We start from the raw sequence: 97,566 nt of genomic DNA on the forward strand, positions 1-97,566 counted from the left end.
CGACCCGTACGACGCGATGGTGCTGCTCAAGGACCACACCAGGTTCCGGGTCCCGACGCCCGGCGAGGCGGTGCACATCGCCCGGAGCCTCGGCCTGCAGCGCCTCCGTCCGCCGGCCCCGCCGCCCCAGGAGCACCTGCCGCGCTGGCGTCGTGCCGTGGAGGGGCTGCGGCACTCGATGTCGCGTGACGCCGGCGTGATCTCGCACCACTACGACGTGTCGAACCGGTTCTACGAGCTGGTGCTCGGACCGTCGATGGCCTACACCTGCGCGCTCTACGAGACGCCCGGGGCGAGCCTCGAGGAGGCACAGGCCGCGAAGTTCGACCTCATCTGCCGCAAGCTCGACCTCCGGCCGGGCCAGCGGCTCCTCGACGTCGGCTGCGGCTGGGGCACGATGGTCCGCCACGCCGCGCGCGAGTACGGCGTCAAGGCGCTCGGCGTGACGCTGTCGCTCGAGCAGGCCCAGTGGGCCAAGGAGGCCATCGACCGGGAGGGCCTCGGCGACCTCGCCGAGGTCCGCCACCTCGACTACCGCGACGTGGTCGAGAACGGCTTCGACGCCGTCAGCTCGATCGGGCTCACCGAGCACATCGGCGTGCGGAACTACCCGACGTACTTCGCCCAGCTGCGCGACCGGCTCAAGCCCGGCGGCCGGCTGCTCAACCACTGCATCACCCGTCCGCACAACCGCCGCCAGGAGACCGGCGCCTTCATCGACCGCTACGTCTTCCCCGACGGGGAGCTGATCGGCTCCGGCACGATCATCACCGCCGCCCAGGACGCCGGGCTGGAGGTCCAGCACAGCGAGAACATCCGGATGCACTACGCCGCCACGCTGCGCGACTGGAACCGCAACCTGGTCGAGAACTGGGACGAGTGCGTGGCGGAGGTCGGCGAAGGCACGGCGCGGGTGTGGGGGCTCTACATCGCCGGCTCGCGCATCGGCTTCGAGCGCGGCGAGGTCGAGCTGCACCACGTGCTCGCGACGCGCAACCACCCGGGTGGGCGGTCCGACTTCCCGATGCGACCCGACTGGTGAGTGGTGGATAGCGTGACCCCGTGAGCACCCGGGCAGCCCAGTTCCAGGCGCGCGTCGCGCGACGTGAGCCGCTGTCCGACCACCTCGTCCGCCTGGTGCTCGACGGGGTCGAGGGTTTCGAGAGCACCGGCGTGCCCGACGAGTGGGTCGGCCTCATCGTCCCGGGGCAGTTCCAGAGCCGCTACTACACGGTCCGGTCGCACCGACCGGGTGAGCTGACCCTCGACGTCGTGGTGCACGACGTCGGGCTGGTGACCGAGTGGGCCATGCGCGACTGCGTCGGTGACACGGTCACGATCACCGAGCCGAAGGCGTCCTTCGACCCCCCGCTCGGCGCGGGCTGGCTGCTGCTCGTGGGCGACCTGACGGCGATGCCCGCGATCGCCCGGATCGCGGAGACCCGCCCCGAGCTGGCGACGTACGTCCTGGCGGAGGTGCCCGACGACCTGACCGGCTACCTCCCCGACAGCGCGCGTGTCACCTGGCTCGAGCCGCCGGCGCCGGGGCAGAGCGCGCTCGCCAGCGTCGTGGAGGGCATCGAGTGGCCGGCCGGCGAGGGCTACTTCTGGATGGCGGGGGAGTCCGCCCAGATGCGCGCCATCCGCAAGCACCTGATGCGCGAGGTGAGGCTCCCCACCAGCCACTACGACGTGATGGGCTACTGGCGCGCCACCGCCGGCCGGCAGCCGCGCGCGGTCGACCCCGGGCCGGTCTGGCGCGCGGGCAAGGCGGCAGGGAAGAGTGACGAGCAGATCTGGGCGGAGTACGACGCGGCGCAGGAGGCGAGCGATGGCTGACGAGGACGACGTCGACCTCACCGACGAGCTGGACGACGAGCTCGACGACGATGACCTGGACGACGACTTCGACCTGTCCGGCGTCGCGCCGGCGGGCGCGTTCCACCAGGCGCCGGAGGGCTACCGCAGCGGCTTCGCGTCCTTCGTGGGCCGGCCCAACGCCGGCAAGTCCACGCTCACCAACGCGTTGGTCGGCCAGAAGATCGTCATCACCTCCTCCAAGCCGCAGACCACCCGCAACGTGGTGCGCGGGATCGTGCACCGCGACGACGCCCAGCTCATCCTGGTCGACACCCCGGGCCTGCACCGTCCGCGAACCCTGCTCGGTGAGCGGCTCAACGACCTGGTGCGGACCACGTGGGCCGAGGTCGACGTGGTGGCGGTGTGCTTCCCGGCCAACGAGAAGATCGGGCCCGGTGACCGGTTCCTCGTCGCCGAGCTCGCCAAGGTGCGGCGCACCACCAGGATCGCCGTGGCGACGAAGACCGACCTCGTGACGCCCGAGCAGCTGGCCCACCACCTGATGGACATCGCCGCGCTCGGCGAGGAGACCTCCACCGAGTGGGCCGAGATCGTCCCGGTGTCGGCGCGGTCGGGCGACCAGGTCGACCTGCTCGCCGACCTGCTGGTGGGGCTGATGCCCGAGGGGCCGCCGCTCTACCCCGACGGCGACCTCACCGACGCCCCCGAGGAGGCGCTGGCCGCCGACCTCATCCGCGAGGCCGCGCTGGAGGGCGTGCGTGACGAGCTGCCGCACTCGATCGCGGTCGTGGTCGAGGAGATGGGCCTGCGCGAGGGTCGGCCCGACGACAAGCCGCTGCTCGACATCGTCGCCAACCTCTACGTCGAGCGCGACTCCCAGAAGGGGATCATGATCGGCCACAAGGGCTCGCGGCTGCGTGCCGTCGGCACGGCGGCCCGCAAGCAGATCGAGGCGCTGCTCGGCACCCCGGTGTACCTCGACCTCCAGGTCAAGATCGCCAAGGACTGGCAGCGCGACCCGCGCCAGCTGCGCAAGCTCGGGTTCTGAGCGCCGGCGAGCGTCAGGCGGGGACCCAGCAGATGCCGTAGCGCCGCCCGGCGTCCCACTGCGCGCGGGTGGGGATCTCCTGGGACCAGGTGAAGTCGAGTGGGTCGCCGGCGCGCGAGCGCGCCGCGTCGCGGCACGGCGCCTCCATCCGGTCCGCGATGGCGTCGCGGCGGGGCAGCCGGCGACCCGGGATGTCGACCGTTGCGACCGCGACCCACGAGTGCCGGCTGCCGCAGGTGACCCGCTGGAAGCCAGGGGTCCCCGGGGCGGCGGTGGCGCACATCGCGATGGCCGGTGCATCGCCCCAGCCGCGGGTGCGCCGTGGGAGCCGCAGCAGCCGCTTCTCCGCGGCCACCACGACCACGTCGCACCTGAACCAGTCCGCGCCCGCCTCGGCGCGCTGCGGGCTGGGGGTGAACCACACCGCCTGCGCCATGCTCAGCCGCAGCTCGCGCGGGGTCCGGCCGAGGTGGCGGGGGAGCCGCGACGTGCAGGCTGCGCCGGCCTGGCGCTGGGCGGCCCGGGAGTCCACCCGCCTCACCTTCCCGGCCTTGGTGGCCAGCTCGAGCCGGCCCACGAGGAACGTCTCGGCGGTGTGCGCCGTGCGGCAGCCGACGGGCGCCGTGCGGCCCACGACCGAGACGGCCTGCCCGAAGGTGAGCGCGTGGCACTCGCCGACCTTCGGGCGCGGGCCCGGGTCGGGGGCCTCGGTCTCGGTGGTGGGCGCTGGGGACGACGGGCCGGGCCCGGGGTCCGAGCCGGGGTCGGACGTGGTCGCCGTGCACCCCGCGAGCGCGAGGGCGAGCCCGAGGGCGGCGACGTACGAGCGCAGCACCCTCATCCCTCCATCAGCAGGGCCGCGAGCGTCCCGCCCAGCTCGTACGCCGACTCCTGCTCCGGGGTGCCCACGTCGCCGAGGACCTCGAGCACCGGCGCGGCCTGGCGCCAGGGCAGCGCGCCGACGATCGACTGCACGGAGCGCACCGCGCCGGTCGTGTCGTAGCGCCCGTGGACGTAGAGCCCGAACGGCCGCTTGCCGCCGTCGGCGGCGGCCGCGGCGGACCCGTCGTCGGTGAGCGCGCCGCCCGCCTGCAGGAAGATCGTGTCGAAGAAGTGCTTGAGGGCGCCGCTCATGTAGCCGAAGTTCGCCGGGGTGCCGAGCAGGAAGCCGTCGGCGGCGAGCACGTCGTCGGCGTCGGCCTCGAGCGCGGTCCGCACGACGACGTCGACGCCCTCGATCGCGTCGTCCGACGCCCCGGCGACCACGGCGTCCGTCAGCGACCGGACCGACGGCGTCGGCGAGTGGTGGACGACCAGCAGGCGGGGCATGACGAGAGCCTACGAGGCGAGTAGCGTCGGCGGGCGTGAGCTTCGACGTCGCCGGTGATGCCTACGACCGGTTCATGGGCCGCTACTCCGGGCCGCTGGCGGTGCGCTTCGCCGACTGGCTCGAGGTCTCGCAGGGCCAGCGCACGGTGGACGTCGGGTGCGGTCCGGGCGCCCTCACCGGTGTGCTGGTCGACCGCCTCGGCGTGGACCGGGTCGCGGCCGTCGACCCCTCGCAGCCGTTCGTCGACGCGTGCCGTGAGCGCCACCCGGGTGTCGACGTGCGCCTCGGAGCGGCGGAGGACCTGCCGTGGGAGGACGACGCCTTCGACACCGCGGCGGCCTGCCTGGTCGTCCACTTCATGGCCGACCCCGTGCGCGGGCTGTCGGAGATGCGGCGGGTCGTGCGCTCGGACGGATGGGTCGGTGCGACCGTGTGGGACCTCGCCGGCAACCGGGCGCCCATGCGACCCCTGTGGGACGCGGTCGCCGAGCTCGACCCCGGCCACCCCGGCGAGCGCGAGTTCCAGGGCGGGTCGCGCGACAGCCTGGTCGGCCTCCTCGAGCGCGCCGGGTTGCGCGACGTCGAGGCCGCCGAGCTCCCCGTGACCGTGACCCACCCGTCGTTCGAGGAGTGGTGGGAGCCCTACCTCCACGGCGTCGGGCCGGCGGGCGATGCCGTGGCCGCCCTCGGCCCCGACGGCCGCGAGCGGCTCGAGGAGGAGCTGCGGCGCATCCTCGGACCTGGCCCGTTCGACCTCACTGCGGTGGCGTACGCCGCCCGCGGGCGCGCCTGAGCGTCCGTTTCCCGGACATCGGGCTGCAGGGAGCGGGAGCACGGCGTACCGTGGTTCCGTCATGATGCGCAGCCTCCTCCTTCGCTGCCGCAGCGAGGCCTAGACACCGGCCCCCTCGTTGCGGAGTGTGGCGCGCGCCGGTCGCCCAGCACCGACCGAACCCGAGGGACACCATGACCAACCTGAGCAACACCGCCAACCAGCAGGGCGCGAGCCCGATGCCGTTCGCCCGCTACACCCCGTTCGTTCCCGTCGACGTGCCCGACCGCACCTGGCCGACGAAGAAGGTCGAGAAGGCGCCGCGCTGGCTCTCGACCGACCTGCGTGACGGCAACCAGGCACTGATCGACCCGATGACGCCGGCGCGCAAGCTCACCATGTTCGAGCTGCTGGTGAAGATGGGCTACAAGGAGATCGAGGTCGGCTTCCCGAGCGCCAGCCAGACCGACTTCGACTTCGTCCGCAAGCTCGTCGAGGAGGACCGGATCCCGGACGACGTCCAGATCTCGGTGCTCACGCAGGCGCGCGAGGACCTGATCGAGCGCACCGTCGACTCGCTGGTCGGTGCGCCCCGCGCGACGATCCACCTCTACAACGCCACCGCGCCGCTCTTCCAGCGCGTGGTCTTCAACGTCACCCCCGACGAGTGCCGCAACATCGCGGTCCGCGGCACGGAGATGGTGATGAAGTACGCCGAGGAGCGGCTGGGCGCGATCGTGGGCAGCCAGGACTTCGGCTACCAGTACAGCCCCGAGATCTTCACCCAGTCCGACACCGACTTCGCGCTCAGCGTGTGCGAGGCCGTCTCCGACGTGTGGCAGCCCGAGGCCGGCCGCGAGATCATCCTGAACCTGCCGGCGACGGTCGAGATGTCGACGCCCAACACCTACGCCGACCAGATCGAGTACTTCGGCCGCGGGCTCACCCGGCGCGAGCACTCCGCGATCAGCCTGCACCCGCACAACGACCGCGGCACCGCCGTGGCCGCGACCGAGCTGGGGCTGATGGCCGGCGCCGACCGCGTGGAGGGCTGTCTCTTCGGCCACGGCGAGCGCACCGGCAACGTCGACCTCGTCACCCTGGCGATGAACCTGTTCAGCCAGGGCATCGACCCGCAGGTCGACCTCAGCGACATCGACGAGGTCCGCCGCACGGTCGAGTACTGCACCAACCTGCCGGTCCACCCGCGCCACCCCTACGCCGGCGACCTCGTCTACACCGCCTTCTCCGGATCCCACCAGGACGCCATCAAGAAGGGCCTGGAGGACCTCGACAAGCGGGCCGCCGCGCAGGGCGTCGACGTGCACGACCTGCCGTGGGAGGCGCCGTACCTCCCCATCGACCCCAAGGACGTCGGGCGCACCTACGAGGCCGTGATCCGGGTCAACAGCCAGTCCGGCAAGGGCGGCGTGGCCTACGTCCTCAAGTCCGAGCACAAGCTCGACCTGCCCCGGCGCGCCCAGATCGAGTTCAGCAGGGTCGTGCAGCAGCACACCGACACCGAGGGCGGCGAGATCACGCCCGAGGAGATCTGGGCCGTGTTCCGCGCCGAGTACCTCGACCGGGAGACCCCGCTCAAGCTCAACTCGGTCCACACCTCGAGCGCCGCGGGGGAGAAGGACCAGCTCACCGTCGGGGTCTACGTCGACGGCGAGCGCCATGAGCTGACCGGTGAGGGCAACGGCCCCATCGCCGCGTTCGTCGACGCGATCGCCGCGGTCGGGTACGACGTCCGCGTCCTCGACTACGCCGAGCACGCCCTGTCGGCCGGTGGCGACGCGATCGCCGCGGCCTACGTCGAGTGCGCGGTCGGGGAGAAGGTGCTGTGGGGCGTGGGGCTCGACGCCAACATCGTCACCGCCTCGCTCAAGGCCGTGATCAGCGCCGTGAACCGCGCCTGAGCGGTAGGTTCCGTCCATGCTGGTGAGCGAGCGGATCGGGCAGTTCTTCGTCGAGTCCGACGGCGGGCGCGACCGGCTGGAGTACACCGAGTACGGCTCGAGCGACCAGTGGGTGGTGCTGCTCCACGGCCTGCTGATGCCGCGCCGCATGCAGCAGCCGCTGGCGCGCGCGATGGCGGCCCAGGGGCTCCACGTCGTGACGCTCGACCTCCTCGGCCACGGGCGCTCCGACCAGCCCGCCGACCCGCTGGTGTACTCGATGACCGCCTTCGGTGAGCAGGTCGTGGCCCTGCTGGACCACCTCGGTGCCGAGCAGGCGGTCATCGGTGGCACGTCGCTGGGCGCCAACGTCTCGCTCGAGGTCGCGGTCATCGCGCCGGAACGGGTCAAGGGACTGATCCTCGAGATGCCCGTGCTCAACAACGCGCTGGTGGCCGGGATCCTGGCGTTCGTCCCCATCATGCTCGCGGCCCGCTACCTCCCGGTCACGGCGAACTCGTTGCAGCGGCTCGCCCGCTCGGTGCCGCGCGGGATCGTGCCGTTCTGGGCCGGCATCGGCCTCGACACCGTCGACCACCGGGCCGACTCGATCGCGTCGGTGCTGCACGGGGTGATCTTCGGCCGGCTGGCCCCCTCGTCGCGGCTGCGCCGCCGGATCCAGGCCCCGGCGCTCGTCGTCGGCCACCCGGTCGACCCGATCCACCCGTTCGTCGACGCCGACATGCTGGCCGCCGAGCTGCCCCACGTCCGCATCGAACGGGCGACGTCGATCCTGGAGTGGCGCTTCCGGCCGGAGCGGCTCACGGCCGCCGCGACCGACTTCGCCCAGGACTGCTGGCACGACCAGCCGGCACGCCGCGCCGCGCGCGCCCGGAAACGCTGACGCCCGCACCCGCCGGAGGCGGGGTGCGTGGGGGAGAATGGCGAGGTGCCCCTCTACCGCGACGAGGCGGTCGTGCTGCGGACCCACAAGCTGGGCGAGGCCGACCGCATCATCACCCTGCTGACGCGTCAGCACGGGCGCGTGCGCGCGGTGGCCAAGGGCGTGCGTCGTACGACGTCGCGCTGGGGCTCGCGGCTCGAGCCGTTCACCCACGTCGACCTGCAGCTCGCCGAGGGTCGCAGCCTCGACGTGATCACCCAGGCCGAGACCCTCGACCCCTTCCACGCCCGGCTCGGGCTCGACTACGACCGCTACACCGCCGGCACGGTGATGCTCGAGACCGCCGAGCGGCTGGTGACCGAGGACAAGGAGCCGGCCGTCCAGCAGTTCCTGCTCCTCGTCGGCGGGCTGCGCGCGATGGCGGGCGGTGAGCACCCCGCCAAGCAGGTCCTCGACTCCTACCTCCTGCGCTCCCTCTCGGTCGCTGGCTACGCGCCGTCGTTCGACCACTGCGTGCAGTGCGGCGTCGAGGGGCCGCACCGGTTCTTCAACCCGTCGGCCGGTGGCGTGATGTGCGCCTCCGACAAGCTCCCCGGCTCGGCGACCCCGGCGCCGGAGACCGTGCGCGTGCTGGGCGCGCTGCTCGTCGGCGACTGGCCGGTCGTGCACGCCGCCGACCCGCGCCACCTGCGCGAGGCGAGCGGGCTGGTCTCCGCCTACCTCGCCTGGCACCTCGAGCGCGGCCTCCGCTCCATGGCGTACGTCGAGCGCTGACGCGCCCCCACCTCGCCCTAGGCTGTGACCGTGAAGCGACCCGTCAAGCCGCCGACACCGCACCCGAGCGGCGCGACGCCTCCTCCGGTGCCGAAGGACCTCGTGCCCGAGCACGTCGCGATCGTCATGGACGGCAACGGCCGCTGGGCCAAGCAGCGTGGGCTGCCCCGCACCAAGGGTCACGAGCAGGGCGAGCACACCCTCTTCGACGTCGTCGAGGGGGGCATCGAGATCGGCGTGAAGGCCATCTCGGCGTACGCCTTCTCCACCGAGAACTGGACGCGCTCGCCCGACGAGGTGCGCTTCCTGATGGGCTTCAACCGCGACGTGATCCGGCGCCGCCGCGACGAGATGCACGAGCTCGGGGTCCGCGTGCGGTGGGCGGGGCGGGCCCCCCGGCTCTGGAAGTCGGTCATCAAGGAGCTCCAGGTCGCCGAGGAGATGACCCGCGACAACGACGTCCTCACCCTCACCATGTGCGTCAACTACGGCGGTCGGGCCGAGCTCGCCGACGCCGCGCGGTCCATCGGCCGTGAGGTCGCTGCCGGCCGGCTCGACCCTGCCCGGATCGACGAGCGCACCTTCGCGCGCCACCTCTACGTCCCCGAGCTCCCCGACGCCGACCTGGTCTGGCGGACGTCGGGCGAGCAGCGGCTCTCCAACTTCATGCTGTGGCAGGCGGCCTACAGTGAGATGGTCTTCACCGACGTGCTCTGGCCCGATGTCGACCGTCGGCACCTGTGGGCTGCGATCGAGACCTACGCCAGCCGCGACCGCCGCTACGGGGGAGCGCTCCCCAACCAGGCCTAGGCATCACGCCTGGCGGCAGGACGGGCAGGTGCCGAAGATCTCGAGGGTGTGGCTGATGTCGGCGTAGCCGTGCTCCTGCGCGATCGAGCTGGTCCAGCGCTCGACCGCCGGCCCCTCGACCTCGACGGTGGCGCCGCAGCTGCGGCACACGAGGTGGTGGTGGTGCGTGTCGGAGCAGCTGCGCCAGATCGCCTCGCCGTCCTCGTTGCGCAGCATGTCCACCTCGCCGGCGTCGGCGAGTGCGGCGAGCGTGCGGTAGACCGTCGCCAACCCGACAGAGTCGCCCTGCTGCGTGATCAGGTCGTGGATCTCCTGGGCGCTGCGGAAGTCGTCGAAGCCCGCCAGTGCGGCCGCGACCGCACGCCGCTGGCGGGTGGGCCGGACCGCGGGGCGCTGGGCGTCGGCGTGGTCAGTGCTCGTCATAGTGCTCTCCGTGTACGGCGTGGCGGTGGCCGTCGTGGACGTAGTCGACGTGGTCGCCGTGCGGGACCGCCGGGTGCCCACAGGACTCCCCGTGCTCGTGCGGGTGCTTGTCGGTGGAGCGGTGCGGGGTCGCGGTGACCTCGGGGAAGGGTGTCATCAACCGGGTGCGGCGCCGCAGCCACACGCCGAGCGGCCAGGTGGCGGTGAACATCGCCAGCGCCAGCAGCACGATCGTGGGTCCCGGCGCCACGTTGACCCGGAACGACAGCGCCGCGCTGAGCACGAGGCCGCCCACGGCAGCCACGGCGCCGACCACCATCGCGCCGAGGAGGGTCGTCCGGAAGGAGCGGGCGACCTGCTGCGACGTGGCGACCGGGACGACCATCAGCGCCGACACGAGCAGCAGCCCGACGGTGCGCATCGCCACGGTGATGCTGACGGCCGCGAGGACGGCGATGAGCAGGTTGTACGCGCGCACCCGCAACCCCGCGACGCGGGCGAAGTCGGGGTCGCTCGCGACCGCGAACAGCTGCGGGGACAGGCCGAGGGCAGCGACCAGCACGACGACGCTGAGCGCGATGGTCGACCACACGTCCGCGAGCGAGATCGCGTTGAGTGAGCCGAAGAGGAACGCCTGCAGCGTGGCGGCGCCCTCGCCGGCGACGCCGGTGATCAGCAGGCCGCCGGCCAGCCCGCCGTAGAACAGCAGGGCGAGGGCGACGTCGCCGTTGGTGTGGCCGCGCTCGCGGATCAGCTCCATCAGCACCGCGCCGAGCACGGCGACGAGGACCGCGGTCCACGTGGGGGAGGTGCCGGTCAGCAGGCCGAGGGCCACGCCTGTCACGGCCACGTGGCCGATGCCGTCGCCGAGCAGGGCGAGCCGGCGCTGCACGAGGAACGTGCCGATGGCCGGCGCGGCGAGGCCGGTGAGGAGTGCCGCGATCAGGGCGCGCTGCATGAACTCGTACGAGAAGAGCTCGAGGAAGCTGCTCATCTGGTCCTCCGCTCGAAGTCCAGGGGAGAAGCGACGTGGGGGACGTGGTCGTGGCCGCCCGGCCCGTCGTGCGCGTGGTCGTGGGCGTGGTGGGTGTGCGAGGCGACCTCCTGCGTGAGCGGCGGGCCGTCGTAGGCCACCCGGCCGTCGCGCATCACCACCGACCGGTCGATCAGCGGCATCATCGGACCGATCTCGTGGGCCACCAGCAGGATGGTCGCCCCACGTGCTTTGAGGCGGGCCAGCGCGTCGGCCAGCGCCTGCTGGTTCGGCAGGTCGACGCCGGCGGTCGGCTCGTCGAGCACCAGCAGGTCGGGCTCACCGGCCAGGGCCCGGGCGATGAGGACCCGCTGCTGCTGGCCGCCGGAGAGCTGGGAGATGCCGTACGACGCCCGGTCGGCGAGGCCGACCACGTCGAGCGCGGACTGCACGGCGGCCCGGTCGGCCGTGCGCGAGGGACGCAGGAGCGGGCGTCGGCCGATCCGTCCGGACGCCACGACCTCGCGCACGGTCGCGGGGACACCGCCCGAGGCGGAGGAGCGCTGCGGCACGAACCCGAGCCGCGCCCAGTCCCGGAACTCCTCGATGGGCGTGCCGAAGAGCCGCACGCTCCCGCGCGCGTGGGGGATCAGCCCGGTGACGGCGCGCACGAGCGTGGACTTGCCGGAGCCGTTGGGGCCGAGCAGGGTCACCACGTCGCCGCTGCGCACGGTCAGGTCGACGTCGCGCAGGATCGGCCGGCCGCCGATCGAGACGGAGACGCGGTCGAGGACGACGGGGTGCGCCGGGTCGGTGGGTGTCACGAGCACCCGTTGGCCTGCTGCAGTGCGGTGAGGTTCTCGCGCATGAGGGAAAGGTAGTCCTCTCCGGACGTGTCGTCCGACAGCCCCTCGATGGGGTCGAGCACCGCGCTGGTGACGCCCATGTCGTCGGCGAGCGTCTGCGCCATCTTCGGGCTCACCAGCCGCTCGGAGAACACCGTCGTCACGCCGTCCTCGGTGATGAGCTCCTGGAGGTGTGCCAGGTCGGCCGCGGTCGGCTCCGCGTCGGGCGACAGGCCCGCGATGGGCTCGAAGTCGAGGCCGTAGCGCGAGAGGTAGCCGAACGCCTGGTGGCTCACGACGGTGGCGGTCCGCTCGCACGAGGCAAGACCGGTCGTGTAGTCCTCGTCGACAGCCTCGAGGTCGGTGCGCAGGTCGGCGGCGTTCTCCGCGTAGGTGGCGGCGCCGTCGGGGTCGACCTCGCCGAGCTGCTCGGCCACGGCGTCGGCGAAGTCCGCCACCAGCAGCGGGTCCAGCCAGAAGTGCGGGTCGAGGTCGCCGTGGTCGTGCTCCTCGCCGTCCTCTGCCTCCGCGTCCTCGGCCTCCGCGCCCTCCTCGCCCTCGTGCTCGTGGTCGTGCCCGTCGGCGGTGGCCGGCAGCAGGTCGACGACCGCGGCCGCGTCGACGACCGCGGCGTCCGTCCCCTCGGCGGCGGCGTCGACCGCGGGCTGGAAGCCCTCCTCGAGCACGACGAGGTCGGCCTGCTCGAGCGCGGCGGTCTGGGCGATGCTGAGGTCGAGGTCGTGCGGCTCCTGGCCCGGCTGGGTCAGGTTCTCCACCGTCCACGCGTCGCCCGCCACCCGCTCCGTCACCCAGGCCAGCGGGTAGAACGACGCGACCGCCCGGCGACCATTTCCGGACGAGTCGTCACCCAGGGCCGCGCACCCGGCAAGGAGGACGGAGGCGGCCACGAGGCCGGCAGTGACGGGCACGGAGCGGATGACGGACGACATGAGAACGATTCTCACGGCAATTGAGAACGATTGTCAAACCACCGCCCTCTACCACCGCCTAGGCTGGCCCCGTGCTCGTCGTCACCCGCCTCCGCGCGCCCTCGCCCGACCCGGCCGACGGGAGCGAGCTGCGCGCCGGGCTCCTGCACGCGCTCGGGATCCTCGCGGACAAGCCCGGGTACGTCGGCGGGGAGGTGGGCCGCAACGTCGACGACCCGTCGCTGTGGGTGCTCACCACCCGCTGGGAGAACGTCGGGTCCTACCGGCGCGCGCTCGGGTCGTACGAGGGCAAGATGCACATCCAGCCGCTGATGGTCCACGCCCTCGACGAGCCCAGCGCGTACGAGGTCGTCGAGGAGGGGACCGACCTCAACGAGGCGCAGCCCCGGTCGCTAGGCTGAGCGCTCGCCCCGCTTGAAGAAAGCACCGCCGAGCCGGCAGCCAGCCGGCCCGACCCGAAGGAAAACTCCACCGTGGCCAAGCCCGCTCCGACCGCCCTGGACAACGTCGTCTCCCTCGCCAAGCGCCGGGGCTTCGTCTACCCCTGCGGTGAGATCTACGGCGGCACCAAGTCCGCGTGGGACTACGGCCCGCTCGGCGTGGAGCTCAAGGAGAACATCAAGCGCCAGTGGTGGAAGTTCATGGTCACCCGCCGCGACGACGTGGTCGGCCTGGACTCCTCGGTCATCCTGCCGACCCGCACGTGGGAGGCCAGCGGCCACCTGAGCACCTTCAGCGACCCGCTCGTCGAGTGCCAGTCGTGCCACAAGCGCTTCCGCGAGGACCACCTCCAGGAGGACTACGCCGCCAAGAAGGGCATCGACGACCCCGACTCCGTCGACATCAACGAGTCGGTCGCCTGCCCCAACTGCGGCACCCGCAACGCCTGGACCGAGCCGCGCAACTTCAACATGATGCTCAAGACCTACCTCGGCGTGATCGAGGACGAGTCGGGCCTGCACTACCTCCGCCCGGAGACCGCCCAGGGCATCTTCCTCAACTTCGCCAACGTGGTGACCTCGAGCCGCCAGAAGCCGCCGTTCGGCATCGCCCAGATGGGCAAGAGCTTCCGCAACGAGATCACGCCCGGCAACTTCATCTTCCGCACCCGCGAGTTCGAGCAGATGGAGATGGAGTTCTTCGTCAAGCCCGGCGAGGACGAGGAGTGGTTCCGCTACTGGATCGAGGAGCGCACCCGCTGGTACGTCGACCTCGGCATCAACCCCGACAACCTGCGCCACTACGAGCACCCGCAGGAGAAGCTGTCCCACTACTCCAAGGGCACGACCGACATCGAGTACCGCTTCGGGTTCTCGGGCCGTGACTTCGAAGAGCTCGAGGGCATCGCCAACCGCACGGACTTCGACCTCAAGCAGCACAGCGAGTTCTCCGGCAAGGACCTCTCCTACTACGACCAGGCCGCCGACGAGCGCTACATCCCGTACGTCATCGAGCCGGCCGCGGGCCTCACCCGCTCGCTGATGGCGTTCCTCATCGACGCCTACACCGAGGACGAGGCGCCCAACACCAAGGGCGGCGTCGACAAGCGCGTCGTGCTCAAGCTCGACCCGCGCCTCGCGCCGGTCAAGGTGGCCGTGCTCCCGTTGAGCCGCAACGCCGACCTCTCGCCCAAGGCCAAGGCCCTCGCCGCCGAGCTGCGCGAGAACTGGAACGTCGAGTTCGACGACTCCGGCGCGATCGGCCGCCGCTACCGCCGCCAGGACGAGATCGGTACGCCGTTCTGCGTGACCGTCGACTTCGAGACGCTCGACGACGACGCGGTCACCGTCCGCGAGCGCGACACCATGTCCCAGGAGCGCGTCAGCCTCGACGGCATCAGCAGGTACTTCGCGGGCAAGCTGCTCGGCTGCTGAGTCGGGCGCTCGCTCCGCTCGCGCGTGCCCCCTGGTGGTTGAGGTGCGAGCGAAGCGAGCCTCGAAACCACTCGACCGTGGCACCGACGCGAGTGAAGCGGTGATGATGTCGTCATGCGCACCCTGCTCCTGACGACGGCCCTGGCGCTGTCGCTGTCGGGCTGCGCCGGCTCGGACCAGGATCTGGAGACCGAGCCGACCGGCGCGGTCACCACGGCGGTCGACGTCGGCACCGCGCCCGGCACCGAGCTGGCGTACGGCGAGTCGGCGACGCTGGTGTGGAAGCCCACCGCCGACGTGTCAGGCGAGCTCGAGCTGAGCGTCGACGCCGTCGCCGAGCAGCGCGCGTCGGTCCTCGACGGCTGGACCCGTGACGAGGCGCTGGTGGCAGCGCGGCCGTACTTCGTGTCGGTGTCGCTGACGAACACGGGGGAGTCAGACCTGGCCGGTCAGGTCGTCCCGCTGTACCTGCGCGACGACCGCGACCGGCTCGGCGCCCCGTGGACGCTCGGCGGCGACTTCGAGGCGTGCCAGAGCGGTCCGCTGACGACGCCGTTCGCCCCGGGTGACAGCACGACGATGTGCCTGGTCTACCTCGCGCCCGACGGCGCCCGCGTCGAGGACGTCGTCTTCGAGCCGACCGAGGGCTACGACCCCATCAGCTGGACCGGCGAGGTCGGCAGACCGAAGGCGGACTCCGACCGGTCACGGAAGAGCCGGGAGCCACGCGGCTGACGGGCGGCTGATTTGGGCGGTGCCGACGACCCGCTCGACAATGGGGCCATGACCGCCGTGCCCGACTCCCTCACGCTGGGGCCGCTGCGCGTCGACACCCCGGTGGTGCTCGCGCCGATGGCCGGCATCACCAACGCGGCCTACCGCCGCCTGTGCGCCGAGCAGGGCGCCGGGCTCTACGTCTGCGAGATGATCACCAGCCGCGGGCTGGTCGAGGGTGACGAGACCACCCGGAAGATGCTCGTCTTCGACGACCTCGAGTCGGTGCGCTCGGTCCAGCTCTACGGCACCGACCCGGTCTACATCGGCAAGGCCGTGGAGATCCTCTGCGCCGACTTCGGCGTCGCGCACGTGGACCTCAACTTCGGCTGCCCGGTGCCGAAGGTGACGCGCAAGGGCGGCGGGGGAGCGCTGCCCTGGAAGCGCGGCCTGCTCGGGGAGATCCTCGAGCACGCTGTCGCCGCCGCGGCGCCGTACGACGTCCCGGTGACGATGAAGACCCGCAAGGGCCTCGACGACGACCACCTCACCTACCTCGACGCCGGTCGCATCGCCCAGGAGAGCGGCGTCGCCGCGATCGCCCTGCACGGCCGCACGGTCCAGCAGGCCTACTCCGGCGAGGCCGACTGGGACGCCATCGCCGCGCTCGTCGACCACGTGGACATCCCGGTCCTGGGCAACGGTGACATCTGGGAGGCCGCCGACGCGCTGCGGATGGTCGAGCACACCGGCGCCGCGGGCGTGGTCGTCGGCCGCGGCTGCCTGGGCCGTCCCTGGCTGTTCCGCGACCTCGCCGCCGCCTTCCACGGCGAGGACGTCGCGACGCTGCCGACCCTGGGCGAGGTCAAGGCGATGATGCGCCGCCACGCCGAGCTGCTCTCCGAGCACATGGGGGAGGAGCGCGGCTGCAAGGAGTTCCGCAAGCACATCACCTGGTACCTCAAGGGCTTCCCGGCCGGCGGGGAGCTGCGCCACCAGCTCGCCCTCGTCGACTCGCTCGCCTCGCTCGACGTGCTGCTCGACGGCCTCGACGACGACGCCCCCTTCCCCGAGCGCGAGCTCGGCACGCCCCGCGGGCGGCAGGGTGCCCCGCGCAAGAAGGTGGTGCTCCCCGACGGGTGGCTCGACGACACCGACGGCCGCGGCGCCCACCTGCGCGAGGACGCCGACGAGACCACTGGCGGCTGAGCCGACCCGGCAGGCCGCGCCTGCCGTCGTACGCGGGCATTCGTGCCGGGTGAGCCGAAACACGCCGATTTTTACTTGGGGAGATTGGGACACCGCGGAAATCCTGTGCTTCACTCGATGATCGCGTCGACGTGGGCACGAGTCTTCCCCGTGATCTCCCCCTGATCTCCCTCGTGGTTCGGCGCCGTCCCCCGTCAGCAAGTGCAAAGGATCAGCGCTGTGGCTCAGCATCGCCACAAGCGGGAAACCCCTGCTATCCGTTCCCCCCGTTCGACCCGAGTCCCCCGTTCCGTCCTGGTGTCCGCGCCGCTCGCCGTCGTGGCGACGCTGTCCGCGGTGACCATGGGCGTGCTGTCGGCCTCGCCGGAGTCCTCCGGCAGCGACCTGCTCGCCGCGTCGAGCAGCAGCACCGACACCAGCCAGTCCCTCGCCAACGCGACGGCCCTGTCCCGGCGCGGCGAGACCACCGTGTCGCGGTCCCAGATCCGCACCGCGGCGAAGGCCGAGTCGGCCGCCCGCCAGGACATCGAGGTCGACCAGCAGGCGCGTCGCCTCGCCAAGCGCCTCGACGACACCATGTGGACCACCGAGGCCCTCAACCTGTGGGACGGCCCCAGCGAGAAGTCCGAGAAGCTGGGCGTCATCGACGCCCTGCGCCAGGTCGCCGTCACCGGCCGCGAGCAGGCAGGCCGCACGCAGGTCGTCATCGACGGCCAGTCGCGCTGGGTCACCAGCGACTACCTCGCCCAGGCCAAGCCGAAGCCGGAGCCCGAGGGCCCGAGCCTCGGCGGCAGCTGCGGCAACGGCTCGTCGATCGACGCCGGTCGCGCGTCGCTCTACGACATCCACGACGTGGTGTGCGCCAACTGGCCTGAGATCACCAGCTACGGCACGTGGCGTGGCGACGGCGAGCACGGCCAGGGCCGGGCGATCGACATCATGACCAGCGGCGAGACCGGCTGGGCCGTGGCGAACTTCCTGCGCGCCAACTACTCCGCGCTGGGCATCGAGTACATCATCTACGCCCAGAACATCTGGTCCGTGGAGCGCGCGGGCGAGGGCTGGCGCGGCATGTCCGACCGTGGGTCGGCCACCGCCAACCACTACGACCACGTGCACGTGACGGTCTACTGACCCTGCTGCCGACGCACGGCGTCCTCGGCGCTCGCTAGGCTGACCGGCCGATGAGCATCGAGGACCTGTACGACGACCCGGCGCGCGAGCGCGTGGTCGCCGAGCCGCCCAAGCGCGTGGACGCCCCGGCCCGGCTGGCGTTCGAGCGCGACCGGGCGCGCGTGGTCCACGCTGCGGCCTCGCGCCGCCTGGCCGCCAAGACCCAGGTGGTCGGCCCGCAGACCGACGACTTCGTCCGCAACCGGCTCACGCACAGCCTCGAGGTCGCCCAGGTCGCGCGCGACCTGGCCCGTGCCCTCGGCACGCACCCCGACATCGCCGAGACCGCGGCGCTGGCCCACGACATGGGCCACCCGCCGTTCGGGCACAACGGCGAGCGCGTGCTGGCCGAGCTGAGCACCGACTGCGGCGGCTTCGAGGGCAACGCCCAGACCCTGCGCCTGCTCACCAGGCTGGAGTCGAAGACCTTCGACGCCGACGGCCGCTCGGCCGGCCTCAACCTGACGCGGGCCACCCTCGACGCGTGCACGAAGTACCCCTGGCCGCGCTCGGCGGCGACGGGCCCGCACGGCGTCCACGCCGACGGCACGCCCCGGGTGGTGGTGAAGTTCGGCGTCTACGACGACGACCGCCCGGTCTTCGACTGGATGCGCGCCGGCATCGACGGGCCGCGCCGCTGCCTCGAGGCGCAGGTGATGGACCTCGCCGACGACGTGGCGTACTCCGTCCACGACGTCGAGGACGGCATCGTCGCCGGCCGGCTCGACCTCACCCGGCTCGACCGCGACGGCCTGTGGCAGACCGTGCGCTCCTGGTACCTGCCGGGTGCCGACGACGCAGCACTCGACGAGGCCCTGGCCGGGCTGCGGGCGGTGGGCAGCTGGCCCCAGGCTCCCTACGACGGTTCACGCCGCAGCCTGGCCGCCATCAAGAACCTCACGAGCGACCTGATCGGACGCTTCTGCGGCAGCGTCCAGGAGGCGACCTTCGCCGCGACCGGGGGAGACCCGCTCGTGCGCCACCGCGCCGACCTCGTGGTGCCCGCCCGGACCGAGGTCGAGATCGGCGTGCTCAAGGGCATCGCCGCCCACTACGTCATGCAGGCCGACGACCGCGTCTCGCTGATGGAGCGGCAGCGCGAGCTGGTGGCCGAGCTCGTCGAGGGCCTCTGGTCGCGCGGCGCCGACGGTCTCGACCCGGTGTTCGTGGAGGACTGGGCGGCCGCCGCCGACGACGCCGGGCGGCGCCGGGTCGTGATCGACCAGGTCGCCTCACTCACCGACGCCAGCGCGGTCGCCCGGCACGCGGACCTCCGTCACCGGGCGGTCGGTTAGCCGACGACCTCGTACGTCGACGGGCGGAGCCCGGACCTACGGCAGGTCGCCCTGCGGGTACGGGTTGTCCTGCAGCGCCACGTTGTCGGGATTGAGGTTGGCCTCGAGGTCGGAACGGTGGTTGCCGCTGCCCGACGGGGTCACCTTGTCGGCGGCCGTGCTGGCGGCGGACGCCACCTTGTCCTTCACGACCGGCGCCTTCTCCTTGGCCAGGTCGGCGGCCTGGTGGGCCTTCTCCTGGACGCGCGGGTCCTCCTTGACCCGCGTGGCGGTCCTCTTGATCTGCTCGTAGCGCTCCCGACCGGCGCGGGCGCCGAGCACGTAGCCCGCGGCGGCGGCGATCAGCAGGGTCAGCTTCTTCATGGGTCGATCCTTCCGGTGGGTCAGTGGTTGCGGCGCAGTCGCCAGACGAGCAGGACGATCGCCATGGCGGCGAGGGAGCCGGCGGCGGCGAGCACCTCGGGGCGGGGTGCGCCGGTGTCGGTCGTCGCCGAGTCCTTGAGGGCGGCGACCTTCTGCTGGGCCTGGGACTTCACGTCGAGCTTGGCGGCGAGGTCGTCGACGGTCGCGGCGAGCTGCTCGCGCTGGCGCGCGACGTCGGCCTCGAGCTCCTCGGGGGTCCTGGTCTCACCCGTCTGGTCAGGCATGGTGGTCTCCCTTCACCGTGGCGATGTCCTCCTTGATGCCCTGGATCGCCCGCTCCGGGGCCGGTGGGGCGGCCTCCGCGACCTTGTTCTTCCCCATCAGCGCGACCACACCGGCGGCGACGAGGAGGACCACCGCGACGATCAGTGCGGCGAGCCACGCGTCGACGACAGTCGCGAGGCCCAGGATCGCGGTCGTGACGAGGGCGGCGAGGGCGAAGAAGGCGAGCAGGCCGGCGACGCTGAACATGCCGAGGCCGACCCCCGCGCGCTTGCCCTTCTGGGCCACCTCGGCCTGGGCGAGGCGGATCTCCGAGCGGATGAGCTCGGGGATCTGCTGGGAGAGCTGGTGGACGAGTGCTCCGAGAGTCTGACCCTCTGGCGCTCCGTGCTGAGCAGTCATGTCCCGACCCTCGCAGACACCTCGGCCGTGCACCAGCGCCGTTCGCCCGAAGGGGTGCACGGGGCCGCTGCGCGCCGATGTGGAGACGGCGCAGCGGCGGTGGGTGCCCGCCCGTAGACTCCCCGGCGTGGCAGGCCGGATTCGCGACGACGACATCGCCGAGGTGCGCGAGAAGGCGCGGATCGACGACGTCGTCTCGGGCTACGTCACCCTCAAGCGCGCCGGCGGCGGGTCGCTCAAGGGGCTGTGCCCGTTCCACGACGAGAAGACGCCGTCGTTCAACGTCAACCCCGCCCGCCAGTTCTTCCACTGCTTCGGGTGCGGAGAGGGCGGCGACGTCATCTCCTTCCTGATGAAGGTCGACGGCCTCACCTTCACCGAGGCCGTCGAGCGGCTCGCCGAGAAGGTCGGCGTGCAGCTCCGCCGCGAGGACGGCGACGACGAGCCGGTCCGTCCGCGCGGCCCGGCCCGTGCCCGGCTCATCGAGGCGCACAAGGTCGCCCAGGAGTTCTACGCCGAGCAGCTCGCCACCGCCGACGCCGTGGTCGCGCGCCAGTTCCTGCACCAGCGCGGCTTCGACCAGGCCGCCGCGGAGATGTTCGGCGTCGGCTTCGCCCCGCGCGACGGCGAGGCGCTGGTCCGCCACCTGCGCGGTCGCCGGTTCACCGACGAGGAAGGGGTCGCCGCCGGCCTCGTCGCGCTCGGCCGCTCCCACTACGACCGCTTCCGAGGGCGCCTGATGTGGCCGATCCGCGAGGCCAACGGCGACACCATCGGGTTCGGCGCCCGGCGGATCTTCGACGACGACCGGATCGAGGCGAAGTACCTCAACACCTCCGAGACCGCGATCTACAAGAAGAGCCAGGTCCTCTACGGCATCGACCTCGCCCGCACGGCCATGAAGGACAGCCAGCAGGCCGTCGTCGTCGAGGGCTACACCGACGTGATGGCCTGCCACCTCGCCGGCGTACGCACTGCGGTCGCGTCGTGCGGCACCGCCTTCGGCACCGATCACGCGCGGGTGCTGCGCCGCTTCCTCGGCGACCACAACGAGACCAGTGGCGAGGTCATCTTCACGTTCGACGGCGACTCCGCGGGCCAGAAGGCGGCGATGAAGGTCCTCGAGAGCGACCAGGTCTTCGCCTCGCAGACCTACGTCGCGGTCGCGCCCGAGGGCATGGACCCGTGCGACCTCCGGCTGAAGGAGGGCGACGAAGCGGTGCGCGAGCTGGTCGCCAAGCGCCAGCCCCTCTACCGCTTCGCCCTCGACAACATCCTCGGCCGCTACGACCTCGACCGCGCCGACGGCCGGGTCGACGCGCTGCGCGACGCCGCGGGCCTGGTGGCCAGCATCCGCGACAAGACCAAGGTGGACGCGTTCTCGCGCGAGCTGGCCCACATGGTCGGCATGGACGTCGACGAGGTGCGCGCCGAGGTGCGCCGCGTGGCGAGCCGTCCCGCCAGGTCCGACGAGCGCCGTACGCCGCGAGCGTCCGAGGCGCCGGCGCCCCAGGAGCCGGCACGTCCGGCCCTGCCGGGCCTGTCCGACCCCCGCTTCCTCATCGAGCGCGAGCTGCTCAAGATCGTCATCCAGCACCCCGCGGGCGTCGGGCGCACCACCACCCACGTCACGACGGGCGACTTCACGCACCCGACGTTCCAGGGCGTGTGGGAGGCGGTCACCTCGGCCGGTGGGCCGTCCGACGGCGCCTCCGATCCCGGCTGGGCCAGCAAGGTGCGTGCCGCCGCGACCGAGCCGGCGGTGGTCGCGGCCATCACCGAGCTCGCCGTCGAGCCGGTGCGCGGCACGACCGACCCGAACCCGACCTTCGCCGTCGCCTACGTCTACCGCCTCCAGGAGCTCACCACGTCCCGCCGCATCGCCGACGTCAAGGCCCGCCTCCAGCGCACCAACCCGGTCGACAACGCCCTCGACTACAACCGCATGTTCGGCGAGCTCGTCGTGCTGGAGCAGCACCGACGCAAGCTGCGCGAGGGCGCGGTCGGCCAGCCCGGAGGCACCGCATGAGCCCGTCCCTCCGCCGGGGCCGCACGCCCGCTCCCGCCGTCCCCGTCGCGCCGGGGGAGAAGGTGCTGGCGGCCACCACGGCCACCGACGGCGTCGTCCTCGCCGGCACCCGTGACGCCTTCTACGTCGTCGCGGCCGGCGAGACCCGCCGCGTCCCCTGGGAGCAGGTGGAGGCGGCCGACTGGGACCGTGACACCGACACCTTCCGGCTCTCCGAGGTCGGCAGCTGGGGCGAGCAGCGCCCGGTCCACGTCGCCACCCTGCAGGAGCCCGGGCGGCTCCTCGAGCTGGTCCGCGAGCGGGTCACCGCCAGCGTCGTCCTGCAGCGCCACGTCGCGGTGACGGGGCGGCGCGGGCTGCGCGTCATCGCCCGCCGCGCCCCTGCCGGCACCGGCACGATCCAGTGGGTCTACGAGTACGACGAGGGCATCGACCCCGAGGACCCGGCCGTGCGCGCCGTCGCGCGCAGCGCGCTGGAGACGATGCGGCGCGACGTCGGACTGCCCTGACCGGGCCCTGATTTCACCCGCGGTGTCCGGGCTTGCTAAGGTTTCGCCTCGCTGCACAAGCGATCCCCTGTAGCTCAACTGGCAGAGCATTCGGCTGTTAACCGGAGGGTTGTTGGTTCGAGTCCAACCGGGGGAGCAACGAGAAGGGCCCGAGGCGAACGCCTCGGGCCCTTCGTCGTGCTGGTGCTACGTCACTTGATGCGGACGGCCTTCGAGGTCGCCGCGGGGACCGGCGGGCCACCGCTGCCGACGATGACCTCACCGGCGCCGGCGAACACCGCGCGGACGCGGTCGCCCTTGCGGGCCTTGAACTTCGCCTTCGCGACGCCGGCCGCGTCGGTCGTGCCCTTGGCGACCTTCTTCCACTTCTTGCCGACCTTCTTCTGGAAGGTGACCTTGCCGCCCTCGGCGACGGGACCGGTGGTCGAGCCGACGGTGACCGACACCTTGGCCGTTGCCTTCACCTTGGCGCCCTTGCGCTTCGCCTTCAGGCCCACCTTCGACTTCGCCTGGCCGACGACCTCGATGGTGCCCTCGACCTGCTTGGCGCCGAAGACGGTCGGGGAGGTGCCGACCTTGTAGTCGGTGGTCGTGGCGACGGTGTAGGTGCCGTACTGCTCGTAGACCGAGCACAGCTGCAGCGCGCCGGAGTTCGCGGCCGGGGCGCCGTTGAAGGTGCCGAACGACTCGCGGTGGGCGTTGGTGCCGTCGGGAGCGATGAGCTCGATGACGATCGACCAGCTCGTCGTGCCGGCGGGCAGCTCGACGGAGTAGGTGTAGGCGTGGTCGATGCAGGTGTTGTCCGGCAGGACCGCGGTCGGCGCGAACGTCAGCGTCGCGTCACCCGGGGCGGCCTGGGCCGGCGTCGCGACCGTGGCGGTGGACAGGGCCAGGGCTGCGACGGCGACGGCGCCGCCGAGGCGCTTGAGGATCTTCATGAAGTGGTTGCTCCTTGGTCGTGTCCGGACGGTTCCGGACCTGGGTTGGACACAGGCCCGTACGTCACCGCACGCACCCCCGTTGTGCGCGGGAAAGGTAGCAACCGCCCCACGCAGTGGGTCTCCTACCCCGCCGCACGCGGGTCAACCCTTGGCGGCCTGCCCCGGACGTGCCGGCAGTCCCTCCTCCGCACCCGATAACCTGACCATGTCGAGGGACAAGATCGACAATGTGACCGAGGCCGGGCAGCGGGAGGAACGTGATGGAGCGCAGGCACCTGGAGTTCTTCCTCGCCATCGCCGATGCGGGCAGCCTCACCCGCGCTGCCCAGGTCCTGCACGTCGCGCAGCCGTCGCTGTCGTACTCGATGCGCACCCTGGAGTCCGAGCTCGGTGCCGCCCTCTTCGAGCGGCACGGGCGGGGAGTGCGGCTCACCGCTGCTGGTGAGGCGCTCGTCGGGCCTGCGCGGCGCGCCGTGCGGTCCTTCGGGCTGGCGGCGAGCGCGGTGCGCGGCGTCACCGACGGCGGCTTCGGTCTGCTCCGCATCGTCTCGAGCACGACGTGGGCGGTCCACCCGCTGGTGGGGCTGATCGGTCAGTTCCGGAGGATGCGACCGCACGTCCGGTTCGAGGTCACCGACCCGGCCGCCCGCACGGTCGTCCTGGACCAGGTCCGCACCGGGCAGGTGGACTTCGGCCTCGTCGACGGGCCTCCTCCGGCCGGCGCCCTCGCCAGCCTCGAGCTGGCCGAGCAGCAGCTGCTCGCGGTCCTGCCGCCCGGCAGCGGTCAGGGCCTCACGGCCACGGTCGAGGAGCTGCTGCGGCACGGCCTGATCGGCACTCCTCGCGGCACGGCGCTGCGGGGGCTGCTCGACCAGCACCTCGAGGCAGCCGGGCAGGCGACGGACGTGATGGTCGAGACCGCGCACGCCGCCTCCGTCGTGCCGCTGGTCGTCTCGGGTGCTGGCGCCGCCGTGCTGCCCGAGGGGATGACCGCCGACGCCGCGACGAAGGGGGCCCGGGTCGCGCGGCTGGAGCCGGAGGGGCGCGCCTCGGTGTCCCTCGTGTGGCAGGGCGCTGGTCTCGACGGCGTCGCCGGCGACTTCCTGGAGCTGGTGCGCGAGCACCGCGCCGACCCGGCGTACTGATCCGGACCCATAGAGACCGTCTATTCCTGCTCCTCACATGCGGTCTACGACGCAGCGCGCTTCCGCTTGGCCGTCCGTGTCGTCTAAGTCTATCGTTTCACTCATATATTGAGTCAGCCTTCCGGACCAGGAGCCCCCATGACCCACCGCACCACCATCCGCGGCGCCCGCCTCGCCGTCGTCCTCACCCTCGGCCTCAGCGCGGTGCTGACCGGGTGCGCGTCCGACAGCGAGTCCGACGACGGGTTCGCCAGCAGCAGCTCCGGCGGCGGCACCGACTCGGTCGTCTTCGCCGAGCAGCCATGGGTCGACCTGCAGGTCGAGAACGAGATCGCCGTGCAGATCCTCGAGGAGCTCGGCTACGACGCCTCCATCAAGAAGAACCTCTCCGTCGAGAACGCCGCCTCGGCGCTCGGCACCGGCGACATCGACGCCTACCTCGGCAACTGGTGGCCATCACAGGAGCCGACCTTCGGGGAGCTCATCGACGGCGGCGACGTCGACGTGGTCTCCACCATGGTGACCGGCACCGAGTACGCCCCCGCCGTCCCCGGTGACGTCGCCAAGGAGCTCGGCGTGACGTCCCTCGCCGACCTCGACGAGCACGCCGACGCGTTCGGTCGCAAGATCTACGGCATCGAGGCCGGCTCCCCGGGCAACGAGACCATCCAGGCCGCCATCGACGCCGACGCCTACGGTCTCGGCGACTGGGAGCTCGTCGCGAGCGGTACGCCGGCGATGCTGGCGCAGGTCGAGAAGTCCACGAAGGCCGGGGACCCCATCGTCTTCCTCGCGTGGAGCCCGCACTGGATGACGGTCCAGTTCGACACCGTCTTCCTCGAGGACCCCGACGAGGTCTGGGGCGGCGCCGGCGAGATCCGCACGGTCACCCGGGCCGGCTTCGCCGACGACAACCCCGAGATCAACGAGTTCCTGGGCAACCTGACCTTCACCACCGACCAGGCGGGCGAGTTCTACTACGCCCACGACAAGGACGGCCAGGACCTCGCCGACATCGCCTCGGAGTGGATCGACGCCAACCCGGACGTCGTGGCGTCCTTCCTCGACGGCGTGGACGACGCGGACGGCGAGCCGGCGGCCGAGGCGTTCGCGTCATGACGTCCGCCCAGCACCGGGCCGACGCGCCCGTGACCGAGCAGCCGGCTATCGAGGGCCGGTCCCTGTCCAAGGTCTACGGCCTCGGCGACCGTCAGGCGGCCAGGGCCCTGTCCGCTGCAGATCCCGCGGCGGCGGTCGCCGCCGCGGGCGGCTACCTCGGCGCCAGCGACGTCAGCTTCTCCATCGCCCGCGGCGAGATGTTCGTGGTGATGGGCCTCTCCGGCTCGGGCAAGTCGACCGTCCTGCGGATGATCAACCGCCTCAACGAGCCGACGGCCGGCGAGCTGCTCATCGACGGCGAGGACATCACCCAGGTCAGCGACAGCCGCCTGCGCGAGATCCGCAACAACGACATCGGCATGGTGTTCCAGCACTTCTCGCTCTTCCCGCACCGCACCGTGCGCGACAACGCGGCGTACGGCCTCAAGGTCCGCGGGGTCGGCAAGGCCGAACGCCGCGAGCGGGCAGATGCCGCGCTCGCTCGCGTCGGCCTGGGCGACCGCGGGGACAAGCTTCCCCACGAGCTGTCGGGAGGCATGCGGCAGCGCGTGGGCCTGGCCCGCGCCCTGGCCGTCGACCCGCCGATCCTGCTGATGGACGAGCCCTTCTCCGCGCTCGACCCGCTCATCCGCCGCGACATGCAGGACCTGCTGCTCCAGCTGCAGTCCGAGGACCGTCGCACCACCGTGTTCGTCACGCACGACCTCAACGAGGCGATGCGCATCGGTGACCAGGTGATGGTGATGCGCGAGGGGCAGGTCGTCCAGTGCGCCCCGGGCGCCGAGATCGTCGCCCACCCGGCCGACGACTACGTCAGCGAGTTCGTCGCTGACGTCGACCGTGCCCGGGTGCTGACCGCGTACGACCTGCTCCGTCCTGCCCGCCTGGTCTTCTCGGTGGCCGACCGTCCCGACGAGGCGCTGCGCCGGCTCGGCGACAACGAGGCCCAGGGTGCCTACGTCACCGCGACCGACGAGCGGCTGCTCGGAGTCGTCACCGACGCGGCGCTGCTCGCCGCCGTCAACCGCGGCGACCGCGACCTCGCTGGTGCGGTCTCCCAGGACTTCCACCGGGTGGAGCCGACCGCCCTGATCGGCGACTTCATGCACCGCGCCGGCCGCCAGGTGGTCCCGGTCACCGTGGTCGACGACCGCGGGCGCCTCAGTGGTGTCGTGCCCCGGGCGACCATCCTCTCCGCGCTGTCCACGGCGTCGCCGCAGGAGCGCGAGCGGGACGAGCGGGAGCTGGAGGTGGCCAGTGCCTGACCTGCGCATCGGTGAACGCGGTGAGAGCGTCATCGACTTCATGACCGAGCACCTCGGTGGGTTCTTCGACCTGCTCAAGCAGGTCCTCAACTTCGGCCTGCGCACGGTGTACGACGCGCTGACGGCCCTCACGCCCGTCGCGATGGTCGTCGTCCTGGTGGTCGTCGCGCTCCTGGCGACCCGACGGCTGCTGCTGTCCGTGGGCCTGGGGCTGGGACTGCTGCTGATCCAGTCCATGGACCTGTGGGCCGAGACGATGCAGACGATGGCGTCGGTGGTGGTGGCGACCGTCGTCGCCCTGCTCATCGGCATCCCGCTCGGCATCTGGTCGGCCTTCGACCCGGTGGTGCGCGGCATCCTGCGACCGGTGCTCGACCTGATGCAGACCCTGCCCGTCTTCGTCTACCTGCTGCCGACGATCCTCTTCTTCGGCGTGGGCGACGCCCCCGGGCTGGTCGCGACCATCGTGTTCTCGGTGCCGCCCGCCGTGCGACTGACACAGCTCGGCATCAACCAGGTGGACGCCGAGACCGTCGAGGCGTCGGTGGCCTTCGGCGCCTCGCGCCGCGAGGTGCTGCGCGAGGTGCAGCTCCCGCTCGCGATGCCGTCGATCATGACCGGCGTCAACCAGGTGATCATGCTCGCGCTCTCGATGGTCGTCGTCGCCGGCCTCGTCGGCGGCGCCGGACTCGGAGGGGTCGTGGTCAACGCCGTCCAGGGCCTCCAGATCGCCGCCTCCATCGAGGGCGGCCTGGCCGTCGTCGTGATCGCCATCTACCTCGACCGGGTCACGGCGGCACTCGGCGGCCAGGGCCGCGCCGAGCCCGCCTGGTGGCCCCGCCGCAGTCCGTCCGCGCTGACCCCGGCGCCTGCCGAGGCCGCAGCAGCGGCCTGACCCCCTTCACGGAAAGGAACACCCACCATGACCTCGACCCTCGACCGACACACCGTCACCGTCCACCAGCTCGGCGGCCGCATCGGCGCCCGCATCGACGGCGTCCGCCTGGGAGGAGACCTGCCAGATGGCACGGTCGCCACCATCCGCGAGGCGCTGCTGCGCCACAAGGTCGTCTTCTTCCGCGGGCAGGACCACCTCGACGAGGCGGGCCACCAGGCGTTCGCCGAGACGTTCGGTCCGCTGACGAGCGCGCACCCGACGGTCAACACGGGCAGCGGCCGCGTCTTCAAGGTCACCGCCGACAAGGGCATGGCCGCCAACGCCTGGCACACCGATGTCACCTTCGTGGACCGGGTGCCGGCGATCAGCGTGCTGCGCGCCGTGCACCTGCCGCCCTACGGCGGCAACACGGTGTGGGCCAACACCGTGGCGGCGTACGACGCCCTCCCGGCGCCGCTGAAGGCGCTGGTCGACGACCTGTGGGCGGTGCACACCAACAGCTACGACTACGCGCAGCGCGACGAGGAGTCCGAGCAGCCCGACGCGCACTACACGCGAGCCGACTTCGCCTCCCAGCTGTTCGAGACCGAGCACCCGGTCGTGCGCGTGCACCCGGAGACGGGGGAGCGGTCGCTGGTGCTCGGGCACTTCGTGAAGTCGTTCAGCGGGTTCAACAGCGCCGAGTCGATCGCGCTCTTCACCCTCCTGCAGAACCGCATCACCCGGCTGGAGAACACCATCCGGTGGACCTGGCAGCCCGGCGACCTGGCCGTGTGGGACAACCGGGCGACGCAGCACTACGCGGTAGCCGACTTCGGCGCCGAGTACCGGGAGATGGCACGCATCACCGTCGCCGGCGACGTCCCGGTGAGCATCGACGGGCGGCAGAGCCGGGTGATCCGCGGCGACGCCGAGGCCTACTCCCGCCTCGACGAGCTGATCAGCTGAGGTCCGGGGACGGCGCCGGCGCGCACGGGGTGCGCCGGCGCCCTCACCCCCAGCCGAGGGGGAACACCTCGAACGTCGCCGCGTGCGTGACGCCGAGTCCCTGGCCGCCGGCCCGCAGGATCCCGTCGAGGAACTCCTCGGGGTCCCAGCCCTCCCAGCCCAGGCCGTCGATGTAGGCCTTGTGCTCCTTGAGCGAGGCCACGCCGGCGTCGAAGGTGTCGGTCACGTCGACCGCGTGGGTCGACTGGGGCGACCCGGCCGCCCAGACGGCGCGCACGCCGCCCCACGGCTCGAGGCCGTCGGCGAGCTGCTCGGGGAAGATCCACCGGTTGCCCGCGTCGCGCACGGCGTCGAGCAGGGCCTTGCCGACCGCGATGTGGTCGGCCTGGTTGAGGTTCGTGCCACCGAAGGTCTCGCGGAAGTTGATGGTCACCGCGACGTCGGGGCGGTGGCGCCGCACGACCTCGGCGATCACCGACCGGAGCGCGACGCCGTACTCCAGCACGCCGTCGGGAAGGCGGAGGAACTCGACCTCGTCGACGCCCACCACGGCGGCCGACGCGACCTCCTCGGCCTCGCGCGCGGGGCGGCACTCGTCGGGGTGCATCCCGTCGATGCCGGCCTCGCCGCTGGTCACCATGCAGTAGACGACCCGCTTGCCCTGTCCGGTCCAGCGCGCCACCGCGGCAGCGGCGCCGTACTCGATGTCGTCGGGGTGGGCCACCACGAACAGCGCGGTCTGCCAGTCCTCGGGTAGGGGCTCGAAGCTCGGAGGGTTCGCCATGGGCCGAGCATGGCACCGCGACCGCCCGGGTGTCTGCCCCGGACGAGGCCGGGTCAGACCATCAGGCCGACGGACTGCGGCGCGAAGCCCGGGAAGACCTGGGCCACGCTCACCCCGAAGCGCTTGGTGACCACCTCGGTGAGCACGCTGCGGTAGTCGGTGGTCACCAGCAGGTCGCCGTCGAGGGTGTTCTGCAGCCCCGGCCACGAGCCGTAGTACTTCCCGCCGCGCACCCCGGCGCCCGCCACGAACATGACGTTGCCGAAGCCGTGGTCGGTGCCGTAGTTGTCGTTCTCCTTCACCCGGCGGCCGAACTCGCTGAGGGTCACGAGGGTGACGCGGTCGGCGGCCGGACCGAGGTCGGCGAAGAAGGCGGCGATCGAGCTGGCGAGGTCGCCGGCGTTGCGCTTCATGTCACCCCACTCGAGCGTGCCGAGGTCGGTGTGCATGTCCCAGTCGCCCTGGTCGACGGTGATCACCTCGGCGCCCACTCCCGCGCGGACGATGCGCGAGACGTCGGAGAGCGCCTTGCCCAACGTGCTGGAGGGGTACGCCGTCGTCGGCGTGCCGGCCGGCAGGTCGCGCGCGGCGCCGAAGGTCTGCGCGCCGGCGATGGCGTCGCGGACCGCCTGGCCCATCAGGCCGTTGCCCTTCCAGGCGTGCGTGAGCGCGGCGAGGCGTCGGCCGTCCTCGTCGGTCCCGGCCACCTTGGCGCTGTCCACCTTGCCGACCACGAAGGCCGGCTCGGTGCCGAACAGGGAGGTGGGGACCTGGTTGCCCATCGCGGTGCCCTGCAGCGGCGAGGCGCCGGGCAGCTGGCCGAGCAGGCGGTTGAGCCAGCCGTTGCGCTCCGTCGAGCCCGGCGCGGCGTCCTCGATGGCCTCCATGGCCGCGAAGTGCGATCGGTTCGGCGTTGCCATCCCCGTGGCGTGCACGGCGGCCAGCGTGCCGGCGTTCCACATCGGGAGCAGCGGCGCGAGCGCGGGGTGCAGGCCGAACATCGCGTCGGGCGCGAGCAGCGACGCGTGCGGGATGCCGATGCGCGGGCGGGCGGCGTAGTAGGCCGGGTCGGCGTGCGGGACGACGAGGGAGAGGCCGTCGGCGGCGCCGCGCAACGACAGCAGCACCAGGACGGAGCCGGCGGGGTTGGCCAGGCGTGATGCGGTCCGGTTGGTGACGGCGTACGCACGGGGCCCAGTGCTGCTGAGGCCGGGGCCGAGGGCGACGGCGCCACCGGCGAGCAGGGCGCCGCCGAGCAGCGAGCGTCGGCTCAGGGCGGAACGGGCCTCGTCGTAGTCGGGGCAGCCGCAGGAGCGCACGGCGGGGGAGGCCGGGGTCGGGGAGGTCTGGGGAGTCGTCATGTCAGCACGCCAGGTGGTCGGGGGAGTCGAGGACGGCGGCGAGCAGCCGGGGGAAGCCCCACTGCACGAGCTCGTGCTCGCGGTCGATGCGTTCCTTGGGCTTGCAGCCCGTGGCCAGGCACGCGGTGGTCACCAGGCCCTTGCTGGCCGGGCGGTGGAGCAGCTCGCGGCTCACGTCGTCGACGAGGTCGGCGAAGCGCACCGGCTTCTTCGCCGGCACCCACTTCTCCGGCTTTTTGTAGTGCAGCCCCACCGTCGGCCACCAGCCGCCGGCCATCGACCAGTGCATGCTCATCGAGCCGAGGGCCCGCGCGGGGGAGGCCCAGATCTCGTCCCGGACGGGGGTGCCGTCCGGCCGGGGCCACGCGTGCGGCGAGAGGCCCAGGCCCTGCGCCTGCCAGAGAATGGCGTTGGCGCCGGAGTCGTCGGACCCGGGCCGGTCGATGCCGACGCCGAGCGCGCGGTAGGTCGCCACGACGTCCTCGCTGGGGTCGCGCAGCTTGCGACCGGACGAGGCGCGGAACTCCTTGCTCGCCACGAGTGCCCGGAGCACCGGCACGATCTCGGTGTCGTTCTTCAGGTAGACCTTGGCCAGGCGGTTCACCAGCGCCCGTGGCGGGTCGTCGCGCACGAACTTGGTGGCCAGCCGCTCGGCGACGTGCTGGGCCGTCAGCGGGTGGTGGGCGAGGTAGCGGAGGTAGTCCTTGGTGACCTTGCGGCCGTCGGCCTTGGCGTTCTTGTCGCTGAACCCCTTGACCTTCACCCGGCCGCGGTAGTGGTCCTCCTTGACGTACGACGCCGCCCAGGACTCCCAGAGGTCCACGTGCCAGCCGGTGAGGATCCGCGCCGACGCCTTGACGTCGTCCTCGCTGTAGTTGCCGGCGCCCAAGGTGTGCAGCTCGAGGAGCTCGCGGCCGAGGTTCTCGTTCGGTGCGGTCTTGGTCGAGGTGGCGGCCGACAGGAAGATCAGCATGGCCGGGTGTGTCGTCGTGGCCACGAGCATCTCGTCGAAGCGGCCGAGCGCGTGCTTCCGGATGGTGTCGCCGTAGTCGACGCGCCAGGTGAACTGGGCGTCGCCGCTCACGGGGACGTGCAGCATCGCCTCCCAGAACTCGGTCATCTTCTCGAGCACCGGGCGACGCGTGCGGATCCGTCGTACGAGCAGCCAGCGGCCGTAGTCGGCCATCACCTCCCAGCCGCCGCGCACCTCCTGGACCTGGCGCTGCCAGAGGTCGGCGGGCTTGCGGTCGAGGTCGGGCCACCAACGGCGCACCGCGTCGGCCGACGCGTCCGGGAACGACCCGGGCCGCGTGATCTGCCGTTCGAACCACTCCTGCGCACCACCTGCGCGCACCACGTCGCGCGCGAGCGCCGCGTCGACGCCGTAGCCAAAGCGCGTGACGAGATGGCGCTGCGACGGGGTCAGCAGCTGCGACTTCTTCTTCCTGGCCACCGAGGTCCTCCCGTACCCGAGCCACTTCCGAGACGGATCACTGTCCCACGCCGGGAGCCGGACGCGAAGTCGAACTCGTATTTCACTTGCCCGGCGCCACCTCGTGCGGTCCCATCGCCCGGTGGAGATCCGAGAGCTGGACACGACCGACCCCGCCGCCCTCCGGGCCTGGTACGACGTCCGGGAGCGGTCGGTCCGCGCCGACCGGCCGTACGCCCTGCTGGCGACGTACGCCGCCTTCGAGGTGGTCGCCACCGCGTCCAGCACCTACTGGTCGCGCACCTGGTTCGAGGCGGTTGACGCAGGACAGGTCGTCGGGGTCGCCGAGCTCGAGCTGCCGCTGGAGGAGAACCTCGACCTCGGCTGGTGCGAGGTCTCGGTGCTCACCGGGCACCGACGCCGCGGCACGGGCCGGGCGCTGTGGGACGCCGTCGTCGCGCGGGCCCGCCAGCACGGCCGGAGCCGGCTCGGGGGCGAGGTGAGCCTCGACCTGGCCGTGCCGGGGGCCGGCCTCGCGTTCGCCACCGCCGTGGGTGCCGTCGAGAAGCACCGCGAGGACCACCTCCTCGCCGACCTGCCGCTCCCACCGGCGCAGCTGGACCCGGCCTACGACCTCGTCGCGTGGCGGGGCCGCTGCCCCGACGAGCACCGCGCCGCCTACCTCGCGATGCGCAACCAGATGAACGCCGACGTCCCGACCGGCGACCTCGACCTGGACGTGGAGGTGCTCGACGACGCCCGCCTCGCCGCCTCGGAGGAACGCCTGATGAGGGCGTACGACGTCCGCGTGGCGGCTGCGCGCCGTCGCTCGGACGGCGTGTTCGGCGGCTACTCGCTGCTCTTCGTGCCGCACGGCACCGACCACGGCTGGCAGGACGACACGCTGGTCATGCCCGAGCACCGCGGCCACCGCCTCGGCGCCGCCCTGAAGTCGGCCAACTACGCCGACCTCCCGGCCCACGTCACACAGGTGCACACCTGGACCGCTCCCGACAACACCGCGATGCACCGCACCAACACCACCCTCGGCTTCCGCGTCGTGGAGCGCATGTACGAGATGGAGGCGCCGATCGCCTAGGGTGCGGCCCGAGGGGCGGTAGCTCAGTCGGTCAGAGCAGAGGACTCATAATCCTTGGGTCGTGGGTTCGAGCCCCACCCGCCCTACGAGTCCCGGACCCGTGCCCGTCAGCCCTCGCCGGCGATGAGGTACTGCTCGCCCTGCTGCGCCAGCTGCAGCGTCACCTGCTCGGTCCTGGTGTCACCCGAGGTGGTGACGTAGTCGATCGTGTACGACGCCGTCATGGCGTCCTTGTCCACCCTGATCCTCGACGGGCTCGCGGACTCGATCGTGCTCCAGAACCCGGAGTAGTCGCCGTATCCGCCGCTGGCGGCCTGGAACTCGGGGGTGAGCATGGCGAAGGCCGCCTCGGGGTCGGACGTGACCGTCGCGAAGTAGTCCTCGACGAACTGCTTCATCTGGCCCGGGGAGCCGCCGCCAGCCGCAGGAGGCGACTCGGTCTCCGGCTCCTCGGTGGGTTCCTCGGTGGGCGACGGCTCCGACGACGGCTCCTCGGACGGTGAGGGCTCCGCGGACGTCGACGGCTGGGAGCTCCGGGTGCTGCCGGCGTCGGTCGGGTCCTCGTCGTCACGTGGCCAGAGCAGCCACGCGGCCAGGCCGGCGACCACGACGAGCGCCAGCGCAGCGGCGAGCCAGCCGGCCGGACGCCCACGCGACGGTTCGTGGGTGGCCGTGGACGAAGTCGGCGCGGAGGCGGCCGGCGCGACGGGCGCGGCCGTGGTGCGCGTGGGCTGGTCGTCCTCGACGTCCCGCGCCGGGGGCATCGCTGCGCCGAGCGGGACCGTGGCGTCGGGGGCCCTCTCCTGCCGTGCGGTGGGGGCGTCGGGCCCCGAGCCGCCGCGGGCGGCCTGGCGCAGCTCGTCGCGCACCCGCTCCACCGGCCACCGCCCCTCGGGGTCCTTGACCAGCGTCACGGACAGGAGCCCCGCGAGCGGGTGGTCGTCGGGCAGGCGCGGGGGGTCGTCGTGCACGATCCGGTAGAGCCCGCCCATGACGTTGTCGCCCACGTCGTACGGCGGCCGCCCGGTGAGCGCGAACCAGAGGGTCCCGCCGAGCGACCAGACGTCGCTGGCGGCGGTCGCGGGGGACCCCGACGCCACCTCGGGCGCGAGGTAGGCGGGTGAGCCGGTGATGAAGCCGGTCTGGGTCAGCGCGGCGTCCGTGCCCGACCGGGCGATCCCGAAGTCGCCCAGCTTCGCGTGGTTGTCGTCGCCGACCATGATGTTGCCCGGCTTCACGTCGCGGTGCACGATGCCCGCCCGGCCGGCCTGCACGAGGGCGTCGGCCGCCTGCGCGACGATGCCCGCCGCCCGCGTCGGCGGGAGCGGGCCGTCCTCGGCCACCACCTGGGTGAGCGTGCGGCCGCGGACCAGCTCCATCACGAGCCAGTAGCAGTCGTCGTCCTTGACGAGGTCGAAGATCGACACCACGTGCGGGTGGTTGATGCCCGCCGCGAGCCGCGCCTCCCGCTCGGCACGCGCGATGTCCTGCCCGGTCGTGCCGGGCAGCAGCCCGATGCGCTTGATGGCGACGGACCTGTCGAGCAGCTCGTCGTGGGCGAGGTGGACCGACCCGGCCCCGCCTCGTCCGATCTCCCGCTCGAGCGTGTACCTGCCTGCGATCACCTGTGACCCTTTCCGTACGCCGAGTGCGTGCGCTCCGAGCCACGCTAGCCACCCGGCCCCGAGCGCTTCACACCCGTTCGGACCTGCGTGTCGCGGCCGCCCGGTCAGCCCTCGCCCGCGATGAGGTAGGTGTCGTCGAAGCGCTGCAGCTGGAGCCGCACGTCCTGGGTGTCCCGGGCGCCCGAGGTGAAGACGTAGTCGACGGTGTAGCCGACCGTCAGGTCCGACGGGTCGCTCTGCACGTCGGCGAGGCGCGCGGACCGCACCTTCCCCCACCAGCCGATGTAGCCCTCGTAGCCACCACTGACCTCCTGGAACTCCGGCGTGAGCTGGTCGAAGGCCTTGCGTGGGTTGCGGGTCACGGTGGACAGGTAGGACGCGATGAAGGCGTCCATCTGCTCGCGGGTGTCCTCCGCGGACAGCGGCGGAGCCGTGCTGGTGCTCGTGGTCTGCGAGGTGGTGGGCGAGCGGGGCGTGTCGTCCTCGACCGCCTCGGGGGTCTCGCGTCCGGCCCACACGTAGGCCGCGACGACCGCGGCGACCGCGAGCACGGCGGCGAGCGCGACCCAGGCGTACGGCGCCCGGCTCCGCCGTGGCTGCTCGTCGTCCGGCGAGGTGGGCTCGGCCCGCACGGTCGGCAGCTCGCCGGTCCGTTCGCCGTTCACGCGGGGGGCGGCCGCCGGCACAATGGCGCGCTGGCCGCGGGCGAGGCGCGCGAGCTGGTCGCGCACCTTGGCCATCGGCCAGCGGTTCTCCGGCTCGCGCGTCATCATCACCGACAGCAGCCCGGCCATCGGGTGGTCCTCGGGCAGCCGGGGCGGGTCCTCGTGCACGATCTTGTAGAGCGCGCCGATCAGGTTGTCGCCGACGTCGTACGGCGGGCGGCCGGTGACGGCGTGGTAGAGCGTGGCGCCGAGCGACCACACGTCGCTGGCCGGGGTCGCCGAGGACCCGGAGGCCACCTCGGGCGCGAGGTAGGCGGGGGAGCCGGTCACCAGGCCGGTCTGGGTCAGCGACGCGTCGTCGGCCGACTTGGCGATGCCGAAGTCGCTGAGCTTGGCGACCCCGCCCGAGACGAGGATGTTGCTCGGCTTCACGTCGCGGTGCACGATCCCCGCCTGGTGGGCGTCGGCCAGCGCGTCCGCGGTCTGGGCGAGGTAGGTCGCCGCCTCGGTGACGTCGAGCGGGCCTCCGGCGCGGACGATCTCGCCGATCGTGCGGCCGTCGACGTACTCCATCACCAGCCAGTGCACGTCCTCCTCCTCGACCAGGTCGAAGACGGAGACCACGTGCGGGTGGTTGAGCGCCGCGGCCAGCCTGGCCTCGCGGCCGGCCCGCTCGAGCGCGACGTGCTCGCCGGGGAGGATGCCGATGCGCTTGACCGCCACCGTGCGTCCGAGCACCTCGTCGTGCGCGAGGTGGACGGTCCCGGACCCGCCGCGACCGATCTCCCGCTCGATCGTGTACCTGCCTGCGATCACGTGCCGTGCCTCCTCGCGCCTCGCCCTAGGCTAGTGCCCGTCCACCAACCGACCTCACCCGAAGGAACCCACGTGACGACCCCGAATGTCCTCGACGAGCTGGAGTGGCGCGGCCTGGTCGCCCACTCCACCGACCGCGACGCGCTCCGCGCGGCGCTGGGCGAGGGGAGCGTCAGGTTCTATGTGGGCTTCGACCCGACCGCGCCGAGCCTGCACATGGGCAACCTGGTCCAGATCCTCACCGCGAAGCGCCTCCAGGACGCCGGGCACACGCCGTACGCCCTCGTCGGCGGCGCCACCGGCATGATCGGCGACCCGCGCGAGAGCGGAGAGCGCACGCTCAACTCCCTCGACATCGTCAAGGACTGGGTCGAGCGGGTGCGCGGGCAGATCGAGCCCTTCCTGTCCTTCGAGGGTCCCAACGCGGCCACGATGGTCAACAACTACGACTGGACGGCCTCGCTCTCCACGATCGACTTCCTGCGCGACATCGGCAAGCACTTCCCGGTCAACCGGATGCTCGCCCGCGACGTGGTGAAGTCGCGCCTCGAGGCGGGCATCAGCTACACCGAGTTCTCCTACGTCCTGCTCCAGTCGATGGACTACCTCGAGCTGCACCGCCAGCACGGCGTCACGCTCCAGTTCGGCGGTTCCGACCAGTGGGGCAACCTCACCGGAGGCGTCGAGCTGATCCGTCGCGCCGACGGCGGCAAGGCACACGCCTTCGCCACCCCGCTCATCACCAAGGCCGACGGCACCAAGTACGGCAAGACCGAGGGCGGCGCGCTCTGGCTCGACCCCGCCATGCTCTCGCCGTACGCCTTCCACCAGTTCTGGCTCAACGCCGAGGACGAGAAGGTGGGCGAGCTCCTCAAGGTGTTCACCTTCCTCCCGCGCGAGGAGATCGAGGACCTCGAGCAGCAGACGGCCGACAAGCCGTTCCTCCGGGCGGGGCAGAAGCGTCTCGCCGACGAGGTGACCGCCCTGGTCCACGGCGAGCACGAGGTCGAGCAGGCCAAGGCGGCGGCCGCCGCCCTGTTCGGCGGGGGAGACCTCGCCGCGATCGCACCCGAGACCCTCGGCGCCGCCCTGCGGGAGACGGGGGGTACGACGATCGCCGCCGGCGAGCTGCCGGGGATCCTCGACCTGCTCGTCGCGTCCGGCCTGGCCGCGAGCAAGGGCGAGGCACGCCGCACGGTCGCCGAGGGCGGCGCGTACCTCAACAACGTGCGCGTCGAGGACCCCGAGCTGCGGCCGACCGGAGCCGACCTCGTCGCCGGCTCGTGGCTCGTGCTGAGGCGCGGGAAGAAGAAGTTCGCCGGTGTCGAGGTGGCCTGAGACAGAGCGTCGCGGTAGGGCGTGGCGGGCCGGGGACAGCCCGTCCGACACGCCCCACCCGTCACAACAGGCCTCTGACCTGCGCAAACGTCACTGTGCTCGCGGTCACAGCGTTTCGATTTGCACGTTGTCCTGAGTACGCATACTGTTCTCTTTGTCGCCAGGGAGCGGCGGGGAGCAAGACCGGTCAGGTCGGGCTCCCGGCCCCGGGCAGGACAACCCGAAGCGGTCATCGGTCACGGTGACACCACCGGGTCAGAGCGAAACAGCCCGCGATTTGCGCGGACAGAAAGTCGCTCGCTAGGTTTGACCAGTTGCCTCACGCAACCGAGATCCTCACCGGGTCGCGATGTGAGTGCGTCTGATTCTTGAGAACTCAACAGTGTGTTTGATTAGTCGACGAATTAGTTTGTTATGCCCCGTTGACATCATGTTTGCTTCTGCCCCGTGGCCTTTTTGGCTGGTGGGTGGGGGTGTGGTGTCGCGGTTTCTTTGACAATGATTCTGGCGGGACTCTCTTTTGGGGGTCTCATCGCTAGTTTTGTTCAGTCAGGGGATGTGGCTCTTATTGATAGTCGCCTGGCTTTCTGCTGCCCGTGAGGGTTGGTGGGGGTTGGGTTGATGGTTTTCGATGGAGAGTTTGATCCTGGCTCAGGACGAACGCTGGCGGCGTGCTTAACACATGCAAGTCGAACGGAAAGGCCACTTCGGTGGATCAGTGGCGAACGGGTGAGTAACACGTGAGCAACCTGCCCCTGACTCTGGGATAAGCGCTGGAAACGGCGTCTAATACCGGATATGAGCTGCGATCGCATGGTCAGCAGTTGGAAAGATTTTTCGGTCTGGGATGGGCTCACGGCCTATCAGCTTGTTGGTGAGGTAATGGCTCACCAAGGCGTCGACGGGTAGCCGGCCTGAGAGGGTGACCGGCCACACTGGGACTGAGACACGGCCCAGACTCCTACGGGAGGCAGCAGTGGGGAATATTGCACAATGGGCGAAAGCCTGATGCAGCAACGCCGCGTGAGGGATGACGGCCTTCGGGTTGTAAACCTCTTTTAGCAGGGAAGAAGCGAAAGTGACGGTACCTGCAGAAAAAGCGCCGGCTAACTACGTGCCAGCAGCCGCGGTAATACGTAGGGCGCAAGCGTTATCCGGAATTATTGGGCGTAAAGAGCTCGTAGGCGGTTTGTCGCGTCTGCTGTGAAATCCCGAGGCTCAACCTCGGGTCTGCAGTGGGTACGGGCAGACTAGAGTGCGGTAGGGGAGATTGGAATTCCTGGTGTAGCGGTGGAATGCGCAGATATCAGGAGGAACACCGATGGCGAAGGCAGATCTCTGGGCCGTTACTGACGCTGAGGAGCGAAAGGGTGGGGAGCAAACAGGCTTAGATACCCTGGTAGTCCACCCCGTAAACGTTGGGAACTAGTTGTGGGGTCCATTCCACGGATTCCGTGACGCAGCTAACGCATTAAGTTCCCCGCCTGGGGAGTACGGCCGCAAGGCTAAAACTCAAAGGAATTGACGGGGACCCGCACAAGCGGCGGAGCATGCGGATTAATTCGATGCAACGCGAAGAACCTTACCAAGGCTTGACATATACGAGAACGGGCCAGAAATGGTCAACTCTTTGGACACTCGTAAACAGGTGGTGCATGGTTGTCGTCAGCTCGTGTCGTGAGATGTTGGGTTAAGTCCCGCAACGAGCGCAACCCTCGTTCTATGTTGCCAGCACGTAATGGTGGGAACTCATGGGATACTGCCGGGGTCAACTCGGAGGAAGGTGGGGATGACGTCAAATCATCATGCCCCTTATGTCTTGGGCTTCACGCATGCTACAATGGCCGGTACAAAGGGCTGCAATACCGCGAGGTGGAGCGAATCCCAAAAAGCCGGTCCCAGTTCGGATTGAGGTCTGCAACTCGACCTCATGAAGTCGGAGTCGCTAGTAATCGCAGATCAGCAACGCTGCGGTGAATACGTTCCCGGGTCTTGTACACACCGCCCGTCAAGTCATGAAAGTCGGTAACACCTGAAGCCGGTGGCCCAACCCTTGTGGAGGGAGCCGTCGAAGGTGGGATCGGTAATTAGGACTAAGTCGTAACAAGGTAGCCGTACCGGAAGGTGCGGCTGGATCACCTCCTTTCTAAGGAGCACACACCCCGATGGTCACCGAATGTGTGGCCACGTATGGTGGTGTCTCACTAGTGGAACGTCGACTGTCAGCTGGTTCGGGAGCTTCTCCCGGGCTGGTTGGTCATCTGCCTGGTATTGGCTGGGGGATGGTTGAGCACACTGTTGGGTCCTGAAGGATCAGCCGGCCAGAGCAATCTGGTGACCAGAGTGATCTGGTGGCCAGAGGGTTCTGGTGGTTGGGCTTCTGGATGTCTCCCTTCGTCTGAGATCCTGGGTGCTGCCGCGTTCGTGTGATGAGCGTGGTGGCGGGGGTTGAGGGGGTTGGTGGGGTTGTTGTTTGAGATCTGCATAGTGGACGCGAGCATCTTTGTAGCTAGTTCAATCTAGTTGCGTTGCCGGCTCACCTCGTGATTGTGGGGTGGGTTGGTGTGTGTTGTTTTGACGTTGTTGAGACAAGCTATGAAGGGCACATGGTGGATGCCTTGGCATCAAGAGCCGATGAAGGACGTTGGAGCCTGCGATAAGCCCTGGGGAGTTGGCAACCAAGCTGTGATCCGGGGGTGTCCGAATGGGGAAACCCAGCACGAGTCATGTCGTGTTACCTGCACCTGAATATATAGGGCGGGTAGAGGGAACGTGGGGAAGTGAAACATCTCAGTACCCACAGGAAGAGAAAGCAACCGCGATTCCGTTAGTAGTGGCGAGCGAAACCGGAACAGGCTAAACCTAGCGTGTGTGATAGCCGGCAGGCGTTGCACGTTGGGGGTTGTGGGACCGCTCACTCTCATCTGCCGGTGAGGGACAGAGTAAGAAACCAGTGTGGAAGTCGAAGTCGGTTGGAAAGCCGTACCGTAGAGGGTGATAGGCCCGTAGACGTAAGACGCTGGCTCTGGAGCGTGTTCCCAAGTAGCACGGGGCCCGAGAAATCCCGTGTGAATCTGTCAGGACCACCTGATAAGCCTAAATACTCCCAGATGACCGATAGCGGACAAGTACCGTGAGGGAAAGGTGAAAAGTACCCCGGGAGGGGAGTGAAATAGTACCTGAAACCGTTTGCTTACAAACCGTTGGAGCACCCCTGGTAGGTGTGACAGCGTGCCTTTTGAAGAATGAGCCTGCGAGTTAGCGATATGTGGCGAGGTTAACCCGTGTGGGGTAGCCGTAGCGAAAGCGAGTCTGAATAGGGCGATTCAGTCGCATGTCCTAGACCCGAAGCGAAGTGATCTATCCATGGCCAGGCTGAAGCGACGGTAAGACGTCGTGGAGGGCCGAACCCACTTAGGTTGAAAACTGAGGGGATGAGCTGTGGATAGGGGTGAAAGGCCAATCAAACTTCGTGATAGCTGGTTCTCTCCGAAATGCATTTAGGTGCAGCGTTGCGTGTTTCTTGCCGGAGGTAGAGCTACTGGATGGCCGATGGGCCCTACAAGGTTACTGACGTCAGCCAAACTCCGAATGCCGGTAAGTGAGAGCGCAGCAGTGAGACTGTGGGGGATAAGCTTCATAGTCGAGAGGGAAACAACCCAGACCACCAACTAAGGTCCCAAAGCGCGTGCTAAGTGGGAAAGGATGTGGAGTTGCTGTGACAACCAGGAGGTTGGCTTAGAAGCAGCCACCCTTGAAAGAGTGCGTAATAGCTCACTGGTCAAGTGATTCCGCGCCGACAATGTAACGGGGCTCAAGCACGCCACCGAAGTTGTGGCATTGACATTATTGGTAGGCCTTCGTGGTCCAGCCGTGTTGATGGGTAGGAGAGCGTCGTGTGGCCAGCGAAGCGGCGGTGTGAACCAGCCGTGGAGGCTACACGAGTGAGAATGCAGGCATGAGTAGCGAAAGACGTGTGAGAAACACGTCCTCCGAAAGACCAAGGGTTCCAGGGTCAAGCTAATCTTCCCTGGGTAAGTCGGGACCTAAGGCGAGGCCGACAGGCGTAGTCGATGGACAACGGGTTGATATTCCCGTACCGGCGAAGTTGCGCCCATGACGAACCTGGTGATGCTAACCACCCGAAGCATCTCGGACCGGACCCTTCGGGGCGAGGCCGTGGTGTGGAGCGTGGGACCCGAGCTGGTAGTAGTCAAGCGATGGGGTGACGCAGGAAGGTAGCCCAACCCGGGCGATGGTTGTCCCGGGGCAAGTGCGTAGGCCGAGAGATAGGCAAATCCGTCTCTCATTCAGGCTGAGACACGATGCGGATAAAAAGTGGGTGATCCTATGCTGCCAAGAAAAGCATCGACGCGAGGTTCTAGCTGCCCGTACCCCAAACCGACTCAGGTGGTCAGGTAGAGAATACCAAGGAGATCGAGAGAATCGTGGTTAAGGAACTCGGCAAAATGCCCCCGTAACTTCGGGAGAAGGGGGGCCATCCACTTATACGGACTTGCTCCGGAAAGGGTGTGGTGGCCGCAGAGACTAGTGGGTAGCGACTGTTTACTAAAAACACAGGTCCGTGCCAAGTCGCAAGACGATGTATACGGACTGACGCCTGCCCGGTGCTGGAAGGTTAAGAGGACCGGTTAGCCGCAAGGCGAAGCTGAGAATTTAAGCCCCAGTAAACGGCGGTGGTAACTATAACCATCCTAAGGTAGCGAAATTCCTTGTCGGGTAAGTTCCGACCTGCACGAATGGCGTAACGACTTCCCAACTGTCTCAACCGCGAACTCGGCGAAATTGCATTACGAGTAAAGATGCTCGTTACGCGCAGCAGGACGGAAAGACCCCGTGACCTTTACTACAGCTTGGTATTGGTGTTCGGTGTGGCTTGTGTAGGATAGGTGGGAGACTGTGAAGCGGTGACGCCAGTTACCGTGGAGTCGTTGTTGAAATACCACTCTGGTCACTCTGGATATCTAACTTCGAACCGTAATCCGGTTCAGGGACAGTGCCTGGTGGGTAGTTTAACTGGGGCGGTTGCCTCCCAAAAAGTAACGGAGGCGCCCAAAGGTTCCCTCAACCTGGTTGGCAATCAGGTGGCGAGTGTAAGTGCACAAGGGAGCTTGACTGTGAGACTGACAGGTCGAGCAGGGACGAAAGTCGGGACTAGTGATCCGGCAGTGGCTTGTGGAAGCGCTGTCGCTCAACGGATAAAAGGTACCTCGGGGATAACAGGCTGATCTTGCCCAAGAGTCCATATCGACGGCATGGTTTGGCACCTCGATGTCGGCTCGTCGCATCCTGGGGCTGGAGTAGGTCCCAAGGGTTGGGCTGTTCGCCCATTAAAGCGGTACGCGAGCTGGGTTTAGAACGTCGTGAGACAGTTCGGTCCCTATCCGCTGCGCGCGTAGGAAATTTGAGAGGATCTGACCCTAGTACGAGAGGACCGGGTTGGACGAACCTCTGGTGTGCCAGTTGTTCTGCCAAGAGCACCGCTGGTTAGCTACGTTCGGGATGGATAACCGCTGAAAGCATCTAAGCGGGAAGCCGGCCTCAAGATGAGGTTTCCCACCACACAAGTGGGTAAGGCCCCCCACAGAACATGGGGTTGATAGGCCGGAGGTGTACAGCAGTAATGCCCAGCCGACCGGTACTAATAGGCCGAGGGCTTGTCCCAACCACGTACAAGACCACACACACGTGTGCAGCGCACCCACGAACCACGCAACAAGCTTGTTCGCGTCCACTACGCAGTTCCCAACCAACAAACCCAACCCCAACAACAACTGGGGGGTTTGAGACGGTTGAAAGAGTTACGGCGGCCATAGCGAAACGGGAAACACCCGGTCCCATACCGAACCCGGAAGTTAAGCCTTTCAGCGCCGATGGTACTGCAACCGAGAGGTTGTGGGAGAGTAGGACGCCGCCGGACATACATTGTGGAAGTGGGGTCACCTTCGGGTGGCCCCACTTCTGCATTTCCGCCCCTTTCGCGCTCGGGGCGACCGGGCCACGTCGTGTCCACAGACGACGGCTGGGAGCGGCTCTCCACATGAATGCCCGCTCTCGGGCCGGCGGTGTCCGTCCGGGCCGCGAGGCTGGTGCGCCAGGAGGTGCACTGTGGAGAAGACACAGATCAAGGAAGACGCCGTCGACGAGGTCGCGGCGAACGACGTACGACTCGTGGGTCGGGTGACCGGTCAGCCGGTCGCGGTCGAGCTGCCGAGCGGAGACGTCCTGGTGACGTTCCGGATCTCGGTGCCGCGCGCCGGGCGCGCGGGTGTGTCCGGACGTGCGCAGGGCGTGGACTCGGTGCCTTGCACGGCGTGGGGTCCCCGGATCAGGCGCAGCGTGCTCCGGTGGCGTGCGGGCGACCTCGTGGAGGTCGGGGGCGCCGTGCGGTGCCGCTTCTTCCAGGCGGGTGGCGCGACACGGTCGCGGGTGGAGGTCGAGGCGTCGAGCGCCAGGATCATCCGCCGGTCACCGGCCGCATGAGCACCCCGAGGCTCGGCTTGGGCTGGAACGACGTGGCCTTCTCGGGCAGCAGCCCCCCGGACTCGATCAGGGTCTGCACCTGCTCGAAGTCGGGGCTGGGGAGCAGGACCGCGGGCGCGCTCGGTGAGGCGGCCGCGAGTGCGTCGTCGACGTTGTGGTGGTGCTGGATCTTCCGCACGGGTGCTGCCAGCCTCGGCAAGGCACGTTCGTGGAGCCAGGCGACCGCAGCCTGCCGGTCGAGGTCGCGGGGCGCGGCGGTGTGCCAGGCGTCGCCGTCGGTGAGCACCAGGTGCGTGCTGTCCAGAGCGCTGAGCGCGTGCTGACGGCTGCTCGGCGTGATCTCGGCGCCCGCGGCCGCGACCGCGGCGACGAGGTCGGCCAGCGTCGTACCTGCCAGCGTCCGGTGGATGGCACCGAGGAAGAGTGGGGTGTCGTCCTGGTCCACGACCATCGCCAGGCCGGCGTCCCACGCGGTCCCGGGATTCTCCTCCTGCAACCGCAGGTAGGCGGCGTAGCGGTGGTGGCCGTCCGCGAGCAGGCACCTCGTCCGGGACAGCGACGCCGCGATGGTGTCGAGCTGCGCGGGGTCCCGGACGGCCCAGATGCGCTGGCGTTGCCCGGTGCGGTCGAGGTAGCGCCAGCTCGGTTCGCTGCGGGCGACCTCGGCGACCAGCACGCGCAGGGCCGGGTCGCCGTGGTGGACGAGCAGGATCGGGGCCGGGTTGAGGTCCATCTGGAGCATCCGGTCGGCCAGCTCGCCCGCCTGCTCGGGGTGGATGGCCTCGTGCGGCCACACGGCGCGGTCGGCCGGGGCGTCCGCGCGTCGGGACATGTCGAGTGCTCCGACGAGGCCGCGCACGGTGAGGCCTCCGGCGGTGTACTCGTGGAGGTAGATCGCGGGCTCGGGGTCGGAGATGGCACGGCCCTGGTCGATCCAGGTGGTGAGGCGTGCGGCGACGTCGCGGTAGGGTCGCGCCAGCGCTCGAGCCGATGCCGGGTCCCCGACGCGCTCGGGAGCCAGCATGACCGCCCGGAACGGGTGGAGCGTGAGGGGCTTCGCGACGTACGGGGGCACGACGGTGAAGTCCATCGGAGCATCGTAGGGGGGCGCTGGTCACCGTCAGGAGAGGGGTGGAGCATGCTCGAGGAGTCGACGACCCCGCTCCTGGAGGCCCACGACCTGGTCATGTTCGACCTCGACGGCGTGGTCTACGTCAGCGGGCATGCGATCGACGGCGTGGCCGATCGGATCGAGAGGGTCCGGGCGTCCGGCGCCCACGTCGCGTTCGTGACCAACAACGCCTCCCGCACCCCCGACCAGGTGGCGCAGAAGCTGGTGGGTGTCGGGGTGGCCGCCGAGGCGACCGACGTGGTCACCTCGGCGCAGGCGGCAGCACGGTTGCTGGCGGAGCAGCACGGGGCAGGAGCGCGGATCCTCCTGCTCGGCGGTGAAGGGCTCGAGGTGGCGCTGACGGCGGCCGGCCTCGAGCCCGTGCGCGACCCCGAGGGTGCGGTCGCGGTGGCGAGCGGGTACGGACCCGACGTGCGGTGGCGCGAGATCATGCGGGTGGCCACGTTGGTGCGTGACGGCCTGCCCTACGTCGCCAGCAACGCCGACCTGACGATCCCCACCTCCTACGGCCTGGCTCCCGGCCACGGGGTGCTCGTCCGCACCATCACCGGCTTCGCCGGCGTGGCGGCGACGGTGGCAGGCAAGCCGGAGAAGCCGCTGATGGAGGAGACCGTGCGACGGGTGGGTGGCGACCGGCCGATCATGGTCGGCGACCGGCTCGACACCGACATCGAGGGAGCACACGCGATCGGCGTACCGTCCCTGCTGGTGCTGACGGGTGTCACGTGGCTCGAGCAGCTCGTGGCGGCGACGCCGGAACTGCGCCCGACGTACCTCTCCCCGACGCTAGAGGGGCTCTTCGAGCCGCATCCCGTGCCGAGCCAGGAGGGTGACGCGGTGCGGCTCGGCGGCTGGACCGCGACGGTCGAGGACGGGCGACTGGTGGTCGCGGGCGAGGGCAGCGACGCCGACTGGTGGCGCGTCGCGGCGGTCGCCGGGTGGCGCCACCTCGACGCATCCGGCACCCCGGTCGACGTCCTCGACACGACCCCGCCCGGGCCGGTCCGGCAGCTCGGTGCCGAGTAGGCTCGCGGCCATGGAGAAGGCTCCCGACGCCACGACCACCGAGCCCGACGAGGCGCCCGGTGCTCCGTCCGACGAGCGTGCCTCCGGGTCCCGCCCGCCGGTCGACTACGAGCCGACGGGCATCGAGGCCGTCGACCGGGTCCTGGCCGAGGTCGCCGGCATCGCCGACCGTCCGGTGGGGGAGCACGTCGAGGTGTTCGAGCGCGCTCACGAGCAGCTGCGTCGGGCGCTCGACGCCCGGCCCGACGCCCGGCCCGGCCCGGGCGCCGACGACGGACAGGGCGCCTGACGCACCGTGCCACCACGACGACTCCGACTCGACCAGGAGCTGGTCCGTCGCGGCCTGGCCCGTTCGCGCGAGCACGCGAGCGAGCTGGTGGCCGCCGGACGGGTGACGGTCTCGGGTGCGCCGGCCACCAAGCCGGCGACGGGCGTGACCACGGACGTCGCGATCGTGGTCCGGGAGGATCCCACCTCGGTCGACTACGTCTCCCGCGGGGGCCACAAGCTCGCGGGCGCCCTCGCGGCGTTTGCCGAGCACGGCTTGGACGTCGCGGGCAAGCGTTGCCTGGACGCGGGGGCCTCGACCGGCGGCTTCACCGACGTGCTGCTGCGGGCCGGAGCGCGTGAGGTGGTCGCCGTCGACGTCGGCTACGGACAGCTGGCCTGGTCGCTGCAGAGCGACGAGCGGGTGGTCGTCCACGACCGCACCAACATCCGGGAGCTCACCCCGGAGATCGTGGGGGAGCCCGTCGACCTCGTCGTCGGCGACCTGTCCTTCATCTCGCTGGCGCTCGTGCTGGACCCGCTGCTGTCGGTGACCCGTGAGGACGGCGCGCTGGCCCTGATGGTCAAGCCGCAGTTCGAGGTCGGCAAGGAGCGCGTCGGCAAGGGCGGCGTGGTGCGCGACCTCGCCCTGCGGGCCGAGGCCGTCACCACCATCGCCGACCTGGCCGCCGAGCGCGGGTGGGGTGCCGTGGCGGTGACCGTGAGCCCGCTGCCCGGACCGTCGGGCAACGTCGAGTTCTTCCTGCTGCTGCGCCACGGCGAGGCTCGGGTGGACGCCGCGGACATCCGCGCAGAGGTCGATCGCGCGGCCTCGCTGGGGGTGGCGGGTGAGAGGGTGGACCCGTGACTGTCGACAGCCCGGTGCGCCGCGTGCTCGTGCTCGCCCACACCGGACGTGCCGAGGTGCGCGAGGTCGCGCGGGAGTGCGTCCAGGCGCTGACCCAGCACGGGATCGCCGTACGCCTCCTGGCTGACGAGGCCGCCGACCTCGGACTGGGTGCGGACCCGCTCGGCGAGGGTCTCGTGGAGACCACCCTGGCCGAGGACGTGCCCGGTGAGGGCTGCGAGCTGGTCCTGGTGATCGGCGGGGACGGCTCGATCCTGCGCGCCGCCGAGCTCACCCACGCGACCAGCACGCCCCTGCTCGGCGTGAACCTCGGCCACGTCGGGTTCCTGGCCGAGGCCGAGCAGGAGGACGTCGAGTCCACGATCAGTTCGATCGTCCGCCGTGCCTACACCGCCGAGGATCGGCTGACCCTCGACGTGCGCGTGGTCAACGGCAAGGACGTCGTCTTCTCCACCTTCGCGCTCAACGAGGCCAGCGTCGAGAAGGCGGCCCGCGAGCGGATGCTCGAGGTCGTCGTCGAGGTGGACAACCGGCCGCTGTCGCGGTGGGGCTGCGACGGTGTCGTGTGCGCCACCCCTACCGGGTCGACGGCCTACAACTTCAGCGCCGGAGGACCCGTCGTGTGGCCCGAGGTGGAGGCCTTGCTGATGGTGCCCCTGAGCGCGCACGCGCTGTTCGCCCGGCCGATGGTCGTGGCGCCGACCTCGGTGCTCGCCATCGAGGTGCTGGCCAACACCGAGGGGTCCGGGGTCCTGTGGTGCGACGGACGGCGCTCGGTCGACCTGCCGCCGGGCGCCCGGATCGAGGTGCGTCGGGGTGAGCGGCCGGTGCGGCTCGTCCGGCTCCACGAGGCTCCGTTCACCGACCGCCTGGTGGCGAAGTTCGACCTGCCGGTCGAGGGGTGGCGTGGCGCCGCCGAGCGCCGGCGCCGGGAGAACGGTGACGCCGATGCTTGAGGAGCTGCGGATCAGCTCGCTCGGCGTGATCGACTCCTCCACGCTCGAGCTCGGACCCGGGCTGACGGTCATCACCGGTGAGACCGGTGCCGGCAAGACGATGGTGGTGACCGCCCTCGGCCTGCTGCTCGGCGGACGCGCCGACTCCGGAGCCGTGCGATCCGGGGCGAAGCAGGCCCGGGTCGAGGGCGTCGTCGCCGCCCGTCCGCTCCGCGACTTCCGCGCGGCCGTGGAGGACGTCGGCGGCGAGGTCGAGGACGACCAGGTGGTGCTGGCCCGCAACGTCGCGGCGCAGGGACGCTCGCGTGCGTGGGTGGGCGGCGCCGCGGTGCCGGTCACGACCCTCGCGGAGCTCGCCGAGCCACTCGTCGCCGTGCACGGCCAGTCCGACCAGCACCGGCTGCTGAGGGCCGGCGCCCAACGTGCCTCGCTCGACCGGTTCGGCGGGGCCGCGCTGTCAGAGACGGCGGCGGCGTACGCCACCGCGTGGGCGGAGCTCGCCCAGACCGAGCGCACCCTCGCCGAGGTGGTCGGCTCGGCGCGCGAGCGCGCCCGCGAGGCCGACCAGCTGCGCTTCGGGCTGGCCGAGGTCGAGGCCGTCGACCCCCGGCCCGGTGAGGACGCGGAGCTGGCGTCGGAGGAGAGCAGGCTGGGGTTCGCCGACACCCTGCGCACGGCCGCCGAGCAGGCGCGCGAGGCGCTCTCCAGCGACGAGGGCGCGGTGGACGCGCTCGCCACCACCGGGGCGGCCCGTCAGGCGCTCGAGGGCGTCCGCGAGCACGACACCACCGCCGGCGAGCTCGCCGACCGTCTCGCCGAGCTCAACCACCTCCTGGTCGACCTGGCCGGGGACGTCGCGTCCTACGCCGCGTCGCTGGAGACCGACCCGACCCGGCTGGCAGCGGTGTCGGAGCGCCGGGCGGCGCTGACGGCACTCACCCGGAAGTACGGCGAGACGATCGACGAGGTGCTCGCCTGGGCGGAGGAAGGCGCGAAGCGGCTGCTCGACCTCGAGGACACCGACGGGCAGATCACCGAGCTCGAGGCCCGCCGCGACCGCATCCGCGGCGAGCTGGCCGGGCTGGCCGCGCGGCTGAGCGACCAGCGGACGGAGGCGGCGGGCCGCCTCGGCGAGGCGGTGAGCGACGAGCTCACCTCGCTGGCCATGCCCCACGCGACCGTCAGCATCTCCGTCACCCAGCAGGAGGTGCCGGCGCCTGCGACGCCGTCCGGCCCGGTCCTGCTGGTCGGCGACCGCTGGCTCCGGGCGACCTCGCAGGGCGTCGACGACGTCGAGTTCCTGCTCGCCGCAAACACCGGCGCCGACGCACGCCCGCTCCACAAGGGCGCGTCCGGCGGTGAGCTCTCCCGGGTGATGCTCGCCCTCGAGGTCTCCCTCGCCGAGACCGGCTCCGTGCCGACCTTCGTCTTCGACGAGGTGGACGCCGGGGTCGGCGGGCGCGCCGCGATCGAGGTGGGCCGCCGCCTGGCCGCACTCGCCCGCACCTCCCAGGTCCTGGTCGTGACGCACCTGCCGCAGGTGGCGGCGTACGCGGACCGCCACGTCGTGGTGCACAAGTCCAGCGACGGGTCCGTCACGACGTCCGGCCTGGTCACCCTCGACGAGGACAGCCGCGAGCAGGAGCTGTCGCGGATGCTGGCCGGCGTCGAGGACTCCGAGAGTGCCCGCGCCCACGCTCGCGAGCTGCTCGACGCCGCCGCGCCCGAGCGGGCGTGCCTCCCCGAAGGGCAGGGACGCGGCTGAGACCATGGCGCGGTCATGAAGTTCGCAGTCCGCTCCCGTCCAGCCCCCGCCCTCCCGGGCGTCCACGGGCCAGCCCGCGTCCACCGGCGCACGGCCAGCGTCCTCGGCCGACTCCAGGCCGGTGACGTCGCCGTCATCGACCACACCGACATGGACCGCGAGACCGCGCAGTCGTTCGTGGACGCCGGTGTCGTGGCCGTGGTCAACGCCGGGCCGATGATCTCCGGCCGCTACCCCAACCTCGGTCCCGAGCGGCTCGTCGAGGCGGGCGTGCTCGTCGTCGACGGCGCCGGCCCCGAGGTGTTCGACCGGGTCAAGGACGGCGCCCCCCTCCGCATCGACGGGGGAGCGGTCCACGTCGGCGACGACCTGGTCGCCACGGGTCGCGAGCTCACCGAGGAGCTGGTCCGCAAGGAGATGGGGGAGGCGCGCAGCGGCCTCGCCGCCCAGCTGGAGAGCTTCACCCACAACACCACGGAGTTCCTGCGTCGCGAGCAGGACCTGCTGCTGCACGGGCACGGTGTCCCGAGGACCGCCACCGAGATGGCCGGGCGACCGGTGGTGGTCGCCGTCCGCTCGCACGGGTGGGAGGACGAGCTGCGCGGGATCAAGCCCTTCGTGCGCGAGCAGCGACCTGTGCTCATCGGCGTCGACCGTGGTGCCGACGCCCTCGTCAGCGCCGGGCACCGGCCCGACGTCGTGGTCGTCACCGGCGGCAGCGACGACCTCCCCAGCGCCGCGGTGCTCCGCAAGGCGCGTGACGTCGTGGTCCTCGTGGAGCGCGGCGCGCCCCGCAGCGTCACCGAGCCGTTCGAGCGGATCGGCGTGCGCGCCCTCCGCTTCGAGACGACCGCCACGACCGAGGACGCCGCACTGTTGTTGGCCTCCGCGCGTGAGGCGGCCCTGATCGTCGGCGTCGGCATGCACGCCACGCTCAGCGAGTTCCTCGACCGCCGTCGGGCCGGGCTCGCCAGCACCTTCCTGACCCGGCTCAAGCTCGGCCCGGACCTCGTGGACGCCGCCGCGCTGCCCCGGCTGTACGACGGTGCCGTCCGGCCACGCCACCTGCTCGGCGCCGTCGTCGCCGGCGTGCTCGCGGTCGGCGCGGCCGTCAGCGTCACCCCGGTGGGCCAGCAGTGGGTCGACGACGCGTCGCCGGCCGTCTCCCGCACCACCTCAGACCTGCTCGACAACGTACGAGGAATTCTCCCGTGATCACCCTGCGTCACCACGTGCTCACCATCGTCGCCGTCTTCCTGGCCCTCGCGGCCGGGATCGTCCTCGGCGGCGGACCGCTCTCCGACGTCGGCCCGACGGTCGCGACCGCCGGGAAGGACAAGGAGGCCGCGCCTGCCGCGGAGAGTGCGCAGGCGAGCTACAACGAGTCGTTCCTGTCCGCCGTCGGTCCCTCGATGCTGGGCGGCCGCCTCGCCGACCGGTCGGTGGCCGTGGTGACCGTGCCGGGCGCCGACGAGCGCGTCGTGACGGCCCTGGCCGAGGGCATCTCCGCAGCCGGCGGCTCGGTGAGCGCCCGCTACTCCCTGACCGAGGACCTCGTCGACCCGTCGCAGAAGTCGCTGGTCGACACCCTCGGCAGCCAGCTGCTCACCCAGCAGGCGAAGGACGCGGTCGACGCCGAGGCGTCGACGTACGACCGCATGGGGCAGCTGATCGGGCTCGCCGTGGCCAGCAAGGTCCCCGAAGGGGAGGACGTCAACGGCAAGGCCCGCGCGATCCTGGACGCGGTGACCGGCGCCGGCCTCGTGGCCGAGCCCGGCAAGGTCGCGACGCGAGCACCCCTCGTGCTGCTGGTGCTCGGCACCGACGCCGACGACGAGGGGGCTGACGCGGTGCTGGCCGGCCTCGCAGGAGGACTCGGGCGTCAGGCCACGGGAGTCGTGGTCGCCGGCACGACCGACGACGGCGGGTCGGGCCAGCTCGGCCGGCTCCGGGGTGACCCCGCTGCCGCCTCCGTCGCGAGCGTCGACGGCATCGACACGACCGCCGGCCGGGTGGCGACGGTCGTCACCCTGCAGCGTGCACTCGGCACGCAGGGTGGGTCCTTCGGTGCGTCGGGTTCGGACGGACCCCTTCCTCTCGGGTAGGATCGAAGCCCGTGAAGAGCCGCACGCCGACCAAGCACGTATTCGTGACCGGAGGCGTCGCCTCCTCCCTCGGCAAGGGGCTCACCGCCTCCAGCCTGGGCAACCTGCTCAAGGCGCGCGGACTGCGCGTCACGATGCAGAAGCTCGACCCGTACCTCAACGTGGACCCGGGGACGATGAACCCGTTCCAGCACGGTGAGGTCTTCGTGACCAACGACGGCGCCGAGACCGACCTCGACATCGGCCACTACGAGCGCTTCCTCGACACCGACCTGAACCAGATCGCCAACGTCACCACCGGGCAGGTCTACTCGACGGTGATCGCCAAGGAGCGCCGCGGCGACTACCTCGGCGACACCGTCCAGGTCATCCCGCACATCACCAACGAGATCAAGGACCGCATCCTCGCGATGGGCGGCCCGGACTTCGACGTGGTGATCACCGAGATCGGTGGCACCGTCGGCGACATCGAGTCACTGCCGTTCCTCGAGGCGGCGCGCCAGACGCGCCACGAGATCGGCCGCGACAACTGCTTCTTCATCCACGTCTCGCTGGTGCCCTACATCGGCCCGTCCGGCGAGCTGAAGACCAAGCCGACCCAGCACTCCGTGGCCGCGCTGCGCTCGATCGGCATCCAGCCGGACGCGATCGTGTGCCGCGCCGACCGCGAGCTCCCCGAGGGCATCAAGCGCAAGATCGCGCTGATGTGCGACGTCGACGACGACGCGGTCGTGACCGCCGCGGACGCGCCGTCGATCTACGACATCCCCAAGGTGCTGCACCGCGAGGGCCTCGACGCCTACGTCGTACGCCGCCTCGACCTGCCGTTCCGCGACGTGGACTGGACCAACTGGGACGACCTGCTGCGCCGCGTGCACCACCCGTCGGAGGAGGTCACCGTCGCGCTCGTCGGGAAGTACATCGACCTGCCCGACGCCTACCTCTCGGTCAGCGAGGCGCTGCGTGCCGGCGGCTTCGCGCACGAGGCCAAGGTCAACATCCGCTGGGTCGCCTCCGACGAGTGCGAGACCGACGCGGGGGCTGCCAAGCACCTCGCCGACGTCGACGCGGTGCTCGTGCCGGGCGGCTTCGGCGTGCGCGGCATCGAGGGCAAGCTCGGTGCCCTGCGTTACGCCCGAACCCACGGCATCCCCACCCTCGGGCTGTGCCTGGGCCTGCAGTGCATGGTGATCGAGTACGCCCGCAACGTCGCCGGCCTGGAGAAGGCCGGCTCGACGGAGTTCGACCCCGACACGGTGGAGCCGGTGATCTCGACCATCGAGGAGCAGAAGAAGTACGTCGAGGGCGCCGGCGACCTCGGCGGCACGATGCGGCTCGGCCTGCAGCACGCCGAGCTGGCCGAGGGCAGCGTGGTGCGCGCGGCGTACGGCACCGGCACCATCGAGGAGCGCCACCGCCACCGCTACGAGTTCAACGACGCCTACCGCGAGACCCTCGCGAAGGCCGGACTGGTGTTCTCGGGCATCAACCCCGACCTAGGCCTGGTGGAGTTCGTCGAGCTGCCGGCCGACGTGCACCCGTACTACGTCGCGACCCAGGCGCACCCCGAGCTGCGCTCGCGCCCGACCCGGCCGCACCCGCTGTTCGCGGGGCTCATCGGTGCCGCCATCGATCGCCAGCGCTCGGAGCGCTTCCCGATCGACGAGTCGGGCCTGCGCCGCAAGGACGAGGCCGAGGCCTGAGCCTCGGACGGGCACTTCCAGCGCGAGGAAGTGCCCGGTCAGCGCCGGCCAGCGCGAGGAAGTGCCCGGTCAGCGCCGGCCAGCGCGAGGAAGTGCCCGGTCAGCCGATCAGAGGCGGCGGGCCTGCAGGATCCGGCCGAGCACGAACGAGTTGGACCGCAGCTGGTTGCGGGCGTAGGCCATCAGGCTCTCGTCGTCCGCAGCCCGCTCGGCGGCCGCGAGAAAGGCCTCGTCGCCCGCGCCGAGGGGGTACATCGCGCGGATCGTCAGCCCCTGGTTGAGCAGCCCGCCCTTGAGCGTGTGCAGCTCGTCGAGGTAGCGGTGGGTGAACGGCGCCAGCAGCTCGGCCTGCCCGGGGCGCCAGAACGTCGAGCCGAGCACGAGCGTCTCCCGGCTGGCCGGCACGGCATAGTCGACGAAGAACGCCCGCCAGACCTCCTCCTTGGCCTCCACGGTCGGGTGCGCGGCGAGCACGGCGAGGCGACGCATGCCGGCGTCGGGATCCGGGTCGGCCTCGAGCAGGGCCTTGACCCGCGCCTCGTCGTAGTCGCCGAGCTCGGAGCGGCGTACGGCGATGCGCCAGGCGAGGTCGAGGTCGGTCGCCTGCCCGGCGGCCTCCTCGAGCACCGACCAGTGCTCGTCGGTCGACGCGGACGCGGCGAGGGTGCGGAGCGCGGCCTGCCGGGCGTCGGGGACCGCCACGAGGCCGACGGCGGCGTCGGCGAGGGCACGCAGCAGCGCGGGGGACTCCGCGGCGGGGGCCCACCGGTCGGCGACCTGCAGCGCCTGGCCCAGGAACGGCTCGATGAGTGCCGGGCTGGTTTCCGTGGTGAGCGCCCGGGTCAGGGCCGCGGACACGTCGCGAGGGGCGACGTCGCCGAGCAGCAGCAGCTGGCCGGCGGTCGCGGCGACGAGGGCGCGGTCGAGCGGGTCGGTGAGCTGCTGGACGCGCTGGAGCATGTGCTCCAGGGAGGTGGCGTCGGGCTTGATCGCTGCGAAGGTGTAGTCGCCGGCGTTGACCAGGCGGAGGTCCCCGGCGGGGAGCTCGACCGACGTCCGCTGCCCGCCGACCTCGTGGGAGGACCGGCCGACGAGCGTGAGGTCGTCACCGGTGGTGTCGAAGACCGCGATGTCGAGGCGGTGCGGGCGGGGCTCCTGGTCGTCGGTGGTCTCCACGACGAGCTCGTCGCCGACCAGCGAGATCACGTCGGTGCCCGCCTCGTCGAGCCAGGCCTTGGTCCAGGCCGACAGGTCGCGGCCCGAGGCGCGCGCGTAGCAGTCCATCAGGTCGTCGAGGCGCGTGTTGGAGAAGGCGTAGCGGCTGAAGTAGTCGCGCAGTCCCGCGACGAACGCGTCCTCGCCGATGTAGGCCACCAGCTGGTGCAGCACGCTCTGGCCCTTGACGTAGGTGATGGCGTCGAAGTTCGACATCGCCGCCGACACGTCGGGGACGTCGCTGCGGATCGGGTGCCGCGCCGGGCTCATGTCCATCTCGTAGGCGGTGCGCTTCGAGGCGGCGAGGAAGGTCGCCCACTGGTCGCTGAACTCCGTGGCCCCGGCCATGCCCCAGTTGGCGGCCCAGGACGCGAAGGCCTCGTTGAGCCAGAGGTCGTCCCACCACTGCATGGTGACCAGGTCGCCGAACCACATGTGGGCCATCTCGTGGAGGATGAACTCGGCCCGGACGCCGCGCTGGGCGTGGGTCGGAGGCGTGCGGAACAGCTGCCCGTCGCCGTAGGTCACGCAGCCCCAGTTCTCCATAGCGCCGCCGAGGTTGGGGACGAAGACCTGGTCGTAGCGCTCCTGCGGGAACGGGAAGTCGAACTGCTCGCCGAAGAAGGCCAGTCCCTGGCGGGTGAGGGTGACGAGCTCGTCGAGGTCGCGCTCCAGCACGGGGACCAGCGACTGGCGGCAGTAGAAGCCCAGGTCGTAGCCGTCGTGCTGCTGCCGGACCTCGTGGAAGGGCCCTGCGTTGACCACGACGACGTACGTCGACAGGCGGGGCGTGTCGGGGAAGGTCCAGACCCGGGCGTCGTCGGTCTCGGCGTCGACCACCGACTCGGGGGCGCCGTTGGAGGTGACCAGCCAGGACGCCGGGGCGGTGACGGTAAAGCGGTGCGGTGCCTTGAGGTCGGGCTGGTCGAAGCACGCCCAGACCCTCCGTGCCTCGTCGGGCTCGAGGCTGGTCCAGACGTAGACGAGCTTGTCGGTGGGGTCGACGGTGCGGAGGATGCCCTCGCCGCTGCCGGTGTTGGTGGTGCTCGCCTCGACGACGAGGACGTTGACCTCGGCGAGCGGAGGGAGCGGGAGGCGGCCGTCGGCGGCCGTCGAGACGTCGACCTCCACGCCGTTCAGCGTCGCGCGCGCGACGTCCATCGCGACGTCCACGAAGGTCGTCGCGCCGGGCTCGGAGCAGGTGAAGGTGATCGTGCTGACCGACGACCACACCTCGCCCTCGAGCAGCCCGGTCATGTCGACCGCGATGTCGTAGCGCTGCACCTCGAGCAGGGCGGAACGGGTGGCTGCTTCGTGCCTGGTGAGGGTCGACAACGTCATACGGCTGACCGTACTCACCCTGTCCATCCGCGCTAGCGTGCGGGGCATGTCGCACCCGACCGCACCCGACGCCGGAGAACGTCCCGCCGAGCCGCTGGCCGACCGGCCGATGTCCTGGCCCGTCGTGGAGACCCGTGACCTGCACCGCGACGACTGGGTGGTGGCGCTGCGTGAGGACACCATCAGCCGCCCCGGTCACGACGAGCGCTTCAGCCGGATCAGCCTCGAGCACCCGGGTGCGGTCGTCGTGCTGGCCGTGGACGCCGAGGAGCGGGTGATGTGCCTGCGGCAGTACCGCCACACCAGCGGCCACGAGTTCGTCGAGCTGCCCGCCGGGCTGCGCGACGCGGGCGACGAGCCCGCGGTGGAGACCGCGAAGCGAGAGCTGCGCGAGGAGGTGGAGCTCGACGCCGCCGACTGGCGGCTGCTGCTGAGCACCTACTCCAGTGCCGGCATCACCGACGAGGTGCACGAGATCTTCCTGGCCCGCGACCTCACGCACGCCCCGCGCGGCGACTTCGAGATGCGCCACGAGGAGGCCGAGATGGAGCGCTTCTGGGTGCCCTACGCCGACCTGCTCGAGGCGGTGCTCGACGGCCGGGTCCGCCAGGGGCCGCTCGTGCAGGCGGTGCTGGCGTACGCCGTGCTGAGGAGCCGGGGCACCCTGGACGCCGGATGACCCGGCCCGGGAGTAGTGTCATCCCGCTGTGAGGCGGGCCACACCGTGGTGGCCGCCCCGATCCCTGAGGAGCAAGGCATGAAGGTCGGCGTACCCAAGGAAGTCAAGAACCGCGAGTACCGCGTGGCCCTGACCCCCATCGGTGTGCACGAGCTGGTCCAGCACGGCCACGAGGTCGTCGTGCAGAAGAGCGCCGGCGAGGGGTCGCTGATCCCCGACGCCGAGTACGCCGCTGCCGGCGCGACGCTCCTCGACACCGCCGACGACGTGTGGGGCATCGCCGACATGATCCTCAAGGTCAAGGAGCCGGTCGCGGAGGAGTACGAGCGGATGCGTGAGGGCCAGACGCTCTTCACCTACCTCCACCTCGCCGCCGACAAGCCCCTCACCGAGGAGCTCCTGCAGCGCAAGGTGACCGCCATCGCCTACGAGACGGTCCAGCTGCCCTCCGGCGGCCTGCCGCTGCTGTACCCGATGTCCGAGGTGGCCGGCTGCCTCGCGCCCCAGGTCGGCGCGTACTCGCTGATGAAGGCCAACGGTGGCCGCGGCGTGCTGATGGGCGGCGTCGGCGGCGTGGCCAACGCCAAGGTCGTCATCATCGGTGCCGGCGTCTCCGGGCAGAACGCTGCGAACATCGCCCTCGGCATGGGCGCCGACGTGACCCTGCTCGACACCGACCTCGACAAGCTGCGGATGTCGTTCTGGCGCTACAACAACCGCGTCCACGGCCTCGCCTCCTCCAAGCTCGCCATCGAGCAGCAGGTGATGGAGGCCGACATGGTGATCGGCGCCGTGCTGATCCCGGGCGCGGCCGCGCCCAAGCTGGTGAGCAACGAGCTGGTCTCGCGGATGAAGCCGGGCTCGGTGCTGGTGGACATCGCCATCGACCAGGGCGGCTGCTTCGAGGATTCGCACGCCACCACCCACGACGACCCGACCTACGAGGTGCACGACTCGGTCTTCTACTGCGTGGCCAACATGCCCGGCGCGGTGCCGAACACCTCGACGTACGCGCTGACCAACGCGACGCTGCCCTACGCGGTCGCGCTGGCCGACAAGGGTTGGGAGCAGGCGCTGCGCGACGACCGCAGCCTCGCGCTCGGCCTCAACACGCACGCGGGCCAGCTGACCAACGACCCCGTCGGCGCCGCCGTCGGCATCGAGTCGGTGGGCCTCGATACCGTTCTTGCGTGACGCTGCGCCGCGCCCTCCGCACCTACCTCGACCACCTCGCGGTCGAGCGCGGGCTCGCCGCCAACACGCTGAGCTCCTACACGCGTGACCTGGCCCGCTACGAGGAGTTCCTCGCGCGCCAGGGCACCGAGGACGTGGACGCGGTCACCGAGGCGATGGTGGCCGCGTTCCTCGTCGACCTGCGCGAGGGCAGCGAGGGGCATCCGCCGTTGAGCGCCACCTCGGCGGCGCGCACGGTCGTCGCAGTCCGGGGCTTCCACAAGTTCGCGGTCGCAGACGGGCTGGCGACGGCCGACCCGGCGGCCGCGGTCAAGCCGCCCACGCCGGCCAAGCGGCTGCCGAAGGCGCTGCCGCTCTCCGACGTCGAGGCGATCCTGGACGCGGCCGGGGCGCCCGACACCGTGCTGGCCCTGCGCGACCGGGCCCTGCTGGAGTTGCTCTACGGCACCGGCGCGCGCATCTCCGAGGCGGTCGGCCTCGACGTGGACGACCTCGACCCGGTCGACGGCACGGTCCTGCTGCGCGGCAAGGGGGGCAAGGAGCGGCTCGTCCCCGTCGGCACCTATGCGCGTGACGCGGTCGGCGCCTACCTCACCCGCGCCCGTCCCGAGCTCGTCGGCGCCGGCCGCGGCGGTCCGGCGTTGTTCCTCAACTCGCGCGGCGGGCGGCTGTCGCGGCAGAGCGCCTGGGCGGTGCTGGTGAAGGCAGCGGAGCGGGCCGGGGTGTCGGCCTCGGTGTCCCCGCACACGCTGCGGCACTCCTTCGCCACCCACCTGCTCGACGGTGGTGCTGACGTCCGGGTGGTGCAGGAGCTGCTCGGCCACGCCTCGGTCACGACCACGCAGGTCTACACGCTCGTCACCGTCGACAACCTGCGCGAGGTCTTCGCCACCGCGCACCCGCGGGCCCTCGAATGATCCGGTTGCGGCTGCTCGACGGGGTGTCGTGGGAGGGCACCCCGCTGCCGGGCGAGCGGGTCGGCGCGCTGCTGGCCGTGCTCGCCGACGAGCCGGCGGGGGTCCCCGACGCGCGGCTCGTCGAGGAGATCTGGCCCGACGCCGCGCCCGTGCACCCGGCCAAGGCGCTCCAGGTGCTGGTCTCGCGCACCCGGTCCGCCACGCTCGCCCGGGCCATCGACCGGCTCGACGGCGGCTACCGGCTCGGCCTCGGTGACGAGGAGGTCGACGCGCGAGCCCAGTCGGCGTCGCTGGCCGCGGCCCGCGCGGCGCTGGCCAGCGGCGACGCGGCGGAGGCGTTCCGGCTCGCCTCCGACGCGGCTGCGGTGGCCGTGGAGGCCACGGCGGGGTCCGAGCCGGTGGCGGCCCTGCGCCGGGCGGCGGCAGCACGTCGTACGGCCGCGCGGGAGGTCGCCGCCCTCGCCGCGGCCCGGCTCGGTCGCCACGCCGAGGCGCGCGACGAGCTGCTCGCCGCCCACCAGCGCTGGCCCGACGACACCGACGTGCTCGTCGCCCTGCTGCGGGCGGAGGCGGCCACCGCCGGACCGGCCGTGGCGCTCACCCGCTTCGAGGCCTACCGCGCCGACCTCGCCGACCGCCTCGGCGTCGACCCCGACCCGGCGCTGCAGCGCCTGCACGGCGAGCTGCTCGCGGCCGACGACCCGGTGCGCAGCGGCCTGAGGTACGACGCCGCCGGGCTGCTCGGTCGCGAGCAGGACCTCGCCCGGCTGCGAGCGGCGCTGGCGGCGTCACGACTGGTCACGGTGCTGGGCCCGGGCGGCATCGGCAAGACGAGCATCGCCCAGGTGCTCGCACGCGAGTCAGCGCTTCCGCACGTGCACGTGGTCGAGCTGGTCGGCGTCGGCGCCGGTGACGACGTCGTCGTGGCGGTCGGTGCCGCGCTCGGCGTGCGCGGCTCGGTGACGTCCCGGTCGGGCCTGACCGTGGCCCGGCAGGCCGACGTGCGGGGACGGCTGGCCCAGGAGCTCGACGCCGGCCCCACGCTCCTCGTCCTGGACAACTGCGAGCACGTGCTCGAGCCGGTGGCCGCGCTGGTCGCGTTCCTGCTGGCGACCACCCGTGACCTGCAGGTGCTGGCGACCAGCCGGGCACCCCTGCGGCTGGCCGCGGAGCGGGTGGTGCCGCTGAGCCAGCTCTCGACCGACGACGCCGAGGAGCTCTTCGTCCGGCAGGCGTCCGCGGCGCGGCCCGACGCGGTGCTCGAGCCAGCGGCCGTGCGCGGGGTCGTCGACCGGCTCGACGGGCTGCCGCTGGCGGTCGAGCTCGCCGCGGCACGGGTGCGCACGATGACGGTGGCCGAGGTCTCGGCGGCGCTCGACGACCGGTTCGCGACCCTGCGCAGCCGCGACCGGAGCATGCCCGACCGGCATCGCACCCTCGAGGCGGTGATCGGGTGGTCGTGGGACCTGCTCGACGACGACGAGCGTCGCGCGCTGGCGTGGCTGTCGGTCTTCCAGGACGGCTTCGACCGGTCCACGGCCCTGTCGGTGCTGGGCCCGGACGGGTCCGACCTGGTCGACACCCTCGTCGAGCAGTCGCTGCTGGTGATCGGCGAGGACGGCGGTGCGGCACGTTTCCGGGCGTTGGAGACGATCCGCGAGTTCGCGGCCGCCCGGCTGTCCCGCACCGGTGAGCAGGCGGACGCGGCCGAGGCGCAGCGCCGGTGGGCGCGCGAGCTGGCCGAGCGCTGCGCCGACCTCGTCCTCGACGACGACCAGGTGGCGACGGTCGACGCCCTGGTGCGCGAGCAGAACAACCTCACCGACGTGCTCCGCCAGGCGTTGTCGCTGGGCGACCGTGGGCTCGTCGCCCGCCTGGTGGCGTTGCTGGGCAGCCTCTGGACGGTCACCGGCGACCAGCCCCGCATCTTCGCCGTCTGCGACGCCGCCGCCGAGCTGCTGGCCGGGTGGGACGTGCCGGCCGACCTCCGCCCAGCCGCACAGGACGCCGCGGGCGTGCTGATGATCCACCTCAGCTGGATGCCGGGCGCCGACCTCGCCGGCCTCCGCGGCCTGCTGACGCAGGGGGACACGCCCACCGGGCCCTGGGGCCTGATCGCGCACAGCGTCTACGTCGCGGACGGACCCGCGCCGCAGCGGCTCGCGGAGGTGGCGTCGCAGCAGTCGCGACCCGCCCTGGCAGCGGCGCTGCTGCTGTGGGCGGCCATCGTCGCGGAGAACGCCGGCGACGTCGACGCCGCCCGCGGCTACGCCGAGGAGGCGCTCGGCGGGCCGCTGCCGCCGTACCTCCGGGCCTCGCTGCACGCCGAGCTGAGCCAGCTCGCGATCGCGGTCGGCGACCACCACCGGGCGGCGCACCACGCCGAGATCGCCTGGCCGCTGCTCAGCCGCGTGCACGCCGAGACCGACGCCTACAGCCTGCAGGTGGCCACGGCGATCGCGCCGCTGCTCGACGGTGACGTGGACCGGGCGGCTGCGATGCTCGAGAGGTTCGGTCCGCCGGACGGCGACACCGCACAGATGGGCGCCCGGTTGACCTGGCAGACCGCGCACGCCGAGCTCGCGCTCGCGCGCGGCGAGCATGCCGAAGCGCTACGCCGCTATGACGGCGTCGTCGAGCTGGTCCTGGACTCCGACCCCGGCATGGGGGCCTCGCCCTGGCTGGCCCTGGCCGCGTCGGCCGCGCTGGTCAGCCGCGCACGCCACGGCACGGCCGACGTCGACCCGAGGGCCGACGAGCTGCGCGACATGGTGATGGGCGAGAGGCTCGCCACCCCGGACGGCACGCTCTGGTTCACCGACCTGCCGTTGAACGGCGTGCTGCTGGTGGCCCTGGCGACGTGGGTGCTGCGCTTCGGGCCGCCGGAGCAGCACGAGGACGGCGTACGCCTCCTCGCCACGGCCCAGCGCTGGGCCTACAACCGCAGCATCCCGGTGATGGGGTGGGACGCCGTGCGGGCGATGGCCGACGGCGTGCTGCCGGGGCGGGTGGACCAGCTCGTCGAGGAGCTGTCCGCCCGCCCCGCCGCGGACCTGGTGCCGGAGACCGCCGCGGTCGTCGACCGCCTGCGGCGCACCTGGTCCGGGGACCGGCTCACATCTTCCGGTTGAACGCCCGCACCGACAGCGGCGCGAAGACCGCGATCACCACGGAGCAGCCCAGCAGCGCCCACCCGACGTCGCCGGTGACCGCGCCGTCGTTGGCCAGGTCGCGGATCGCGGTGATGACCAGGGACACCGGGTTGACCTCGGCGAAGGCCCGCAGCGGGCCGGGCATCGTGTCGGTCGGGACGAAGGCGTTCGACAGGAACGTCAGCGGGAACATCACGAGCAGGGAGATCCCCTGCACGGCCTGGGCGTTGCGACCCACGATGCCGAACATGGTGAAGATCCAGGCCAGCGACCAGCCGGCGAGCATGGCGAGCAGGATCGCGCCCGCCACGCCGAGCACGCCGCCGCCGGGGCGGTAGCCGATCGCGATCCCCACGGCGAAGGTGAGCGCCGAGGCGATGAAGTAGCGAAGCAGGTCGGCGACCATCGGTCCTGCCAGTGGTGCGATCCGGGCGATCGGGAGCACCTTGAAGCGGTCGAAGACGCCGGTGTCCATGTCGGTGCGCAGCTGGACGCCCGTCGCCACGCACGCGGTCAGCACGGTCTGGCCGATCAGGCCGGGGATGATCAGCGGGAGGTAGCTGTCGACGTCACCGGAGATCGCCCCGCCGAAGATGTAGGCGAACATGCCGGTGAAGACGAGCGGCTGGATGGTGACGTCGAACATCACCTCCATGCTCCGGCGCATCTTCATGGTCGCGCGCCAGGCGAGGGTGAGGGTCTGGCTCAGCGTGTCGGCCAGGCTGACCCGCGGCGGGATCACGATGTCCGCGGGGTCGGTCACGGTCAGGTCCGTGGTCAGTGCAGTCATCGGGAGGCCTCCATCAGCTCGGGCTCGTCGGTGCCGGCGGAGTCGTCCTGCGCCGGGTGGTCCTGGGTGTCGTGTCCGGTCAGCGCCAGGAAGACCTCGTCGAGCGACGGCTTCTGGACGGTCACCGACTCGATGGCGACCCCGCGGTCGCGGAGGGCGACCAGCACGTCGACGGACTGGTCGGTGCGGGTCAGCGGCACGTTGACCCGGCGGGCCTCGGGGGAGGGCACGGCCTCCTCGCCGAGGAGCCGGCGTACCTCGTCGGCAACCGTCCCCAGGTCGGCGGCGTCGGCGACCTGCAGCTGCAGCGTCGACTGCCCGACCGACGACTTCAGCTGGTCCGCGGTGCCCTCGGCGACCTTGCGACCTCGGTCGATGACCGCGATCCGGTCGGCGAGCTGGTCGGCCTCGTCGAGGTACTGCGTGGTGAGCAGCACCGTGCAGCCCGAGCGCACGAGGTCGCGGATGGTCTCCCACATCTGCCCGCGGGTGCGCGGGTCCAGGCCGCTCGTCGGCTCGTCGAGGAAGATCAGCGGGGGTCGGGTGAGCAGGCTGGCCGCCAGGTCGAGACGGCGCCGCATGCCGCCGGAGAAGGCGGAGATCGGCTTGGTGGCCGCGTCGGTCAGGTCGAACTGCTCCAGGAGCTCGGCGCCTCGGGTGCGGGCGTCGCTGCGGGACATGCCCTGGAGCCGTGCGAAGAGCCAGAGGTTCTCGGTCGCGGTGAGGTTCTCGTCGACGGAGGCGTACTGGCCGGTGACGCCGAGCAGGCGTCGTACGGCGTGGGGCTCGGCGGCGACGTCGTGGCCGAAGACCTCGGCGCGGCCGTCGTCGATGCGCAGCAGGGTGGCGAGCATCCGCAGCATCGTCGTCTTGCCGGCGCCGTTGGGCCCGAGGACGCCGAAGACCTCGCCGCGGCGGACCTCGAGGTCGATGCCGTCGACGGCGCGCTGGTCGCCGAACTGCTTCACGAGCCCGGTGGCCCGGACGGCCGGGTCGCGGTCGGAGCCCGGTCGGAGGGTGGTGTCAGTGGTCATGGCGGCAAGCGTGGTCGCGACCGGTTTCACCGCGGTTGCGCGGCGCCTTCACCGCTGAAACCCGGCGGATGGTTGGATCGGCCCCATGCCGGACCACGTCGCACGCCTCGACACCCGCGTGCCGACCGGCGCGGACCCCGACACCGTGTACGACGCGTACGCCGGCTGGGTGGCCGACCAGGGCCTCGAGCTCTACCCGCACCAGGACGAGGCCGTCATCGAGCTGCTCGGCGGCAACCACGTCGTCCTCGCCACCCCGACCGGGTCGGGGAAGTCGCTGGTCGCGATCGGCGCCCACGTCGCCGCCCTGGCGCGCGACGAGGTGAGCTTCTACGCCGCGCCGATCAAGGCGCTCGTGAGCGAGAAGTTCTTCGCGCTGATCGAGGTCTTCGGCGCCGACAACGTCGGGATGCTCACCGGCGACGCGGCGGTGAACCCGGACGCCCCGATCATCTGCTGCACCGCCGAGGTGCTCGCCAACATCGCGCTGCGCGAGGGCCGCGGTGCCGACGTCGGCCTCGTGGTGATGGACGAGTTCCACTTCTACGCAGAGCACGACCGGGGGTGGGCCTGGCAGGTGCCGCTGCTCGAGCTCGTCGACGCGCAGTTCCTCCTGATGTCGGCGACCCTGGGCGACGTCTCGTTCCTCGTCGAGGACCTGTTGCGTCGCACCGGGCGCGACACGGCGGTCGTCGACGACGCGGAGCGCCCGGTCCCGCTGAGCTTCCGCTGGTCGATGGAGCCGCTCGACGACACCCTCGAGGAGCTGGTCAGCACCGGGCAGGACCCCGTCTACGTCGTCCACTTCACCCAGGCGGCCGCCGTCGAGCACGCCACCAACCTGCTGCGTTCGCGCCTGGTGACGGCCGGAGGCGGCCTCAAGGTCGACAAGGAGGCGATCACCGAGCGGATCGGCGCCTTCCGCTTCGGCGCGGGCTTCGGCAAGACCCTGTCGCGCCTGGTGCGCAACGGCGTCGGGGTGCACCACGCGGGCATGCTGCCGAAGTACCGCAGGCTGGTCGAGACGCTCGCCCAGGCGGGATTGCTGCGCGTCATCTGCGGCACCGACACCCTCGGGGTGGGGATCAACGTGCCGATCCGCACGGTGCTGTTCACCGGGCTGGCCAAGTTCGACGGGAACCGCCAGCGGGTGCTCCGGACGCGGGAGTTCCAGCAGATCGCCGGCCGCGCCGGCCGGGCGGGCTTCGACACGGCCGGCTACGTGGTCGTCCAGGCGCCGGAGCACGTGATCGAGAACGAGCAGGCCAAGGCGAAGGCGGCCGCACGCGTGGCGGCCGGGAAGAAGAAGTCCAAGGCGCAGCTGAAGAAGCCGGCGGAGGGAACGGTCGTGTGGACCGAGCAGACCTTCGACAAGCTGGTGGCGGGGGAGCCCGAGCGCCTCGCCAGCAGGATGAAGGTCGACAACGCGATGCTGGTCAACGTGATCTCCCGCGAGGAGGACGCGTTCGCGGTGATGCGGCGGCTGCTGACCGACAACCACGAGGAGCACCGCCAGCAGCTGCGCCTGGCCCGGCGGGCGCTGCGGCTCTCGCGCTCGCTCGTGCGCACCGGCATCGTGACCCGCCTCGACGAGGTCGACTCGTTCGGCCGCCGCTACGTGCTCAGCGCCGACGTGCCCGACGACTTCGCGCTCAACCAGCCGCTCGCGCACTTCGCGCTCGCCGCCTTCGACGTCCTCGACCCGGAGGCGGAGACCTACGGGCTCGACGTGGTGTCCGTGGTCGAGGCGGTCCTCGAGGCGCCGCGCCAGATCCTGATGGCCCAGCAGCACGCCGCGCGGGGCGAGGCCATCAGCGAGATGAAGGCCGACGGCCTCGAGTACGACGAGCGGATGGCGCTGCTGGAGGAGATCACGTGGCCGCAGCCGCTCCGCGAGCTCCTCGAGGCGCTCTACGAGACCTACCGCCAGACCCACCCCTGGCTCCCGGAGGACGCGCTGGGGCCGAAGTCCGTCGTCCGGGAGATGTGGGAGCACGGGATGGGCTTCACCGACTTCGTCGGCCGCTACCAGCTCGCCCGCTCCGAGGGACTGGTGCTGCGCTACCTCACCGACGCCTACCGGACGCTGCGCCAGACGGTCCCGGAGGCGCACCGCGCCCCGGAGGTCGAGGACGTCATCGAGTGGCTGGGCGAGACCGTCCGCCAGACCGACTCCTCACTGCTCGACGAGTGGGAGGCGCTCTCCGACCCCGACCACGTCTCGTCGGCCGTCGCTCACCACGAGCCGCCGCCCCCACCGCGACCGCTCTCGCGGCAGGAGCGACCGTTCCGGGTGATGGTGCGCAACGCGATGTGGGCCCGGGTCGAGGCCTTCGCGCGCGACGACCTCGACACCCTCGTGCGCCTCGAGCGGGCGGCGGCCGATCGCACCGACCCACCCCGGGAGGTCGCGGTGGGTCGGTCGGTGTGGGACGCGGCGCTCGAGGACTACTACGGCGACCACGACACGGTGCTGACCGACGCCGACGCCCGCGGCCCCGACCTGCTGGTGGTGGGGGAGGAGCGCACCGGGGAGCCCGTTGGTGCCGAGGAGGGCACGACCGCCCGCGTCCGCGACGTACGGCAGACGATCCACGACCCTGCGGGCGACCACGACTGGGTGATCGAGGCGGTGGTGGACTGCGACGCCACCGACGAGGCCGGCGAGCTCGTGCTGGCGACGCGGATGGTGCGCCGCCTCTGAGCCGGCCGGGTCCCGTCGGGGCCCGGCGCTCAGCCCTCGACGGCCTCGATCACGGCCCGGACCACCTCTGCGACCGGCTCGGAGACGTCGAACACCTCGCCCTCCTCGTCCTCGCCGAGCGGCTCGAGGGTGTCGAACTGGGACTGGAGCAGCGAGGGCGGCATGAAGTGGTCGCGCGCCTCCATCCGCTCGAGGAGCACCTCGAACGGCGCGGCGAGGTGCACGAAGAAGACGGAACCCTCCGGCACCCCCGCACGCAGCACGTCGCGGTAGGACCGCTTGAGCGCCGAGCACGTGAGCACGCTCGAGACGCCGTCGGCGTGGTGGAAGGCCAGCAGCCGGCCGAGCACCTCCAGCCACGGGCGACGGTCGTCGTCGTCGAGCGGGATCCCCGCGGACATCTTCGCGATGTTCGCCTCCGGGTGGAGGCTGTCACCCTCGATGAAGCGCCAGCCGAAGCGGTCGGCGAGCTCCTCGGCGACGGTGGTCTTGCCCGTGCCGGAGACGCCCATCACCACCAGGTGGCGCGGTGCGTCGCCGGGTCCGCTGCGGCGGCCGGGCCCGGAGCTAGTCTGCTCGTCGTGTCGACCGCCCACAGCACCGTGCTCGCCGAGCTGGGTCCCCGCATCGTCCGCGGCGACCTGCCGGTCGGCGCCGTGATCACCCTCGAGTGGCTCGGAGAGGCGTACGGCGTCTCCCGCACCGTGGCCCGCGAGGTGGTGCAGGTCCTGGTGTCGATGGGGCTGGTAGAGAGCCGGCGCCGCACCGGCGTACGGATCCTGCCGCACGAGCGGTGGGACGACTTCGACCCCGCCGTGATCAGGTGGCGCCTCGGCGGCGCCGACCGGGTGGCGCACCTGCACCAGCTGGCCGAGCTGCGCGCCGCCGTCGAGCCCGCGTCCGCCGCCCTCGCCGCCCTGCACGCCGACGACGCGCAGCGCTCGGAGATCGTGCGCATCGCCGAGGACATGGAGGACTCGGGGGCCGCGGGAGACCTGCGCACCTTCCTCGAGCAGGACGTGGCCTTCCACCGGCTGCTGCTCCGCGCGTCGGGCAACGTGATGTTCGCCCGGCTCGGCGACGTGGTGGAGGAGGTGCTCCGCGGACGGACCGACCACGACCTGATGCCCCCCGAGCCCAAGCGCGAGGCGCGCCGGTTGCACCAGGTCGTGGCGGAGGCGGTCGCCGGGGGCGAGGCCGAGGTAGCCCGCTTCGCGATGACCGCGATCTGTGCTGAGGTCGTCTCCGACCTCGGCCACGCCCCCTGACCTCACAACAGCCCCGCCACCGGCCACAGCAGCGCGGCGATGGCGAACGCGGTGACGCCGAGCGTGGTCTCCATGACCGTCCACGTCTTCAGGGTGGTCTTCTCGTCCATCCCGAAGAACCGGCTCACGAGCCAGAAGCCCGAGTCGTTGACGTGGGAGAGCACGGTCGAGCCCGCCGCGATGGCGACGACGAGGAGGGTGAGCTCGACGTTGCCGAGCCCGCCGGCCTGCCCGGCGATCAGACCGGCGGTCGTCGTCAGCGCGACCGTGGCGGAGCCCTGGGCCACGCGCAGCGCCGTGGCGATCAGGAAGGCCTGCAGCAGCAGTGGGAGGCCGAGGTCGGAGAGCGAGGAGGTCAGCGCGTCACCGATGCCGCTGGTGCGCAGCACGCCGCCGAACATGCCGCCCGCGCCCGTGATCAGGATGATCGAGCAGATCGGGCCCAGTGACCGGTCGAGCACGTCCATCGTGTCCGACAGGGAGCCGGTCCGACGGCCGAGCACGCCGATGGCGACGAGCAGGCTGACGAGGAGGGCGACCGGCGTGTTGCCGAGCAGCTGGAGGAGCTCCACCCAGGTCTGGCCCTCGTCGAGCGCACCGCTGGTGACGAGCGTGGTGAGCACGGTGTTGGCCGAGATCAGGACCAGCGGCACCAGCAGCAGGCCGAGGACCGTGCCGAAGGAGGGGGGAGTGGCCGCCGGGCGGTCGGGGTCGGTGCCGCCGTCCATCTCGCCGAAGAGCACCGCCGGGACCGGGACGTCGTACCGGCGACCCAGCACGCGCGAGACGAGGTAGACGCCGACGTACCAGGACAGGACTGCCACGGGGACGCCGATGAGGAGGACGACGCCGATGTCGGCGCCCAGTGCGGTGCCGGCGGCGACCGGACCCGGGTGCGGCGGGACGATCGCGTGCATCGCGGCGAAGCCTCCGGCCGCGGGGAGGGCGTAGAAGAGGACCGAGCCGCCGAAGCGGCGGGCGACGGTGAGGATGATCGGCAGGAAGACGACCAGGCCCGCGTCGAAGAAGATCGGGAAACCGAAGATGAGGGCGGCCACGCCCAGCGCGAAGGGCGCGCGCTGCTCACCGAACCGGTTGATCAGGCTGTCGGCCAGCACCTGCGCACCACCGGTCACCTCGAGCAGGCGACCGAGCATCACCCCGAAGCCCACCAGCAGGGCGACCGCGCCCAGGGTGCTCCCGAAGCCGGCCAGGAGGGCGGTCGGGACGTCGGCGATCGGGATGCCGGCCGCGACGGCGGTGAGCAGGCTGACGAGGACCAGCGTGATGAAGGCGTGCAGGCGCACCTTCATCACGAGGAACAGCAGCAGGCCCACGGCGGCCGCGGCGATCAGCAGGAGGACGGGCGTGCTGTACGCCGGTTCGAGGTTGTCCATGCGGAGGGGCTCCCTTGGGGGATGGTGTGAGCGTCGTCACGGGTCTCCGGCATCCTCGTTGAAAGGTAGTACCTTTCGCAACCCCGGGACCGGCCCGAGGTCGTCGGGCGCCGTCGCGGACGGGTCGGGGGCTCGCGCCACCGGTGCACAGGTTTGTGCACAGGTGGCGCGTGCCTGTGCACTCCAGCGGGGCGGCGTGCACAGATTCCGGATGCTGCCTGTGGGACTGCCGGGCGGTGTTGTTGGCGCCTCTCCGACGGTCCTAGAGTCGCGCGAGGTCGTTCTCGGAACTGTCGACGTGTCGACAAAGTTCGAGGCGTTCGGCGTGATCCAATCGAACCCAGTCGACGCGAGAAGGAGCTGACATGAGTGGTGCGGGACTCCCAGGCCCGGGTAGCACCGGGAGCAGTGCCCCGGCGATGCCGCCCCTGGTCCGACCACCGGTCCCGCCGGCTCCTCCCTCGGCTTCTTCCCCGGCCCCTTCCCCGGCCCCTTCCCCCCGAGACGAGCAGACCGTGACCCAGCCGATCCCGTTCGAGCGCCCGATCGCCGAGGACACCCTCGACGTCGCGGGCACCACCACGACCGAGGCGCCCCTCGGTCCCACGGGTCGCCCGATGCCGGTCTTCCCCGAGCCCACCGCGCCCACCCGGCACGGCGGCGCGCGCGTGATCTCGATGTGCAACCAGAAGGGCGGCGTCGGCAAGACCACCACCACGATCAACCTCGGCGCCTCGCTCGCCGAGTTCGGGCGCAAGGTGCTGCTCGTCGACTTCGACCCGCAGGGCTCGCTGTCGGTCGGCCTCGGCCTCAACCCGCACGAGATGGACGCCACCATCTACAACCTGCTGATGGACCGCGAGACCACGCTCGACGAGGTCGTCGTCCCCTCCGGCATCCCGGGCATGGACCTGCTGCCCTCCAACATCGACCTCTCGGCCGCCGAGGTGCAGCTCGTCCACGAGGTGGCGCGCGAGCAGACCCTGCAGCGGGTGCTCGCGCCGGCGCTCGAGCAGTACGACGTCATCCTCATCGACTGCCAGCCCTCGCTCGGCCTGCTCACGGTCAACGCCCTCACGGCCTCCGACGGTGTCATCGTGCCGCTGGAGTGCGAGTACTTCGCGCTGCGCGGCGTGGCCCTGCTCAAGACCACCATCGACAAGGTCCGTGAGCGGCTCAACCCCAAGCTCGAGATCGACGGCGTGCTCGGCACGATGTTCGACGGACGCACGCTGCACAGCCGCGAGGTCATGGAGCGGCTGGTCTCGGCGTGGGGCGACACGGTGTTCCACACCGTCATCCGCCGCACGGTGAAGTTCTCCGACGCGACCGTCGCGGGCGAGCCGATCACGTCGTACGCCTCGTCCTCGACCGGCGCCGACGCCTACCGCCAGCTGGCCAAGGAGGTGCTCACCCGGTGGCCCGCCGAGTGAGCATGCCGGCCGCGGACGACCTGTTCCGGCCGACCTCCGACACCGCTGCGGAGCCCGCCCCCGAGCAGCGTCCCCGCCGGGTGCGCGCGGTCGCCGACGACGCCGAGCCGACGCCGAAGAAGCCCAGCGGCCGCATCCGGCACGACGAGAAGATGACCGTCTACGTCACCGCCGACGAGCTGCTCGACATCGAGCACGCCCGGCTGATGCTGCGACGCGAGCACGGCCTGGCCGTCGACCGCGGCCGCCTGGTCCGCGAGGCGCTGGCGCTCGTCCTCGCCGACCTCGAGGGCCAGGGCGCCGAGAGCGCACTGGTCCAGCGGCTGCTGGACGAGTGAGCGCCAGGACCCGGTCCGGGCCCGACCTGGCAAGCGGTGCTGCCCTCGAATCCGGCAGCGAGGCACCGGCGTTCGCCGTACGGCTGGACAACTTCGAGGGGCCCTTCGACCTGCTGCTCGGCCTGATCGCCAAGCACAAGCTCGACATCACCGAGGTCGCGCTCTCGCAGGTCACCGACGAGTTCATCGCCCACGTGAAGAACCTCGGGGACGCGTGGGACCTCGAGCAGACCACGTCGTTCCTCGTCGTCGCCGCGACCCTGCTGGACCTCAAGGCGGCCCGGCTGCTGCCGCAGGGCGACGTCGAGGACGAGGAGGACCTCGCGCTCCTCGAGGCACGCGACCTGCTCTTCGCGCGGCTCATGCAGTACCGCGCGTTCAAGCAGGTGGCCTCGGTGCTCGAGGAGCGGCTCGCGTCGGAGTCACGCCGACACCCGCGCGCCGTCGGGCTGGAGGAGCGCTTCGCCACCCTGCTGCCCGAGGTGCTGATCGGCATCGGCCTCGACCAGTTCGCCCAGCTCGCGGCCAGGGCGATGGAGCCCAAGCCGGTGCTCGAGGTGTCGCTGCAGCACATCCACGCCGCGAAGGTCAGCGTCCGCGAGCAGGCGCAGGTGGTGGTCGACCGGCTGCGGCGCAGCGGGACCATGACGTTCCGCGCGCTGTGCGGCGACTCCCCGGACCGCCTCACCACGGTCGCCCGGTTCCTCTCGCTCCTCGAGCTGTTCCGCGAGGGCGCGGTGTCGTTCGACCAGGTCACGCCCCTCGGCGAGCTGACCGTGCGCTGGACCGGCAGCGAGGACGGAGAGGTCGACATCCACGACGAGTTCGACGGCGCCCCGCCGGCGGACGATGATGAAGGCAGCGACGACACGGCCGCCGACCGCGACGTGGACGCGGCGGACGAGCCCCAGGAGGACGAGTGAGCGAGCAGCCCGAGCCGGCGCAGGAGCCGGTCGCGCAGCCTGACCAGCCTGCCCAGCCGATTGCCGAGGGCGACGACGTCGAGACCCTGGCCGTGGCGGTCGCCGAGCTGCGGCCGGCGCTGGAGGCGATCTTGATGGTCTCCGACGAGCCGCTCGACAAGGTCCGCCTCGCGTCCGTGGTCGGGCACCCCGTCGCCGACGTCGAGGAGGCCCTCGCGGGCCTCGCCGCCGAGTACGCCGAGCAGGGCCGCGGCTTCGACCTGCGCGCGGTCGCCGGTGGCTGGCGCTTCTACTCCCGCCCCGAGTACGCCGCGGTCGTGGAGTCCTTCGTCCTCGACGGCCAGCAGGCCCGGCTGACGCAGGCGGCGCTGGAGACGCTGTCCGTGGTCGCCTACAAGCAGCCGGTCTCGCGCGCGCGCGTGTCGGCGATCCGCGGCGTGAACGTCGACGGCGTCATGCGCACGCTGCTCACCCGCGGCCTGGTCGAGGAGGCCGGCCAGGACGACCAGAGCGGCGCGAACCTCTACCGGACGACGTCGTACTTCCTCGAGCGGATCGGCATCACCTCGCTCGACGAGCTGCCCGAGCTGGCGCCCTATCTGCCGGACATGGACGACCTGGAGGACGAGCTGGCCAGCGTCGCCGGGCTCGACGCCCCGGCCGAGCCCACGCCCGAGCCTGTTGCCGAACCCGCTGCCGAGCCCCACCCGACGCCCGCACCCACCCACGCCTCGCCGCACAGCGGCTCCGGCACCGAGCCCGACGGCGGCACCGAGATCACATGACCACCCCACGAGACCACTCGCTCCGCTCGCGCTCCCGCAGGGACCCCGAAACCACATGAAGCCCCACGACGCACCCGACAACGACCAGCCCGCCTCCCAGCGCCCCGACACCGACGAGGACGGCCTGATCAGGCTGCAGAAGCTCCTCGCCCAGTCCGGCGTCGCCAGCCGGCGCAAGTGCGAGGAGCTGATGCTCGACGGCCTCGTCGAGGTCGACGGCGAGGTGGTCACCCGCCTCGGCACCAAGGTCGACCCGCGCACGGCCGTGATCCGGGTCGACGGCAAGCGGCTGCCGCCGATCAGCGACAAGGTCTACCTCGTGCTCAACAAGCCGCGCGGAGTGGTGTCGACGATGAGCGACCCCGAGGGCCGGCGCACCCTCGGCGACCTGGTCGCCGACCGGCCGGAGCGGCTCTTCCACGTCGGCCGGCTCGACACCGACACCGAGGGCCTGATCATCCTCACCAACGACGGCGACTTCGCCCAGCACCTCGCACACCCCTCGCACGAGGTCGACAAGACCTACGTCGCCGAGGTGGAGGGCGAGGTGCACGTGCGGACGATCCGCCAGCTGCTCGCCGGCGTCACCCTCGAGGACGGCCCCGTCACGGTCAGCAGCGCTCGCGTGGTCGGCGGCGACCCGCGGCGGGAGGGCCGCAACCGCTCGATCGTGGAGCTCACCATCCACGAGGGCCGCAACCGGATCGTGCGCCGGCTGCTCGACCACGTGGGGCACCCGGTGCGCCGGCTGACCCGGACGTCGATCGGCCCGGTCACCCTGGCACGGCTCGGCCCGGGGAAGATGCGCGAGCTGACCGTCGCCGAGCTCGGCGAGCTGATGGACAGCGCCGAGCTCTGACCCGGCGTCGGTCCCCGCGCCTAGGGTGACCCCATGGCCACCGTGCCTGCGGTGCTGGCGCCCTACGTCCGCTCGATCGTGGTGTACGACGTCACGTTCGGCGGTCCCGGCGTGCACATCGGCATGCCATCGACCGGCCTGACGTTCGTGCTGCCGATCGGCGAGCCGCTGGAGGTCTCCTGGGACGGCTCCCCGCACACCCGCACCGTCGGCTGGTCCTCGGTGTCGGGGCTGCACACCTCGGCGGCCGCGGTCCACCACGGCGGCCACCAGTGCGGCATCCAGCTGAGCCTCACCCCGGCCGGAGCGCGAGCCATCTGGGGCGTGCCCGCCAGCGCCCTCGCGGGCGAGCTCCTCGCCCTCGCCGACATCGACGCCGCCCTCGCCGACCTGCCCGAGCGGCTCGCCGACCAGCCGACCTGGCCGCGACGATTGGCCGCGCTCGAGCGCGACCTCGTGGCGGCGCTGCACCGCCACTCCCGGCCGGCCCTGCGACCCGAGGTCGCCCGGGCGATGGCGCTGCTGACCCGCGGCGTGCCCGTGGCCGCGACGGCCGATGACGTGGGCTTCAGCCGGCGACGCCTCTCGACGCTCGTGCGCGACGAGGTCGGGGTCACCCCCAAGACCTACCAGCGGCTCGCCCGCTTCTCCGCCGCCCACGGCCGGCTGCGCCGGGCCGCGCTCGACGGCGAGGTGTCAGTGGCACGGGTTGCCGCCGACAGCGGGTACGCCGACCAGGCGCACCTCGCCCGCGAGTGGAGCGGCTTCGCGGGGTGCAGCCCGACGGAGTGGCTGCGGCGGGAGTTCCCGATCGTCCAAGCCACGGGGCACCACGACGGGGGACCGTGAGGTCGGCGGGCGGAGCAGCCGGCCCACGACAGGAGGACACCCCATGACCGAGCAGACCGAGCAGACCGAGCAGACCGGGCAGACCGGGCAGACCGCACAGCCTGACGTCTCGGGCACGACCCTGTGGCACACCTTCTCCGTGCGCGACGCCGACGCGATGATCGCCTGGCTGCGCGCGATCGGCTTCACCGAGCACGCGACCTACCGCGACGAGGCCGACGCCTCGGTCGTGGTCCACGCCGAGTGGGCGTGGCCCGGCGGTGGCGGGATCATGTTCGGCTCGGACCGCCCGGGCTCCGCGATCGCCGGCACCGGGCCGGCGGCGGCGTACCTCGTGACCCCCGACCCCGACCGGGCCTTCGACGCGGCCGTGGCCGCGGGCGGCTCGGTGGTGCGCCCGATGGTGGACCAGGACTACGGCGGGCGCGGCGGCAGCGTGACCGACCCGGAGGGCAACCACTGGTCGTTCGGGAGCTACCAGCCGGCCTGACGCGGACGGACGTGGGCGCCCCGGCTGGCGAGACGGGACGCGGTGCGCCGGGACGGCTGGCCTAGGGTGCTCCCGTGGCAGTGAGGGCAGTACGCGGCGCGACCCAGCTCGACGAGGACACCCGGGAGCACATGCTCGACCGGGTCGCGGAGCTGGTCACCGACGTCATGTCGGCCAACGACCTCGCGGTGGACGACTTCATCTCGATCATCTTCACCGCGACCAGCGACCTGACGAGCGAGTTCCCGGCGTATGCCGCACGGCAGCTGGGCTTCTCCGACGTGCCGCTGGTCTGTGCCCGCGAGCTCGAGATCGAGGGGTCGATGCCCCGCGTGGTGCGGCTGATGGCGCACGTCGAGACCGAGCTGCCGCGCGCCGAGGTGACCCACGTGTACCTCCACGGTGCCGCCAACCTGCGGCGGGACCTGGCGCGGACCACGAGCCATGACTGACCCGCATCCCGGCGACGCCCTGACGGGGCCGGTCGAGGTGGTCGGTGCCGGGCTGATCGGCACCTCGGTCGCCCTCGTGTGCCGGCGCCTCGGCCTCGAGGTGGTGCTGCGCGACACCTCCGCGGAGAACCTCCGCACCGCCACCGGGCTCGGCGCCGGGCGAGCGGTGACGGCAGCCGACCGGCCCCAGCTCGTCGTGGTCGCCGTCCCGCCCGCCGCGGTCCCGGACGCGATCGTCGCCGCGCTGGGGCGCTCGGACGCCGTCGTCACCGACGTCGGCAGCGTGAAGGCCGCGCCGCTCGAGGCGGTCTCCGCCCGGGTCCCGGCAGCGGACCTCGCCCGCTACGTCGGCTCGCACCCGATGGCCGGCAGCGAGCGCTCCGGCCCGCTGGCCGCCAGCGCCGCCCTGTTCGACGGCCGTCCCTGGGCGGTGACCCCGCACCCCGCGGCGCCCGAGCACGCCGTCGCCCTCGTGGAGCAGCTCGTGCTCGAGTGCGGCGCAGCGCCGCTGCGGATGGCGCCCGACGAGCACGACCGCGCCGTCGCCCGTACGTCGCACCTGCCGCACCTCGCCGCGGTGCTCGTCGCCGGGCGTCTCGCGTCCGCGCCTCCGGAGCACCTGGCGCTGTCCGGGCAGGGCGTGCGCGACGTGACCCGGGTCGCGGCGAGCGACCCGGCGCTCTGGCAGCAGATCCTGGAGGCGAACTCCGAGGCGGTGCTCGACCTGCTCGCCGAGGTGCGCGCCGACCTCGACGCCCTCATGACGGCGGTCGCGTCGGACGCCGGCCCGGACCTCGTCGAGATCCTGGTGCGCGGCAACGACGGAACGGCCGCGATCCCCGGCAAGCACGGCGGTCCCGCGCGGCCGACGCGCTCGGTGTTCGTCAGCGTGCCCGACCACCCCGGCGAGCTGGCGCGCCTCTTCGGCGACGCCGGCGAGGTGGGGGTCAACATCGAGGACGTGCACATCGACCACGACCCGGGCCGCCCCGTCGGCCTCACCGAGCTGGTCGTCGAGGAGAACAGCGCCGAGCGCCTGCTCGCGGCTCTCGAATCCCGCGGGTGGACGACCCACCGGTAATCTTCTCGCCCGTGAGCAGCGTCGACACCGCCCCGGACCACAGCCTCGTCATCGCCGTCGACGGGACGTCCGGCTCCGGCAAGTCGAGCACCTCGCGCGGGGTGGCCGAGCGGCTCGGCCTTCGCTACCTCGACACCGGCGCGATGTTCCGGGCGATGACCTGGTGGCTGTTGCGCGAGGGCGTCGACGTGCACGACGTGGCGGCCGTGGCCGCCGCGGCGGGCCGCCCGCGCATCGAGTCCGGCACCGACCCGCAGGCGCCCACGATCACCGTCGACGGCCGCGACGTGTCCGTGGAGATCCGCAGCGACGAGGTCAACGGCGCCGTCAGCCCGGTCAGTGCGGTGCCCGAGGTCCGGGCCCGACTGCTCGACCTGCAGCGCGAGGTCATCGGCGACGGCGGGATCGTCGTCGAGGGTCGCGACATCGGGTCGGTGGTGTGGCCGCAGGCCGAGGTCAAGGTCTACCTCAGCGCCGACCCCGACGCCCGCGCGGCGCGGCGTGCCGCGGAGGAGGGTGGCTCGGACCTGGCCACGACGCAGGAGTCGCTGCTCGCGCGCGACCGCATCGACTCCGGGCGTGCGACCGCCCCGCTCACCATGGCCGAGGGCGCCGTGCACGTCGACAGCACCCACCTGAGCCTGCTCGAGGTGATCGACCGCATCGTCGGTCTCGCCGAGGCGCAGGCGGCCCAGTCGGGGGCACGGGGGACTCGTGACGGAGGCTGACCACGCTGCGCCGCCGCGCAGCGCCGACCGCCACCCCTCGACCCGTCTGCTGCACGGCCTCCGCCCCACGGCGGCGTGGCTGATCCGGCGGCGGTGGCCGGTGCGGGTGCACGACGCCGAGCAGGTGCCCGCGGCGGGCGCGGTGATCCTCGCCGCCAACCACGTCGGTGTCATCGACGGGCCGCTGCTGGCCGTCTTCGCGCCTCGTCCGGTCCACGCCCTGACCAAGCAGGAGATGTTCGCCGGCCGGCTCGGCGGGTTCCTGCGCGCCGCGGGGCAGATCCCGCTCGACCGGTACGCCGCCGACCCGGCCGCGATCCGGTCCTGCCTGCGGGTCCTGCGCGACGGGGGAGTGGCCGGCATCTTCCCGGAGGGCACCCGCGGCGACGGCCGGCTCGGGCGGTTCCACCACGGCGCGGCCTACCTCGCGCTGGTCACCGGCGCACCCGTCGTACCGGTGACGATGCTCGGCACCCGCCCGCCGGGCGGCGGGTCGAACGCGCTCCCGGCGCGTGACGGAGCCATCGACGTGGTGTTCGGCGCGCCGTGGCGAACCACACAGCAGCCCTGGCCCCGCACCCGGGAACACGTGCGGGCCACCTCGGTGTTGTTGCGTCTGCACATGCTGTCCGAGCTGGACGGCGCCCTCGCGCGGACGCGGCGATCCTTGCCCGGACCCCTTCCTGCGGGACAATCCGAGGACGACCCCGACACCGGGCTCGTTCCTCCCTCCCAGAAGCTGTGATCTCCCATGACTGAGTACGACGCCGTCAGCGTCGAGGCTGGCTCCGACGAGCCGACCGGCCCGACCCCCGTCCTGGCCGTGGTCGGCCGACCCAACGTGGGCAAGTCCACGCTCGTCAACCGGATCATCGGCCGGCGCGAGGCCGTCGTCGAGGATCGCCCGGGCGTGACCCGCGACCGCGTCTCCTACGACGCCAACTGGAACGGCCGCGCCTTCACCGTCGTCGACACCGGCGGCTGGGACCCCGACGCCCGCGGCCTCGCCGAGCGCATCGCCGGTCAGGCAGAGGTGGCCGTCTCGTTGGCCGACGCGGTGCTGTTCGTCGTCGACGCGACCGTGGGCATCACCGACGCCGACGAGGCCGTCGTACGGATCCTGCGGAAGTCCGGCAAGCCGGTGGTGCTCGCGGCCAACAAGGTCGACGACCAGCGCACCGAGGCCGAGGCGTACGGCCTGTGGAACCTCGGTCTCGGCGAGCCGTTCCCCGTCTCCGCGCTGCACGGTCGCGGGTCCGGCGACATGCTGGACGCCATCCTCGCGGCGCTGCCCGAGACGCCCGCCGAGTCGTTCGAGGAGGTCGGCGGGCCGCGCCGCATCGCGATCGTCGGCAAGCCCAACGTCGGCAAGTCCTCGCTGCTCAACATGCTGGCCAAGGAGGACCGCGCCGTTGTGGACAACGCGGCCGGCACGACGGTCGACCCGGTCGACGAGCTGATCCAGCTCGGCGACCGCACCTGGCGCTTCATCGACACCGCGGGCATCCGCAAGCGTGTGAACCAGGCGTCCGGCCACGAGTACTACGCCTCGCTGCGCACCTCGACGGCCATCGACCGGGCCGAGGTGGCCGTGCTGGTGCTCGACGCCAGCCAGACCGTTTCCGAGCAGGACATGCGGATCATCCAGACGATCCGCGACGCCGGTCGCGCGATGGTCATCGCCTTCAACAAGTGGGACCTCGTCGACGACGAGCGCCGCTACTACCTCGAGCGCGAGATCGAGCGGGACCTCGTGCAGCTCCAGTGGGCGCCGCGGATCAACTTCACCGCCCGGACCGGCTGGCACGTCGACCGGCTCGTCCCGGCCATCGACAAGGCGCTGGAGGGCTGGGAGACCCGCGTCGGCACCGGCGCGCTCAACACCTTCCTCGGTCGCCTGGTGTCGGAGAACCCGCACCCGGTCCGCAGCGGCAAGCAGCCGAAGATCCTCTTCGCGACGCAGCCCTCCACCGCGCCGCCGACCTTCGTGCTCTTCACCAGCGGCAAGCTCGACGCGTCCTACGAGCGCTTCGTGGAGCGCCGGCTGCGTGAGGAGTTCGGCTTCGTCGGCACGCCGATCGTGATCAACCAGAAGCCGCGGGAGAAGCGCAAGCGCTGATCGGCTTGCCCGCAGTCCTGACAGGGCGGGTCGATTCCGTGACTGCCGAGGGGCTGCGGTAGTGTTCCCCTCGCTCCGCAGGCCTCGCGCCGGGAGCACTCGGGCTGTGGCGCAGCTTGGTAGCGCACTTGACTGGGGGTCAAGGGGTCGCAGGTTCAAATCCTGTCAGCCCGACCGAGAGAACCGGCTCCGACCAGCGGAAACGCTTGGGTGGGGGCCGGTTCGTCATTTGAGCTCGAACGGGCTGCTCACCACTTGTCCGCGGAGTGGTCCGCGCCTCTGCGTCGGTGCGGGCTCAGTGCCGGCACCGACGATCACAGCGTCCGCTCCGCCCGACCTCGACGCACTTGGCTCGTCCCACCCCGGCGGGGGTGAGGCGTCGCGTCAGCCGTCCGTAGAGTGCGAGAGATGACCAAACTTTCAATCATCTACTACTCCAGCTACGGCACCGCACACGCGATGGCCTCCCGCATGGCCGAGACCGCCGAGGGACAAGGTGCGGAGGTACGACTCCGCCGGGTCCGCGAGACCGCGCCGGACGAGGTCGTGCAGAGCGTCGAGGGATGGGCCGCGCACGCCGCGTCGGTGGCCGACCAGCCCGTCGCCGAGCCGGAGGACCTGGCGTGGGCGGACGCCGTCATCATGGGGTCCGGGACCCGCTACGGGCACGTCACGAGCCAGCTCCAGGCGTTCATCGACACCCTTGGTCCGCTGTGGCAGGAGGGCCGGCTCGCGGACAAGGTCTACGCGTCGTTCACGTCCAGCCAGACGCGGCACGGCGGGCAGGAGACGACGATCCTCGCCATGCTGACGACGTTCTGCCACTTCGGCGGCATCATCGTCCCGCCCGGCTACACCGACCAGACCAAGTTCAACGACGGCAACCCCTACGGCGTCGGCGTGGTGACCGGCGGCGAAGGTGTCGACGACACCGCCACGACCGCGCTCGACCACCTCGTCACCCGACTGCTCAGCATCGCCCAGCGCCTGGAGTCCTGAGCACGGCAGGCGTGCGCTCGATCCTCGGGCCGCGGGCTCAGGCCTGCCAGCGCCGGACCATCGTCCAGACGTTGCTGGTGCCGTTGCGCTGGTAGTCGAGCTCGTCCAGCGCGGCAGACGCGAGCGGGAGCCCGCGGCCGGACTCGGCCAGCTCGTCCGGCATCTCCGGGTCCGTGGTGGCGTCCCACCCTGCGTGCTCCTCGCCGGAGTCGGCCAGGAGGGCGGTGAGGGAGTCGGGCGACACCTCGAGCCGGAAGTACCACGTGACCTGGCCGACCGGGCGGCCGTGCTCGACGACGTTGTTCGCCAGCTCCATCACCGCGGTCTCGAACATCATCACGTCGGAGGCCGGGACGTGGGGGTGCTCGGCGGCGGCCCGCTCGAGCAGGTCGTGGAGCTGTTCCATGTCGCGAGGGACCGCGAGCCCCTCGATCTCGTAGTGGTCACCAGTCACGGCGGGCGTCCTCGACGGAGTCGTGGGGGCGGAGGACCCGGTCGAGGTTCGTGAGCCGGAGCACCGTGCGCACCTGTTCACCGGCCGCCGCGATGCGGAGGTCGCCGCCGGCCTGGCGGCACGTCTTGAGCCCGCTGACCAGCGCGCCGAGCCCCGAGGAGTCGATGAAGGTCGTCGGCCCCAGGTCGACGACGACCTTGGGTGCTTGGGCGACTGCGGCCGCGATGGCGTCGCGGAACGACGCCGCCACCGCCATCGACACCCGCGCGGGGCACACGATCACCGCGACGCCGTCGCTGACGTCGGTCTGCCACTCGGTCATGCCTTCTCCTCCAAGGGGTCGGGGAACTCCGGCGCGCGGAACCGCGCGGCCTCGATGATGACGCTGAGCACCAGCAGGTCGTAGGCGACCCACAGCCAGTTGACGCCCGTGCCGATGACCGACGTGGTCGTCCCTGCCCACAGCCGGAGGCCGCCCACGACGCACGCGACCACGAGGACCGCCATGGCCGTGAGCTGCGGCCAGATCAGCCGCCACGGGAAGGGCTGGCGGGCCTGACGGGTCTTCGGGGTGACCACGAAACCGAGGGGCCGGCCGAACCACACGTTGGCGGCCGCGGTGACGCAGGCGCGGATCCAGAGCGGGAACAGGGCCAGGCTGTACTGGTGGCCACGCCAGGTCTTGACGCCGTACCCGATGACGGCGAACAGCACCTGGTTGAGCACGACGTAGGGGATGAAGTAGGCGAGGAAGGTCAGTCCGTAGGCCTTGACCGGCAGGATGCCGAGGCAGAGGTAGACGACCGGAGCGGCGAGGTACACCAGGGCCGCGAAGCCCGAGAGGTAGCTCCACATCGTGGCGAAGTACATCAGTCGCTGCCCGATGCTGAGGCCGCGCTGGGCGAGCGGGTTCTCCCGCAGCAGGACCTGCAGCGTGCCCTGCGCCCAGCGCAGGCGCTGCTGCAGCATCGTGCGCAGGTCCTCCGGCGCCAGGCCGTGCGCGAGGACCTCGTGGTGGTAGACCGACTTCCAGCCGTTGGCGTGCAGGCGCATGCAGGTCGCCATGTCCTCGGTCACGGACACGGTGGCCAGCGGCATCATCGGCTGCGCCTCGTCGGCACGGTCCACGTCGACCGCGGTCATCAGGCGGCGTACGGAGTCCACCGCGGCGAGCGGGGAGAGGTCGCGGGTCGACAGCTGCTCCAGGGCGGCCTCGTCGACGACCGGCAACCCGAGCTCGGCGTCCACGTCGACGGGCAGGTCGACGAGCGGGTCGCCGGGGGCGATCGCGAGGTCGTCCCCGGTGAGCGCCTGCAGGTCGGCGAGATCGGCGCGGATCGCCGCCAGGTCGTCGCTGACCACCGACCGGCTCGCCTCCTGCACCGTCCGCTGGAACTCGTAGGTGACCTCGGAGACCGGTACGCCGTCGTCGAGCCGGCGTTCGGCGAGGTGCACGGCGTCGCGGACCAGGCTGATCGAGGGGACCAGCTCGGGGGTCTCCTTGCGCGCCCTCGCGACGGCCTTGGTGAGGATGCGACGAGACGCGCTGAGCGTCTCGCGCACGGCGCGCTCCACCTCACGGACGTAACCGACGATGCCGAGCTGCATCAGCGCGTCGCGGCGCAGCAGCGCGTTCGACCCGCAGAAGAAGGCTGCGTTCCACCCGTCCTTGCCCTGCTGGATCGGGCCGTAGAACAGAGGCGCCTGACTGCCGAGGGGGTCGCTGCCGGTGACGTTGCTGAACCACTGCGGCGTCTGGACGAGCGCCACCTCGGGGTCGTGGAACCAGCCGAGCGTCTGGTCGAGGATGCGCGGGTCGGGGACCTGGTCGGCGTCGAGGATCAGGAGGAACTCGCCCTCGGTGCGGAACAGCGCGCTGTTGAGGTTGCCGGCCTTGGCGTGGCGTGGCATGTCGCGCCACTCGTCCCCGCGGGTGAGGTAGCCGACGCCCAGCTCCTGGGCCGCCGACCGCATCTCGGGCCGGTCGCCGTCGTCGAGGATCCAGGTCGTGTGGGGATGGACGATCCGCTCGCACGCGGCGGCGGTCGCGGCCACCATCTCGACCGGCTCGTTGTAGGTGGTGATGAGGACGTCGACCGTGGCGCCCTCGGGCGGCGGCGGAGCCTCGCCGCGTTCCTTGCGGCGCCACATGGTGAGGCCGAACAGGTAGGAGTCGATCAGGGAGTAGGTCTCCGCCACCACGAGTGGCACGGCGATCCACCAGTTCACCCAGTTGACCGAGAACAGCCAGCGCCACCCGACGTAGAGCGTGCCGCTCGTCAAGGTCAGCAGGACCAGGACCCGGACCACCAGCTGCTTCACGTCGTCTCCCGTCGGACCGCGATCACCGTCAGGTCGTCGCTCGTCGTCAGCTCGCCCACCCGCGCGGTCACCTGCTCAACGACCCGGGCCGGGTCCTGTGACGTCGCAGCCAGCAACCGGGCCGCGGCGAGGGCCTCCTCGGCGCTGGGGAAGGCGTCGAGGACCCCGTCACTGACGGCGAGCAGGGTCTCGCCCGGTGCGAGGACGTCCGAGCGGGAGTGCCACTCGTCCCCGACCATCGCGCCCAGGGGCAGGTCCCCCGAGGAGAGCCGTCGTACGCCGCCGCCCGGCTGCAGGACCAGTGCGAGGCCGTGGCCCGCGTCGACGTACTGCATCTCCCCGGTGCGCGGGTCGATCCGGACGGCGAACAGGGTGACGAACGTCCCGGCGTCGTCGAGGTCGTCCTGGCTGTCGACAGCAGCCCGCGTGACGGTCGCCGCCACGCTGTTGTAGGGCGACGTCCCCCGCACCAGCGTGCGGATCTGGGCGGCGATCACGGCCGCGACCAGTCCCTTGCCCATCACGTCGGCCAGCACCACCTGGAGCTGCCCGTCGAGGACCTGCCAGTCGTAGAAGTCGCCGCCGACCGATCGCGCCGGCTGGCAGTGGCCGGCGATCTCGAGGCCGGGGACCTGCACGGCGTGCCGGGGGAGGAGGCGGCGCTGCACCTCTCGCGCCTCTCGCAGGTCACGGTCGCGGTCGAGCTCCTGCTCGACCCACGTGGCCAGGTCCGCCAGCATCCGGTCCTCGACCTCGCTCAGTGCACGCGGACGGTCGTCGGCGAGGCAGAGCGTCCCGACGACGTGGCCGTCGGCATGGAGCGGACGCCCCGCGTAGAAGACGGCCGGTTCGTCGGACACCACGGCCGGGTGGTGGCCCAGCACCGGGTCCTCGCGGGCGTCCGGGAGGGTCAGCGGACGGTCCTCGGCGACCGCCATCGCGCAGAGCGACTCCGAGATGGGGCGGACGGGTGAGGGCAGGCCGACGTGGGCGAGGCTGACCTGCTGGTGGTCGTCGACGAGGTTGACCGCGGCGATCGGTACGTCGAAGAGGCGCCGCGCCATGCGCACGACGCGGTCGAAGCGCTGGTCCGGGTCGCCGAGCGCAGCGATGTCCCCGATGGCTGCCAGACGGGCTGGATCGTCGAGCCGGGTCACAGCGCGACCCTAGCAACGGGAGTGGCTGGTGGGACCGCCCGTTCGGGGGGTGCGGGTGCGACTCGACGGTGGGCGGCCTACTCGCCGCTGGCCGGCTTCTCCGGCGCGCCAGCCGGTCCGCCGTACGGGAAGAAGGACAACCGGCCGTCGGCCTCGAGCACGGCGTACTCGATGTCGGACGTGCGGCGGATCCCCTGCTCGCGTGCGGCGACGAGGAGGTCCGCGGTGGCCAGCCGTTGCGCCCTCATCGCGTCCTCGAGCACCTCGCCGTCCTTGACGACCAGGAGCGCCCGGCCGGTGAGCACCGGCCGCGCCCGCGGGAACCGCCACTGGAGCCAGGACAGCAGCACGGTGAGGAGGGCGAAGGTGCCGACGGCGAGGACCGCGGAGGTGATGGAGTAGTCCTGCTGCGTCACGCCCTGCTGCACGAGGTCGCCCATGGTCACGTACAGGAGCAGCTCGAACGTGCTGAGCTCTCCGAGGGTCGACCGGCCCACGGCACGGGTGACGACCCACAGGAAGACGAACAGGACGAGGGCGCGGACCACGATCTCCATGTCGGACTCCTCAGGGCAGCAGGTGGGTGTCGATGGCCACCGAGACCACCGGACGCATCGCGGAGTCGACCACCGAGACCGTCGCGTCGCGGCCCACCTGGCTCGACGGCTGGATGTACGCGTCGTAGTCGACGGTGAAGACGTCCCCGTCCGGCGCGTCGAACGTGAGGTACAGGGTCTCGGCATCGCGCACACTGGCCGAGGGCTCGGGCGTGAACCCCTGCGTCTCGTAGATGTCGAAGTAGCCACCCGTCACCGCGACCGTGACCTCCTTGCCGAAGCCGTCCGGGTTGGTCACCGTCACCTGCCAGGGGACGTCGAGCCCGCCGCGGGCGACCGAGGCGTAGGTGACCGTGAGCTGGTAGCCGCCGCCGCTGGCGGAGGTGGTCTCGCTGCGGACGCCGAGGAGGCCCGCCACGCCGGCCAGGACGACCGCCAGGAGCACACCGAGCAGGAGACGGCGCGACCACAGGCCGCGGCGTTCGTCGCGGCCAGTCTCCAGCCCGGACAGGGTGGAGTCGGGAAGGGGCACGTGGCCGGTCTAGCAGCACCGCGGTCGGGGAGCCGCGAGACACGCCGGAGCGACGGGTGCCGGGCGCTCGCGCCTCAGTCCTGGAACGCGGCGAGCAGCCGGACCCGGGTCGGGGTCGTGCCCTCGTTGGTGACCGTGAAGAGCTGCGGACCGTCCGTGACGAGGCGCCCGAGGACGTCGGCGTTCGCGAGGAGGAAGGACCCCTTGACGGCCACCGCGTCGCCGGCGGTGGTGCCGCGCGAGGGCACGACCGTGATCGGCGCGGGGGCACCGGTGGCGACGTCCTTCGCCGAGATGGCCAGAAGGGCCAGCGACACGTCGTCGGGCACGAGCGCGATCTCCGCAGAGTCGTCGGTGTCGCCCTGGGCGGCGAGGACCGCCTCCGAGACGGCGTACGTGTCGGGCGTGAGGTCCATGCCCAGCGGCAGGACGGGCCCGTCGGCGACGGTCAACCGTGCGCTGAGCGAGACGTGGACCATGGGCACCTCCTGGTCGGTGGGCGGGCGGTCCCGCGCCGCGCGGAGCCACTGTCTGCAGCGTGCCGCGGGGCCGTCACCGGTGGGTCACGGCCGCGTCACCACGGGCGGGACGGGGTCGTGACGGCACGGTGACGGCGGGTTGACGGGCGCGGTCGATGCTCGCTGGAGGAAGGTCCTCGCCTCAGCACGGCCGCGACGTCGAAGGAGCCCCCATGAGCATCACCCCCACCTATCCGGGTGTGTATGTCACCGAGGTGCCGAGCGGGAACCGCACCATCTCCGGCGTCGCGACGTCCGTCACGGCCCTCGTCGGCACCGCGCTCCGCGGCCCGGTCGACCTGCCGGTCCCGATCGGCAACTTCACCGAGTTCGAGCGCACCTTCGGTGGACTGGTGCGCGACAGCGGCCTCGGCTACGCCGTCCGGGACTTCTACCTCAACGGAGGCGGTCGCGCGATCGTGGTGCGCGTGGCGCACGACGACGCCGGCGCCGCCACGATCGACCTCGGCGGCGCCCTCACCCTCGAGGCGTACGGCGCGGGGGCGTGGGGCGACGCGATCACGGCGTCGGTCGAGCACCCGGCCGATCCCGACGCGACGGACATCGCCGAGTCCCAGGGGGTGGAGGCCGACGACCTCTTCACCCTGACCGTCGCGCTCGGCGACGAGGTGGAGGTGTTCCGCAACGTCACCGTCGTGGACGGACCCGCACGCCTGACCAACCTGGTGCAGTCCTCGCGGCTCGTGCGGGTGTCCGGCGTGCCCACCGGCAGGCCAGCCGAGGGCGACTACACCGTGACGCTCGCGGGCGACGACGGCGGCGCCGTGGACGCCGACGACTACACGGAGCCGGGACGCGGGATCAACGCGCTCGACACCGTCGACCTCTTCAACCTCCTCGTCATCCCGCCGCCGACCCCCACCGGCAACCTGCCGTCCGCGGTGTGGCCGCTGGCGGCGACGTACGCCTGGCAGCGGCGCGCCTTCCTGATCATCGACCCTGAGGCGGGCACCGACGTCGCCCCCTTCGTCACGTGGGCCGGCGCCCTCGGCCTCACGGCCGACGGGGCCCGCAACGCGGCCGTCTACTACCCCCGCATCCGGCACGCCGACCCGCTCCGCGGCGGCCAGGTCGACACCTTCGCCCCCAGCGGCGCCGTCGCCGGCGTCTACGCGCGCACGGACGGGGCGCGCGGCGTCTGGAAGGCACCCGCCGGCCTGGAGGCGGCGCTCGGCGGCGTCGTCGAGCTCGAGAAGGCGCTGACCAACGACCAGAACGGTGCCCTCAACCCGTCGGGCTACAACGCCCTGCGCACCTTCCGCGACGCCGGGTCCGTGGTCTGGGGCGCGCGCACGCTGCGCGGCTCGGACGTGCTCAGCGACGACTACAAGTACGTCCCGGTGCGCAGGCTCGCGCTCTTCCTCGAGGAGAGCCTGTTCCGGGGCACGCAGTGGGTGGTGTTCGAGCCCAACGACGAGCCGCTGTGGTCGCAGATCCGGTTGTCCGTCGGGGCGTTCATGCAGGACCTGTTCCGCAAGGGCGCGTTCCAGGGCACCAGCCCGCGCGACGCGTTCTTCGTCCGGTGCGACGCCGAGACCACCACGCAGTACGACATCGACCGCGGCATCGTGAACATCCAGGTCGGGTTCGCTCCCCTCAAGCCCGCGGAGTTCGTCATCATCTCCGTCCAGCAGAAGACCGCCGCGGCGGCGCGGTAAGCGCCCGGCAGCGAGAAGGATCCCGACATGGCCGAGTTCTCCGTCAACGCCACCCGGTTCGACCCGTACAAGAACTTCAAGTTCCGGGTGAAGTGGGACGGCAGGTACGTCGCCGGCGTGTCGAAGGTCGGCGCGCTGAAGAAGACCACCGAGGTGGTCAAGCACCGCGTCGGCGGGGACCCGTCGTCGAGCCGCAAGTCCCCGGGCCGCACGGAGTACGAGCCGATCACCCTCGAGCGGGGCGTCACGCACGACGTCGAGTTCGAGCAGTGGGCCAACAAGGTGTGGAACTACGGCTCCGGCCTCGGCGCGGAGGTGTCGCTCCGCGACTTCCGCAAGGACATGATCATCGAGCTCTACAACGAGGCGGGACAGCTCGTGCTGGCCTACAAGGTCTACCGGGCCTGGGTCTCGGAGTACCAGCCGCTGCCGGAGCTCGACGCCAACGCCAACGGTGTGGCGATCCAGACCATCAAGCTCGAGAACGAGGGCTGGGAGCGCGACTACGCGGTGGCCGAGCCGACCGAGCCCACCTTCGTCGAGCCGTGACGGGCCCGCCGTGACCCCGGCTGCGGCGACCCTGGACCTGTGGGACACGCTGGCCGCCGTGGCGCCGCCGGCGCGGGGAGCCGCGGTCCTCGTCGCGCGCGGCGTCGCACCCGACCTCGTGGCGGCCGGTGACGTGCCGCTGGCCGTGGCCGCCCGCGAGGCGCTCGTGACCCTGCGCGACCGCGTCGGTCCCGTCCTCGACACCACGCTCGCGTGCCCGGCGTGCGAGGCGCTGCTCGACGTGCCGCTGCCCCTCGACCAGGTCCTCGCGGGGTCGGCCGGCCCTCCTCTAGACGTGGACGTGGACGTGGACGTGGACGGCGTGGTGGTGCGTGGTCCGACGACGTCGGACGTGCTGGCGGCACTGGCGTCCGCGGACCCGGCCGCGACGCTGCGCGCGCAGTGCGTGACGTGGCCAGCGGGGAGCGATCCGGACGCCGATGCCGACCTCGCCGCACGCGTCGCCGCGACGGCGGAGCAGGTGTGCGGTCTCGCCGGCACCAGCCTGCGCCTGCACTGCCCCGAGTGCGGGCGAGAGGTCGTCGCCGATGTCGACGCCGTCGGCCTGCTCACCGAGCGGGTGGCCGAGGAGGCGCGTGACGTGCTGGCGGACGTCGCCACGCTCGCCGCCGCCTTCGGGTGGTCCGAGCGGGAGGTGCTCGCGCTGCCCCCGTCGCGCTGGCACGCCTACCTGGGGCTCGTCGGGGCGCAGGGGTGAGGGCACGCGATGCGTGACGTCTTCGACCGGATCGTGGGACGGGGAGCAGGTGCCCCCGGCGCTGCGGGCTCTCGCGTGACGATGCGGCGGCGCCCGGGGCTCGGGGTCCCGGCCCCCGCGCCTGCGGCTGCGGCCGAGGTCGCGCGCCCGGGCGGTGATCCCCCCGCCGCCGTCGATCCGGGTCTCCCGCCCGCCGCAGGGGCCGTCTCCCGGCTCACTGGGTCCGGTCACGCCGAGGACCACGCACCGCAGGCGAGGCGTGAGCCCGGGCAGGATCCTCACGCCACGGAGCCCGCGACGGACCTGCCGGTCACGGAGCCCGACCGCGAGCCGGAGGTCGACCACGACGAACGCGAGGCGGCCGGTTCGGAGCCGCCGACACCTGCGGTGGTCGTGCGGCCGGACCGCTCGCACGCACCGGCCCCGGGTACGACGCCCGCACCAGCGCCGGCACCGCCGGTCCCGCGGCCCGATGCTGTTCGCGCCGAGGTGCGCCTGCGCAGCGGGAGGTCGCGGCCCGCCACACCGGCGGCGTCGTCGTCGTCGCGGAGCGTGTCGGTGGACGAGCTGCTCCGTGACCACCTGGCACCGGCCCTCGTCGCGGAGGGCGCCGTGGACGAGAGCGCGGTCGACAGCCTCGTCGCCGACGGCCTGGAGCCGGTCGACGTACCGCCCGGGGGCGAGGTGCACCTGCACATCGGTCGCGTCGAGGTCCGCACGCCCGCGGTCGCGGCGCCGGTCGCCCCCGAGCCCCGGTCGCCGGGACGGTCGTCGGAGCGCGGTCCGGTGGACCACGCCGACTACCTCGCCCGCCAGCAGCGGAGGTGGTCGTGAGCAACACGCATGCGATCGCGGCCGTGACGTCGACGCTGCGGTTCGTGCTGCAGCGGGCGATCGACGCCGAGCCAGACCCGGTCGCCGGGCGCAAGGTCACCACGCTGCGCCCGGCCCAGGTCGCCGCCCTCGGCGCCGAAGACAGCCCGGCGCGGGGCCTGAACGTGTTCCTCTACCGGGTCACCCCGAACCAGGCGTGGAACCTCACCGACCTGCCCACGCGCAGCGGATCCGGCTCCCTGGTCAGGCGACCGGTGGCGGCCCTCGACCTCAGCTACCTGGTCACGGCGTACGGCGACGAGCCGGCACTCGAGCCGCAGCGGCTCCTCGCGCGGGCCGCTCTCGCGCTGGCCGCCACGCCCGTGCTCACCAGGGACGTGGTGGAGGAAGCCCTCGCGCTCTACGGCGCGGAAGCCGGGACGGCGTTCCTCGAGCGGGCCGACCTCGCCGGACAGCCGGAGCCGGTCAAGCTCAGCCCGTCACCGCTGTCCCTCGAGGAGATCTCGAAGCTGTGGGGGGTGCTCGGCACGCCGTACCTCCTCTCGCAGGCCTACACGGCGACGGTCGTGCTGATCGAGGCGGAGGTGCCGGTGCGCCGGGCGCTGCCGGTGCGGGTGCGCCAGGTCGACGTGCGTCCCTTCACCCGGGCCGAGATCGCCGCCGTGGAGACCGACGACGGCGGACCGGCACGGACCGGCTCCACCCTGGTGCTCGCGGGATCGGGCCTGGCCTCCGCGCACCCGTTCGTCACCGTGGGAGGCGCGCGGCTGGTCGTCGACCCCGCCTCCACGGCCTCTCGGGTCGTGGTGAGCCTCCCGAGCACGGTCCCCGCCGGCGTGCACGCGCTGCAGGTGGTCCACGTGCGGCCCGCCGATGCGATGAGCGGTGAGCCCGAGCGCGTGGTCGGGCGCTCCAATGCCGTGCCACTCGTCGTGCTGCCCACCGTGGGCACGGTCACGGCGTCGGGTGGGGAGGTGCACGTCGCGGTGCAGCCGCCGCTGGTGGAGGGCCAGCGAGCCGTCGTCACCCTCGGACGGCTGGCCGATCCCGCCGACCCGCCCGACCAGGTCCAGCCGGTGGTCGCGGCGACCCTGCCGCCCCAGCCCGCCGGCCCACCGGTCGCCGTGCTCGACATCCCGGACGACGACCTGTCGCCGGGGACGTGGCTGGTGCGCGTGTCGGTCGACGGTGCGGAGTCGGTGCCGTCGCTCGGCGCCGGCGGCACGTACGACGCGCCGGTCGTGGTGCTGCCGTGACGGCCGCCGGGAGCGGGGCGGACACGGTCACGGACACCGGCGAGGACCGGAAGCCAGGGGTCGGGTCGGAGCGGGCGCCCGACGCAGAGGTGCGGAGGGAGCTCACGGTCGCCGAGCTCGCCGTGGTCAGGGCACGGCTGCGCGGCTCCGACCCGGCCCCCGCCGAGAGCGCTCTCGCCTCGTTGCGCCGGCACGCGGACCAGCCGTCGCCCCTGGACGCGCTCGCTGCGGGTCTCGGGCTGTCGGACTTCGAGGGCGCGACGCTCCTGCTCGCGTGCGGTCCGGACCTGGTCGGCGAGGTGGCGCGAGAGCTCGTGGAGCACGGTGGCGCCCCCCGGCTGACGTTCGCCACGGCGCTCGAGAAGCTGCCCGGCGCGCACTGGGACGCGCTCACCCACCGGGGACCGCTCCGCCGGTGGCAGCTCGTGCGGCTGGCGGAGCCGACCGCCGTGCTGACCAGCCCGCTGGTGCCCGACGAACGCGTCGTGCACCACCTCGTGGGCGTCGACACCCTCGACGAGCAGCTCGAGCTCGCCAGCCAGCAGCTGGACGTGCCCGCACGGCTGCCGTGGACCTACGCCGAGGTCGTCGGGGACGTCGTCTCCCGCTGGCGAGCCACCGGCCCGGTGGTGCTGCGCGGGACGCAGCCCCGGACCACGTGCGCGCTCGCCGCGGCAGCGTGTGCCGCGGTCGGCCTGCGGCCCCGTGTCCTCGGCGTCTCCGCGCTCGCCGAGGGTGCCGGGGAGCTCACGTCGACGCTGCAGAGGCTGGTGCGTGAGACGGTGCTCGGCCGCGTCGCCTGGGTGCTCGACGTCGAGGAGGCGCCGGCCCGGTCGGTCGCCGACCTCGGCCGGGCGCTCGCCGGTGCCGAGGCGCCGATCCTCGTCGTCGGGTCCTCGCGCCCCGGCAGCGCACCGCTGGACGCGCTCGGTCTCGCCGTGGTCGAGGTGCCCCGCCTGGGCGTCGGTGAGCGACGTACGACACTCGCGGCTGCGCTCGAGGGTGCTGGGGTGCCGGTGACGGACGACGAGGTCGACGCGGCGGCGGGGGCGTTCGACCTCGCACTCCCGGACGCCGACGCCGTCGCCGCCGAGGTCGGGACCGGGGTCGACCTGTGGGAGGCCTGCCGGCGGCGACCTCGCGCCGACGTCGGGGCGCTCGCGCGGGTCCGTACGGCGCGGGCCGTCTGGGACGAGCTCGTGCTCCCGGAGCGGCAGCTCGAGCAGCTCCGCGCACTCGCTGCCACCGTCCGCCAGCGGGCCAGGGTCCTCGACGACTGGGGCTTCGCCGACCGCTCCGACCGCGGGCGCGGCACGACGGCCCTGTTCGCCGGCGACAGCGGCACGGGCAAGACGTTCGCCGCCGAGGTGATCGCGCACGACCTCGCCCTGGACCTGGTGCACGTGGACCTGTCGCAGGTCGTCGACAAGTACCTGGGGGAGACGGAGAAGCGCCTGGCCCGGCTCTTCGACGCGGCCGAGGACGGGGGCATGGTCCTCCTGTTCGACGAGGCCGACGCGTTGTTCGGCAAGCGCTCCGAGGTCAAGGACAGCCACGACCGTTACGCCAACGTCGAGGTCGGCTACCTGCTGCAGCGGCTCGAGGCGTTCGGGGGACTGGCGATCCTCACCACCAACGCGCGCAGCGCGCTGGACCCCGCCTTCACCCGCCGCCTCGCCATGATCGTGGACTTCCCCTATCCCGACCGGGCCGTCCGCGAGCGCATGTGGGACCTGAGCCTCCCGCAGCCGATGCCCCGTGCGGACGTGTCGCCGGCACGGCTCGCCGACGCCGACCTGTCCGGCGGAGCCATCGCGGCCGCCGCCCTCCAGGCGGCCTACCTCGCCGCCGCGGACGGCGGCGTGGTCACCATGGACCACCTGGAACGTGCCGTGCGCTGGGAGCTTGCGAAGACCGGCCGGGTGGCACCGTTGGACGGGACGCGGCAGGCCCGGACGGTTCGGTGATGGCTATGAGCCTCGAACGCGCTGAGAAGCAAGGTCAGGCGTCTGCCAAGACCGACCCGTTCCCGGCTCACCCCGCGGCAGCCGATCTTCCCGTGACGGCCAACCACGACCTGACCCGGTTGAAGTCGTACCAGGACGACACGGTCTCTGGATTGGAACCGGGTGTTCGAGGTGCGATGGAGTCGGCCTTGGGCGGGGACTTGTCAGGTGTACGAATTCGCACCGGCCGATGGGCACAGGAGCTGAGCCGCGATCGCGGCGCGGCAGCAATCGCGGTGGGCGACGAGATATGCATCGGTAGCCAGGTGCCCGACGCGCAGCTTCGCGATCCGCGAGGCGAGCTCTTGGCACACGAGCTCACGCACGTCCTCCAGCGTCGAAAAGCGCCGGCCGCCGAGACTGACGGGATCACGTCTCCGCACGACGGACCGGAGCAGGAGGCAGCCCGGAATGGCTGGCTGATAGCGCACGGATGGCCAATCGGCGCGGTCCGGTACGCGTTGAGCTCCGAGGCTCGAACGCCGACGAGCGACCTGGTCGAGCACGACCTCTCCTATGCGCTGAACGACTGGGAGGTGACCCCGAGCGAAGAGAGACGCATTCTTGACGCCCTGGAACGCGACACCGACATCTCGGGCACGGTGAGGGACTTGCAGTCGGCCGGCATGCTGGCCGCGTTGTTCGACAGACTCGACGAACCGGGTTGCCGCCGCCGACTCCTGCACGTCCTCGGTCGTGGCCTGGACCCGGCGGCACGAACGATGGTCGAACCGCGGGTGCGGGCCCTCGGCGCAGGCGCCGAGCTGCAGTTCAACTTGGGTCGATGGGGGGTCACGAGCGGGGCGCCCGCATTCAACCCCGCACCGCTGGAGGCGAGGCTGGTCGCGACCGCGCGCACCTCTCGGACCGGACACACCGGAGGTCATCTCACGGCGCCCTTCAGCGGGGTGGGAGCCACGGGTGTGACACCAGTGACCCGGTACGTAGGCACGTTCTACACGTCACCGGGGGTGCCGCAGATCCCGCTCACGGACCAGGCGCTGATGGCGGCAGGAGATCAGGCAACACTCGCCACCTACAGCAATCCGGTCGGCAGCCTGCCTGGCTACCTGGCGAGTCTCTCGGCGACGGACCGCCGGGGACAGGCTGAGCTGATGTTGCGCCGGCCGATCTCCTCCACCGAGCAGCGATCCTACGAGGGGAACGTCCCCTCGCGTGCGCAGGTGATGCTCGCGGCCGGGCGGGCCCACCGGATCGAGGGCGCGCTGGTGGCGGCCATCATCCTCGCGGAGCAGCGCGACCAGAGTCAGGCCGAGGACGCTGCCGACTTCCAAGGAGCGACGAGCTTGCTGCAACGCAACTCGTCGGTCGGGCTCGGGCAGGTCGTCGTGTCGACTGCCCAGCGCAATGACCTGTTCGCCGACCTGGTCAGCGACTCGACGCGTCGAACGATGGGCGTCGACAGGGCAACCCGGATCGGGCATGACCCCACGGCACGGCTGCTGGCGTCCGACGAGTACAACATCTTCGCCACCGCGCGATACATCAGGAAGGTCGCCGACCTCGGTAGCACGATGTCAGCCGGTGCATTGCCCCAGACGGTCGCCGCATTCCCCGGAGTCGACTTCGCAGCGTTTGCCAGAGACTCGGGTTCGTGGCCCAGTGCGAACATCCGGGCGCTGGGTTCTGAGTACACGTCAAGACCATGGGACGACACCCTTGTGGTTGCCTGGGGAGACTTCGTCTTCGAGGCCTACCAGGACGTCAAAGCGACGGGCCTGCTCTAGCGTCGCTACTTCCTCCGCGTGTACCCAAACGCTTCGCTCAGTCCGGGGACCGTCCCGGACTGGGCGAACTTCAGCACGTCGAAGGTCACCATCACCCGTACGTCGGGGGTGCCGGGCGTCTTCGGTCCCTCCGGCAGGGACTGCTTGGACTGCACGAAGCCGGTGTCGGTCGGGAAGAGCTGCGGCGCCTTGAGCAGACCGGGGTAGGTGCCACCCTCGAGGCTGAGGCCGGGGAGGAGGCCGAGCCTGCCCGTCCCACCCGCGAGGGTCAGCGACCTCGACGTCGGGTCGTAGCTCCAGGTGAGCTCGGCGGTCAGGCTGAGCCCCTTCCACCCGAGCTTGTCGGCACCGAGCTTGAGAACGTCGGTCAGGTCGAAGCCGGTCTCGAACTTCCAGAGCGGCGACTTCGCGTCGGGCATGGTGTAGCTGAACTTCTGCAAGGTCGCGTAGGGGATGAGCCCGGCGGGCGCTGCCAGGTTGACGCCGGACAGGGTCTTGCGGCCGTTGGGGTCGGCGAGGAGCGCCCCACCGGCCAAGCCGAGCGTGCCCACGCCGAACGTGACCACCCCTGCCTTCTCCCCGGTGGACAGCGAGCCCCACTCGCGTGCGGCACGCGCCCCGGCGGCGTCGGTGATCGGCTCGACGAGCTCCTTCTTCACCTTCTCGTTCTTGAGCAGCTCCTTGCCGACGGTCTTCAGGCCGCCTGCCAGCGCCTCGTCGCCCTTCGGTGCGTCGGGCGTCGCGCCGTCGTCGAGCTGGGGTCCCGTCGCCGTGCGGGCGGCGACCTGTGCCCGCCCGCCGGCGGCGACCTGGTCGGCCGCCGCGTGTGCAGCCGCCTCCCCTCCGCGGTCCGGAGCCGCGCCGAGGGGCCGGCGGCCACCTTGCTGCACGACGTGCGCGAGCTCGTGCGCGAGGAGGTGTCGTCCCTCGGGCGTCCCCGGGTCGTGCGCGCCGGGCGCGAGGTGGATGTCGTTGCCGGACGTCAGCGCCCTCGCGCCGCGGCGGGTGGCCTCGTCGTCGCGGTGGACACGGACCGCGGAGAAATCATGTCCGAACGCCGCCTCCATCCGGGCCATGGTGTCGTTGTCGAGCGGAGCTCCGTCCCCGACCCGGGTGGCGCGGTCGGAGACCGTGCAGGAGTCCGCGTCCTGACGAGATCGACCCTTCGTCCTCATCGAACCCCCTCACGGCTTCGGCGTGCCGACCATGTCGGTCGACGCCTCGCTCGCCGCCTCCAGCGCCTGCGCGTACGCAGTCCACTTCGCCTTCCACGCCTCGATCGCCGGGCCGACCTTCGTGACCGGCATCCCGACTCTCAGCGGGTACGCGGGTGGTGGGTTGGCGCGGAGGTAGTGGACGAAGTCGAGCCCGTGGGAACCCTCGTGGAAGCCGAGCGTCCTGCTGCGGGGGTCGACCTTCGCGCCGGCGAGGTCCTCGGTCGTCGTCCCGCGGCCGTACCCGGACGTCACGGAGGCCGAGGACTCCGGGCCGTAGAACGTCTGGATGGTCAGCACCGGCGCAGGTGGGTCGCCGATGCTGGTGACCGTGACACGATCCGTCGACTTCCACGCAGCGGTCCGATAGCGGATCCGCGGCTTCGTCTGGGCCCTCTTCCCCAGCTTCGGATCCTTCGCATCCGGCAGGATCCGGACACGGACCCCGCCGACCGGGAACTCGACGGCGCCGTCCGGGCCGGGGGTCAGGCCCTCGGCCACGGGGGTCGAGGTCCCGGCCACCTGCTGGTGGGGCGTGGGCCACGCCCACATCGGGATCCGTCCGCTGTTGCGGACGTAGATCTCGTCCGCGGTGACGCCCATCGACGTGGTCGCCAGCGGGACGAGCGCTCGCAGGCCGGCCACGTAGAGCGCGCGGACGTCGCGCTGGAGCGCGGCATCACCTGCATGGGTGGTGGCGATCGTGCGCTCCAGGTCGGTGATGGCGCGGTACCACCGGTCGAGCGTGGCTCCGAGCTCTGTCGCGGTCACGTCCTTCGCGGGAGCGGCGAAGGTGCTCGCGGCAGTCGCCAGGAGCGCCTTCCTGGCATCCGGCGGGGCGAGCTCGTCGCGTTGGAGGCTCGGTCCCGCGTGGCTCTGCGCCACGACGTGCGCGAGCTCGTGCACGACGAGGGACCGCGGCGCGTGGGGTGGGAGGACGACGTCCTTCCCCACGGCGAGACCGCGCGCTCCGACTGCTGCGAGGGCACCGGCGGCCCCGACGTCGTCGTGCACCCGGACCCGGCCGAGGTCGTGCGCCAGCACGGGCTCGACCTCCGCGCGGGTGGCACCGTCGAGGTCCCGCGCCGGGGACGCCAGCGAGGCACGGACCT

General features: G+C 71.6%; 88 protein-coding genes, 3 tRNA genes and 3 rRNA genes (1 of these 94 cut by a window edge). 64 read left to right on the forward strand and 30 right to left on the reverse strand.

The window, feature by feature from the left end; genetic code table 11:
* The 3 genes in view from Q9S36_RS29795 to era are tightly spaced (at most 20 nt apart) and all read left to right on the forward strand, a layout consistent with a single transcriptional unit that may run on beyond the window.
* Positions 1 to 1,042, forward strand: the 3' portion of a protein-coding gene (locus Q9S36_RS29795; protein ID WP_311288457.1) for a class I SAM-dependent methyltransferase. 260 nt of this gene lie to the left of the window's left edge; the window shows 1,042 of its 1,302 coding nt (coding positions 261-1,302); the start codon falls outside the window, past its left edge; it ends in the stop codon at positions 1,040 to 1,042.
* A gap of 20 nt (positions 1,043 to 1,062) precedes the next feature.
* Entirely contained in the window at positions 1,063 to 1,839 is a 777-nt protein-coding gene (locus tag Q9S36_RS29800) for a siderophore-interacting protein (RefSeq protein WP_311288458.1), read from the forward strand.
* Positions 1,832 to 2,869: a GTPase Era gene (era, locus tag Q9S36_RS29805; protein WP_311288459.1), complete on the forward strand. Its 1,038-nt coding sequence runs from the start codon at positions 1,832 to 1,834 to the stop codon at positions 2,867 to 2,869. The genes Q9S36_RS29800 and era overlap by 8 nt, the downstream gene beginning before the upstream one ends.
* 13 nt (positions 2,870 to 2,882) lie before the next feature.
* Here the strand turns inward: era and Q9S36_RS29810 are convergent, their stop codons facing one another.
* Both Q9S36_RS29810 and Q9S36_RS29815 read right to left on the reverse strand, forming a co-directional pair.
* Positions 2,883 to 3,710, reverse strand: coding sequence for a septum formation family protein (locus Q9S36_RS29810; protein WP_311288460.1), 828 nt, complete (start codon positions 3,708 to 3,710; stop codon positions 2,883 to 2,885).
* On the reverse strand, positions 3,707 to 4,198 hold the full coding sequence (locus Q9S36_RS29815) for an NAD(P)H-dependent oxidoreductase (protein ID WP_311288461.1): 492 nt from the start codon (positions 4,196 to 4,198) through the stop codon (positions 3,707 to 3,709). Before Q9S36_RS29815 ends, Q9S36_RS29810 begins: the two co-directional genes overlap by 4 nt.
* Before the next feature lie 35 nt (positions 4,199 to 4,233).
* Between Q9S36_RS29815 and Q9S36_RS29820 the strand changes: the two genes are divergently transcribed.
* From Q9S36_RS29820 to Q9S36_RS29840, 5 genes are all read left to right on the forward strand, one after another.
* A complete protein-coding gene (locus tag Q9S36_RS29820; RefSeq protein WP_311288462.1) occupies positions 4,234 to 4,992 on the forward strand; it encodes a methyltransferase domain-containing protein in 759 nt (252 codons plus the stop codon).
* A gap of 173 nt (positions 4,993 to 5,165) precedes the next feature.
* Positions 5,166 to 6,893, forward strand: a complete 1,728-nt coding sequence (leuA, locus tag Q9S36_RS29825; protein WP_311288463.1) for a 2-isopropylmalate synthase — start codon at positions 5,166 to 5,168, stop codon at positions 6,891 to 6,893.
* 16 nt (positions 6,894 to 6,909) lie between these two features.
* Positions 6,910 to 7,776 (forward strand): alpha/beta fold hydrolase, encoded by an 867-nt coding sequence (locus Q9S36_RS29830; RefSeq protein ID WP_311288464.1) that lies wholly within the window; start codon positions 6,910 to 6,912, stop codon positions 7,774 to 7,776.
* Positions 7,777 to 7,821: 45 nt separating this feature from the next.
* Complete coding sequence (recO, locus tag Q9S36_RS29835) at positions 7,822 to 8,550, forward strand: DNA repair protein RecO (protein ID WP_311288465.1); 729 nt, start codon at positions 7,822 to 7,824, stop codon at positions 8,548 to 8,550.
* A 30-nt stretch (positions 8,551 to 8,580) separates the two neighbouring features.
* Positions 8,581 to 9,360, forward strand: a complete 780-nt coding sequence (locus Q9S36_RS29840; RefSeq protein ID WP_396653864.1) for an isoprenyl transferase — start codon at positions 8,581 to 8,583, stop codon at positions 9,358 to 9,360.
* 3 nt (positions 9,361 to 9,363) lie between these two features.
* On the opposite strand, the gene Q9S36_RS29845 is transcribed toward Q9S36_RS29840, so the two are convergent.
* The 4 genes from Q9S36_RS29845 to Q9S36_RS29860 are packed head-to-tail and all read right to left on the reverse strand — an operon-like array spanning position 9,364 to position 12,551.
* Positions 9,364 to 9,783, reverse strand: a complete 420-nt coding sequence (locus Q9S36_RS29845) for a transcriptional repressor (protein ID WP_311288467.1) — start codon at positions 9,781 to 9,783, stop codon at positions 9,364 to 9,366.
* Complete coding sequence (locus tag Q9S36_RS29850) at positions 9,770 to 10,777, reverse strand: metal ABC transporter permease (protein ID WP_311288468.1); 1,008 nt, start codon at positions 10,775 to 10,777, stop codon at positions 9,770 to 9,772. The genes Q9S36_RS29845 and Q9S36_RS29850 overlap by 14 nt, the downstream gene beginning before the upstream one ends.
* Positions 10,774 to 11,580, reverse strand: a complete 807-nt coding sequence (locus Q9S36_RS29855) for an ABC transporter ATP-binding protein (protein ID WP_311288469.1) — start codon at positions 11,578 to 11,580, stop codon at positions 10,774 to 10,776. Before Q9S36_RS29855 ends, Q9S36_RS29850 begins: the two co-directional genes overlap by 4 nt.
* Positions 11,577 to 12,551: a metal ABC transporter substrate-binding protein gene (locus Q9S36_RS29860; RefSeq protein ID WP_311288470.1), complete on the reverse strand. Its 975-nt coding sequence runs from the start codon at positions 12,549 to 12,551 to the stop codon at positions 11,577 to 11,579. Before Q9S36_RS29860 ends, Q9S36_RS29855 begins: the two co-directional genes overlap by 4 nt.
* 71 nt (positions 12,552 to 12,622) lie before the next feature.
* Here Q9S36_RS29860 and Q9S36_RS29865 point away from each other — a divergent pair, with 71 nt between their 5' ends.
* The 6 genes from Q9S36_RS29865 (at position 12,623) to Q9S36_RS29890 (ending at position 18,816) form a co-directional block, all read left to right on the forward strand.
* Positions 12,623 to 12,952: an antibiotic biosynthesis monooxygenase family protein gene (locus tag Q9S36_RS29865; protein WP_311288471.1), complete on the forward strand. Its 330-nt coding sequence runs from the start codon at positions 12,623 to 12,625 to the stop codon at positions 12,950 to 12,952.
* A 72-nt stretch (positions 12,953 to 13,024) separates the two neighbouring features.
* Positions 13,025 to 14,425: a glycine--tRNA ligase gene (locus Q9S36_RS29870; protein ID WP_311288472.1), complete on the forward strand. Its 1,401-nt coding sequence runs from the start codon at positions 13,025 to 13,027 to the stop codon at positions 14,423 to 14,425.
* A gap of 114 nt (positions 14,426 to 14,539) precedes the next feature.
* Positions 14,540 to 15,160: a hypothetical protein gene (locus Q9S36_RS29875; protein WP_311288473.1), complete on the forward strand. Its 621-nt coding sequence runs from the start codon at positions 14,540 to 14,542 to the stop codon at positions 15,158 to 15,160.
* Positions 15,161 to 15,208: 48 nt separating this feature from the next.
* A complete protein-coding gene (gene dusB, locus Q9S36_RS29880; protein WP_311288474.1) occupies positions 15,209 to 16,348 on the forward strand; it encodes a tRNA dihydrouridine synthase DusB in 1,140 nt (379 codons plus the stop codon).
* A 297-nt stretch (positions 16,349 to 16,645) separates the two neighbouring features.
* The gene (locus Q9S36_RS29885) at positions 16,646 to 17,482 is read left to right on the forward strand and encodes a hypothetical protein (RefSeq protein WP_311288475.1); all 837 of its coding nucleotides are present in this window, start codon (positions 16,646 to 16,648) and stop codon (positions 17,480 to 17,482) included.
* A 50-nt stretch (positions 17,483 to 17,532) separates the two neighbouring features.
* Positions 17,533 to 18,816, forward strand: a complete 1,284-nt coding sequence (locus tag Q9S36_RS29890; RefSeq protein ID WP_311288476.1) for a deoxyguanosinetriphosphate triphosphohydrolase — start codon at positions 17,533 to 17,535, stop codon at positions 18,814 to 18,816.
* 36 nt (positions 18,817 to 18,852) lie between these two features.
* On the opposite strand, the gene Q9S36_RS29895 is transcribed toward Q9S36_RS29890, so the two are convergent.
* From Q9S36_RS29895 to Q9S36_RS29905, 3 genes are read right to left on the reverse strand one after another with little or no spacing between them, the layout of a single operon-like run.
* Entirely contained in the window at positions 18,853 to 19,179 is a 327-nt protein-coding gene (locus Q9S36_RS29895; protein ID WP_311288477.1) for a YtxH domain-containing protein, read from the reverse strand.
* Positions 19,180 to 19,199: 20 nt separating this feature from the next.
* Positions 19,200 to 19,463 (reverse strand): DUF3618 domain-containing protein, encoded by a 264-nt coding sequence (locus Q9S36_RS29900; RefSeq protein WP_311288478.1) that lies wholly within the window; start codon positions 19,461 to 19,463, stop codon positions 19,200 to 19,202.
* Positions 19,456 to 19,863: a phage holin family protein gene (locus Q9S36_RS29905; RefSeq protein ID WP_311288479.1), complete on the reverse strand. Its 408-nt coding sequence runs from the start codon at positions 19,861 to 19,863 to the stop codon at positions 19,456 to 19,458. The genes Q9S36_RS29900 and Q9S36_RS29905 overlap by 8 nt, the downstream gene beginning before the upstream one ends.
* Before the next feature lie 127 nt (positions 19,864 to 19,990).
* Here Q9S36_RS29905 and dnaG point away from each other — a divergent pair, with 127 nt between their 5' ends.
* The 3 genes from dnaG to Q9S36_RS29920 all read left to right on the forward strand — a co-directional run bounded on the left by dnaG (position 19,991) and on the right by Q9S36_RS29920 (position 22,537).
* On the forward strand, positions 19,991 to 21,892 hold the full coding sequence (gene dnaG, locus Q9S36_RS29910) for a DNA primase (RefSeq protein ID WP_311288480.1): 1,902 nt from the start codon (positions 19,991 to 19,993) through the stop codon (positions 21,890 to 21,892).
* A complete protein-coding gene (locus Q9S36_RS29915; RefSeq protein WP_311288481.1) occupies positions 21,889 to 22,401 on the forward strand; it encodes a hypothetical protein in 513 nt (170 codons plus the stop codon). The genes dnaG and Q9S36_RS29915 overlap by 4 nt, the downstream gene beginning before the upstream one ends.
* Before the next feature lie 63 nt (positions 22,402 to 22,464).
* Positions 22,465 to 22,537: transfer RNA gene (locus Q9S36_RS29920), tRNA-Asn, on the forward strand.
* 55 nt (positions 22,538 to 22,592) lie between these two features.
* On the opposite strand, the gene Q9S36_RS29925 is transcribed toward Q9S36_RS29920, so the two are convergent.
* Positions 22,593 to 23,339, reverse strand: coding sequence for a hypothetical protein (locus tag Q9S36_RS29925; protein ID WP_311288482.1), 747 nt, complete (start codon positions 23,337 to 23,339; stop codon positions 22,593 to 22,595).
* A gap of 263 nt (positions 23,340 to 23,602) precedes the next feature.
* Here Q9S36_RS29925 and Q9S36_RS29930 point away from each other — a divergent pair, with 263 nt between their 5' ends.
* The 5 genes from Q9S36_RS29930 (at position 23,603) to Q9S36_RS29950 (ending at position 28,717) form a co-directional block, all read left to right on the forward strand.
* Positions 23,603 to 24,487, forward strand: a complete 885-nt coding sequence (locus Q9S36_RS29930) for a LysR family transcriptional regulator (RefSeq protein ID WP_311288483.1) — start codon at positions 23,603 to 23,605, stop codon at positions 24,485 to 24,487.
* A 138-nt stretch (positions 24,488 to 24,625) separates the two neighbouring features.
* Complete coding sequence (locus Q9S36_RS29935; RefSeq protein ID WP_311288484.1) at positions 24,626 to 25,606, forward strand: ABC transporter substrate-binding protein; 981 nt, start codon at positions 24,626 to 24,628, stop codon at positions 25,604 to 25,606.
* Entirely contained in the window at positions 25,603 to 26,871 is a 1,269-nt protein-coding gene (locus Q9S36_RS29940) for a betaine/proline/choline family ABC transporter ATP-binding protein (RefSeq protein WP_311288485.1), read from the forward strand. The genes Q9S36_RS29935 and Q9S36_RS29940 overlap by 4 nt, the downstream gene beginning before the upstream one ends.
* Positions 26,864 to 27,766 (forward strand): ABC transporter permease subunit, encoded by a 903-nt coding sequence (locus Q9S36_RS29945; protein WP_311288486.1) that lies wholly within the window; start codon positions 26,864 to 26,866, stop codon positions 27,764 to 27,766. Before Q9S36_RS29940 ends, Q9S36_RS29945 begins: the two co-directional genes overlap by 8 nt.
* A 27-nt stretch (positions 27,767 to 27,793) precedes the next feature.
* Positions 27,794 to 28,717 (forward strand): TauD/TfdA family dioxygenase, encoded by a 924-nt coding sequence (locus Q9S36_RS29950; protein ID WP_311288487.1) that lies wholly within the window; start codon positions 27,794 to 27,796, stop codon positions 28,715 to 28,717.
* Between the two features lie 43 nt (positions 28,718 to 28,760).
* Here the strand turns inward: Q9S36_RS29950 and Q9S36_RS29955 are convergent, their stop codons facing one another.
* From Q9S36_RS29955 to Q9S36_RS29965, 3 genes are read right to left on the reverse strand one after another with little or no spacing between them, the layout of a single operon-like run.
* Positions 28,761 to 29,501: a PIG-L deacetylase family protein gene (locus Q9S36_RS29955; RefSeq protein WP_311288488.1), complete on the reverse strand. Its 741-nt coding sequence runs from the start codon at positions 29,499 to 29,501 to the stop codon at positions 28,761 to 28,763.
* A 53-nt stretch (positions 29,502 to 29,554) separates the two neighbouring features.
* Positions 29,555 to 30,862, reverse strand: a complete 1,308-nt coding sequence (locus tag Q9S36_RS29960; protein ID WP_311288489.1) for a DUF1501 domain-containing protein — start codon at positions 30,860 to 30,862, stop codon at positions 29,555 to 29,557.
* A gap of 1 nt (position 30,863) precedes the next feature.
* On the reverse strand, positions 30,864 to 32,315 hold the full coding sequence (locus Q9S36_RS29965; protein ID WP_311288490.1) for a DUF1800 domain-containing protein: 1,452 nt from the start codon (positions 32,313 to 32,315) through the stop codon (positions 30,864 to 30,866).
* Between the two features lie 121 nt (positions 32,316 to 32,436).
* Between Q9S36_RS29965 and Q9S36_RS29970 the strand changes: the two genes are divergently transcribed.
* Positions 32,437 to 33,393 (forward strand): GNAT family N-acetyltransferase, encoded by a 957-nt coding sequence (locus tag Q9S36_RS29970; protein ID WP_311288491.1) that lies wholly within the window; start codon positions 32,437 to 32,439, stop codon positions 33,391 to 33,393.
* Positions 33,394 to 33,405: 12 nt separating this feature from the next.
* Positions 33,406 to 33,479, forward strand: a tRNA-Ile gene (locus Q9S36_RS29975).
* 21 nt (positions 33,480 to 33,500) lie between these two features.
* On the opposite strand, the gene Q9S36_RS29980 is transcribed toward Q9S36_RS29975, so the two are convergent.
* Both Q9S36_RS29980 and Q9S36_RS29985 read right to left on the reverse strand, forming a co-directional pair.
* A complete protein-coding gene (locus tag Q9S36_RS29980) occupies positions 33,501 to 35,018 on the reverse strand; it encodes a serine/threonine-protein kinase (RefSeq protein WP_311288492.1) in 1,518 nt (505 codons plus the stop codon).
* A 104-nt stretch (positions 35,019 to 35,122) separates the two neighbouring features.
* Entirely contained in the window at positions 35,123 to 36,499 is a 1,377-nt protein-coding gene (locus Q9S36_RS29985) for a serine/threonine-protein kinase (protein ID WP_311288493.1), read from the reverse strand.
* A 72-nt stretch (positions 36,500 to 36,571) separates the two neighbouring features.
* On the opposite strand from Q9S36_RS29985, the gene tyrS reads away from it, so the two are divergent.
* The 5 genes from tyrS (at position 36,572) to Q9S36_RS30010 (ending at position 44,341) form a co-directional block, all read left to right on the forward strand.
* Positions 36,572 to 37,837 carry a tyrosine--tRNA ligase gene (gene tyrS, locus Q9S36_RS29990; RefSeq protein ID WP_311288494.1) on the forward strand — a complete coding sequence of 422 codons (1,266 nt, stop codon included), beginning with the start codon at positions 36,572 to 36,574 and terminating at the stop codon, positions 37,835 to 37,837.
* Between the two features lie 628 nt (positions 37,838 to 38,465).
* Positions 38,466 to 39,983: ribosomal RNA gene (locus Q9S36_RS29995) — 16S ribosomal RNA — on the forward strand.
* 440 nt (positions 39,984 to 40,423) lie between these two features.
* Positions 40,424 to 43,523 (forward strand): 23S ribosomal RNA (locus tag Q9S36_RS30000).
* Positions 43,524 to 43,660: 137 nt separating this feature from the next.
* Positions 43,661 to 43,778: ribosomal RNA gene (rrf, locus tag Q9S36_RS30005) — 5S ribosomal RNA — on the forward strand.
* Together the 16S, 23S and 5S rRNA genes form the textbook arrangement of a ribosomal RNA operon.
* A gap of 188 nt (positions 43,779 to 43,966) precedes the next feature.
* A complete protein-coding gene (locus Q9S36_RS30010; protein ID WP_311288495.1) occupies positions 43,967 to 44,341 on the forward strand; it encodes a single-stranded DNA-binding protein in 375 nt (124 codons plus the stop codon).
* Here Q9S36_RS30010 and Q9S36_RS30015 read toward each other — a convergent pair.
* A complete protein-coding gene (locus Q9S36_RS30015; protein WP_311288496.1) occupies positions 44,316 to 45,431 on the reverse strand; it encodes a DUF1015 family protein in 1,116 nt (371 codons plus the stop codon). The two genes, Q9S36_RS30010 and Q9S36_RS30015, sit on opposite strands and share 26 nt — an antisense overlap.
* Before the next feature lie 48 nt (positions 45,432 to 45,479).
* Here Q9S36_RS30015 and Q9S36_RS30020 point away from each other — a divergent pair, with 48 nt between their 5' ends.
* Genes Q9S36_RS30020 through Q9S36_RS30055 form a run of 8 tightly spaced genes read left to right on the forward strand, consistent with a single transcriptional unit; the run spans position 45,480 to position 54,163 of the window.
* Positions 45,480 to 46,499, forward strand: coding sequence for an HAD-IIA family hydrolase (locus Q9S36_RS30020; RefSeq protein ID WP_311288497.1), 1,020 nt, complete (start codon positions 45,480 to 45,482; stop codon positions 46,497 to 46,499).
* A 10-nt stretch (positions 46,500 to 46,509) separates the two neighbouring features.
* Positions 46,510 to 46,788: a hypothetical protein gene (locus tag Q9S36_RS30025; RefSeq protein WP_311288498.1), complete on the forward strand. Its 279-nt coding sequence runs from the start codon at positions 46,510 to 46,512 to the stop codon at positions 46,786 to 46,788.
* A 6-nt stretch (positions 46,789 to 46,794) separates the two neighbouring features.
* Positions 46,795 to 47,634: a TlyA family RNA methyltransferase gene (locus Q9S36_RS30030; protein WP_311288499.1), complete on the forward strand. Its 840-nt coding sequence runs from the start codon at positions 46,795 to 46,797 to the stop codon at positions 47,632 to 47,634.
* Positions 47,631 to 48,590: an NAD kinase gene (locus Q9S36_RS30035; protein ID WP_311288500.1), complete on the forward strand. Its 960-nt coding sequence runs from the start codon at positions 47,631 to 47,633 to the stop codon at positions 48,588 to 48,590. The genes Q9S36_RS30030 and Q9S36_RS30035 overlap by 4 nt, the downstream gene beginning before the upstream one ends.
* On the forward strand, positions 48,583 to 50,355 hold the full coding sequence (gene recN / locus Q9S36_RS30040; protein ID WP_311288501.1) for a DNA repair protein RecN: 1,773 nt from the start codon (positions 48,583 to 48,585) through the stop codon (positions 50,353 to 50,355). Before Q9S36_RS30035 ends, recN begins: the two co-directional genes overlap by 8 nt.
* A gap of 15 nt (positions 50,356 to 50,370) precedes the next feature.
* Positions 50,371 to 51,570, forward strand: a complete 1,200-nt coding sequence (gene steA, locus Q9S36_RS30045; protein WP_311288502.1) for a putative cytokinetic ring protein SteA — start codon at positions 50,371 to 50,373, stop codon at positions 51,568 to 51,570.
* Positions 51,567 to 52,460: a copper transporter gene (locus tag Q9S36_RS30050; RefSeq protein ID WP_311288503.1), complete on the forward strand. Its 894-nt coding sequence runs from the start codon at positions 51,567 to 51,569 to the stop codon at positions 52,458 to 52,460. The genes steA and Q9S36_RS30050 overlap by 4 nt, the downstream gene beginning before the upstream one ends.
* Before the next feature lie 11 nt (positions 52,461 to 52,471).
* On the forward strand, positions 52,472 to 54,163 hold the full coding sequence (locus Q9S36_RS30055; RefSeq protein ID WP_311288504.1) for a CTP synthase: 1,692 nt from the start codon (positions 52,472 to 52,474) through the stop codon (positions 54,161 to 54,163).
* 108 nt (positions 54,164 to 54,271) lie between these two features.
* On the opposite strand, the gene pepN is transcribed toward Q9S36_RS30055, so the two are convergent.
* Positions 54,272 to 56,719, reverse strand: a complete 2,448-nt coding sequence (gene pepN / locus Q9S36_RS30060; protein WP_311288505.1) for an aminopeptidase N — start codon at positions 56,717 to 56,719, stop codon at positions 54,272 to 54,274.
* A 46-nt stretch (positions 56,720 to 56,765) separates the two neighbouring features.
* On the opposite strand from pepN, the gene Q9S36_RS30065 reads away from it, so the two are divergent.
* The 4 genes from Q9S36_RS30065 to Q9S36_RS30080 all read left to right on the forward strand — a co-directional run bounded on the left by Q9S36_RS30065 (position 56,766) and on the right by Q9S36_RS30080 (position 62,640).
* A complete protein-coding gene (locus Q9S36_RS30065) occupies positions 56,766 to 57,398 on the forward strand; it encodes an NUDIX hydrolase (protein WP_311288506.1) in 633 nt (210 codons plus the stop codon).
* A gap of 78 nt (positions 57,399 to 57,476) precedes the next feature.
* A complete protein-coding gene (gene ald, locus Q9S36_RS30070) occupies positions 57,477 to 58,592 on the forward strand; it encodes an alanine dehydrogenase (RefSeq protein WP_311288507.1) in 1,116 nt (371 codons plus the stop codon).
* A complete protein-coding gene (xerD, locus tag Q9S36_RS30075; RefSeq protein ID WP_311288508.1) occupies positions 58,589 to 59,509 on the forward strand; it encodes a site-specific tyrosine recombinase XerD in 921 nt (306 codons plus the stop codon). The genes ald and xerD overlap by 4 nt, the downstream gene beginning before the upstream one ends.
* Before the next feature lie 5 nt (positions 59,510 to 59,514).
* Positions 59,515 to 62,640, forward strand: coding sequence for a BTAD domain-containing putative transcriptional regulator (locus Q9S36_RS30080; protein WP_311288509.1), 3,126 nt, complete (start codon positions 59,515 to 59,517; stop codon positions 62,638 to 62,640).
* Here Q9S36_RS30080 and Q9S36_RS30085 read toward each other — a convergent pair.
* Both Q9S36_RS30085 and Q9S36_RS30090 read right to left on the reverse strand, forming a co-directional pair.
* Positions 62,624 to 63,451, reverse strand: a complete 828-nt coding sequence (locus Q9S36_RS30085) for an ABC transporter permease (RefSeq protein WP_311288510.1) — start codon at positions 63,449 to 63,451, stop codon at positions 62,624 to 62,626. The two genes, Q9S36_RS30080 and Q9S36_RS30085, sit on opposite strands and share 17 nt — an antisense overlap.
* Entirely contained in the window at positions 63,448 to 64,485 is a 1,038-nt protein-coding gene (locus Q9S36_RS30090) for an ATP-binding cassette domain-containing protein (protein WP_311288511.1), read from the reverse strand. Before Q9S36_RS30090 ends, Q9S36_RS30085 begins: the two co-directional genes overlap by 4 nt.
* A gap of 85 nt (positions 64,486 to 64,570) precedes the next feature.
* Here Q9S36_RS30090 and Q9S36_RS30095 point away from each other — a divergent pair, with 85 nt between their 5' ends.
* Positions 64,571 to 67,189 carry a DUF3516 domain-containing protein gene (locus Q9S36_RS30095; protein WP_311288512.1) on the forward strand — a complete coding sequence of 873 codons (2,619 nt, stop codon included), beginning with the start codon at positions 64,571 to 64,573 and terminating at the stop codon, positions 67,187 to 67,189.
* 29 nt (positions 67,190 to 67,218) lie between these two features.
* Here the strand turns inward: Q9S36_RS30095 and Q9S36_RS30100 are convergent, their stop codons facing one another.
* A complete protein-coding gene (locus tag Q9S36_RS30100) occupies positions 67,219 to 67,785 on the reverse strand; it encodes a gluconokinase (RefSeq protein ID WP_311288513.1) in 567 nt (188 codons plus the stop codon).
* Between Q9S36_RS30100 and Q9S36_RS30105 the strand changes: the two genes are divergently transcribed.
* Entirely contained in the window at positions 67,771 to 68,457 is a 687-nt protein-coding gene (locus Q9S36_RS30105) for an FCD domain-containing protein (protein WP_311288514.1), read from the forward strand. The two genes, Q9S36_RS30100 and Q9S36_RS30105, sit on opposite strands and share 15 nt — an antisense overlap.
* Before the next feature lie 2 nt (positions 68,458 to 68,459).
* On the opposite strand, the gene Q9S36_RS30110 is transcribed toward Q9S36_RS30105, so the two are convergent.
* Positions 68,460 to 69,854, reverse strand: a complete 1,395-nt coding sequence (locus tag Q9S36_RS30110) for a gluconate:H+ symporter (protein WP_311288515.1) — start codon at positions 69,852 to 69,854, stop codon at positions 68,460 to 68,462.
* A gap of 617 nt (positions 69,855 to 70,471) precedes the next feature.
* On the opposite strand from Q9S36_RS30110, the gene Q9S36_RS30115 reads away from it, so the two are divergent.
* The 14 genes from Q9S36_RS30115 (at position 70,472) to wrbA (ending at position 80,910) form a co-directional block, all read left to right on the forward strand.
* Positions 70,472 to 71,287, forward strand: coding sequence for a ParA family protein (locus Q9S36_RS30115; RefSeq protein WP_311288542.1), 816 nt, complete (start codon positions 70,472 to 70,474; stop codon positions 71,285 to 71,287).
* The gene (locus tag Q9S36_RS30120) at positions 71,272 to 71,625 is read left to right on the forward strand and encodes a cobyrinic acid a,c-diamide synthase (protein ID WP_311288516.1); all 354 of its coding nucleotides are present in this window, start codon (positions 71,272 to 71,274) and stop codon (positions 71,623 to 71,625) included. Before Q9S36_RS30115 ends, Q9S36_RS30120 begins: the two co-directional genes overlap by 16 nt.
* Positions 71,622 to 72,548, forward strand: coding sequence for a segregation and condensation protein A (locus Q9S36_RS30125; RefSeq protein WP_396653866.1), 927 nt, complete (start codon positions 71,622 to 71,624; stop codon positions 72,546 to 72,548). The genes Q9S36_RS30120 and Q9S36_RS30125 overlap by 4 nt, the downstream gene beginning before the upstream one ends.
* A complete protein-coding gene (scpB, locus tag Q9S36_RS30130; protein WP_396653867.1) occupies positions 72,545 to 73,333 on the forward strand; it encodes an SMC-Scp complex subunit ScpB in 789 nt (262 codons plus the stop codon). Before Q9S36_RS30125 ends, scpB begins: the two co-directional genes overlap by 4 nt.
* Positions 73,334 to 73,388: 55 nt before the next feature.
* The gene (locus Q9S36_RS30135) at positions 73,389 to 74,192 is read left to right on the forward strand and encodes a pseudouridine synthase (RefSeq protein WP_311288517.1); all 804 of its coding nucleotides are present in this window, start codon (positions 73,389 to 73,391) and stop codon (positions 74,190 to 74,192) included.
* A 33-nt stretch (positions 74,193 to 74,225) separates the two neighbouring features.
* The gene (locus Q9S36_RS30140; protein WP_311288518.1) at positions 74,226 to 75,041 is read left to right on the forward strand and encodes an AraC family transcriptional regulator; all 816 of its coding nucleotides are present in this window, start codon (positions 74,226 to 74,228) and stop codon (positions 75,039 to 75,041) included.
* A 43-nt stretch (positions 75,042 to 75,084) separates the two neighbouring features.
* Positions 75,085 to 75,531 (forward strand): VOC family protein, encoded by a 447-nt coding sequence (locus Q9S36_RS30145; protein ID WP_311288519.1) that lies wholly within the window; start codon positions 75,085 to 75,087, stop codon positions 75,529 to 75,531.
* A 74-nt stretch (positions 75,532 to 75,605) separates the two neighbouring features.
* The gene (gene aroH, locus Q9S36_RS30150) at positions 75,606 to 75,983 is read left to right on the forward strand and encodes a chorismate mutase (protein ID WP_311288520.1); all 378 of its coding nucleotides are present in this window, start codon (positions 75,606 to 75,608) and stop codon (positions 75,981 to 75,983) included.
* Positions 75,976 to 77,064 carry a prephenate dehydrogenase gene (locus Q9S36_RS30155; RefSeq protein WP_311288521.1) on the forward strand — a complete coding sequence of 363 codons (1,089 nt, stop codon included), beginning with the start codon at positions 75,976 to 75,978 and terminating at the stop codon, positions 77,062 to 77,064. Before aroH ends, Q9S36_RS30155 begins: the two co-directional genes overlap by 8 nt.
* 11 nt (positions 77,065 to 77,075) lie before the next feature.
* A complete protein-coding gene (gene cmk, locus Q9S36_RS30160; RefSeq protein ID WP_311288522.1) occupies positions 77,076 to 77,792 on the forward strand; it encodes a (d)CMP kinase in 717 nt (238 codons plus the stop codon).
* Entirely contained in the window at positions 77,779 to 78,537 is a 759-nt protein-coding gene (locus Q9S36_RS30165) for a lysophospholipid acyltransferase family protein (RefSeq protein WP_311288523.1), read from the forward strand. The genes cmk and Q9S36_RS30165 overlap by 14 nt, the downstream gene beginning before the upstream one ends.
* A 6-nt stretch (positions 78,538 to 78,543) precedes the next feature.
* Positions 78,544 to 79,911, forward strand: coding sequence for a ribosome biogenesis GTPase Der (der, locus tag Q9S36_RS30170; RefSeq protein ID WP_311288524.1), 1,368 nt, complete (start codon positions 78,544 to 78,546; stop codon positions 79,909 to 79,911).
* 100 nt (positions 79,912 to 80,011) lie between these two features.
* Positions 80,012 to 80,085 (forward strand) — tRNA-Pro (locus Q9S36_RS30175).
* Positions 80,086 to 80,319: 234 nt separating this feature from the next.
* Positions 80,320 to 80,910 (forward strand): NAD(P)H:quinone oxidoreductase, encoded by a 591-nt coding sequence (gene wrbA / locus Q9S36_RS30180; RefSeq protein ID WP_311288525.1) that lies wholly within the window; start codon positions 80,320 to 80,322, stop codon positions 80,908 to 80,910.
* Between the two features lie 37 nt (positions 80,911 to 80,947).
* Here wrbA and Q9S36_RS30185 read toward each other — a convergent pair whose 3' ends face one another.
* The 7 genes from Q9S36_RS30185 to Q9S36_RS30215 all read right to left on the reverse strand — a co-directional run bounded on the left by Q9S36_RS30185 (position 80,948) and on the right by Q9S36_RS30215 (position 86,411).
* Complete coding sequence (locus tag Q9S36_RS30185; RefSeq protein WP_311288526.1) at positions 80,948 to 81,364, reverse strand: ATP-binding protein; 417 nt, start codon at positions 81,362 to 81,364, stop codon at positions 80,948 to 80,950.
* Positions 81,354 to 81,686, reverse strand: a complete 333-nt coding sequence (locus tag Q9S36_RS30190; protein ID WP_311288527.1) for an STAS domain-containing protein — start codon at positions 81,684 to 81,686, stop codon at positions 81,354 to 81,356. The genes Q9S36_RS30185 and Q9S36_RS30190 overlap by 11 nt, the downstream gene beginning before the upstream one ends.
* Positions 81,683 to 83,686: a glycosyltransferase family 2 protein gene (locus Q9S36_RS30195; RefSeq protein ID WP_311288528.1), complete on the reverse strand. Its 2,004-nt coding sequence runs from the start codon at positions 83,684 to 83,686 to the stop codon at positions 81,683 to 81,685. Before Q9S36_RS30195 ends, Q9S36_RS30190 begins: the two co-directional genes overlap by 4 nt.
* Complete coding sequence (locus Q9S36_RS30200; RefSeq protein WP_311288529.1) at positions 83,683 to 84,843, reverse strand: SpoIIE family protein phosphatase; 1,161 nt, start codon at positions 84,841 to 84,843, stop codon at positions 83,683 to 83,685. The genes Q9S36_RS30195 and Q9S36_RS30200 overlap by 4 nt, the downstream gene beginning before the upstream one ends.
* A 77-nt stretch (positions 84,844 to 84,920) precedes the next feature.
* Positions 84,921 to 85,400, reverse strand: coding sequence for a YetF domain-containing protein (locus Q9S36_RS30205; RefSeq protein ID WP_311288530.1), 480 nt, complete (start codon positions 85,398 to 85,400; stop codon positions 84,921 to 84,923).
* 10 nt (positions 85,401 to 85,410) lie between these two features.
* Positions 85,411 to 85,932 (reverse strand): hypothetical protein, encoded by a 522-nt coding sequence (locus Q9S36_RS30210; RefSeq protein WP_311288531.1) that lies wholly within the window; start codon positions 85,930 to 85,932, stop codon positions 85,411 to 85,413.
* A gap of 74 nt (positions 85,933 to 86,006) precedes the next feature.
* Positions 86,007 to 86,411: a hypothetical protein gene (locus tag Q9S36_RS30215; protein ID WP_311288532.1), complete on the reverse strand. Its 405-nt coding sequence runs from the start codon at positions 86,409 to 86,411 to the stop codon at positions 86,007 to 86,009.
* 212 nt (positions 86,412 to 86,623) lie between these two features.
* Here Q9S36_RS30215 and Q9S36_RS30220 point away from each other — a divergent pair, with 212 nt between their 5' ends.
* The 7 genes from Q9S36_RS30220 (at position 86,624) to Q9S36_RS30250 (ending at position 95,240) form a co-directional block, all read left to right on the forward strand.
* A complete protein-coding gene (locus Q9S36_RS30220; protein ID WP_311288533.1) occupies positions 86,624 to 88,129 on the forward strand; it encodes a phage tail sheath subtilisin-like domain-containing protein in 1,506 nt (501 codons plus the stop codon).
* A 27-nt stretch (positions 88,130 to 88,156) separates the two neighbouring features.
* The gene (locus Q9S36_RS30225; protein WP_311288534.1) at positions 88,157 to 88,678 is read left to right on the forward strand and encodes a phage tail protein; all 522 of its coding nucleotides are present in this window, start codon (positions 88,157 to 88,159) and stop codon (positions 88,676 to 88,678) included.
* Positions 88,679 to 88,688: 10 nt separating this feature from the next.
* Positions 88,689 to 89,396: a hypothetical protein gene (locus tag Q9S36_RS30230; RefSeq protein ID WP_311288535.1), complete on the forward strand. Its 708-nt coding sequence runs from the start codon at positions 88,689 to 88,691 to the stop codon at positions 89,394 to 89,396.
* Positions 89,397 to 89,954: 558 nt separating this feature from the next.
* Positions 89,955 to 90,230 carry a hypothetical protein gene (locus Q9S36_RS30235; RefSeq protein ID WP_311288536.1) on the forward strand — a complete coding sequence of 92 codons (276 nt, stop codon included), beginning with the start codon at positions 89,955 to 89,957 and terminating at the stop codon, positions 90,228 to 90,230.
* A complete protein-coding gene (locus Q9S36_RS30240) occupies positions 90,227 to 91,486 on the forward strand; it encodes a DUF4255 domain-containing protein (protein ID WP_311288537.1) in 1,260 nt (419 codons plus the stop codon). Before Q9S36_RS30235 ends, Q9S36_RS30240 begins: the two co-directional genes overlap by 4 nt.
* Positions 91,483 to 93,453: an ATP-binding protein gene (locus Q9S36_RS30245; protein WP_311288538.1), complete on the forward strand. Its 1,971-nt coding sequence runs from the start codon at positions 91,483 to 91,485 to the stop codon at positions 93,451 to 93,453. The genes Q9S36_RS30240 and Q9S36_RS30245 overlap by 4 nt, the downstream gene beginning before the upstream one ends.
* A gap of 5 nt (positions 93,454 to 93,458) precedes the next feature.
* A complete protein-coding gene (locus Q9S36_RS30250; protein ID WP_311288539.1) occupies positions 93,459 to 95,240 on the forward strand; it encodes a DUF4157 domain-containing protein in 1,782 nt (593 codons plus the stop codon).
* Positions 95,241 to 95,245: 5 nt separating this feature from the next.
* Here Q9S36_RS30250 and Q9S36_RS30255 read toward each other — a convergent pair whose 3' ends face one another.
* Both Q9S36_RS30255 and Q9S36_RS30260 read right to left on the reverse strand, forming a co-directional pair.
* Complete coding sequence (locus Q9S36_RS30255) at positions 95,246 to 96,415, reverse strand: DUF4157 domain-containing protein (protein WP_311288540.1); 1,170 nt, start codon at positions 96,413 to 96,415, stop codon at positions 95,246 to 95,248.
* Positions 96,416 to 96,424: 9 nt separating this feature from the next.
* The coding region (locus Q9S36_RS30260; protein WP_311288541.1) for a DUF4157 domain-containing protein at positions 96,425 to 97,566 on the reverse strand (1,142 nt) is incomplete at its 5' end.

Source organism: Microbacterium sp. ARD31 (genome assembly GCF_031844425.1).

What these genes read in the sequence shown, in the direction of transcription:
- Q9S36_RS29815 (WP_311288461.1), bottom strand. Translation starts at nt 4,198, where the DNA reads ATGCCCCGCCTGCTGGTCGTCCACCACTCGCCGACGCCGTCGGTCCGG.
- Q9S36_RS30225 (WP_311288534.1), top strand. Translation starts at nt 88,157, where the DNA reads ATGGCCGAGTTCTCCGTCAACGCCACCCGGTTCGACCCGTACAAGAAC.
- Q9S36_RS29895 (WP_311288477.1), bottom strand. Translation starts at nt 19,179, where the DNA reads ATGAAGAAGCTGACCCTGCTGATCGCCGCCGCCGCGGGCTACGTGCTC.
- Q9S36_RS29875 (WP_311288473.1), top strand. Translation starts at nt 14,540, where the DNA reads ATGCGCACCCTGCTCCTGACGACGGCCCTGGCGCTGTCGCTGTCGGGC.
- Q9S36_RS29830 (WP_311288464.1), top strand. Translation starts at nt 6,910, where the DNA reads ATGCTGGTGAGCGAGCGGATCGGGCAGTTCTTCGTCGAGTCCGACGGC.
- Q9S36_RS29940 (WP_311288485.1), top strand. Translation starts at nt 25,603, where the DNA reads ATGACGTCCGCCCAGCACCGGGCCGACGCGCCCGTGACCGAGCAGCCG.
- Q9S36_RS29900 (WP_311288478.1), bottom strand. Translation starts at nt 19,463, where the DNA reads ATGCCTGACCAGACGGGTGAGACCAGGACCCCCGAGGAGCTCGAGGCC.
- Q9S36_RS30020 (WP_311288497.1), top strand. Translation starts at nt 45,480, where the DNA reads ATGCTCGAGGAGTCGACGACCCCGCTCCTGGAGGCCCACGACCTGGTC.
- Q9S36_RS29850 (WP_311288468.1), bottom strand. Translation starts at nt 10,777, where the DNA reads ATGAGCAGCTTCCTCGAGCTCTTCTCGTACGAGTTCATGCAGCGCGCC.
- Q9S36_RS30220 (WP_311288533.1), top strand. Translation starts at nt 86,624, where the DNA reads ATGAGCATCACCCCCACCTATCCGGGTGTGTATGTCACCGAGGTGCCG.
- Q9S36_RS29955 (WP_311288488.1), bottom strand. Translation starts at nt 29,501, where the DNA reads ATGGCGAACCCTCCGAGCTTCGAGCCCCTACCCGAGGACTGGCAGACC.
- Q9S36_RS30095 (WP_311288512.1), top strand. Translation starts at nt 64,571, where the DNA reads ATGCCGGACCACGTCGCACGCCTCGACACCCGCGTGCCGACCGGCGCG.
- ald (WP_311288507.1), top strand. Translation starts at nt 57,477, where the DNA reads ATGAAGGTCGGCGTACCCAAGGAAGTCAAGAACCGCGAGTACCGCGTG.
- Q9S36_RS30155 (WP_311288521.1), top strand. Translation starts at nt 75,976, where the DNA reads ATGACTGACCCGCATCCCGGCGACGCCCTGACGGGGCCGGTCGAGGTG.
- Q9S36_RS29915 (WP_311288481.1), top strand. Translation starts at nt 21,889, where the DNA reads ATGAGCCCGTCCCTCCGCCGGGGCCGCACGCCCGCTCCCGCCGTCCCC.
- Q9S36_RS30135 (WP_311288517.1), top strand. Translation starts at nt 73,389, where the DNA reads ATGAAGCCCCACGACGCACCCGACAACGACCAGCCCGCCTCCCAGCGC.
- Q9S36_RS30250 (WP_311288539.1), top strand. Translation starts at nt 93,459, where the DNA reads ATGAGCCTCGAACGCGCTGAGAAGCAAGGTCAGGCGTCTGCCAAGACC.
- Q9S36_RS30215 (WP_311288532.1), bottom strand. Translation starts at nt 86,411, where the DNA reads ATGGTCCACGTCTCGCTCAGCGCACGGTTGACCGTCGCCGACGGGCCC.
- Q9S36_RS29935 (WP_311288484.1), top strand. Translation starts at nt 24,626, where the DNA reads ATGACCCACCGCACCACCATCCGCGGCGCCCGCCTCGCCGTCGTCCTC.
- Q9S36_RS30085 (WP_311288510.1), bottom strand. Translation starts at nt 63,451, where the DNA reads ATGACTGCACTGACCACGGACCTGACCGTGACCGACCCCGCGGACATC.
- Q9S36_RS30025 (WP_311288498.1), top strand. Translation starts at nt 46,510, where the DNA reads ATGGAGAAGGCTCCCGACGCCACGACCACCGAGCCCGACGAGGCGCCC.
- Q9S36_RS29950 (WP_311288487.1), top strand. Translation starts at nt 27,794, where the DNA reads ATGACCTCGACCCTCGACCGACACACCGTCACCGTCCACCAGCTCGGC.
- era (WP_311288459.1), top strand. Translation starts at nt 1,832, where the DNA reads ATGGCTGACGAGGACGACGTCGACCTCACCGACGAGCTGGACGACGAG.
- Q9S36_RS30205 (WP_311288530.1), bottom strand. Translation starts at nt 85,400, where the DNA reads ATGGAGATCGTGGTCCGCGCCCTCGTCCTGTTCGTCTTCCTGTGGGTC.
- Q9S36_RS30015 (WP_311288496.1), bottom strand. Translation starts at nt 45,431, where the DNA reads ATGGACTTCACCGTCGTGCCCCCGTACGTCGCGAAGCCCCTCACGCTC.
- Q9S36_RS29810 (WP_311288460.1), bottom strand. Translation starts at nt 3,710, where the DNA reads ATGAGGGTGCTGCGCTCGTACGTCGCCGCCCTCGGGCTCGCCCTCGCG.
- wrbA (WP_311288525.1), top strand. Translation starts at nt 80,320, where the DNA reads ATGACCAAACTTTCAATCATCTACTACTCCAGCTACGGCACCGCACAC.
- der (WP_311288524.1), top strand. Translation starts at nt 78,544, where the DNA reads ATGACTGAGTACGACGCCGTCAGCGTCGAGGCTGGCTCCGACGAGCCG.
- pepN (WP_311288505.1), bottom strand. Translation starts at nt 56,719, where the DNA reads ATGACGTTGTCGACCCTCACCAGGCACGAAGCAGCCACCCGTTCCGCC.
- Q9S36_RS30140 (WP_311288518.1), top strand. Translation starts at nt 74,226, where the DNA reads ATGGCCACCGTGCCTGCGGTGCTGGCGCCCTACGTCCGCTCGATCGTG.
- leuA (WP_311288463.1), top strand. Translation starts at nt 5,166, where the DNA reads ATGACCAACCTGAGCAACACCGCCAACCAGCAGGGCGCGAGCCCGATG.
- Q9S36_RS29860 (WP_311288470.1), bottom strand. Translation starts at nt 12,551, where the DNA reads ATGTCGTCCGTCATCCGCTCCGTGCCCGTCACTGCCGGCCTCGTGGCC.
- Q9S36_RS29930 (WP_311288483.1), top strand. Translation starts at nt 23,603, where the DNA reads ATGGAGCGCAGGCACCTGGAGTTCTTCCTCGCCATCGCCGATGCGGGC.
- Q9S36_RS30115 (WP_311288542.1), top strand. Translation starts at nt 70,472, where the DNA reads ATGCCGGTCTTCCCCGAGCCCACCGCGCCCACCCGGCACGGCGGCGCG.
- Q9S36_RS29890 (WP_311288476.1), top strand. Translation starts at nt 17,533, where the DNA reads ATGAGCATCGAGGACCTGTACGACGACCCGGCGCGCGAGCGCGTGGTC.
- dusB (WP_311288474.1), top strand. Translation starts at nt 15,209, where the DNA reads ATGACCGCCGTGCCCGACTCCCTCACGCTGGGGCCGCTGCGCGTCGAC.
- Q9S36_RS30255 (WP_311288540.1), bottom strand. Translation starts at nt 96,415, where the DNA reads ATGAGGACGAAGGGTCGATCTCGTCAGGACGCGGACTCCTGCACGGTC.
- Q9S36_RS30110 (WP_311288515.1), bottom strand. Translation starts at nt 69,854, where the DNA reads ATGGACAACCTCGAACCGGCGTACAGCACGCCCGTCCTCCTGCTGATC.
- recN (WP_311288501.1), top strand. Translation starts at nt 48,583, where the DNA reads ATGCTTGAGGAGCTGCGGATCAGCTCGCTCGGCGTGATCGACTCCTCC.
- Q9S36_RS30065 (WP_311288506.1), top strand. Translation starts at nt 56,766, where the DNA reads ATGTCGCACCCGACCGCACCCGACGCCGGAGAACGTCCCGCCGAGCCG.
- Q9S36_RS29925 (WP_311288482.1), bottom strand. Translation starts at nt 23,339, where the DNA reads ATGAAGATCCTCAAGCGCCTCGGCGGCGCCGTCGCCGTCGCAGCCCTG.
- Q9S36_RS30145 (WP_311288519.1), top strand. Translation starts at nt 75,085, where the DNA reads ATGACCGAGCAGACCGAGCAGACCGAGCAGACCGGGCAGACCGGGCAG.
- Q9S36_RS29960 (WP_311288489.1), bottom strand. Translation starts at nt 30,862, where the DNA reads ATGACGACTCCCCAGACCTCCCCGACCCCGGCCTCCCCCGCCGTGCGC.
- steA (WP_311288502.1), top strand. Translation starts at nt 50,371, where the DNA reads ATGAAGTTCGCAGTCCGCTCCCGTCCAGCCCCCGCCCTCCCGGGCGTC.
- Q9S36_RS29845 (WP_311288467.1), bottom strand. Translation starts at nt 9,783, where the DNA reads ATGACGAGCACTGACCACGCCGACGCCCAGCGCCCCGCGGTCCGGCCC.
- Q9S36_RS30190 (WP_311288527.1), bottom strand. Translation starts at nt 81,686, where the DNA reads ATGACCGAGTGGCAGACCGACGTCAGCGACGGCGTCGCGGTGATCGTG.
- Q9S36_RS29905 (WP_311288479.1), bottom strand. Translation starts at nt 19,863, where the DNA reads ATGACTGCTCAGCACGGAGCGCCAGAGGGTCAGACTCTCGGAGCACTC.
- Q9S36_RS30090 (WP_311288511.1), bottom strand. Translation starts at nt 64,485, where the DNA reads ATGACCACTGACACCACCCTCCGACCGGGCTCCGACCGCGACCCGGCC.